Source organism: Brachyspira intermedia PWS/A (genome assembly GCF_000223215.1).
Lineage (GTDB): Bacteria > Spirochaetota > Brachyspiria > Brachyspirales > Brachyspiraceae > Brachyspira > Brachyspira intermedia.
The window spans coordinates 1,614,798-1,730,140 of the sequence record NC_017243.1 but is presented as its reverse complement, the minus strand read 5'-3'; the positions used below and the strand labels follow the sequence as shown (position 1 = coordinate 1,730,140).

The 115,343-nt window shown below is 25.9% G+C and carries 74 protein-coding genes and 1 pseudogene (2 of these 75 cut by a window edge); 27 read left to right on the top strand and 48 right to left on the bottom strand.

The window, feature by feature from the left end; translation table 11 throughout:
- Positions 1 to 819, bottom strand: partial view of a TolC family protein gene (locus BINT_RS07450; protein WP_041177604.1) — the 5' portion only. Its footprint begins 582 nt before the window's first position; only the first 819 of its 1,401 coding nucleotides appear in the window; its start codon is at positions 817 to 819; its stop codon lies beyond the left edge, outside the window.
- 295 nt (positions 820 to 1,114) lie between these two features.
- Between BINT_RS07450 and treR the strand changes: the two genes are divergently transcribed.
- The 3 genes from treR to treC all read left to right on the top strand — a co-directional run bounded on the left by treR (position 1,115) and on the right by treC (position 6,093).
- Positions 1,115 to 1,825, top strand: a complete 711-nt coding sequence (gene treR / locus BINT_RS07445) for a trehalose operon repressor (RefSeq protein ID WP_014487952.1) — start codon at positions 1,115 to 1,117, stop codon at positions 1,823 to 1,825.
- A 555-nt stretch (positions 1,826 to 2,380) separates the two neighbouring features.
- Entirely contained in the window at positions 2,381 to 4,309 is a 1,929-nt protein-coding gene (treP, locus tag BINT_RS07440) for a PTS system trehalose-specific EIIBC component (protein ID WP_014487951.1), read from the top strand.
- A 119-nt stretch (positions 4,310 to 4,428) separates the two neighbouring features.
- Positions 4,429 to 6,093, top strand: a complete 1,665-nt coding sequence (gene treC, locus BINT_RS07435; protein WP_014487950.1) for an alpha,alpha-phosphotrehalase — start codon at positions 4,429 to 4,431, stop codon at positions 6,091 to 6,093.
- Positions 6,094 to 6,123: 30 nt separating this feature from the next.
- Here treC and BINT_RS07430 read toward each other — a convergent pair whose 3' ends face one another.
- Positions 6,124 to 7,128 (bottom strand): hypothetical protein, encoded by a 1,005-nt coding sequence (locus tag BINT_RS07430; RefSeq protein ID WP_014487949.1) that lies wholly within the window; start codon positions 7,126 to 7,128, stop codon positions 6,124 to 6,126.
- A gap of 23 nt (positions 7,129 to 7,151) precedes the next feature.
- Complete coding sequence (locus BINT_RS07425; protein WP_014487948.1) at positions 7,152 to 7,484, bottom strand: PadR family transcriptional regulator; 333 nt, start codon at positions 7,482 to 7,484, stop codon at positions 7,152 to 7,154.
- A gap of 651 nt (positions 7,485 to 8,135) precedes the next feature.
- Here BINT_RS07425 and BINT_RS07420 point away from each other — a divergent pair.
- Both BINT_RS07420 and BINT_RS07415 read left to right on the top strand, forming a co-directional pair.
- Positions 8,136 to 8,696 (top strand): TetR/AcrR family transcriptional regulator, encoded by a 561-nt coding sequence (locus BINT_RS07420; RefSeq protein ID WP_014487946.1) that lies wholly within the window; start codon positions 8,136 to 8,138, stop codon positions 8,694 to 8,696.
- Positions 8,697 to 8,787: 91 nt separating this feature from the next.
- Complete coding sequence (locus tag BINT_RS07415; RefSeq protein WP_014487945.1) at positions 8,788 to 9,744, top strand: NAD(P)H-dependent glycerol-3-phosphate dehydrogenase; 957 nt, start codon at positions 8,788 to 8,790, stop codon at positions 9,742 to 9,744.
- Positions 9,745 to 9,795: 51 nt separating this feature from the next.
- Here BINT_RS07415 and BINT_RS07410 read toward each other — a convergent pair whose 3' ends face one another.
- On the bottom strand, positions 9,796 to 10,221 hold the full coding sequence (locus BINT_RS07410) for a hypothetical protein (RefSeq protein ID WP_041177332.1): 426 nt from the start codon (positions 10,219 to 10,221) through the stop codon (positions 9,796 to 9,798).
- Between the two features lie 115 nt (positions 10,222 to 10,336).
- On the opposite strand from BINT_RS07410, the gene BINT_RS07405 reads away from it, so the two are divergent.
- From BINT_RS07405 to BINT_RS15290, 4 genes are read left to right on the top strand one after another with little or no spacing between them, the layout of a single operon-like run.
- Positions 10,337 to 11,395, top strand: a complete 1,059-nt coding sequence (locus BINT_RS07405) for a DUF1385 domain-containing protein (RefSeq protein WP_041177603.1) — start codon at positions 10,337 to 10,339, stop codon at positions 11,393 to 11,395.
- On the top strand, positions 11,386 to 12,516 hold the full coding sequence (locus BINT_RS07400; protein WP_014487942.1) for a hypothetical protein: 1,131 nt from the start codon (positions 11,386 to 11,388) through the stop codon (positions 12,514 to 12,516). Before BINT_RS07405 ends, BINT_RS07400 begins: the two co-directional genes overlap by 10 nt.
- Before the next feature lie 11 nt (positions 12,517 to 12,527).
- Entirely contained in the window at positions 12,528 to 13,292 is a 765-nt protein-coding gene (locus BINT_RS15295; RefSeq protein ID WP_014487941.1) for a WYL domain-containing protein, read from the top strand.
- On the top strand, positions 13,238 to 13,552 hold the full coding sequence (locus tag BINT_RS15290) for a WCX domain-containing protein (protein ID WP_321162741.1): 315 nt from the start codon (positions 13,238 to 13,240) through the stop codon (positions 13,550 to 13,552). Before BINT_RS15295 ends, BINT_RS15290 begins: the two co-directional genes overlap by 55 nt.
- Before the next feature lie 62 nt (positions 13,553 to 13,614).
- Here the strand turns inward: BINT_RS15290 and BINT_RS07390 are convergent, their stop codons facing one another.
- From BINT_RS07390 to nadE, 11 genes are all read right to left on the bottom strand, one after another.
- Positions 13,615 to 15,702 carry a glutamine synthetase III family protein gene (locus BINT_RS07390; protein WP_014487940.1) on the bottom strand — a complete coding sequence of 696 codons (2,088 nt, stop codon included), beginning with the start codon at positions 15,700 to 15,702 and terminating at the stop codon, positions 13,615 to 13,617.
- A gap of 109 nt (positions 15,703 to 15,811) precedes the next feature.
- Positions 15,812 to 16,540 carry a hypothetical protein gene (locus tag BINT_RS07385; protein WP_014487939.1) on the bottom strand — a complete coding sequence of 243 codons (729 nt, stop codon included), beginning with the start codon at positions 16,538 to 16,540 and terminating at the stop codon, positions 15,812 to 15,814.
- Positions 16,541 to 16,633: 93 nt separating this feature from the next.
- Complete coding sequence (locus BINT_RS07380) at positions 16,634 to 17,767, bottom strand: protein-glutamate methylesterase/protein-glutamine glutaminase (RefSeq protein WP_014487938.1); 1,134 nt, start codon at positions 17,765 to 17,767, stop codon at positions 16,634 to 16,636.
- 24 nt (positions 17,768 to 17,791) lie between these two features.
- Positions 17,792 to 18,385, bottom strand: coding sequence for a chemotaxis protein CheD (locus BINT_RS07375; protein WP_012670039.1), 594 nt, complete (start codon positions 18,383 to 18,385; stop codon positions 17,792 to 17,794).
- A 16-nt stretch (positions 18,386 to 18,401) separates the two neighbouring features.
- Positions 18,402 to 19,253, bottom strand: coding sequence for a CheR family methyltransferase (locus tag BINT_RS07370; protein WP_014487937.1), 852 nt, complete (start codon positions 19,251 to 19,253; stop codon positions 18,402 to 18,404).
- 18 nt (positions 19,254 to 19,271) lie between these two features.
- Positions 19,272 to 19,802 carry a chemotaxis protein CheW gene (locus BINT_RS07365; RefSeq protein WP_014487936.1) on the bottom strand — a complete coding sequence of 177 codons (531 nt, stop codon included), beginning with the start codon at positions 19,800 to 19,802 and terminating at the stop codon, positions 19,272 to 19,274.
- Positions 19,803 to 19,813: 11 nt separating this feature from the next.
- Positions 19,814 to 21,994 (bottom strand): chemotaxis protein CheA, encoded by a 2,181-nt coding sequence (locus tag BINT_RS07360; RefSeq protein WP_041177331.1) that lies wholly within the window; start codon positions 21,992 to 21,994, stop codon positions 19,814 to 19,816.
- 54 nt (positions 21,995 to 22,048) lie between these two features.
- Positions 22,049 to 22,417, bottom strand: a complete 369-nt coding sequence (locus BINT_RS07355; protein WP_008725288.1) for a response regulator — start codon at positions 22,415 to 22,417, stop codon at positions 22,049 to 22,051.
- Between the two features lie 19 nt (positions 22,418 to 22,436).
- Entirely contained in the window at positions 22,437 to 22,700 is a 264-nt protein-coding gene (locus BINT_RS07350; protein WP_014487934.1) for a hypothetical protein, read from the bottom strand.
- Positions 22,701 to 22,724: 24 nt separating this feature from the next.
- A complete protein-coding gene (locus BINT_RS07345; RefSeq protein WP_014487933.1) occupies positions 22,725 to 24,653 on the bottom strand; it encodes a hypothetical protein in 1,929 nt (642 codons plus the stop codon).
- A 132-nt stretch (positions 24,654 to 24,785) separates the two neighbouring features.
- The gene (nadE, locus tag BINT_RS07340) at positions 24,786 to 26,678 is read right to left on the bottom strand and encodes an NAD(+) synthase (protein WP_014487932.1); all 1,893 of its coding nucleotides are present in this window, start codon (positions 26,676 to 26,678) and stop codon (positions 24,786 to 24,788) included.
- 138 nt (positions 26,679 to 26,816) lie between these two features.
- On the opposite strand from nadE, the gene BINT_RS07335 reads away from it, so the two are divergent.
- The 6 genes from BINT_RS07335 to BINT_RS14540 all read left to right on the top strand — a co-directional run bounded on the left by BINT_RS07335 (position 26,817) and on the right by BINT_RS14540 (position 32,108).
- Positions 26,817 to 27,404 carry a pyridoxamine 5'-phosphate oxidase family protein gene (locus BINT_RS07335; RefSeq protein ID WP_014487931.1) on the top strand — a complete coding sequence of 196 codons (588 nt, stop codon included), beginning with the start codon at positions 26,817 to 26,819 and terminating at the stop codon, positions 27,402 to 27,404.
- Positions 27,405 to 27,517: 113 nt separating this feature from the next.
- Positions 27,518 to 28,504 (top strand): cyclic nucleotide-binding domain-containing protein, encoded by a 987-nt coding sequence (locus tag BINT_RS07330; RefSeq protein WP_014487930.1) that lies wholly within the window; start codon positions 27,518 to 27,520, stop codon positions 28,502 to 28,504.
- A 25-nt stretch (positions 28,505 to 28,529) separates the two neighbouring features.
- The gene (locus BINT_RS07325; RefSeq protein ID WP_014487929.1) at positions 28,530 to 29,165 is read left to right on the top strand and encodes a Crp/Fnr family transcriptional regulator; all 636 of its coding nucleotides are present in this window, start codon (positions 28,530 to 28,532) and stop codon (positions 29,163 to 29,165) included.
- Between the two features lie 286 nt (positions 29,166 to 29,451).
- Positions 29,452 to 30,150 carry an ankyrin repeat domain-containing protein gene (locus tag BINT_RS07320; RefSeq protein ID WP_014487928.1) on the top strand — a complete coding sequence of 233 codons (699 nt, stop codon included), beginning with the start codon at positions 29,452 to 29,454 and terminating at the stop codon, positions 30,148 to 30,150.
- Between the two features lie 235 nt (positions 30,151 to 30,385).
- Positions 30,386 to 31,084: an ankyrin repeat domain-containing protein gene (locus BINT_RS07315; protein WP_014487927.1), complete on the top strand. Its 699-nt coding sequence runs from the start codon at positions 30,386 to 30,388 to the stop codon at positions 31,082 to 31,084.
- A gap of 223 nt (positions 31,085 to 31,307) precedes the next feature.
- A complete protein-coding gene (locus tag BINT_RS14540) occupies positions 31,308 to 32,108 on the top strand; it encodes an ankyrin repeat domain-containing protein (RefSeq protein WP_014487926.1) in 801 nt (266 codons plus the stop codon).
- Positions 32,109 to 32,322: 214 nt separating this feature from the next.
- On the opposite strand, the gene BINT_RS07305 is transcribed toward BINT_RS14540, so the two are convergent.
- The 3 genes from BINT_RS07305 to BINT_RS07295 form a co-directional block, all read right to left on the bottom strand.
- Entirely contained in the window at positions 32,323 to 33,597 is a 1,275-nt protein-coding gene (locus BINT_RS07305; RefSeq protein ID WP_014487925.1) for a lipopolysaccharide biosynthesis protein, read from the bottom strand.
- A gap of 36 nt (positions 33,598 to 33,633) precedes the next feature.
- Positions 33,634 to 35,262, bottom strand: coding sequence for a GldG family protein (locus tag BINT_RS07300; RefSeq protein ID WP_014487924.1), 1,629 nt, complete (start codon positions 35,260 to 35,262; stop codon positions 33,634 to 33,636).
- Positions 35,263 to 35,398: 136 nt separating this feature from the next.
- Positions 35,399 to 38,404: a YidC/Oxa1 family membrane protein insertase gene (locus BINT_RS07295; RefSeq protein WP_014487923.1), complete on the bottom strand. Its 3,006-nt coding sequence runs from the start codon at positions 38,402 to 38,404 to the stop codon at positions 35,399 to 35,401.
- Between the two features lie 244 nt (positions 38,405 to 38,648).
- On the opposite strand from BINT_RS07295, the gene dxr reads away from it, so the two are divergent.
- Entirely contained in the window at positions 38,649 to 39,797 is a 1,149-nt protein-coding gene (gene dxr / locus BINT_RS07290) for a 1-deoxy-D-xylulose-5-phosphate reductoisomerase (protein ID WP_014487922.1), read from the top strand.
- A gap of 3 nt (positions 39,798 to 39,800) precedes the next feature.
- Here the strand turns inward: dxr and BINT_RS07285 are convergent, their stop codons facing one another.
- Positions 39,801 to 40,724, bottom strand: coding sequence for a hypothetical protein (locus tag BINT_RS07285; RefSeq protein WP_041177601.1), 924 nt, complete (start codon positions 40,722 to 40,724; stop codon positions 39,801 to 39,803).
- A gap of 134 nt (positions 40,725 to 40,858) precedes the next feature.
- Here BINT_RS07285 and BINT_RS07280 point away from each other — a divergent pair, with 134 nt between their 5' ends.
- From BINT_RS07280 to BINT_RS07270, 3 genes are all read left to right on the top strand, one after another.
- Positions 40,859 to 41,851 carry an alpha-1,2-fucosyltransferase gene (locus BINT_RS07280; RefSeq protein ID WP_083818248.1) on the top strand — a complete coding sequence of 331 codons (993 nt, stop codon included), beginning with the start codon at positions 40,859 to 40,861 and terminating at the stop codon, positions 41,849 to 41,851.
- Positions 41,852 to 41,915: 64 nt separating this feature from the next.
- Positions 41,916 to 43,652 (top strand): proline--tRNA ligase, encoded by a 1,737-nt coding sequence (locus BINT_RS07275; protein WP_041177330.1) that lies wholly within the window; start codon positions 41,916 to 41,918, stop codon positions 43,650 to 43,652.
- 87 nt (positions 43,653 to 43,739) lie between these two features.
- Entirely contained in the window at positions 43,740 to 44,156 is a 417-nt protein-coding gene (locus tag BINT_RS07270; protein WP_014487918.1) for a GNAT family N-acetyltransferase, read from the top strand.
- A 19-nt stretch (positions 44,157 to 44,175) separates the two neighbouring features.
- Here the strand turns inward: BINT_RS07270 and BINT_RS07265 are convergent, their stop codons facing one another.
- The 6 genes from BINT_RS07265 to BINT_RS07240 form a co-directional block, all read right to left on the bottom strand.
- Positions 44,176 to 45,246 (bottom strand): LptF/LptG family permease, encoded by a 1,071-nt coding sequence (locus BINT_RS07265; RefSeq protein WP_014487917.1) that lies wholly within the window; start codon positions 45,244 to 45,246, stop codon positions 44,176 to 44,178.
- The gene (locus tag BINT_RS07260) at positions 45,246 to 46,127 is read right to left on the bottom strand and encodes a DUF2225 domain-containing protein (protein ID WP_014487916.1); all 882 of its coding nucleotides are present in this window, start codon (positions 46,125 to 46,127) and stop codon (positions 45,246 to 45,248) included. The genes BINT_RS07265 and BINT_RS07260 overlap by 1 nt, the downstream gene beginning before the upstream one ends.
- A 67-nt stretch (positions 46,128 to 46,194) precedes the next feature.
- A complete protein-coding gene (locus BINT_RS07255; protein ID WP_014487915.1) occupies positions 46,195 to 47,325 on the bottom strand; it encodes a hypothetical protein in 1,131 nt (376 codons plus the stop codon).
- Positions 47,300 to 48,835: an NTP transferase domain-containing protein gene (locus BINT_RS07250; protein ID WP_014487914.1), complete on the bottom strand. Its 1,536-nt coding sequence runs from the start codon at positions 48,833 to 48,835 to the stop codon at positions 47,300 to 47,302. Before BINT_RS07250 ends, BINT_RS07255 begins: the two co-directional genes overlap by 26 nt.
- A 21-nt stretch (positions 48,836 to 48,856) precedes the next feature.
- The gene (locus tag BINT_RS07245) at positions 48,857 to 49,399 is read right to left on the bottom strand and encodes a hypothetical protein (RefSeq protein ID WP_014487913.1); all 543 of its coding nucleotides are present in this window, start codon (positions 49,397 to 49,399) and stop codon (positions 48,857 to 48,859) included.
- Positions 49,400 to 49,459: 60 nt separating this feature from the next.
- Positions 49,460 to 50,851 (bottom strand): MATE family efflux transporter, encoded by a 1,392-nt coding sequence (locus BINT_RS07240; protein ID WP_014487912.1) that lies wholly within the window; start codon positions 50,849 to 50,851, stop codon positions 49,460 to 49,462.
- Positions 50,852 to 50,977: 126 nt separating this feature from the next.
- On the opposite strand from BINT_RS07240, the gene BINT_RS07235 reads away from it, so the two are divergent.
- Positions 50,978 to 51,913, top strand: coding sequence for a methylenetetrahydrofolate reductase (locus BINT_RS07235; RefSeq protein WP_014487911.1), 936 nt, complete (start codon positions 50,978 to 50,980; stop codon positions 51,911 to 51,913).
- A gap of 1 nt (position 51,914) precedes the next feature.
- On the opposite strand, the gene BINT_RS07230 is transcribed toward BINT_RS07235, so the two are convergent.
- The 20 genes and pseudogenes from BINT_RS07230 to BINT_RS07135 all read right to left on the bottom strand — a co-directional run bounded on the left by BINT_RS07230 (position 51,915) and on the right by BINT_RS07135 (position 78,003).
- Positions 51,915 to 52,727, bottom strand: a complete 813-nt coding sequence (locus tag BINT_RS07230; RefSeq protein ID WP_014487910.1) for a vitamin B12 dependent-methionine synthase activation domain-containing protein — start codon at positions 52,725 to 52,727, stop codon at positions 51,915 to 51,917.
- Positions 52,728 to 52,747: 20 nt separating this feature from the next.
- Positions 52,748 to 55,372 (bottom strand): homocysteine S-methyltransferase family protein, encoded by a 2,625-nt coding sequence (locus BINT_RS07225; RefSeq protein ID WP_014487909.1) that lies wholly within the window; start codon positions 55,370 to 55,372, stop codon positions 52,748 to 52,750.
- Between the two features lie 370 nt (positions 55,373 to 55,742).
- A pseudogene (locus BINT_RS14435) lies at positions 55,743 to 56,830 on the bottom strand (glycosyltransferase family 2 protein).
- Between the two features lie 569 nt (positions 56,831 to 57,399).
- Positions 57,400 to 57,915: a hypothetical protein gene (locus tag BINT_RS07215; RefSeq protein ID WP_014487906.1), complete on the bottom strand. Its 516-nt coding sequence runs from the start codon at positions 57,913 to 57,915 to the stop codon at positions 57,400 to 57,402.
- Positions 57,909 to 58,484 carry an acyltransferase family protein gene (locus BINT_RS07210; RefSeq protein WP_014487905.1) on the bottom strand — a complete coding sequence of 192 codons (576 nt, stop codon included), beginning with the start codon at positions 58,482 to 58,484 and terminating at the stop codon, positions 57,909 to 57,911. The genes BINT_RS07215 and BINT_RS07210 overlap by 7 nt, the downstream gene beginning before the upstream one ends.
- Positions 58,485 to 58,554: 70 nt before the next feature.
- Entirely contained in the window at positions 58,555 to 60,864 is a 2,310-nt protein-coding gene (locus BINT_RS07205; protein ID WP_083818247.1) for a polysaccharide pyruvyl transferase family protein, read from the bottom strand.
- 132 nt (positions 60,865 to 60,996) lie between these two features.
- Complete coding sequence (locus BINT_RS07200) at positions 60,997 to 63,348, bottom strand: polysaccharide pyruvyl transferase family protein (protein WP_083818246.1); 2,352 nt, start codon at positions 63,346 to 63,348, stop codon at positions 60,997 to 60,999.
- 329 nt (positions 63,349 to 63,677) lie between these two features.
- Entirely contained in the window at positions 63,678 to 64,895 is a 1,218-nt protein-coding gene (locus tag BINT_RS07195) for a radical SAM protein (protein ID WP_041177329.1), read from the bottom strand.
- 64 nt (positions 64,896 to 64,959) lie between these two features.
- The gene (locus tag BINT_RS15120; RefSeq protein ID WP_234944371.1) at positions 64,960 to 66,063 is read right to left on the bottom strand and encodes a polysaccharide pyruvyl transferase family protein; all 1,104 of its coding nucleotides are present in this window, start codon (positions 66,061 to 66,063) and stop codon (positions 64,960 to 64,962) included.
- 2 nt (positions 66,064 to 66,065) lie between these two features.
- Positions 66,066 to 66,401, bottom strand: a complete 336-nt coding sequence (locus tag BINT_RS07185; RefSeq protein WP_014487900.1) for a hypothetical protein — start codon at positions 66,399 to 66,401, stop codon at positions 66,066 to 66,068.
- Between the two features lie 15 nt (positions 66,402 to 66,416).
- On the bottom strand, positions 66,417 to 67,652 hold the full coding sequence (locus tag BINT_RS14425; protein WP_014487899.1) for a glycosyltransferase family 2 protein: 1,236 nt from the start codon (positions 67,650 to 67,652) through the stop codon (positions 66,417 to 66,419).
- 17 nt (positions 67,653 to 67,669) lie between these two features.
- On the bottom strand, positions 67,670 to 69,046 hold the full coding sequence (locus tag BINT_RS14420; protein ID WP_049783498.1) for a glycosyltransferase family 2 protein: 1,377 nt from the start codon (positions 69,044 to 69,046) through the stop codon (positions 67,670 to 67,672).
- Between the two features lie 2 nt (positions 69,047 to 69,048).
- A complete protein-coding gene (locus tag BINT_RS07170) occupies positions 69,049 to 70,077 on the bottom strand; it encodes a glycosyltransferase family 2 protein (RefSeq protein WP_014487897.1) in 1,029 nt (342 codons plus the stop codon).
- The gene (locus BINT_RS07165) at positions 70,074 to 71,099 is read right to left on the bottom strand and encodes an NAD-dependent epimerase/dehydratase family protein (RefSeq protein WP_014487896.1); all 1,026 of its coding nucleotides are present in this window, start codon (positions 71,097 to 71,099) and stop codon (positions 70,074 to 70,076) included. The genes BINT_RS07170 and BINT_RS07165 overlap by 4 nt, the downstream gene beginning before the upstream one ends.
- A gap of 50 nt (positions 71,100 to 71,149) precedes the next feature.
- Positions 71,150 to 72,229 carry an FkbM family methyltransferase gene (locus BINT_RS07160; RefSeq protein WP_014487895.1) on the bottom strand — a complete coding sequence of 360 codons (1,080 nt, stop codon included), beginning with the start codon at positions 72,227 to 72,229 and terminating at the stop codon, positions 71,150 to 71,152.
- Between the two features lie 3 nt (positions 72,230 to 72,232).
- The gene (locus BINT_RS07155; protein ID WP_014487894.1) at positions 72,233 to 74,017 is read right to left on the bottom strand and encodes a thiamine pyrophosphate-binding protein; all 1,785 of its coding nucleotides are present in this window, start codon (positions 74,015 to 74,017) and stop codon (positions 72,233 to 72,235) included.
- Between the two features lie 8 nt (positions 74,018 to 74,025).
- The gene (locus tag BINT_RS07150) at positions 74,026 to 74,850 is read right to left on the bottom strand and encodes a beta/alpha barrel domain-containing protein (protein WP_014487893.1); all 825 of its coding nucleotides are present in this window, start codon (positions 74,848 to 74,850) and stop codon (positions 74,026 to 74,028) included.
- On the bottom strand, positions 74,850 to 76,157 hold the full coding sequence (gene rfbH / locus BINT_RS07145; protein WP_014487892.1) for a lipopolysaccharide biosynthesis protein RfbH: 1,308 nt from the start codon (positions 76,155 to 76,157) through the stop codon (positions 74,850 to 74,852). The genes BINT_RS07150 and rfbH overlap by 1 nt, the downstream gene beginning before the upstream one ends.
- 6 nt (positions 76,158 to 76,163) lie before the next feature.
- Positions 76,164 to 77,228 carry a CDP-glucose 4,6-dehydratase gene (gene rfbG / locus BINT_RS07140; RefSeq protein WP_014487891.1) on the bottom strand — a complete coding sequence of 355 codons (1,065 nt, stop codon included), beginning with the start codon at positions 77,226 to 77,228 and terminating at the stop codon, positions 76,164 to 76,166.
- Positions 77,229 to 77,406: 178 nt separating this feature from the next.
- Entirely contained in the window at positions 77,407 to 78,003 is a 597-nt protein-coding gene (locus BINT_RS07135) for a sugar phosphate nucleotidyltransferase (RefSeq protein WP_014487890.1), read from the bottom strand.
- Positions 78,004 to 79,375: 1,372 nt separating this feature from the next.
- On the opposite strand from BINT_RS07135, the gene BINT_RS07130 reads away from it, so the two are divergent.
- Positions 79,376 to 80,515, top strand: coding sequence for an RsiV family protein (locus tag BINT_RS07130; RefSeq protein WP_014487889.1), 1,140 nt, complete (start codon positions 79,376 to 79,378; stop codon positions 80,513 to 80,515).
- Positions 80,516 to 80,654: 139 nt separating this feature from the next.
- Here BINT_RS07130 and BINT_RS07125 read toward each other — a convergent pair whose 3' ends face one another.
- On the bottom strand, positions 80,655 to 80,993 hold the full coding sequence (locus BINT_RS07125) for a hypothetical protein (protein ID WP_014487888.1): 339 nt from the start codon (positions 80,991 to 80,993) through the stop codon (positions 80,655 to 80,657).
- Between the two features lie 285 nt (positions 80,994 to 81,278).
- On the opposite strand from BINT_RS07125, the gene BINT_RS07120 reads away from it, so the two are divergent.
- The gene (locus BINT_RS07120; RefSeq protein WP_014487887.1) at positions 81,279 to 81,809 is read left to right on the top strand and encodes a hypothetical protein; all 531 of its coding nucleotides are present in this window, start codon (positions 81,279 to 81,281) and stop codon (positions 81,807 to 81,809) included.
- Between the two features lie 79 nt (positions 81,810 to 81,888).
- Here the strand turns inward: BINT_RS07120 and uvrA are convergent, their stop codons facing one another.
- Positions 81,889 to 87,705: an excinuclease ABC subunit UvrA gene (uvrA, locus tag BINT_RS07115; protein WP_014487886.1), complete on the bottom strand. Its 5,817-nt coding sequence runs from the start codon at positions 87,703 to 87,705 to the stop codon at positions 81,889 to 81,891.
- A gap of 554 nt (positions 87,706 to 88,259) precedes the next feature.
- Here uvrA and BINT_RS07110 point away from each other — a divergent pair.
- Genes BINT_RS07110 through BINT_RS07090 form a run of 5 tightly spaced genes read left to right on the top strand, consistent with a single transcriptional unit; the run spans position 88,260 to position 92,072 of the window.
- Entirely contained in the window at positions 88,260 to 88,571 is a 312-nt protein-coding gene (locus BINT_RS07110; RefSeq protein WP_014487885.1) for an HPr family phosphocarrier protein, read from the top strand.
- Positions 88,572 to 88,624: 53 nt separating this feature from the next.
- Entirely contained in the window at positions 88,625 to 90,007 is a 1,383-nt protein-coding gene (locus BINT_RS07105; RefSeq protein WP_041177327.1) for a GntP family permease, read from the top strand.
- Between the two features lie 25 nt (positions 90,008 to 90,032).
- The gene (gene dut, locus BINT_RS07100) at positions 90,033 to 90,467 is read left to right on the top strand and encodes a dUTP diphosphatase (protein WP_041177326.1); all 435 of its coding nucleotides are present in this window, start codon (positions 90,033 to 90,035) and stop codon (positions 90,465 to 90,467) included.
- A gap of 37 nt (positions 90,468 to 90,504) precedes the next feature.
- On the top strand, positions 90,505 to 91,326 hold the full coding sequence (locus tag BINT_RS07095) for a hypothetical protein (RefSeq protein WP_041177325.1): 822 nt from the start codon (positions 90,505 to 90,507) through the stop codon (positions 91,324 to 91,326).
- Positions 91,327 to 91,328: 2 nt separating this feature from the next.
- Positions 91,329 to 92,072, top strand: coding sequence for a hypothetical protein (locus tag BINT_RS07090; protein WP_014487881.1), 744 nt, complete (start codon positions 91,329 to 91,331; stop codon positions 92,070 to 92,072).
- A gap of 311 nt (positions 92,073 to 92,383) precedes the next feature.
- On the opposite strand, the gene BINT_RS07085 is transcribed toward BINT_RS07090, so the two are convergent.
- A protein-coding gene (locus tag BINT_RS07085; protein WP_014487880.1) for a SpiroCoCo family coiled-coil protein crosses the window boundary here: on the bottom strand, positions 92,384 to 115,343 show its 3' portion. Its footprint extends 641 nt past the window's final position; the window shows 22,960 of its 23,601 coding nt (coding positions 642-23,601); the start codon falls outside the window, past its right edge; its stop codon occupies positions 92,384 to 92,386.

Here is a 115,343-nt window from a genome sequence, read left to right as displayed (position 1 = left end):
TATAGAAGTTTCTAATGTTTGATTCCAATCTTCTTCATTAGGCTGTATATTTTCTTCAGGTATAAAGAATTGAATATTTCTCATAACTTTTTTTAACATTAATTCAGATTTATCTCTTGCTTCTATATATTTTAAAGTTTGTCTTTTTGCATTTTGATATGAATCATTATCTATAACACCGCTTGTATATCTTTTATACACTTGATTTTCAAAACTTCTTGCTTCTCTTATCATTTCATTATATAAAGCTATTAATTTTCTAGCCATTATCCATTGATAATAAATTTTCTGATAAGATGTTAATACACTGTTATCATCTATTATTCTTTTTAATTTTGCTATAGTAAGCTGATATTCTGCATCCTTTATAGGGTATCTATCTAATTTACCAAAAAAATCTCTTAGTATAGGCTGTGCAATTTGTATTTTAATACTTGGATAATAGTATTTAAAATTATTAGTGCTTAAATTTGGAAGTTTTCCATTAACAGTTCCAAATGGAGTATCAACAGGCAATGAAATATCTCCTGTATTAAAATTTCCGAAAAAACTATCATGCTTAATTTCTACAGACCATCTTGTTCCAGAGTATGGTACAAGTCCGCTGAAACCCGCACCTATTCTAAATCCATTATAATTGAAATCTGATGTTGGTAAAAAATTGTATTCATCAAAATGGCTTTGCTTTCCTATAGCACCAGCCTGTAAATCAAATTTAACATCTCCGGAACTTTTTGCTTTTGTTAAATTGTTTGCAGCATTGCTTTCTTGAGAAGCTGTCAATTTCATTTCTGGTATTAATAATTTGATTCTTTCCATATACTGAGCATAAGGAAGTATTATAGTATTTGTATTGTTAGTTTGTGCAAAAATAAAAAAATTAAAAAAACTGAATGTAAAAAAATAATATATATCAATTTCCTCAACACTTTTATTCACCTAAAATAAATATTGTATCTATTCTATTATTTTTGATTTTTTTATCAAGTACAAAAAAATTACTATTGTATGATAAACTACATTTTTTATTTTTTGTAAATTAGATCTATTAAAAACATATATTTACAAACATAACTTTTTATATTATAATCTTTCAATCAATTAAGAGGTTAATATGGCATCGAAGTACGAAGAAATTTATAATAGTTTGCTTGATAAAATAAGATTTGGATACTATAAAAAAGGTGATATACTTCCAAGTGAATATGATCTGATGAAAGAATATGATGCCTCAAGGGATACTATAAGAAAATCACTTCAGCTATTATCTAATAATGGATGCATTCAAAAACATAAAGGCAAAGGTTCTATAGTTATTAATTCAAATATATACAATTTTGAATTCGGAGGAATATTCAGTTTTAAAGAAGTTGCTTCAAAAATGTATGGTAAAAAAGTAGAAACTATAGTGCATAGATGTGAATGTATAAAACCTGATGCATTAGTGAAGAGTGCTTTAAAATTAAATGATGATGATAAAGTATGGGCCATAGAGAGAATAAGAAATATAGACGGTGAAAATATTATACTAGATATAGACTTTATCAATGCATCTATTATACCATTCATAGATGAAAATATTTTAAAAGACTCTTTATATGAACATATAGAAAAAAATCTTCAGTTAAAAATATCCTATGCTGAAAGAGAAATATCATGTGAAAAAATAAATAATAATGATAAGAAACTTTTAGATTTAAAAGATTATGATATGGTGATAAATGTAGAATCTAGGACTTTTTTATCAGATACTAGAGTTTTTCAAATAACTTCAGCAAGACATAGACCAGATAAATTTAAATTCAGAGATTTTGCCAGAAGATAATTTCTTAAAAATATATTTTATCGATGTATATACATAAACAACTATACTTTGTCAAAAATAATTTTTTTAATTTAAAATATTTTCAGGGCTTTGCCCAGAACCCCAGTTCTTTTATTGGTATAAAAGAACCAAAAGAACTGCATTTTAGTATAAATTTAGGATATATACTATATTTAATAAGTATTTTTAAAATATAAAGTTCTAGGCTATTGCGTTTTTTGCAACTTTTTTGTGCGGCAAAAAAGTTGATAATTCTATATAAAGTCATCAGTTGACAAAGTTAAAAATTTTCAGTATATACTATTTTCTATCTTACTTATAAAACTACAACACACTTTTAGAATTTCAAATATAAAAACAGTATTAAATTATGAAGAATTATCTATATTAAAATTTATTCTAATTAAATATTATAAGCGTTTTTTATCATTTAATATTTTATTTATAAAATTTGTAAAAAATACAAGTATATAATTGACAAACTTGTACGTATATGTTAATATGTACGTACAAGTTAATGATAATAGAAATATATAAAAGCTATGGAGGCATATTATGGGAAAATTCACCGAAGACGCCACCTTATTATTAAAATATGTTGGCGGTAAAGAAAATGTTAAGGCAATAACTCATTGTGTTACAAGAATGCGTTTTGTTTTGGTAGATACTAAAAAAGCAGATATCAAAGCTATCGAAAAATTAAAATCTACTAAAGGTACTTTCACTCAATCAGGACAATTTCAAGTTATAATAGGTAATGAGGTTTCAGAATATTATAATGAATTTGTTAAAATTTCTGGTATAGAAGGAGTAAGTAAAGATGCTGTAAAAGAATCAGCAAAAGGCAATCAAACATTCTTGCAGCGTTTAATGTCTAACATAGCCGAAATATTTTCACCTCTTATTCCAGCTATTATATGCGGAGGTTTTATATTAGGTTTTAGAAGCGTAATATCAGATATAAAATTTTTTGAAGAGGGTACAAAAAGCTTAACTCAAATATCTCAATTTTGGGCTGGAACAAATGATTTTTTATGGTTAATAGGTGAGGCAATTTTCCATTTCCTTCCAGTTGGTATTACTTGGTCTATCACTAGAAAAATGGGAACTACTCAAATCTTGGGTATTGTTTTAGGTATAACATTGGTTTCTCCTCAGCTTGTTAACGCTTATTTGGTTGGAAGTGTTGATCCTAAATTTTATGATTTTGGAATATTTAAAATGCCTATGGTTGGTTATCAGGCACAAGTTATACCGGCTATAATGGCGGGATTTATATTAGTTTATTTAGAGAAGTTTTGGAGAAAAGTTGTCCCTGAATATGTTTCTATGGTTATAATACCATTTGCTTCATTAATACCAACAGTTATAATAGCACATGCAGTTGTCGGCCCTATAGGTTGGAAAATAGGTGAGGCTGTTTCTTATGTTGTATATACTGGCTTAACATCTAAATTCGGAGTTTTATTTGCTGGTGTATTCGGATTCTTCTATGCTCCTTTAGTAATAACAGGACTTCATCACATGTCTAATGCTATTGACTTACAGCTTATGAGTCAGTTTGGAGGCACTATGTTATGGCCTATGATAGCTTTATCAAATATAGCACAAGGTTCTGCAGTAGTTGCTATGTCCATACTTCAGAAAAGAAATAACAAGGCTAAACAAATAAATATACCGGCATTTATATCATGTTATTTAGGAGTTACAGAGCCTGCATTATTCGGTGTAAATTTAAAATATGGTTTTCCATTTATATGCGGTTTGATAGGTTCTTGTGTGGCTGCAATTATATCAGTTGGTTCTAAGGTTATGGCTACATCTATTGGTATTGGCGGAATACCGGGAATACTTTCAATACAGCCAAAGCATATGTTAATGTTTGCTGTTGCTATGATTTTTGCTATAGCTATACCATTAGTATTAACTCTTATAGTAGGAAAGAAAAAATTAAAACCAGAAGATTTAACTGATAATATAGAATCTTCAGAAACTGTTTCAGATAATGCATCAGCTGCAGAAGCTATAACTTTAGATGATGATAATTTTGTTTCACCTATGAATGGAAAACTTTATAAATTATCAGACATAGCAGATGAAGCATTTTCAAGTGGTGCTATGGGAGAAGGTTTTGCAATAGAATTAGCTGATGGTATGGTAACTTCTCCTTGCGATGGTGAAATAATAGCTGCTTTCCCTACAAAACATGCTTATGGTATAGAAACTGCAAACGGAAATGAAATACTTATTCATATAGGTATGGATACTGTAGAGCTTAATGGAGAAGGTTTTGAATCTTTTGTAAAAGTGGGAGATAAAATAAAAAAAGGAGACAAAATAGCTAAGGTTGATTTAGAGTACGTAAAAAATCATGGAAAATCTTTAGTATCTCCTGTTGTGTTTACAGACGGAACTAAAATTAATTTATTAAAGGAAAATACTATAATAAAAAACGGTGAAGGAAAAATTATAGAAATAAAATAACAAAGCGGGGTAAATATTTATAGGTTTTTATTATATATACGGCAGTTAACTATATATTATTGGCTGCCGTTATGAAACTTATAAATATTATTATAAAATTATTTAATTAGGAATCATTTATGAATTTTAAAAATAAAGTTGTTTATCAAATATATCCAAAATCTTTTATGGACAGCAACAATGATGGATTTGGAGATATAAAAGGAATAATATCAAAATTAGACTATTTACAAAATTTAGGAGTAGATATTATTTGGAGTACACCTTTCTTCGTTTCTCCTCAAAAAGATAATGGATACGATGTTGCTGATTATTATAATGTTGCTCCTTCTTATGGTACTATGGAAGATGTTGAAGAACTTATAAAAGAAGCTAAAAAAAGAAATATAGATATAATGTTTGATATGGTATTCAATCATACTTCTACAGAGCATGAATGGTTTAATAGAGCTATGAATGGAGAAGAAAAATATAAAAATTATTATATATTCAAAAAGGGCAAAGTAGTTGATGGGAAAAAAATACCTCCTACAAATTGGGTATCTAAATTCGGAGGAAATGCTTGGCAGTATGTAGAAAAATTTGATGAGTATTATTTGCATTTATTCGATGTCAGTCAGGCTGATTTGAATTGGGATAATAAAGAAGTAAGAAAAGAAATTTTTGATATAGTTAACTTCTGGATAAAAAAAGGAGTTTATGGATTCAGATTTGATGTTATAAACCTTATATCAAAGCCTGAAGTTTTTAAAGATGATTTTGAAGGTGACGGCAGACGCTTCTATACTGACGGAATAAATATACATAAATATTTAAAAGAGTTAAATAAAAATACTTTCGGAAAATATGATAATGCTATCACAGTAGGCGAAATGTCATCAACAAGCATAGAAAACTGCATTAAATATTCAGGTGAAAAAGAAAATGAACTTAGTATGGTATTTAGCTTTCATCATTTGAAAGTTGATTATAAAAATAATGATAAATGGCAGTTAATGGATTTTGATTTTCAGGAATTAAAAAATATTTTATTCTCTTGGCAGGAAGGAATGCAGGATAATAATGCATGGTCAGCTTTATTTTGGTGCAATCATGATCAGCCTAGAATAGTATCAAGATTCGGAGACGATAAAAAATACCATAAAGAATCTGCTAAAATGCTTGCTACAGTTATTCATTGTTTGAGAGGCACTCCTTATATTTATCAAGGTGAAGAAATAGGTATGACTAATGCTTATTTTGATAATATCAATCAATATAAAGATGTTGAGTCAATAAACTATTTCAATATACTTAAAAATAATGGTATAGAAGAAAAAGAAATATATAAAATACTTCAAAGTAGATCAAGAGATAATTCAAGAACTCCTATGCAATGGAATAACAAAGAGAATGCAGGATTTTCAAATGCTAAACCTTGGATAGAAGTGATTTCTAATTACAAAGATATCAATGCAGAAAATAATATTAATGATGAAAACTCTATATTTAATCATTATAAAAAATTAATAAAATTAAGAAAAGATTATAAAGTTATTTCAGAAGGTAAAACTATACCTATATTAAAAGATGATAAAAATGTATTTGCTTTCATAAGAGAATATAACAATGAAAAACTTTTAGTAATAAATAATTTTTACGGTAATGAGTGCACTATAGATTTAAGCAATATTGATTTTGATATAAAAAAATCGAAATGCCTTCTTTCAAATTATGATGAGGCAGTACTTGATAATACTTTAAAGTTGAGACCTTATGAATCTATAGTTTTATATAATAAATAATTGCAGATTTGTCCTTCATATAAATTTTTATTATACCTTGCATATATACCTTTTATATGCAAGGTTATTTTTTAATTTTAATAAAACATATATACTATCTAGAAACAAAGCAAATAATATACAGATTAAACAAAATAACTGAAAATTATTAAATATATTAAAAGCTAGAGAATTTGCTGATTCTAATTTTGTTAATGCATTTATAAAATTAATATTAATTACATTGTATGATAATAGCCATAATGATGATGCAATAGCTGATACTATATCAATTCCTATAAATAATATAGATGTCTTTTTATTATAAGTATTTGAAAACATTTTGATAATTTCTCTTGATATCAGCATTAAAATGAATATTAAAGGAAATAGAAAACTATTCTTTATAATGTCTATATTAAAGAATGCAAAATATTCATTATTTATTTTTATTGAAAATATATTTGGAGATAAGAATAAAAGAGATAAAAATATAATTGCTGCATATATCTTAATAATTGAATTATATAGACTTCTTTTTTTATTTATAGGTTTTGGAAGATTATCAAAATCTACTGTTATGCTGGAAATATCTATATTCTTATTTGAAATAAATACAAATATTAATGTTACAAATGAAAATGCTAATAACAATGCAGTAAAAATATCGCTTGCTGTATTAATTAAATTAAAAGCTTCATTATTTATAAATATATTAAATATTGATGAAACTACTATTCCAAGCAATGTTGAAGATAATACAATTTTTAATACAAGTTTATAATATATATAATAAGGATATCCTATCAAAGATTTATTGTAATTAGTATCATATTTACATGCAAGTTCATAAGGATTTCCGATTTCCGTTAAAATATTTTTTATATCATTTATTTTATAGTCTGAGTTTGAAAATCTTTCTTTTATTATATCATCAATAAGAGTTCTTATTTCATTTGAAACATCTTCTTTTATTTTATCGGGCATTGATTTTGTAACAGTATAAATATATCTTTCAATAATATCTTCTGCTTTTTTATTTTCTTTATTTTTCATTATATGAACTCCTAATTAAAAAATTATTTATCTATTATTTTATTAACATTAGATGAAAATTCCTTCCAATGATGAACAGCTTTTTTTAAAACTTCTTTTCCATCTTTTGTTATAGAATAATATTTTCTTGGCTTATCTTCTTTGGTGTTCCATTCACTTTTTAAAAGACCTTGATTTTCTAATCTTCTTAAAAGAGGGTATAAAGTATTAGCTTCAACAGTGATGCCGTTTTCTTTTAATTTAGTAATCAAATTGTATCCGTATTCTTCTTTTTTTAATTGACTAAGAACAACTATTATTAATGTTCCGCGTCTTAGTTCCTGCATCAAATTTGATACTATATCATCATAGTTCAATATTAAATCCTTTATATATTGTTTATTATATTATACTGTGTGATACACAATATATCAATATAAAAAAATACTTTTTATTTTTTATAATAAAAAGTATTACACAATTAATTTTAATAATTATAGATCCCGCTTTCCTATATCACTAATAAAAAAATCTCGCTGAAAGGCGCTGACAACTAAAGTTATCAGCCGCTCGATTTTTTTATAGCCAAAGACAAACAGCATTTGAGTAGGGTATCGAGACTAGCATTTCTATCAACCAAAAGAATCTTATATCCCGCTTTCCTATATCGCCAAGGGCGCACAGAGTGCCAATAGGGTATCGAGACTTTGTTGTAGATGAATATTGCGAAGATTAATCCCGCTTTCCTACATCTCCGAAGGCGCACAGAGCGCAGTAGGGTATCGAGACTAGCTTTTTTAAGCCTTTATATTTCTTTCACATTAATATATATTTTACATATCTCTGTCAAAGAACTTATTAATAGTATAATATATATTATTTTTTGCAAGTAAATTTATTTGTTTTTTATTAAAATATAAAGTATATTTATGTATAAAATAGATTTTCACATAAATCGTTATATATTTATTTTACACTTAAAAAAGTATAAACTTTATTTTTATTCTAATATATGGCATACTATACAAATGAAGAATGATAAAAAAGATTTAAGAATATTAAAAACTGAAAAACTTTTAAAAGAATCATTACTTGAGCTTTTAAAAACTAATTCATTAAAAGATATAAGTGTAACAGAAATATGTGATAATGCTATGATAAATAGAGTTACATTTTATGATCATTTTAATAATAAAGAAGAATTACTTAATTCTATTATAGAAGATATAAAGCAAGACGTTATAAAAGAATTAAAAAAAGATAATTCTATATACGACTTTAAAAAAAATTATAGAAAAATATTAGAAAAGGTTATTAATTACTTTGATGATAATAAACAGTATTTCGATGTATCATTAATAGATCATAATAATACTATTTTGTTCGTTTCCTCATTGCACAAAATATTTATAGACTATTTAGGTGAAACTATGAAAGAAGACAATATTGAAAATACAAAAATAATATCTCAATTTTTTTCAGGTGCTTTAGTTTCTGTAATATTCTGCTGGGTTAAGGATAATAATAAGATAAATAAAGAAGATTTACTTAATAATATATGTATTTTACTTGAAAAATCATTTAAATAAATAGTTTACATAATATTTTTACAATTCTGTATTGATAATAGTTATTTTTTGTATATACTATATTAAAAAATAATGGATTATGGGGTATATCATGATAAGTGTTGGAATCATAGGTGCTGGCGGATGGGGACTTGCCCTTGCAAATATATTTTCAGAAAAGCATAATGTTAAAGTATGGGTACATAGTGAAGATAGTTATAAATTATTAAGCACTTCATATAGAAATGATAATTATTTGGAAAACATAGAATTAAATAAAAACATACAATTTACTATGGATATAGGCGATGCAGTAAATGACAGTGAAATTGTTATAATAGTAACTCCATCATTTGCTTTTGCTGAAGCTTGTACAAATATAGAGCCTTATATAAGTAATGATCAAATATTAGTATCTGCAACTAAAGGACTTGATAGAAAAACAGGAAAAACTATGAGCGAGGTTGCAAGGAGCATAATATCAGGTGATTTATCTATATTAACACTTTCAGGACCTTCTCATGCAGAAGAGGCTGCAAAAGGAGTACCTACTGCAGTTGTTGTAGGAGGGGAGAAAGGTGTTTCTGAATATGTAAGAGATACATTGACAGTACCTCCTAAATTTAGAATATATAACTCTACTGATCAAAAAGGTGTTGAAATAGGCGGAGCTTTAAAAAATATTATAGCCATTGCAGGTGGTATAGTTGATGGCCTTAAACTTGGTGATAATACAAAAGCTGCTCTTATAACAAGAGGATTGCATGAGATAGTGAGATTTGCTTTAAGTAAAGGTGCTAGAATAGATACTATGTATGGACTTTCTGGAATAGGTGATTTAATAGTAACATGTTCAAGCGGATTAAGTAGAAACAATAGACTAGGCAGAGAACTTGCTAAAGGTAAAAAATATCAAGATGTAATAGCTGAAAGTCATGGTCAGGTTGCTGAAGGAGTATATGCTACTACTGCTGCTTATGAATATGCTCAAAAAAATATATATATATGCCAATCACAGAAGCCATATATAATATACTTTTCAATAATGCGAATATACAGGATACTTTAACTGAACTTATGAGCAAAGATGCTAAGAGTGAAGGATTCTTTTAATATATATTTATTGATTTTGCACTTTACTCATTGGCAGCACTTGCTGTACTACTTCTTTTAATATAACTGACGCTTTTGCATTGTTTAAATCTTTAAATTCTAATATAACATAAGTAATATTGTCAATATCTAGTCTAAACTTTGTAGCTTCAGATGAAGGATCGCCAACTTTTACATAGCCCCTATAAACCATCCAGCCCTTTAATACTACATATGCATATCCATTTTCTTTTAAATCGGCGTTAAATGTAAAATATGGACTTTTACTTTTATAATATCCCACTCTATCTTTTAAAGTAGTTGCTTTTGGTATTTGCTCTTCTTTTTTTACTGGTGATTTTTCTTGTACTTCTTTCATTTGAGGAGTTGTGCTTTTGCATGAAATAAAAGCAAGAATAATAAAATTAATAATTAATATCATTAAGGGCTTCATATCATATAATATATAAATTTTTTTACAAATTCAAGTTTTTTTTATGCTTGAAAGAATATTGTATTTAGTATATTATATACCTTACTTTAACTTTAAAATAGATGAGGTGTATAATTTGAGTAAACAATTAGATGAAAATAGAATCAAAGAAGGAGTAGGCGGTCAGGCTGTTATAGAAGGGATAATGCTTAGAAATAAAAGTCATTATGTTGTTGCTGTTAGAAAGCCTGATAAGCAAATAGATTTTATTAAAGCGGCTATTCCTGAAAATAAAAACAAATTGAGTAAAATGCCTTTTATAAGAGGTGTTGTAAATTTTGTAGATATGATGAGATTAGGATACAAAACTTTGGTTTTTTCTGCTAATACTGCAGGTATTGAGGAAGAAAACAATAAAAAAGATAGTAAGCCTAAATCCGAAAAAAGTGAAAATATTGCTATGACTTTAAGTATGTTAGTGTCTTTGGCATTTGCTGTGGGACTTTTTATAGCTTTACCTTATTTTATAACTACACTTATTGGCATAGATGAGAAAAGTAATTTTGTTGTATTTAATTTAGTAAGAGGATGTATAAAATTATCTATATTTGTTTTATATCTTCTTGTAATATCATTTTTTAAAGATATAAAAAGAGTATTTGAATATCATGGTGCTGAACATATGGTTGTTAATGCCTATGAACATGGACTAGATCCTGATACAGGAAATATTAGAGATTATACAACTATACACCCTAGATGCGGTACTACATTTATGTTTTTAGTATTAACAGTTTCTATATTGCTTTATATGTTTACAAGTTATTTTGTATATACATATATATATGCGTCATATACTCCTCCTAAAATAGTTGGAAATTTAACCGTATTGGCTATTAATATAATTTTACTTCCTATAGTTTCTGGTATATCTTATGAAATATTGAAATTAGGATTTAAATTTTATAATTTCCCTCTTATGAGACTTGCTATACTTCCGGGTTTGGCTCTTCAAAAAATAACTACTAGAAGACCGCAAGATGACGAAATAGAAGTGGCATTATTTGCATTAAGCAAGCTTTTGGATACTTCTATAGAAAAAAGAACAGAAGAAGAAGTGCAAGAGAGTATAAAAGCTAGTTTAGAAAATAATGATAATATAAAAAGCGATACAGAAGAGAAATTATGCGTATAAAAAAACGTCTTGTAGCAAAAAAAGATGATTATTATGAATATTCTTCGAGTTATATAAGAAAATATATCGCCATAATAATCGTAGCTTTATTTATTATATTATTTACAGCTATATTTATACATGTTAATTATAGAGTAATACCTTTAAAAGCATATATGAGGAATGATACTCCTGTACTTGATGCTAATACTCTTTCTATTACTAATAATAATGGTATTTACTACACTGGAGATTTTACTAGTATTCCAAAATCTATTCATATAAATGATGATATGGTAGAAAATTTATATTTATACTTGTTTCATGATAATCATATAATATTTTGGAAACTTTATAAATATGGATTAAAAAGGTATTTCTCTTATTATGCTTTCAATATATTTGATGGTGATTCTCAATCTTTTATCATAAAAGAAAATGAAAAAGATTTTTTAGATTTTTATGATAATTTTGTAAGGGCTCAATTTAGAAAAAATGTTGGTGAATTTAGTATAGAGATTCCAAACTTTTATAATACTAAAATAAATATAAAATCTTCTATAGAGAATTTAATTAATGCAGAGTTTTCATTTAAATTTACTAATTTTACAGCTTCTATGGTAAATTGGAAATATAATAGGGCATTATATACTGCTTTTTATTATGGGCTTCCAAGCGGATATTTAGTTGTTCCTGGAAGTGAAAATGCTATAACCGACACAAGTTCAGTTATGGCTGTTAATACTGTAGGAAGAAATCCTTCAAGATATGCTCATAATATAATAGCGGCATTAGTTTATACTTCTTATACCACAGATCCTATTCCCGTATTTATTTATGACTCTAAGCCTGAATCACAAAATTCAAGAATTATTAAATTCTTGTTTAAAAATAAATGGTATGTATATAAAAACTTTGAATCGCATGAATATAAAGATGTTATAGATTATTATTCTAAAGAAGAAGGTTTTAGTTTTGTATTTACAGTTACAGGAAATTATCTATATGAGTCTTTTGGAGGATTTAGTAAAATAGATATGGAAACTACAAAAGGCATATTAGATGGATATTTTACTATAAATAATGAACAGTTTAATATTAATGGTAATGCTGTTAAAGAATTTGTACATAGCGTATTTTAAAAGGATATAGTATGTCAGATAAAAAGAAATTTGAGAGATTATTTGAGTTGTATACTTCTTTAATATTGGATGGATTTATAGATAAAAAGAAATTTAAGTATTTTAATGATTCATCAAAAAGAACAGCTTTGCGTGATATAGATGAAATAGAAAAATATTTAAAGATAGATTTAATTTCAGAACATAATAGGTATACAATAAAAAAAGATGATTTAAAAAAATTGAAAAAGGGGTTCAATTTTGATGATGATAATCTTAAAAAAAATGTAGATATATTATTTTCTGTATTTATGAAAAAAATAAGTTCAAATTTAGCTCTTATCCCTAATTCGACAATATATAAATTATTACCTCAAAATGTGGATAATGAATATTATGATGTTATTGTGATTTCAAATAATGATATAAATAATATATCCGGTGATGGTGAAAATATAGAAAAATTACTTTCATGTGTAAAAGATTTGAATGATATAAATTTTGATTATTATATTCAAAGCAGTAATATTAATTATAAAGTTAAAGCTATAGCGTATCTTATTTATTATTTTCAAGGTATATGGTATTTGGTTGCTTATGATCATAAACATCAAAAAATAAAAACTTATTCTATAAGCAATATATCTAATATAGAAATAATACAGAAATTAAAATTTAATAATATTAAAGAAAAAGAAGAATATGAGAAAGAACATAAAAATAGGATTGATTATAGAGAAAAATTAATAAAACTAATAGAGAAGAAAAAAGTATATATTGGAGTGATAATAAATTAATAAAAACTACTATTCATTTTAATTCAAATGTTGCTCATTATTTTAAAAATAGAGATTATGGATTCAATCAGAAAATCAAAAAGAAATTAGATGATGGCTCTATAATAGTTAATTTTGATTTTTCATCTTTTACAGAGTTTAGAATATTTGTAAGTCCTTGGCTTGGTTCTTTTAAGATAATATCACCTAAAAAATTTAATGATGAACTTATAGAGCATTTAAATTATTCTTTATCTATTATGAATGAAGAAAATAAATAAAATAAGTTATAAAAAGAAAAGGTGATAGATTATATAATCTATCACCCTTGTTATATTTTACTTTATGATAAACTGTATAGCATATCACCGTAAGTTGGAAGTTTCCAATATTTTTTTGATACTGTTCTTTCTAACTCATCTATTGTAACTCTCATATCTTCTAAACAAGCAAATATTTTATCTCTTGAGAATTTTGCTGATTTAGCTATATCATTAATTTTCTTAGCCTCTACAGTATATCCTTCTAATTTTTCTAATTTAGAATCAAGGTCTTTTATTAAATCATTGAGTTTATTAATTAACTTTTTTTCAACATCAAATTTCAATTTTAAATTTCTTTTTTTATCGGCTGTATTTGCAAGCTCACCAACATATTCTATTGAGTATGGAAGTATTTGTTTATGTACCATATCTATTAATGTTAAAGCTTCTATATTAATTTCTTTAACATATTCTTCCATACTTATTTCATATCTTGAATGTATTTCTGCTTCTGTTAAAACTTTATGTTTAGTTAATACTTCAATATTCTTTTTAGATATGAAATGAGGTAATGCTTCAGGAGTAGTTTTTAAATTAAATAAACCTCTCTTTTCTGCTTCTTTAACCCATTCATTAGAATAGTTATTACCATTATATACTATTCTTTTATGTTTTTTAAAAGTTTCTCTTATTAACTCATCAATATCTTTTTCTAAGTTATCAGATTTTTCCAAAATATCAGCAAATTGTGATAATGCTTCAGCTACTATAGTATTTAAAATGATGTTAGGGCCTGATACAGAAAGACTTGATCCAACCATTCTAAATTCAAATTTATTTCCAGTAAATGCCAAAGGAGAAGTTCTGTTTCTGTCAGTTGTATCTTTAGTTAATCTTGCTAAAGAATTAACTCCCATTTCCATTTCAACTTTTTCTTTTCCTTTATATTTTTTAGAGCTTTCCAAAGATTCAAGTATCTCTGTAATATCATCTCCAAGGAATATAGATATAATAGCAGGAGGAGCCTCAGCAGCACCAAGTCTATGATCATTACTAGCACTAGCAGTAGTTATTCTTAAAAGATCCTGATATTCATCAACTGCTTTTAGTATAGCAACTAAAAATAATAAGAATCTTTTATTTTTAGAAGGATTATCTCCCGGATCTAGCAAGTTTAATCCTGTATCTGTAGCAATAGACCAGTTATTATGTTTACCGCTTCCATTTACGCCTGTAAAAGGTTTTTCATGAAGTATGCATGCCAAATTATGTTTTTCGGCTATTACTTTCATAAGCTCCATAGTAATTTGGTTCTGATCGGTAGCCATATTTGTAACTGTAAATTCAGGAGCCAATTCATATTGTCCAGGAGCAGCTTCATTATGCTCTGTTTTAGCAACTATTCCAAGCTTCCAAAGTTCATGATCAAGTTCTTTCATAAAAGCAAGAACTCTAGGTTTAATAGCTCCGAAATAATGATCCTCTAATTCCTGACCTTTAGGTGGGCAAGCACCAAATAATGTTCTTTTACAATATCTTAAATCAGGTCTTTGTAAATATAGATCTCTGTCTATTAAGAAATATTCTTGTTCAGCACCTACAGTAGTAAATACTCTATTCACATCATCATAGCCGAATAATTTCAATATTCTTTTTGCTTCTTTTTCTATAACTTCCATAGAACGAAGTAGGGGAGTCTTCTTGTCTAAAGATTCTCCGCTATATGAACAAAATGCACTAGGTATGCATAATGTATCATCTTTTATGAAAGCATAAGATGTAGGATCCCAAGCAGTATATCCTCTAGCTTCAAATGTAGCTCTAAGTCCTCCTGAAGGAAAACTAGAAGCATCAGGCTCACCCTGAACTAATTCTTTACCTGTGAACTCCATACGAATGGAACCGTCATCGGTTTGAGTAATAAAGCTTGTATGTTTTTCAGCTGTTATTCCTGTCATAGGCTGAAACCAATGTGTAAAATGAGTAGCACCTTTTTCTATAGCCCATTCTTTCATAGCATGAGCTACTACATTGGCAACTTCTAAATTTAAACGCTCTCCATTTTTTATGGTTTTTATGAGTTTTTTATAAATGTCTTTAGGAAGTTTATCCTTCATTACATTATCATTAAAAACCATACTACCAAAAATTTCTGGTATTTTTTTCATTTTATATATTTCTCCCTAAGAAATTTATTATAAAAAATTAGAACTATTATATCATTAGTTTAAATTAATTCAATATTACTATTAGAAGTTATGAGAAAAAATTAGAATTTTATATATTTTCATGTATAAATTGTTTTAATTTGTACAATGCTTTTAATAATTCTTTCCTATCCATATTATTTCTAGATGAAAATAGCACTTTTATATCATTAATTTCAGAAAGAGACATATAATCATCACTAGCTATTCTTTGATAAATATAGTCAAGAGCTTTTAATATAGCATCAGCATAATCTTTGAATTGAAAATATTCATTTGGTAAATTCCATATAAGTGCTTCTGTTATAGCAGGAGTTAATTCATTAATATATTTAATTTCAGCAGAAAAAGCCAAGAATAAATTTTTGAATAATTTTATTAAATTGATAAAATTAGCACCACAATCATGTTCTTTTTTATCAAAATTTCTATTATCCAATTTAGGATAAAAAATTTCATTTTTTTCATTACTATCTGTAACCAAAGCACCTTCAACATTATTATCTAAATTCTTGAATGAAGGTATTAATACAATTTTTTCACTTTCATATTCTAAAATTAAAGATGACGATGTAACATTAACCTTATTTGAATATAAATCATTATTTTTAATTAATTCTAAAATAGAAGATTTAAATTTTCTAGTATCAGATGTATTAGTTGTATCATCCAATATTAAAAATATATTTAAATATTCCATATAGTTTATATCTGTTCTATTTCTTTTTGAACCAGTAGGAATAATAGAAATATTATTAAACTGTTTATGAGAAGATATTAATTTGGATATGAAATCCAATTTTTTTCTATTTTATAATATGGGTAAGCTTTAAATCCGCTTACCCATCTATTTATATATTCATATAAATCTATATTATTATCCATTTTACATTTACACTCTTTTTAGAGCGGCAGCAAGTATTTTATCTAATGGTAAAACTTCATCAACACCGCCTCTTGCAATTGCTTCTCTAGGCATTCCGAAAACTGTACAAGTTTCTTCATTTTGAGCTATATTGTAAGCACCGGCATCTTTCATTTCTTTCATACCATTAGCACCATCATCACCCATACCTGTAAGTATTATTCCGATAGCTTTGTTTTTAGCATAAACAGCACCGCTTCTGAAAAGTACATCTACAGAAGGTTTGTGTCTTGTAACAGGCTCTCCATCTCTTACTTCAATGTAATATTTACCGCCTCTAACTTTAATCATAGTATGCTTAGCACCTCTTGCTAATACAGCTTGTCCTCTTCCAACACTCATACCATCTTCAGATTCAAATACATCTATTTTAAGAATACTATTTAATCTCTTAGCAAATGAAGTAGTAAAATGTTCAGGCATATGCTGAGCAATAACTATAGGAGGAGCAGAAGGAGTAACATTTTTAAGACATTCTATTAAAGCCTCTGTACCACCTGTTGAAGAACCTATAAGAATTATCTTATCCATAGGAGTTTCTCTTGAAGGTGTAAGAGGAAGTATGATATCTGCAGTATTTTTTTGATAAACTTTGAATCCGGCTGTTTTTGGTGCTTCTAAACTAATAGAACTTCTTTCTGTAGTAGCAGCAGGTTCTGTTGGAACCGTAACACCATGTTTTCTATAAAACTTAGCTCTGTTTGCATAAGCATTTTTAATTTTTTCAACTAAGTCTGTAGCTAATTCTTCTACACCGTCTCTAACATTTGCAGAAGGTTTAATTACATAATCAAAAGCTCCAATATTTAAAGCATCTAAAGCTAATTCTCTATGTTTATCTAAAAGAGAACTAAACATTATTACGGGAATAGGGTTGTTAAGCATAAGCTTTTTAAGATATGTAATACCATCCATTTCTGGCATTTCAATATCTAAAGTAATAATGTCAGGTTTAAGATTTTTGACCTTATTTTCAGCTAAAATTGGATTTGCAGCAGTTCCCACCATTTCTAATGCAGGGTCTGAGTTTACAATTTTAGTAAGCAACTGTCTTATTAATGCGCTATCATCAATAGCTAATACTTTAATTTTTGTAGCCATATAAAATCCTTAATTATTAATATATTAAAACAATGTAATGTCTGATTTTTCTTCAAGTTTATGCTGTAAATTTTTAGAATATTTAATTTCCTGTTCAGCTGAGAATTCTTTAGTTTTACCTTCTAGTTTCTTCATAAGTACTCTATTTTCAGTATTGAAAAAGAATACTTTTCTAGGCCAAGAACCACCTATATCTTCACTTACTATAGGTATTTTTTCATCTGCTAAAAATTTCTTAGCAAATTGTATGTTCTTATCAGGTACTTGAAGAATATTGCTAGTCATACCTGAAAGTACATGTCCGCCTCCGAATATTTTAGCTGTAAGGTTTTCTTTTTTACCGCCTAATTTAATAATTTCGTTTATAAGAACCTCCATTGCAAAAACACCATATCTAGTATTATTATAATCTTCAGCCGGATTTTCCCATTCTCTCATTTCAGGAAGCATAAAGTGATTCATACCTCCGAATTTTAATTTATTCTCAAACAGGCATACAGATATACAACTGCCTAGAACTGTTTTTATTACAGCAGGTTCTTTTGAAGCATAATAACCACCTATATATATTGTGATTCTCTTAAAATTGCTATTGGCTGCTGCTGGAAAATCAATCATTATTATACACCCCTAGTTAAATCTTTTTATAAATATTGCTTGCCACATATTTAAATTTATCAGACACCCCAAATAATGTTTCTGAATGTCCTATAAATACTAAACTGTCTTCTTTCAAATATCTATGAAATTTATTAAATAATTCCTTTTGGAATTCTTTATCAAAATAAATAATAACATTCCGGCAAAATATCAAATCAAATTGAGTATGAATATCAAAATCTTCATCTTTGAAATTTAATTGTCTAAAAAACAGATTCTTTTTCAAAATGTCTTTAACTTTATATAATCCCTCTTTATCACCTGTACCTTTCAAAAAATATTTTCTTAATATATTTTCTTGTATTGGTTCAACAGATTCTTCTTTATAAATACCAGCTCTACCATGTGCCAATACATTTGTATCTATATCGCTAGCTAAAACTTTTATATCATATTTATCATAATTAGCACCAAAATATTCATGCAAAGTCATTTGAATAGTGTAGGGTTCTTCTCCAGTTGAGCATGCTGCAGACCATATTCTCAGATTTTTCACTTTGCCAGCTTTAAAATTCTTTTCCCAATCTGGAAGAAATGTACTTTTCATATACTCAAAATGCTTATTTTCTCTGAAAAAGTCAGTTTTATTTGTAGTAACAGCATTAACGAAATTAGTTAATTCTTCATCTTTAGCATTCTTGACAAAGTCTATATACTCCCTAAAAGAGTCCATTTTTAAGGCTCTTAATCTCTTACTCAATCTAGAGGTTACTAGAGCCCTTTTATGACTAGTCATTTGTATTCTAGTTTTATCATAAATAATTTTAACTAATTCATTAAACTCAGCATCACTCAGAGCCGGCATATGCTCATTCATATCTTCCATTTTTATACCTCAATGATATTATACTGTTTGATTGGTTGTTTCATTAGATTTTATGATTTCTTCTATAGGAAGAACCATAATGATCTTATTTTCCAATCTAATAACATTAGAAATTTGAAGTCCTCTCATATTATCAATAGGAGTTTCTGTCATCTGGCTTTCATAAACTGTAATAACATCACTTACCATATCTGCTAATATACCAAATTTTCTATTAGTAGTGGATATAACTATAATAACATCATCTTCAATAGAATGATCATCTCTTCTATCCAAACCAAATCTTATTCTTATATCAACTATATGAAGAATATTACCTCTTAAATTCATAAGTCCTCTCATAAATTTAGGACTTCCAGGAACAGGAGTTATATTAGTTACGCCTACAATACCTTCAATACTCAATACATCAAGAGCATATTCTTCATTATCAATTTTAAACACTAAAAATTGCTGACTAGGTTCAATAGAAATGTTTTCATCATGTTCTAAAGATGTACCTCCAACCTGAGGTATATTAGCTGCATTTATTTTTTGATTATCTAACATATTACAATCCTTTATTTAACGCCGTTATTAATTTTTCCTTGTAAAGACATATTTACTAGTCCCTGTATATCTATAATAAGGGCTATTCTTCCGTCTCCAAGTATAGTACCTCCGGCTATTCCTGCATGTTTACTGAATGCTGAATCTAAAGATTTAATAACTACTTGCTGCTGATCCAAAAGCTCATCAACAAATATAGCACATTTTCTATATCCAGCTTCAACAACTACAACTATACCATCATCTATATTTTCAACTTGTGTATCTATTTCAAATACTTTGTGTAATCTAATTAAAGGCAAATACTCATCTCTGATTTTTATCATTTCCCCTTTGCCTTCAAAAGGTTTTACCTGTTCGTTTTTTACTTTTATTTGTTCTATAATTGAAATCAAAGGCATTATGTATATTTGTTTACCTAAAGCAAAAGTAATACCTTCAATAATAGCCAATGTTAAAGGTAATTTTATTATGAATGTACTACCTTGACCTTCAGCAGATTTAATTTCTATTTTACCTTTCATTTTTTCTACATTAGCTCTAACAACATCCATACCAACACCTCTTCCTGATATGTCTGTTATTTTTTCAGCAGTAGAAAGACCAGGAGAGAAAATAGTTCTGTATATTTCTATATCAGAATATTTACCATCTTTTGAAAGAAGTCCTTTTTCAACAGCTTTATTAAAGATTTTTTCTTTATTCAATCCATTACCATCATCTGATACTTCTATAACAACATGTCCTTCTTGGTGAGCTGCAGACATTGTTATTGTACCATATTCAGGCTTACCTCTAGCTATTCTTTCTTCTTTTGTTTTCTCTATACCATGGTCCATAGAGTTTCTTATAATATGTTTAAGAGGGTCAGATAACTGCTCTAACATATTTTTATCTATTTCTGTAGTTTCACCTTTAAGAACTAGTTTAACTTCTTTGTTTAATTCTAAATTTAAGTCCCTAACATATCTATGGAATTGAGTGAATATAGGACCGATAGGCATCATTCGGATATTCATAACTTCTTCTTGTATTTGTCTTGAAGTTCTATCCATTGAACTTACAGCCTCTTTAAGTCCATTATCTATATCTAAACTTTGAGTAAGCTGCATTATTCTTGACTGTGCTATAACAAGCTCTCCGATTAAGTTCATTAAGCTGTCTAATTTTCTTGTATCAACCCTTACTGTTGAAGGAGCCTGAACTTTTGTACCAGTTTTAGGAGCTGCTGCAGGTTTACTAGCAGCTGCAGCTGTTTCTGCAGGTTTTTCTTCAGGTTTAGCAGCAGTATCTTCTTTAGCCTCTTCTTTTGCAGGCTGTTCTTCTTTAGTTTCAACTGCTTTATTTGCTTCATCATCATCTTTTATTTCAGCTTTAGTATTTATAATATTAATATCATTATCATCTATTACAAATAAGAAAATATTCTGAACTTGTTCTTCAGGAGCATTAGTTTCAAAATCCAAAGAGAACTGAGTATAACAAACATAAGGATCTTCAAGATTTAAGATAGTAGGTAAGCTATTACACTCTATTTTTAAGTTACTAATAGTACCTATAGCTCTAAGGTCATTTAAGAACATAAGAGGGTCTATACCATTATCAAAAATAGTAGCTTTAAATCCCATTTCGATATGGAATGAATTTTCTCCGCCTGAAGTAGCAGATGATTCATCAGCTTTCGTATCTTCTTTTTTTTCTTCAGGTTTAGTTTCTGTAGCTTTAGCCTCTTCTTTCTTAGGCTCTTCTTTTTTAGGTTCAGGAGATGCTTTTGGTGCAGCTGCAGCAGTACTTACATCATTACCGTCAGCTATAGCTTTTATTTTAGCTTTTAGTGAATCTATATTGGTAACACCTTCAGTTTCACTTTTACCGTCTACAATATTTTGCAACATTAATTTTACAGTATCCAGGAACTCTAACAATACTGTAATCATTTGAGGAGTAACATCCAACTTGCCGCTTCTAACTTTTTCTAATAAGTTTTCAGCAACGTGGTTTAACTCACTCATAGTTGTAAAGCCAACTGTACCTGCTGAAGATTTAAGAGTGTGAGCACTTCTAAATATTTTATTTAAAAGATCTTCATCACTTTTATTATCTTCCAACAAAACTAGGTCGTTTTCAAGACCTTCTACAATTTCATTGGCTTCACTTAGGAATATCGAAATAAATTCATCACTATCAAACATATAGCACCTCTACCTTTATAAAATCCTTATTATATAAAATAAGATGGTTAGAAATCAATTTAAAAAACGTTTTACTACATCTAAAAGCTGAGTTGGGTTAAATGGCTTTACTAGCCAACCACTAGCACCTGCAGCTTTACCCTCCATTTTTTTCTCATCTTGAGATTCTGTTGTAAGCATTAGAATAGGGGTATATTTATGTTGATCTACTTTTCTTACATGCTTAATGAATTCTATACCATCCATTTTTGGCATGTTAAGGTCTGTTATTATCATATCAACATTTGGTGTTTTACCAAGAACCTCTAATCCTGTAGTACCATCATCTGCAGACACTACAGTATAGCTGCCTTTCTTTAAAGTATATTCAACAGATGCTCTAGCTGTATTAGAATCGTCTACAATTAGTATTGTTTTAGCCATAGATTTAACCTCTTAATCATTAATTATTTTTATCATTAATTATTTTTAAATATTCTACAAACAAATTATCCATACCTTCTACTATAAGGTTTTTTTGATTTTTAGCAAGTTCTTTTTTCATAGCATACAGTATTTGAAGTCCTGCTAAATCCACATGGGCATCACCCTCACAATTAAATTTTACAGTCATATCTTCGTTATAATTAGCACTTTTTATGACATTCTTAAAATATTTACTCATAGTTCTTATATTAAGATTATCATTTATCTCTATAACTGACATAAATAAATACCTCCATTACTTTTATTAAAACATAGTAAAATCGCCGCTATCAGCACCTACATCTATACTTATATCGACATTCGGCGCATCTTCTCCAGATAAAATACTATTAGCAATAGCTCTTTCTTTCTTTATCGTATAAGAATTAACTATATCCAAATATTTATCACTTTCTATTTTCCAATTTTCTATACCTAATAAATTATAATATTCATTTTTCTTATCTCTTATAACATTTCTCATGCTATTAAAGATTTCTATTATTTCATTAATCTTTGTAAGCAATGTACTTAATGAACTTAAATCTATTAGGGTTTTGTCTATAAGTCCAAATAATTCATCAGCATAACTATCTAATCTTTTTATGTTATTATTAATAATATATTTTGATTCATCTAAACGTTTGCTTACGCTGTCTGTCATAGATTCTATAAAAGAATGCTCGCTCGACTGCTGATTGATATTAGATTTAAATTTATTAATTGAACTGAAAATAGCAGATTTAATATTATGGAACTGCTCTAAACATCCATCTACTGTTTCTGTAATGTTAGTAGCTATTGATTCAACACTTTCTATAGAGAAAGTCTGCGAATTATTAAATATATCGCTATTCTTTTCAAGTTCTATTTTAGCTAAAAAGTTAATAGAGTTAAAAGTTTTAGCAATGTTTTTTGTTTCTAAGAACATGCTTTCCAATTCTTCTATTGAGTCTATTATAGCTATATTGCTGTCAGATATTCTGTATTTATTAGTTAAAAATAATTTAAAGTTTTCTAAATAAAGTTTAATGAATCCCATATATTCATTGAACAAAGACTCTGAAACTGTGAAAGGAAACTCTGATTTACCGCTTTCGCCTCCAATCATATATTCAACTATAGTAGTTCTATCTAATGTAATATCTGTCAATGCATCTTTTAAACCTTTTAAACTTTTATAAATATCTGAGTTTGTAAGATCAATTTCCTCATGTATTGATTTAAAGTTTTCTATTATTAGAGTTAAAACTACATCATCAAAAGTAAGCAAGTCAAGAAGTTTATGTTCTAAACTTTGATTTTCTTCTTTTTCAAGATCAGCAGCATCCATAGTTTCTACTTCTTTTCCATAATATTCTATGAAATTTCTATTTTCATAAACTATGGAATTCATAGATTCTATTATATGCTCAGTCTGCTGTCTTACTATATCTTCACGAGGAAGAACCATCATTACTTCAAATATAAAATCATAAGTATTATCAACTCTTGATATTATATCTGATATTATATTAGAAAATACTGCAAAGGAATTAACCATGTTATTATGCTCTTTATCAAGCTGTTCTCTCATGATTGTAAAATTCTGTCTTTGCAATTCATTTGTTTTTAATATTTCAGTTTTAAATGACTCAAACCTTACAAATAACTCCTTACCGATTCTATTCATTTGATCTGCCTGTTCATTTGATGTTTCAGACATTTTGATTATGTTTTTGGATATTTCTCCAAAAGCCTTACCACCAGCACCATATTTAGAAGATATTATAATGGCATTTAATGAATAAACTTTAATTTGGTCAGCAAGCATCCTAATTTGTTCTATGGAATCCATAATATTACTAGTTCTGCCAACGTCTTCTACTAAGGAATCAGAAAGTTCATTGTCTTGAGATATAAAACTTTGCATTCTATCAAAGGATCTAAAAAAATCTTCTTGGTTCTCATCTAAATCATTAGAGAAGTTTTTTTCTCCTTTTTCTTTATTGGTAAAATATGAAAGCAGCTTATTAGCTTTTTCGTTTTCATTTTTCATTTCCTGTTCAATCATAGGAAATTTTTCACCTATAAAGCTATAAACTCTTCCAACTTCTTCAAGAAAAGAGTTAATATCCTTCACAGTTGTTTCTAATATTGCAGAATAGTCAAGGATATCCTGCCTTATATTATTGTCTATAATAGTTGCTGCCACTTTTTATAATTTCCCAATATTCTAAAAAATTATATATCACGTTATAAATATAACATTTATTATTGCTTTTTGCAAGTAAAATTTTTATTACACTATAATTTTACAGTAAAAATATATTTAATTAAAGTTTTTTTAATTAATTTCAAAAATTTTATTTTTCAAATTCAAGTATTTTGCAGTATAATAGATTCTATTTTGCGATTCTCTATTTCCGAATCCAAAACTTCTTCTGCTTACTGCAAGTATTGGAGGAGCCTGTATTCTTTTAGATATACCCATTCCCATGTACTGCTTCCACCATCTCTCTAAATCATCTACAAATTCAGCACCATTTTTGAAATATTTTTTTAATGTTCCTTTTTGGCATCCTATTTTTTCTTCCAAATTTCCTTCTATATAAAGTTCTAGTATATCTTCTAATATAGCTCTGTTCCAAGATTCCATTAAAAATTTGAATAAATAATCATGATAATCATATTTTATAGGATCGCCTTTACCTTCATCTACAGCCTGAGCAGTTGAAAGTTCGGCACTAGGTACAATGTTTATAGTGCCTTCAGGAATAATTTCCTTTTTAAATACTTCTTTGTTAACATAATTAGCAAGTCCGTATATCTGATATTTCCATAAATCAGCCAAACAAGCAAAAAATCCTGCTCCGTCTCCATACATAGTAGAATATCCAACCATAGTTTCTGTTTTATTGGCATTGCATGTAAATACGCCGCCAAAACTAGCAGCTATAGCAGATAATACTCTTGATGATCTATCTCTTGCCTGTATATTCTCTATAACAAAAGATGATAATTTTAGATGATCTTCTTTACCGTCTTTTATAATAGGGGAGCTTTCTAATTGTTTTACAGTATAATCTACTGATTCCTGTATAGGAACTACCATATAAGCACATCCTAAATTATCAGATAAAGTCTTTGCAAGGTTTTTAGTTGTATCAGAATTGAATTTACTAGGCATATTAACTAGTAAAACATTATCTTTTCCAATGGCATTTACATACATTACAGATGATAATGCAGAATCAATACCTCCGGATACGCCTATAACAACCTTATTTATCCCTATAGATTTCATAAATTTTCTTATTCCGTAAATAACAGTTTCATATATCAATTTATATTCATTTTCTTCTTTTATCTCTATAGTTTTTCCAAATGCTTTGTTTTTCACATCTATATCAATGAAATACAAATCTTCTTCATATCTTTTTCCTGTTAATAATAAATTACCCTTATTATCATAAACAGAACTTCTTCCGTCAAATGTATACACTGTTTTTCCATTATTTTGTATTCCTACATTATTAATGTATATAAGAGGAGTATTATGTTTACTTGCAATTTCTCCATACATGCTATGTCTTTTAGCATCTTTAACTAAAGTATATGGTGAACTTGATATATTGATAAATAAATCTACATCTTTGTTAGAATTTATAATGTCCATAGGAGAAAATGTATAATTTTTGCTCCATGCATCCTCACATATAGTAAGACCTAATTTTATCTTTTCACCATTGCATTCTATTTCCAAAGGTTTTAAATATTCTTTTATATCAGCATTATTCTCAAAAGCTAAATCTTTTAAGCTGAAAAAATGTCTTGGATCTTCAAATTCTTTATAATTAGGTAGTAAGGATTTTATTATAAAAGGGTATTCAGTGGTATTATTATGTATTAATTTACCATCTTTAGCTACAAACATAGCATTATATTTTCTTATTCTTCCATCAAAATTTTTTTTATTTTTATCAGATGCAATATTGCCAAAAATAACATATATTCCATTTGAAGATTTTATTATTTCTTCTCCAAGTTCCTCGCATTCTTTTATGAATCCTTCGCTTTCAAACATATCACCAATCATATAACCTGAAACGCATAATTCCGGAAATATCACTATATCAGCATTTTCTTTTTTAGCTTTGCTTATAAAACTTATTATTCTAACAGTATTATCGCAAGGCATAGATGGTATTATCTCTAATTGAGAAACAGCTATTTTCATATTAAACGAACTCCAAATGTATTTATATTAATTAAATTATAAAGAAAAAATATAATAAACCGTTATATATATTATAATAAAATTTATTGATTTAGTCTACAGTTATAATTTATAATTAGAAAGGTTATACATTGGTATATGAGAAGAAAAGATTTTATATTTGAAGATAAAGAAGAAATATACAGTATGCTTAATAGTATAGAATTTGGTGTTATGGCTTTGCCTGATGATATACCTTATGCTGTACCTATAAGTTTTTGCTATAAAAACAATGAAATATATTTTCATGGTGCTATGGCGGGCAGAAAATATGAAATTCTAAAGAATAATCCTAAAGTTTCTTTTAGTGCTTCAAAACCATATTCATATATACCGTCTGAATTTTTAAATGGTAAAATGATACCTACACAGTTTTTCTTTTCTGTTTTTATAGAAGGTAAATTTGAAACTATAGATGATATATCAAGAAGAAAAGAAATTTTATATGAAATAGTAAAAAAATACGAACCTAATAATGATAATCTGTCTATAGACAACAAGATGTTTGATTATGCACAAAATAATATGCTTATAGGCGTAATAAAAATTGAAAATCTTACTGCCAAAGCCAAATTCGGTCAGAATATGCAAGATGAAGAGATTACAATTATAATAGATGATTTAAATACAAGGTCTAAAGACATTGATATTGAAACTGTAGATATGATAAATAAGCTAAGAAAATGAAAAAAATAACTTGAAAAAAGTATTATAAGTGATAGAATAAAATAATAAAATAATCTTTTTTTATTCTAAAAAACTTTAGATATAATTAAATTATTAGTTGAGGAAAAAAGTTAATGCAAACAAGAGTATATAAAGCAGGTTCTATAGTATATTTTACAGGCGACACCTCAGACAGAGTTTATATCTTGAAACAAGGTCAGGCTCAAAGTATCTTTTTATCAGAAGAAACAGGTTATGAAACTAGGGAACTTATTAATATAGGCGAGTTTTTTGGGGTAAAAAGTATACTTGGTACTTATCCGCAAGAAGATACGGTTCAGTGCTTAACAGATTGTGTTGTTATCATAATTACTTATGAAGAATTTGAAAGTTTGATTGAAAAAAATAAACCTATAATCATAAAAATGCTTAAGGTGTTTTCAAATCAGCTTAGAAGAATCAATAAAAGAGTAAGAGAACTTGTTGAAAATGATATAAGCGAAGAAGGACAGGATCCTTTAGAGGGATTATACGGAATAGGGGAATTTTACTTTAAAAATAAAAAGTATAGAAATGCTCTATATGCTTATAAAAGATATATACAGTATGCAGATGAAGATTCAGCATTCTATAACACTGTAAAAGAAAAAATTGAAGAATGTAAAGAAGAATTAGATATTACAGATGATAGTGATATAGCACCTCCTGTTTCAAATGCTCCTGCTTCAGCTCCAAAAACTCAGGCTAAAGCAGCAATTAATGACCCTGCATATAATAAGGCTGTTGAGTTATATAATAATAATGATTATGTTAACTCATTAAAAGCATTCAATAATTTAATTAAAAGTCCTGATACTGCTGTTGCCGAGAATTCTATATTCTATATGGGTAAATGTTATTATAATATAAACAAATATGATAATGCTTCTACTGTATTGTTGTCAGCAATAAAAAAATATCCTAAATCTCAAAATGTTAAAGAGGCTATACTATTTTTAGCTAAAAGCTGTGAGGGCAGCGGAAATAAAACTAAAGCAAAAGCATATTATCAAAAAGTTATTTCAATGCCTCCTATGGATAATTTTTCAAAGGAAGCGAATGCAAGTATTTCAAGACTGTAATATAAAAAGAAATTAAGGAACAAATATGGATAATAATTTAAGTTCTCATACAAAAAAATATAATACTGATGATGTTATATTTCTGGAATATGAAAAAGGTGATAAATTCTATTTAGTTCAAAGCGGTTCAGTAAAAATTACAAAAGTTATAAAAGATGTTGAAAAATTGTTAGACATAGTTTATGCTGGTGAGTTTTTCGGTGAAATGGCTATATTAGAAGATACTACAAGAAGTGCATCGGCTATAGCAAATGAACCTACTGTGCTTTTAGAGTTGAGAAAAGAAAACTTCCAAAGCATATTGGCTAATAATACAGTTATGGCTTTGAAACTTTCAAAAACTTTTGCTAAAAGAATATTCGATGCTAAAAGAAGACTTTTAATACTTCAATTAAATGAAACTGACTTGAGAGTATATGACTGTCTTTTACTTTTGGCAGAGCTTCAAAACATACCTAGAGATCATTATTATGAACCTCAGGAACTAAATGCCACTATAAATGATATAGCAAATTGGTGCGGTGTAAAAGTAGTTGATGTACAAAAAGTTTTAAATACATTGGTAAAAACAGGTAAAATAGATATAAGAACTAATACCATATATGTTAAAAACTTAAAAGAGATTCAAAGACAAATTGATTTAAAGAGAAAGAAATCATAATAGTAAATAATTTTACTATATGATTGAATAAATTAGCTGATGACTGATTATTTTGGTTATCAGCTTTTATTTTATCAACAATATTATAGTAAATAAAAGATATTTATTTTTATTAATTATTTAAATATATTCACTAAAAAAATACATTAACAATATAATCATTCACAATATTATAAAGTTAAAATATATAATAATTGTTTTTATCATTTACAATAAAATATTCATATTGACAAAATAATATAATTAATATATCTTTTTTGTAAAATATTTTTAAAAAGAGGTTTATATGAAAAAAATTGTATTAATGGTAGTATTGTATACTTTATTTAGTTTTAATGCTTTGTATCCGGCAAACGAAGAAACAGAAGCACAGTTCTTCTTGTATATAGGATCTGGTAATATTGAAGAAGTTTCAAATTATATAGATGATAAAAAAATCAATATAAATGCCAAATTAGATGATGGTATGACACCATTAATATTATCTATTGTTTATAAGCAAGATGAAATAGCAAAAATGCTTATAGAAAAAGGTGCAAATCTTAATATCAAAGATAAGTCAGGATTTACAGCTTTAATACATTCTATAATGAAAAATAGAACAGAAGTATCAAAAATGCTTATAGAAAAAAAAGCTGATGTAAATATAAAGCTTTCATTAAATGAAAATGGAATATATATGAAAAATTTTACTCCTTTAATACTTAATGAAGATAAAGAAGTAGCACAATCATTAATAAGTGCTGGTGCTGATATTAATATAAAATTGACTGCAAAATATCCTGGACAAGATCTAAAATTAGAAAATGCTACACCTTTAATGTGGTTTATTTTGAATGATAATACTGAAATAGCTCAGTTATTGATAGAAGCTGGAGCTGATATCAATGCTAAAGATAAAAGCGGAAAAACAGCACTAGATTATGCAAAAGAAAAAAACAATACTAAAATAGAAGAGTTGCTTATAGCAAAAAATGCTAATTAATAATCTATTATTATTTATAGAGATAAACTTGCTGAAAGATAGCTAGCTGACAACTACTTATTTATCACTTTAAAAAGTTCATAAATAATTTTTATTAGTTGTTATATAATTCAATAGTGTAGGCAATATAGTAATTAAATATAAATTCTGTATTGCCTAAATAATAACTAATAAATATAAAATTGAGAAAATAATAATATATATATATTAAAATATTTTAAAAAAAGAGGTTTATATGAAAAAAATTGTATTAATGGCAATGTTGTATACTTTATTTAGTTTTAATGCACTGTATCCTGCAAACTCTGAAAATGAAGCCCTATTCTTATCGTATATAGCATCTGGTGATATTGAAGAAGTTTCAAATTTTATAGATAATAAAAAAATTAATATAAATGCTAGAATAAAAAATAGTGCGACACCATTAATATTTTCTATTATTTTTAAGCAAGATGAAATAGCAAAAATGCTTATAGAAAAAGGTTCAGATCTTAATATCAAAGACAATTTAGGATTCACAGCTTTAATATATTCTATAATGTACAATAGAACAGAAATATCAAAAATACTTATAGAAAAAAAATCTGATGTAAATACAAAAGTATCATTAAATGAAAATGGAGTATATATGAAAAACGTTACTCCTTTAATACTTAATGAAAATAAAGAAGTAGCTCAATCATTAATAAATGCTAGTGCAGACATTAATATTAAATTCTCTTTTCAAGATGCTGGAGAAAATATAAAATTAGAAAATATTACACCTTTAATATGGTTTATTTTTACTGATAATTCTGAAATAGTTAAGTTATTGATAGAATCCGGAGCTGATGTTAATGCTAAAGATAAAAGCGGAAAAACAGCATTAGATTATGCGAAAGATAAAAATAATCCTAAAATAGAGCAGTTACTTATATCAAAAGGTGCTAAATAATAAAGAATATGTAGTGTTAAAATCTCTATTAGTTAAAGCTGATAGAGATTTTTTATTTGTAAATCATTAAAAAGTTAAATATATAAATATTTCTAATATACATAAAATAAACTAAATAATTAAATGTTAGCATCGTGAAATTATATACCCTAATGAAGTATATACTTGACAAAATAATATAATTAACATATCTTTTTTGTAAAATATTTTAAAAGAGGTTTATATGAAAAAAATTGTATTAATGGCAGTATTGTGTACTTTATTTAGTTTTAATGCTTTGTATCCGGAGCTTAGTAAAGATGAAAAAGAATTTGTAGCATATATAGCTAATGGTAATAAAGAAGAAGTTTTAGATTTTTTAAATAATAAAAAGGTCAATATAAATTTAGATATTATGGATGGTGCTACACCTTTGATATTATCTATTATTTATAAGCAAGATGAAATTGCAAAGCTGCTAATAGAAAAAGGTGCTGATCTCAATAAAAAAGAGAAAGAAAGCGGTGCTACACCTTTAATCTTATCTATTCTTTATGAGCAATATGAAATAGCAGAGATATTAATAGAAAAAGGTGCTAATGTTAATATAAAAGACAATTCCGGATTTACAGCTTTAATACATGCTATACAGAGGGAGAAAACAGATTTATCAAAAATGCTTATAGAAAAAAAATCTGATGTAAATACAAAAGTATCATTCAAGACAGATGGATTATATTTAAAAGATTTTACTCCTTTGACATTTAATGTAGATACAGAAGTAGCTGAGTTATTAATAAAATCTGGGGCTAATATTAATACTAGATTATCTATAAAAGACGATTCAAGAAATATACAATTAGAAAATATTACACCTTTAATGTGGGTAATTTTTGATTATAATACAGAAATAGCTGAGTTATTGATAGAAGCTGGAGCTGATCTTAATGCTAAAGATAAAAATGGAAACACAGCATTAGATTATGCAAGATATAGAAATGATTCTAAAATAGAAAAAATACTTATTGAAAATGGTTCTAAATAATAATTTCTTATTATTTCTAGCGATAAACTCGCTAAAAAATAGCTGACAACTTCCTTCGTCAGTTATCAGCTGCTCGTTTATCTATTTAAAAATCAATAATAGAATTAATATTTAATTTGTATTAGTAATAACAATAAACTATAAAAATTGTTTACTCTATGGCTTTGTCGAGGCTCAGAATTTTTATAATATTTTCAAATTATTATTTTTTATTTTAGTTTTCATTAGTTCTTAATATTATTCTATGTATTAATATGATTAAGATATTATATATAAGTAATGCTATAAAAAATATTTTCATTATGAAGATAAAATTTTCAAAGGTTCTAAGTCCGTTTCTTAATGAGAAATATACATAAGCAAATATAATCAAGTATCCGTAAAATGGTGCAAATAGTTTATAGGCAAGTCCATAATTAAATGCAATGACCGTAAAGCCTAAAGAAAATCCAAATATTACAGCCTGTGGAATCAATGGAATAATGGCTTCATATCTATTTGTAAATTGTATTAATACAATTTGTTTTGCAAATATAATCAAAAATGCTGACAAACAAATAGATGCAAATACAAAAAGAGCAATAGAATAATAAACGATCTTTCTTTCTTTATTTTTATTATTGTCTTTTTTAGCTATTAAAATATAAGAAAACATAACTGATGCAACAGGAGTTCCTATATAGAAAAACATTTTTATTATTAATGATATAGTAGAGTAGTAGCCTGCACTTGTTTTATCCAAATATCTATTTGCCATTAATACATCGCTTAATGATATCCAATTAAATATAAAATTTATAATAACTATATTTATTATATATGTTAAAAATTCTGATAAGTTTTTAATTGAAAAATAAGTTTTTATTTTATTAATTTGAACATAATAAGGCAGTTTGAGTTTCTTTAATTCTATTAAATTAATTATCAAATATAATACACAAAATAAAGACACAGATATAATAGCTCTTTCTAATGTCAATCCTGTTATAATAAAGTATGCAAGTAATAAAATCTTAGCTATAAATATTGAAATCAAACTAGCTGTATAATCATAAGCTATATAATTATTAATTTTTAATATAGACTGTGAAACTATAACCAAAATTGATGCAAATATTCCAATAGACATTATTAAAAGTGAACTATAACTTTTTATATTGAAAAGTATATCCATTAGCGGTATTGATAATATATAAATAACAAATATTATTATAGCAAGTATATATCCATAAGCCCAATAACTTTTAGCATCTTCATCATCTTTATAATTATGCATAATATAATAACTGAAACTTGATACTGTTAAAACTATTATTGAATATATATTGATTATACCATTATAGTGTGCGAAATCAGATATTGATAAACTTCTATTTATATATATTGAAGATATATAATTTAATACACTGGCAATGCCATTTATAAAAACTAATAAAGCATAGTTGATATAATATGAATATTTTTTGTATAGATTTTTTATATTATTCATATTATATTAACTTATGCAAATCTTTTATTGTAATAATTATCTTCTTCTTAAGAACCATATTAATATACCAAGTATACCGAATAAACAAGGCAAACCTATTTGAGCAACATATCTAATAAAATTAGTTTGAGTTGTTGTAAGAGTAAGGTTTTTAATGCTTGCTTCTTTAGGTCTTATAGTGATTTTCTGTCTTGCTTCCAATAGATAAGCAACAGTATTCATAAATAGGTCTTTATTTCCGGCAAAAGCAATATCTACAGACTGACCTTGTTCGGGATTGATGTATGCATTTAAAGCAAATGTAGCATCTCCAAATACTACGATTCTTGCTGGGTCTTTTCTTCCTTCTATTTCATAAGTACCGCTTATAGCCAAAGGCACAGGACCAGGTATATCTGTTCTCGGATTGAATCTAGCTCTTGATAAATCGAAAGTAGCTTCTTCTTTTCCGTAACCTTGAGGAGTAGTTGTAATTATATTTTCAAAACTTCCATTGTATTTATTTTCACCGCTTAATATACTTCTTGCAACAACCAAACAAGCAAATACATTTCCTTCTTTTAATGTTTGAGTTATTGGGTGAGAAGTATATTGAGGTACTATATTAACAGGTATAACTACACTTGAAGCTGTATCTATTATATAGTCATTTTTAGTTTTAAATCCCCAATCAGATAAGAAGTTTCCTAAATTGCTGTTAAATTTACTTCTATCCATAAAGCTATCATATAAAACAAGAAGTTTTCCGCCTGTTTTTACATAATTATTTAATTTGTCTATTTCAAAATCACTAAAAGTTTCCACAGGTGCAGCTATTACGATTAATGATGCATCTGTTGGTATATTTTCAAGTATTATATTTAATTCTTTTACTTTATAATTTTCATTTTCTAAATAAGTTTTAACATAAGATAAACCTTCACCGCCTCTGTCTTGTATTTGTCTTTCACCATGTCCTATTGTGAAGTATACTGTATAAGATTCTGTATCAAGCAAAGTGTATATAGATTGAGTGAATTTTTCTTCTCCTACAAATAAAGGATCAGAAGTAACTTTAGATTGAGTTGTTAAATCTTTTCTGTAAACTCTTACTTGTTTTCCTTGTCCGTAAGTAAATACTATTTCTCCAACCTGAGTCATTTGATATTTACTTTTAGCAGAAGGTTTTTCTATAGGGTTAATATATTCAACACTTATATGTTTATTTATTCTTTTATATTGTTCTAATAATAAATCCGCTCTCCAATCTGCTGATGTTGGATCTGTACTAGGTGATCTCAATACTACTATAGAAAGCGGACTATCTATTCTTGATAAAACGTCCATAGTTTGCTGAGATACTGTATATGATTTATTTTGTGTTAAGTCAAATCTTATAGGGAAATTTATACTTATAATATATAAACCTACAAGTATAGCAAGAATTATTATTAATGATAATATTCCAAAAAAAGCTTTATGTACAAATCGCATCTTCAAAAAAGATACTATTTGTTTTCTATCTACTATTAATGTAGTAATAGTTATTATGGAAGTTAATGCTAATACTGCCCAAAAAACAGGAGTAGGAGTTTGAGTTACTGCATAAAAGAAAATCCAAGCAAAAAATAATAATACCCAAGATGCTAATGTAGCTATTTTTAAATTAAATTTCTTATTTGACATTTAGTAAAAATCCGTTATTTTATAAATTTTAAATTAATTTGAATAAGTATTATATATAATTAACGATAAATTTCAATAGTTATGTTTAGTTACACTTATTCTGAAATATTATCGACAGTTTATATGCTTACTTTATTTATTTTAATTCTATTTCTCTAGAGTCTTTAGGATTCCAATTAGTATCTTTAGTATTCCAATCTATTGTATATTTTTTCCAATTATGCAAATTAAATATATTATCTTTTACTGTATAAAAAATATCAAAATTATAACGATTATAAAATTGCTTACTAATATCCCAAGTTTTTAATAGTATTATATTCGCTCCATTAGTTTTATAATCGTTAGTAATAATCTTATTATTAAAAGGATTTGTTATACCTTGTATATGTTTAGTAGCTAAATATGGAACATCTGCTATAGTCATAAAATTATTTTCTATTTTAATGTTTCCATGTGAATTAAAATCTTTATACATAAGTAAAGCATTATACCAAGAAACAAATTTTAATTTATTTTCAAATACCGTTGTGTTAACATCTCTTCCATGATCTGAAACTACTATTATTTTAGTATTGTCATAAACATCATTTTCTTTTAAAAAATCTATAAAATTAGTTAAAATATTTATAGAAGCTATATTAGCATAAAAATGTCTTGTACTATTTTCATCTTTATAAATTACCATATCTTCAGCTTTAACAGGTTTAATTATAGTATGAGGTAAATAATCAGATGAAAAAAACTGCGGATCATGTGTAATCATATTATGTAATATATTGTAATAATTACCTTCATTATTTATATTTATAAATTTCCTAATATTAGATAATATAGCATAACTATATATGCTGGGATTAACATTAAAATCATTATAATTAAACCAGTCACCATTACTATAAAAATCATATCTTAAATTAATAGGAATCATTTTAAAAATAGAAAATTTAAAAATTCTATTTTTTTGTTTTATCTTATTATGCTCATTGACATTAAAGTCTCGTATATTAAAATGTTGAGCAAGACTATAACTATCAACAATATTATTATTATATGCTTTTATGTTAGTATAGTCTTTGAATATACTAAGATCTGGTATTAATTTTAAATTAGCATAAACAGGTTCTAATAAAATAGAGTGATATCCATATTTTTCTAATGATAATGGTATAGTAAGCAAAGACTCATTATGTTTATTTTTTATATTACAACTTAAATTAGTACTTAATTCATAAGGTAAATAATCATATCCTCCATACAATGAAGATATGGATGTTGTAAAATCAGAAAAAGATACTGTATTAGGATAAATAATAAAACCATCTAATTTTTCTTTATATTCAGGAAATCTATCTAAAGCATCAATCCAATAAGAATTTATTGCTCTATCTAATATGAAAACAAATATATTTTCTCCTGTTTTTGATAAATTAAATATTTTAATATCATTTTTATTATTTGATATTGAAATTAATTTTGAATGTTCTTTAAATATTGTAATAATATTTAAAGTTGAAATACCAAATAAAGTTATGATTATTATAAAATAAATATTTATTAGAATATTAATATTTTTTTTAATGAATAATATTAATATTAGTACTGAAAAAATAAATAATATTACACTTATGTATATTTCTTTAAATGATGCTTTAAGAAAATTGGAATTATCAAATATAAAATCAGAATTAATATTTATATAGTTTCCTTTCATTATAAATGTATCTATTAAAAGTATAGATACAATAAAAATAGATAATAAAGTAATATAGTTTTTTATTTTTTCTGAAAATAGAAAATATATAAAAATAGGATAAAATAAAAACAATCCAGTACTTATTGTGAAATTATTTATTACCAAGTAAAAAGGATTTGTAAATTCTTGAGGTGATGCCCCTATAAGAGAACTAGGTATAAAAATACCAGATAATATTGTAATGACTAAACAATTTGTTAATATTAGCTTATATCTATTTTTTAAATAAATATCAAATATAATACTATTATTAAAAATATAAGAAAATATTTTATTCATATTAAAAACTATAAATAATATTGTTATGATTATAAAAATATTAATAGTGTAATTTTTTAAATATACTTTATAATATATATTTATTGCATCGTCAATATCTTCTATTTTTTTATTTAATGATATACTAACATATTTAGTATTTATAGTATTATCAATAAGTAATACATCTTCTATATTATCTGATAAGAAAACATCTGTATTAATATTTATATCAAATAAATCACTGCTTTTAAATATTTTACTATTATATTTGATTGTTGCTTCATAACCATAAATATTACCGTCTTTAAATGAATATACAAAATCAGATAAATATGCTTTTCTTTCTATACTAGCTAAAGAAATTAATAATATAAATACTGCAGTAATGATAATAAAAAATATGTTATATACTTTTAATAACTTATATTTATTTTTCAGAAATATTTCATATAATTTAAACTCTATTACAATATTCTTTATTAAAGAAAATAAACAATTAATAGTCCAATAAAATAAAAGTCCTGATGGTGAAGTATATAATAATACCAAAAAGATTAATGATACTATATATAATGGCAGACTCTCTTTGAACTTCAATTTTTTTGCATAAATAAATCCAGCAAGCAAACTAAATAAAGTCATTATAAATGGAAGTAAATTAATACTAATACTGCCAATATGTATTAAAGAATCTGGCTTAGATAAATCTTTTATAAATAAAAAACTCTGACCATTTAATACAGATATACTGTGTACAAAATTATATGCCGCCATAAAAAATGGTATTTGTATTAAAAGTCCTAGAGTACCTCTAAAAGCATATATAGTTTTATATCCATTAATTCTTTGACAAGCTCTTATTAAGAGATATCTTTGATCTCCTTTATATACAGATTTAATATTATCGATCATTGGCTTCATTTTATCTTGAATTGCTCTTTCTTTAGCCTGCCAAGATTCTGCTATATTATATAAAGGAAGTGATAAAAAATTTATACATAAACTTAGAAAAAATAAACTTACTCCATATCCTGATTGAAATACTGTATTAAATAAGTAAAATAATATTTCTATAATAAATTCTATTGGATAAATAAAGATATTATAAAGTATATCAAAAAACATTACAAATCCCCCAAGAAATTATTTTCTTCGAGTTTGTAATGTTTATTATAAGATGATAATTTATTGATTGTTGCCTGTTTACTATTATCATAATTTTCCTGCTTTATATTATATTATATTATATTATATATTTATTAATAAATATTTCAATATATAATAATTTTATAATATTTATTAATATATTGAAATAATTTAAAAATCGTTCTATTATTTATAAAATAAATATTTTTTATAGAGTTATATTATGAAAAAAAGAATTCTTTTATTGGGAGCTACAGGCTCTATTGGTACTAACACTTGTTCTGTTGTGAGAGAGTTTAATAATGACTTTGAAATAGTAGGAATGTCTACAAATAGTAAAATAGATATATTAAATACTTTATGTACAGAGTTCAAACCTAAAACTGTAAATATATCCGATAAGAATGCAGAGAATATTTTTAAAGATTATGATTGTGCTAAAAATCTAAATGTATATGAAGGAACTATAGCTGATTTTGTAAAGCATACTGATTTTGATATATTGGTTAATGCACTTACAGGATATGCAGGATTTTTGCCTACTGTTGAAGCAATAAAGAAAGGTAAAACTATTGCATTAGCCAATAAAGAAACATTGGTAGTAGGTGGAGATATAATAAATCAATTACTAAAAGAACATAATGCAAACTTAATACCTATAGACAGTGAACATTCTGCAATATTCCAGATGTTAAGACATTTTCCTAAAGAGTCACTTTCAAAAGTAATAATAACTGCGTCAGGTGGACCTTTTTTCAGAACTCTAAAAGAAGAACTAAAAAATGTTACTGTAGAAATGGCATTGAAACATCCTACTTGGGCTATGGGAAGTAAAATAACAATAGACAGTGCAACTATGATGAATAAAGGCTTTGAAGTTATAGAAGCTCATCATTTATTTAATTTAGATTATGATAAAATAGAAACTATTATTCATCCGCAGAGTTTAATACATTCTATGATAGAAATGAATGATGGAGAGATATATGCCCAGATTGGCAAAAATGATATGCGTCTTCCTATACAGCATGCATTAACTTATCCTCAAATTAGAAATACGCCTTTTGAAAAATTAAAATTATATGAACATTCCGAAATCAATTTTTATAAAATGGACTTTGATAAATTTATAATGCTTAGATTAGCTTATGAATGCGGAAAGAAAGGCGGACTTTATCCTTGTGTTTTAAATGCTGCTAATGAAATATGTGTGTATTCATTCTTAGAAAAAAGAATAGGATTTACTGACATATTTGATATTGTATCAAAAGTATGCGACAGAAAAATAAATGTTCCCTTAACTATAGATAATATTATCAATATGGATAGTGAAATAAGAAAAGAAACATCTTGGATAATTAAAAATAAATAAATCCTATAAATATTTATTTACTTCATTTTTTAGTATTAAATTAAAAAAATTATATACTATTTTGTCTGAAATAGATTTAGCTTTTTTATAACCTAAATGTATTGATAAAAAATTATTGATATTATATTTTAAATAATTTCTAATTTCATCTCTCATATTTTTTATAGGAACTAACCAACCTATATCTTTTGTAAATTTTTCACCTATAAATTTTTTATCTCTAGAAGCATTAAAAGGAAAATTATGATCATTAGTCTCAAATTCTTTTGCACTAATACTATGAAAATTATGTATTTTTGAAAGTATTGAAAATGCACTTTGATCATGCCTATTTTCTATAAATCCATCTAAATTATGAATATGCGATTTAGTATCATCAATTAATGAAAAATCATTATAAAATACATCTAACCACTCTTTTAAAAAAGAAACATTTTTTTCTGTTTTCTTTAAAATTAATCCTGTAGCACATCTTTGTTTTGAATCCGTAACTGATTTATCATTTATTTTATTAAAATAATTAAATAAATCTCCCTTAGTCCAACATTTTTCAAGAAACTCTAATTCAAAACATAAATTATCATATTCTATAACAATATCTAAATATTCATAAAGCCTTTTAATACCAGAATCATTAATATTACATCCTATGTCCATATATATTATGATATCTTCTTCATTAATTTTAATCATTTCATTTAGTATAATGAAAGGTTTCCATACCCAATAACCATACCTATATTTTGCCTTTAATTTATGATAAAAATTATCTTCGAATTTTTTATCAGTTGGCAGATTAAATTGATTATATACAAATATATCATCAAATATATCTATTTTTTTAGCTTGCTGCATAAATCTAGTATATGATGGATATAAATCTAGACTATAAAATGAACATAAATAAATATTTCTATTTTTATACATATTAATTGATTACCTATTTAAATTATATTTTTATTAATTATAGATAAATTTAAACTATTTTTCAATAGATCATATATATTAATTAATTATTGAAAAAATATTTTTTACATATATAATTAATATGCATATAAAAAATGGAGAATAAAATGTTGCATGATGATTATGATCATTTTATAAATAAATTAGTTTGGCTTATTCCTTTTTCTAAACATAGAAACAATTTCAGAAATATATTAAATGATATAGTTAACACAATGTATAAAATTGAGTATTTAACAGATGTCAATAATTCTACTTATTATGAAGATATGATAATAATAGATCAAATGGATGGTTTTTCTGGTCAATTAGGCAGATATATGTTAGGAGAATATATAAAAGATCATTATAACAAAAAGGTAAAATATAATTTAAATTGGTATTCAGAATTTGGATTGGATTGTGATAAAAAAGAAAAACGTGAATTTGATTTATTAAATTGTTTTCAAGATATAAAAATAGAAACTGTAACAAAAAAAGAGGCTAATTTATATAAAAGATTATTTTATTATTCTGATGGCAATATAAATAATATATATGAAGCCTGCAAATTGAAAAAAAATATTTATTTATATGTATTTCCTACTCTTAATTTATTTGATAAAGAATATATTAATACTAAATTAGATATACACAAAAACTTATACCCTAGATTAAAAGGAAATAATTTAGAAATGTATAATGATATTATAAAACATCCTGCTTCTGTATCAGTTCATATAAGAAGAGGTGATATATATTCTCATGGAGGATTTGGAGTATTTAACAAAAATGAAAAAAATTATAAAGAGTATATATTTAAATCAATATATAAAATGATAGATTTATTACAACCTATAAAACCAAAATTTTATTTTTTCTCTAATGATATGAAATGGGTAAAAAATAATATACTAAAATATCTAAATAAAGAAGTTGATTATATATATAATGATTATAATAAAAATCAAGTTTATATGGATATATATTTACTATCTTTAGCAAAACATATGATATTCACAATAGGAGCTTTTTCAAGAACCGCATATATGTTTAATAAAAATCAAAATATTATAGTTATAACTGCAGATAATATAAATTTATTGTAGTTGATAATTTTAATTTTATAATATATCATTAATAAAAAATTTTTAATCTTTTAAGGGAAATATTATGCGTTTATCAAAATTATTTATGCCTACATTAAAAGAAGCACCTAGCGATGCAATAATAGCTTCAAATAAATTAATGTTAAGAGCAGCACTTGCAAGAAAAATATCAAATGGTCTTTATTCATATTTACCTCTTGGAGTTAGAGTGTTAAATAAGATATCTAATATCATAAGAGAGGAAATGGATGCAATAGGTTCTAATGAATGCATAATGCCCATACTTGTTTCAAAGGAATTATTAACACCTTCAGGAAGATGGGAAAGATTTAAAAAAGAATTATTCAGATTGAAAGATAGAAACGATGTTGATATGGCAATGGGCCCTACTCATGAAGAAGCTTTCACTATTACAGCACAAAATGAAATACAATCATATAAAGATTTTCCATTAACATTATATCAAATACATACAAAATTCAGAGATGAAATACGTCCAAGATTTGGAGTTATACGTTCAAAAGAATTTACTATGAAAGATGCTTATTCATTTCATATAACTAAAGAATGTCTTGATAAAACTTATAATGATATGAGCGGTGCTTATACAAAAATTTTCAAAAGAATGGGACTTGATACTGTAAGCGTAAAAGCAGACAGCGGAGCAATGGGCGGAGAAGGCAGCGAAGAGTTTATGGTATTAAGCGAAGTAGGTGAGGAAACAATTATATTCTGTTCTAAATGTGATTACAGAGCTAATGTTGAAAAAGCTAATGTCAGAGAAGAGGAAGCAGCTAAATCTTATACTGATAAAGCATTAGAAGAAGTTCATACTCCTAATATAAAAACTATAAATGATTTAGAAAAGTTCTTTAATACATCTTCAAAAAATTTTATTAAAAGTATAATTTATAAAACAGAAGAAGATGAAGTTATATTGGTTGCTATAAGAGGTGATTTAGAAATTAATGAAACTAAATTATCTAATGCATTAGGAGGACTCGATATAGAACTTGCAGATGAAGAAACTGTAAAAGAAGTTACAGGTGCTAGAGTAGGTTTTGCTTCTCCTGTAGGATTAAAAAAGAAAATAAGAATATTTGCTGATAATTCTATAAAATCAGTAGCTGATGCAATAGTTGGCGGTAACAAAGATGATACTCATATAAAAAATGTTAATATAGAAAGAGATTTTAATATTGATGTATGGGGTGATTTTAGAACAGCTAAAGAAGGCGACAGATGTCCAGTGTGCGGAGAAGTTCTTTATCAGAAAAAAGGTTTAGAGTTAGGACATATTTTCAAACTTGGTGATAAATATACAGAGGCTTTCAATTTTAAAGTATTAGATGAAAATAATAAAGAGATTACTCCTATAATGGGTTGTTATGGAATTGGAGTTAATAGAGCTTTGGCTTCGGTTATAGAACAAAATTATGATGATAAAGGTATAATATTCCCTATAAGTGTTGCTCCTTATGAAGCTATAGTGGTTGCCATTGATAAAGAAACAGAAGACTCATTTAAAAAAGCAGAAGAAATATATAATGCTTTAAACTCTATTGGTGTTGAAACTATGTTTGATGACAGAAAAGAAAGACTTGGAGTTAAACTTAATGACTGTGATTTGATTGGTATTCCTATGAGAATAATAGTTGGTAAAAAAGCACTTCAAAGAGGAGTTGTTGAATTCAAGCTTAGAAAATCACAGGAAAGTGTTGAGGTAAAAGTTGAAGAAATAATTGAATATGTAAAAACAAAAAAACAAGAATTATTCAATGAAATAAACAGTAAATTATAATAAAATATAGTTTAAATAAATGAATAGGGAAGTGATTATATTTCCTTATTCATTTTTATTTTAAATTCATTATTTTTAAATATTAAAATGGAAAATTTAGAAATTGTAAATAATATTAATGATAATATAATAGATTCTATTTCTTTAATATCTTCAAAAAGTGAATATACACATTTATCAAAAGATTATATAAAACAGTATATAAAAGATAAATATCATAAAGTTATTATAATAAAAGATGATAATCAAATAACAGGATTTTTAATATATTTTTTACTAGAACCTGAAGCAGATATAATATTTATAGCTTCATATCCCAATAATAAAGGTTATGGCAAAAAATTGTTATCATATTTATTTGATGATGCAAAAAATAATAATGTAAACAGTATAAAATTAGATTTACATGAAAATAATATTAATGCTAAAAACTTCTATATAAAAAATGGATTTAAAGAAATCGCTGTTAGAAAAAATATTATGATGATCAATTTAATGCTTTAATTATGGAAAAAGAATTAAATTAATGGAATTTCTTAAATGCTAATATACAAAGTATAGCAAATATAATATTAGGCATCCAAGCTGCAATAAAAGGATTCATATTGCCTGCCTCTCCCATAGATCTAAATATCATAAGTATAGAGTAATACATCAAAGCAACTATGATAACCATAACTAAACTTATAACTAAAACACTTTGAGTTGAAAATTTAGAAAATAATGAAGCAAGCAATACAATAATAAAACCTGAAAAACAATATGATATTCTATAATGTAAGTCTGTTTCTAATCTTGAAGTATTCATGTTAACTTCTTTTTGCAGTTTTATAATACGAGCTTCTTCTGTTAAACTCATGGAATCTAGAAGAGGTCTTCCATAAAAATGTTCAGGACGTTCCAAAACATCTAATGGATAATTATTTATTTTTTCAACTTTTATTTCTTTGTTTTCATTGAATGTAGTTAATATTCCATTTAAAACATACCATTTTTTATCTTCATTGTTCCATTGTATATGAGGGCTTGATATTCTAAATTTAATTCCTCCATCATCATTAAGTTTTAATACAATGGTATTTTTCATATATTGTTCTTTATAAAAATAAGTTTCTATAAAATATAAATAATTATTTCCTCCAAAGAGTTCCCACGGTCCACTTTTAGATGCCTGATCATATCCATTTATAGTATCATTTGCTATGAAAGATTTTTTATTTGACGGAGCAGCCACAAATTGCCAAAATAATACTAGAAATAAACATAAACCAATTACAATAATAAACATTGGCATAGAAAATCTAAATAAACTAATTCCTGAATTTTCAATGGCAAGCATTTCCTTATTTTTTACAAATGTTCCTAATACATAAGTTGATGAAAACATTAAAGCTACAGGAAATATATAGTATATATTATGAGGTATTCTAAAAGAATGGTATATAATAATATATTTCAACACTTCAGGACGCTGAATATAATATGATAATCTGCCGCTTAGTTCAGCTATAGTAACTAGCACAACAAAAAGCAGCAAAGAACCAAAAAAGAAAGATAGAAATTCTTTTAATAAATAAGCATTCAATTTCTTCATTAGCTTACATCTATACCATATTCTTCATTAAGCTGATTTAATTCTTCCGTTATAGCGACATGAAGTTCCTTTATTTTTTCAAGTAAAGCAGAAGGTTTTGACTTACTGCTTTTTCCAGATCCAAATATTTTACTTATTTTTCTCTTAGCCTGAACAAGGGTTTCTGCTTTTACTTTAGGATCTGGTATAAATTTAGAAGCATCCATTCCAAGCAATGCTCCCATATAAAGCATACCCTCATATCCAAAATTATTATCTATATCAGGACCAAATGATTTTAATTTTTCAAAATTTTCTTTTCCATTTTGCATACACTCTATAGAAGCAGAGTATAATTCGCTAGCTTTATATTGAAAGAAAGGAATAAGTCTATCATAATTTTCATTAGGATAGACATTTGCCAAATCTTCCAAAGTCCAACTTAATCTCAAAGAACATAAAGCCTTTTTTAAAGTAGGTGCGCTGTCCTTTCCTATATAACGATATCCATCTAAAGCTAAGAAATAACTGGCAGCACCTTCTATAAGTGTTCTATGTCTTGTAAAATCTACATCGTTTCCAAAAAATTCTTTCATATATGAAGCTCTTAGTTTCGCACCATCTGCAGCTTCATCTATTTTTTTATGATCTATTAAGTTAAAATCCTCTTGAAAAGCTGCATATAAACAATGAGGACAAACTACTACTACATATATTAAAGGGTAAACTGTACCATATTTTTTACTTTTTTCATAAGTTCTTCTTAAATCATCTCTTAATTTTCCAGCAATTAATCTTCCCCCACCTGTAAGAAGCATTTCATGATAAAATTCATTTTTACATACAGGGCAAGTTCTTGGGTTTTTCTCTATAAACGATATTTTTGGTTGATCATCACTCATAAAAAAATCCTATTAATACTTATTTTTATAACATTTATAATATAAAAATGTTAAATCAATTATCGGTTTATTTTAATTTTTCAATATCACTTATATTAATCTTTGTAATTCTAAGTTCATTAAATATATTGTTATAATACAATATATAAAAATATGGATATTGTGCTGATTTCAATCTTACATTTCCTATACTTGTTCCTAAAACTGATAAATCTATGATTCTATTATCCATAAATAAGTACTTATTACCATTCTCTTTAGTGTATAAAACCATTATTTGTGCTGCATAGTCCAATGCTGAATCTAAAGAGATTATATTTTCATCTTCAGTAATTATTGCACCATTAGTAAATACTCCATCATAAAATCTAGTATAATTAATAGTTTGAGGATTATCTTTTGTAAGATAAACTATATTAAATCTGTTATGCTCTTCATAAGAAACAGAATAAATACTAGAATTAGTTACTATTGCTCTGTCATCAAAAAATTTAAATGCAGTATTGGTTTTTCTAGAACCATATAATATATTACCTGTTTGATATTCATGCATATATAATGCATAACCGTCTTTTTCCGCAACTGGATAAACACTGTCAACTATTCTGTTAGTATAAATAAAATCAGAAAAGAAATTATCCCTATAAAATCTTGATACGGATAATATGCCTCTATTATCTACAAAAAATAATGTAGGATAATTGAATGCTGACATAACTAATTTCAAATCAACAATTTTTCTGTTCTGCCTTATATCCATAGTATAATTATTAAAAGTACCGGAATTATTATTGACATATAATATTTTATTTGCTTTATTATATGATACATGTACATTTCTATTGTTTAATGCTATACTTACAAAGTTACCAAGATCCCTATTATTATCTAATATAGTTCTAGTAAAATTTCCGTCTTTTCCAGTAACATATACTGCCGTATTAAGAAGATTATCATAATAAGCAAAATGCACATTATTGTATCCGTCTATAAATAACTCACTAATATATGGTTCCTCCCTTAAAGAGGCTATGGACCAAGTGTAAAGCGATTCAAACCCGCTCATTCTAACATAATGCTCTGTAAGGGGAGGAGCATCTTTTTTTATTTCTTTTTGATATTGTGCATTTAAACTTGCAAATAATATTATTATTGTAACAAATATTAATACACTATTTCTTTTTAGATTTTTTAGCATCTTCTATTTTGCTTACAGCTTCAACACCTTCTTCTTTAGGTCTTATGAATCTGCATTTTATCACATTGCCTTTATCATCAAGTAATGCTTTTATATGAGAATAATAGAATATACAATGTTCTATATAGGCATTATCATCAACAATAGAGCCATATAAATAGCTTACTCCTTTAATAAGTACATTAGATCCAATATTAACAGGGTGATTATCGCTTCCTGTAACATTAACACCTCTTTCTAAAGTAGTATTCTTTCCTATATATACATTACCTTTAATCTGATTTCCAGAATATATCTTAACATTATCATCTAATATAAGTTTCTGATTCTCCAAGCAAGAAAGCAGCACATTATCTCCTATATATGCATGCTCGCCAAGATATACATTACCTTCTATTTTAGCACCATGTGATATTGTAACTCCATAATTAACTTTGACACCTTTACCTATATAAGCACCTTTTCCTATATATATATCCAAAGGCTTTTCATCTTTATCTATTTCTAATATCTGCTCAACGACAGAATCATCAATGAAGAAATCTTCTCCATCATATATAGTGATTATGTTCTTAAGTTTATTATAAACATTAGATCTGGCTATAGATTCCATCTCTTTAAGAACTGTTTTATCATTGAATCCCAAAACAACTCTGCTATCTTTAGGCATATAAGTAGATATTGATAAATTATTATTAATAAAAATTTCTATCAAATCTGTTAGATATAATTCATTTTGTGCATTATTAGACTCTAATTTTTGTATAAGCTCTTCTAAAGGCTTCATTTTAAAACCATATATACCAGCAACATACTCATTAAAATTGTCTAATAATTCATCTTTTTCATAGGAGAATTTTTCATCTTTATAAACTTTAAATAGTTTTTTATCATCTGGCATAGCAAGTATGTCTTTATACTCAATAACTCCTATAACATTACCTTGAGAGCCTTGTCTGTATTTGCTTTTTTTGCCATCGCAAGTAAGACCTCTGCTTCTTAGTATTCTTCCATAATAGTTACTTCCTTTAGGACCATCATACATAGCAGTCATAACTATCATATCAGTTTTAGATTTCAAAAATTCCTCATGAAACTCTTTCATAGTTTCAGAGTCAATAAGACCCATATCAGCATATATTACATAACAATATTTTATATTTTTTAAATCACTCTTATCAAGTCCAACTTTTACAGCATGACCTGTACCTCTTTGTTCTTCCTGATAAGCAAAATTAGTGTTAGCCTGCTTTCCAACTGCATTAGCAACATCAAGAGCTTTTATTCCAACAACTATTGTTATATTGCTTTTAGGCATACCATTTTTTACTGCAAGTCTAACCCTTTCAATACTAGGAACTCCCCATATAGTGTGAAGCATTTTAGATGTAGAACTTCTAATTCTTTTACCATGACCAGCAGCTAAGATTATCACCAATGTATCATTTTTTGAAAACTTAGATGATAATGATGCAAGAGCATTCTCGATTTCAACTACATTTTTTTCCATAGGTAACTCCTAATTATATGTTTATTTTTTATTTTGTTTATTTGTATATATTTGTTCAAATACAGGCTTTTTTATATTAATATTTTTAGAATAGAAATCTGAATTTACAGTTTTATCATTAACTTGTAAATCATTATTTTTAGAATCTATTTTTTCTTTTGCTTTTAAAATATCTTCTAAACTATTTTTTTTATAATTGTTTGGAAGAATTGCATTTTTACTATTTAATTCCAATTTATCATTTTCATTATCTTTATTGAAAGTTTCATCTTCTTTAAGCCATTTTCTAAGCACTTTAACCACAGATTCTGCCAATTTATCTAGCTTTTGTTTAGCTCTTACATTTCCTCCGAGATTAGAATCTTCTTTCATAATAAATTTATAAAGCTGCATAGCTTTTATTATATTTTTCTTTTCAAAATTATAATAATCTGCAACTTTTTCTATGCCACCATAGTAGGAAGCCGTAAGATAGCATCTATAAGCACCTTCTATATCTTTCTGGTTAAAAAGTTCATTACCTTTTCTAACCAAGGCACTTCTTGTAGAATCTTTTATTTCCATAGTCTACATTATATACTTATAATAGAAAACTGCAAGCATTAATTTAATAAATATATTATGTTAAATTGTTTTTCGTAACTCAGATTTCATTTCTTTTATCATACTATATCCAAGCGGTATAGAGAGTAAAAAGGTAAGAAAATCAGAAAAAGGCTGAGCTATTTCTATACCTGTTATGCCGAATATTTTAGGAAGTATGTATATTATTGGTATAAAGAATATTCCTTGTTTTGCAACTGCCAAAATGGAAGCTCTTATAGTTTTTCTAGTAGTTTGAAGCATCATGCTGGATAATGTTATAAATCCCCATAAAGGCAAACTTAATGCCTGATAATGTAATGCATTATATGCAACAGATAATAACGCTTCGTCTTTATCATTAAATAAATGCACAATTTGTGATGAATTAATAAATATAAAGATAGAAAGCATAATTAATATAAATGTAGATACTTTAACACAAAAGAAGAAAGCTTTTATAACTCTGTCATATTTCTTAGCACCATAATTAAATCCGCATACAGGCTGAAAACCTTGTCCGAATCCTATTATTGCAGAATTGGCAAACATAGCCACTCTATTAACTATAGACATAGCCGCTATTGCTGCATCTCCAAATGGGGCAGAAGCGGTATTTAAAAATGCTGTAGAAAAACTGGATATACTTTGTCTGCAAAGACTAGGAAGTCCTCCTACTATTATAGCTTTATATTTTTGAATGCTAGGCGAGAAATCTTTTAATTTTATAGGTAAAGTTCCCCATACATTAGTTCCTATTAAAAGTATACAAAATCCTACAAATTGACTTATTATTGTACCTATAGCAGCACCTTTTACACCCATAGAAAAATGAAATATCAAAATTGGGTCTAATATTATATTTAAAATTGCCCCTGTTATCAAGCCTATCATGGCAAATAAAGCATTTCCCTGAAGTCTTAATTGGTTATTAAGAACTAGAGAGGCTGTCATATATGGGGCACCTATCAAAATATATTTCATATAACTTATAGAGTATGGAAGTATTGTTTCTGTTGAACCAAGTACATGTGCCAGAGGCTTAATAAATGTTATTCCTAATATCAATATAATAAATCCTACTATCATTGCCGATAAAAATCCAGTAGCAGCCATTTTTGAGGCTTCTTCTGTTTCTTTTGCTCCGAGTTTAATTGATATATAATTACCTGAACCATGTCCAAAAAAGAATCCTATAGCCTGTATTATAGCCATCATTGAAAATACTATTCCTACTGCTGCAGTGGATTGAGTATTTATTTTACTTACAAAAAATGTATCTGCCATATTGTAAAATGAAGTTGTAAGCATACTTATAATTGTAGGTATACCCATTTTTATAACTAGAAATTCTATTTTTGATTCTGTTAATTCCTTATATTTTCTTATTTGTCTTTCGGTTTCTTTTAATGTGGCATCTTCACTTACATTCATAATATATCCTGAAAAATTATAACTTTAAGTAGTATATAACTTTTTTATATAACTTCAATATGATTTTTTATTTGACTTTTTTTGTTTTTTTAGTAGGATATTAACATAATATTTAGGATATATAGTATGAACAATAATAGCAGTAATGTAGAAAATTTTATAACCAAATTAGAAAATAGAGATGAATACACTTTTACATTAGAGATATCTCCTCAGGCTAAATATGATTTAGGATACATAGAAGAAAAAATAAATAATTCAAATATATCAAATTATATAGACGGATTTGTTGTAACTGATTCACCATTTGCTAATTTAAAAATATCATCAATACTTGCAGCATTGCAATTGCATCAAAGACTCAATAATAATAAGCCTTTCATTGCAACACAAACTATGAGAGATAAAAATTCAATAGCTTTGCAAAATGATTTGATAGGTGCAAATTATTTTGATATAAGAATGATACTCGCTGTTACAGGAGATCCTATAAATGGCGGAAATCAAAAACAGGCTAAATCTGTATTTGAAGGTAACTCTGAATTACTTATAGCTATAATAAAAGACCTCAATAAAGGTAAGAGTTTAGGAGAGTTTACTTTTAAAGAACCATTGAAGCATATATATCCTTTTTGTGTAATAAATAGTTATGCAAAAAACAATGACAACTTAAAAGTAAGACTTGCTAAAAAAGCCAATTCAGGAGTCAAAGCAATATTTACACAGCCTATATATGAAGCTGAAAGGTTAGAGCTATTATTAAAATGGATAGATGAACTTCCATTAAAAAATAAGCCTGTATTAGTTCCAGGATTCTTTCCAATACTCACTTATAAAACAGCATATTTCATATATTATAAACTTCCCGGAGCTTATATCCCAGAAACTTGGCTTCATAAACTCAAAAAAGCTAGTGATAAATCTCCAGAAGAAGAAAAAAAAGTTGCAGTTGAATTATCATCTGATTTATTTCACAGTATGCTTAAAAAACATAAAAAAATGCATATAATGAGTATGAACAATTATGATTTTGTTGTTGATTTATTAAAAACTATAAAATAAATTAATTAGCAAAATAATAAGAATCTTCACAAAATGAGATTATAGCACAGGTGCTAATTTCTGGATCCATCATATAGCTTTCTGTAAGTGTAACATTAAATTCTTCTGGTTTTAATTGATTAAATATTATCCTGTTACCATACATATTGGTAAGTGCCTTATAACCAAAAGAATATCTGCATCCTACATGTTTTCTTTTGCCGTTATTTTTTAAGTTAAGTAAATTATCCATATGGCTTTGAAGTATATCAACATAGTTTTCTATAATATTTGTTCCCAATGCATTATAGAAATAATACTCTTTATATTCATCATTATCATATAAGCCTTTTAAAAACTTATGAAACTTTTCTCCAAGGCTTACAAAAGTAAAACCTATAGTATCTTCTTCTTTATCAAAAAAATCTACTATAGAATTATAAGGCTCATTTTCCATACGTTCTAATGGAATTTCTATTTTTTCATCTTTTAATTCATTAGTATTAAAATCAACATTATATATATATAATTTATCATTCTCTGTAAATGTTTTATAAAAACCATAAATCATTACAGGTTCAATTAAATTGTTTTCTATAATATTACTTTTCATTTCTTCGTATTTAGGTTCCACTTTTGTTTTAATCATTTCATTGTATTTTTCCATATCCTGATTTTTAGCAGAATATCCAAAACCTGCTCTGAAAAGTCTAACTTTGTTAATCATATCAAAAGCTTCTTTTTCTATTTCTTTATTAAACTCAAAAACTTTTCTTCCATAAAATGGAGGTTTATTTATATAATGTTCATGATTTTTATGATTTATTTCTGGCATTGCTAGATTAGTATCCTTTTTTAATTATTATTTTCTTTATCTCTGTCAGCTATTATCTCTTTTATTGCTAATATATCATCAAAGCCGTCTTTACAGTAGAATATTTTAGCCGTATCTCCATAAACTTTTTTACAATCATTTTCTACAAACTCTTTTGTAAGTGCAGCTCCTCCTAATATAATAGGTATTCTCAATCCTTTTTCTCTTATATAAGCAAGATTATCTTTCATCACCTCAGTAGATTTTACTAAAAGACCAGACATTCCTATACAATCTGCATTATGTTCATGATATGCTTCTAAAAATTTTTCTATAGGAACTTTAGTACCAATATTAACAGTTTCAAATCCATTATTTTTTATGATTATTTCAACTAAATTTTTACCAACATCATGCACGTCTCCTGCCACAGTACCAAGTATTATTTTAGCTGTTTTTTCTTGTTTCTTCTTCTCTAAAAATTCGGATAAGAAGTCAACGCTCTTTTTCATTACTTCGGCAGAACCTAAAACGAAAGGAAGCTGTATAGTTCCTTCTCCAAATTTCACACCGATATCAGCCATTGTTGGAAGAAGTATTTCATCAATTATAGCTTGGGCAAATTTCTTTTCTCCGCCAAACTCTTCGCTATTTTCTTTTACCTCATTGAGTAAGTTTTGCATATCTTTCCATTCACCATCAAGCATAGCATCTCTTATAGCTTCCCTTATAGGCTTTTTTATATTTTCTTCATTACCAGCTAATTCTTTCTTTTCTTTTTTATCAGAGAAATGATTTATATAATTTATTAAAGGTTCTTTGGTATTGCTTTTATTGTAAATCAATTCTCTTGCCAATTCTATTTCTTTTTCATCTATCTTTGAAAGAGGAAGTATTTGAGCAACATTAACGATAGCAGTAGTAAGTCCATGATTAATAGCTTCATATAAAAATACTGAATTCATTATCTTTCTTGCTTCTTCTTTAAGTCCGAAAGATATATTTGATACTCCCAAACTTATAGAACATTCAGGATATTTTTTTGATAATTCTTTTATAGCATTTAAAGTTTCAACTCCTGCCAAAAAGCTTTTCTCATCACCGCTTGCAAGTGTAAATGTAAGTGGGTCAAATATTATATCATGAGGCAGTATCTTATGAACATTAACAGCACGGTCGTACATTCTCTCAGCCATTTTTAATTTATCTTCGCAAGTAAATGCCATTGATTTTTCATCTATTGTAAGAAGCATAATAGATGCACCATATCTTTTTGCTAATGAACATATAGCATCAAATTTTTCTTCACCCTGTTCCATATTAGCAGAATTTATTATTGGTTTTCCACCATACACTTTTAAAGCAGCTTCTATAACATTAGGTTTTATTGCATCAATAACTAATGGCAAAGAAATTTGTTTAACATAAGCTGAAATAATTTTTGTAATATCTTCTACTTCATCACGTCCAGCCCAAGCTGCATTAACATCTATTGCATGGCTTCCTGCTTTTACCTGTTTTATACCTACATCAAGCATACCGTCCATATCGCCTGCAATCATAAGTTCTCTAAATATTTTACTTCCTGTGGCATTACTTCTTTCACCAATCATCAAAGGAGCTGGATTTTGTTTTATACTTACCACATTAAATAAACTGGCTATATATGGTCTTTGTTTTTCTAATGCAGGATTTTTAGGTTTCATACCTTTTACTTTATCAGCCAAAGCCTTTATATGGAGTGGGGTAGTACCGCAGCATCCTCCTATAAATGCAAGTCCGTCTAATTCAAAAAACTTACTATTGATATCAGCAAATTCTTCCGGAGTCATACTATAATATGCTTTTCCGCCTCTATTTTCTGGAAGTCCTGCATTACTATGTATTGATATAGGAAGACATGATATTTCTGAAAGTTTCTTTATATGACGCATTGCCATATCTGGACCAGTACCGCAATTCATACCAATAGAAAATATATCCAAATTAGAAAGTATAGTGTATGCTGTTTCTATATCTGTACCTAAAAGCATAGTACCTTCTTTTTCTATAGTTACAGAAACCATTATTGGAATTTCTTTATTTAGTTTTTTGGCTGTATCATTTACTGCTAGTATTGCAGCTTTTAATTGCAAAACATCTTGTGCAGTTTCAAGAAGTATTATATCAACTCCTCCGTCTATTAAACCTTTAGCAGCTTCTATATAACCATTATACATTTCATCAAAACTAATTTGTCCTAAACTTGGAAGTTTTACTCCTGGTCCTAAGCTGCCAGCAATAAATACATCTCTATTTAAATCTCCTTTTGAATTAGGATTTTTTAAATATTCTTCTCTTGCATCATTAGCTATTAATGCAGCACTTTTAGCAAGTTCATAAGCTTTATCTGCAATATCATATTCACTTAAAACCCAAGGTATAGCTCCGAAACTGTTTGTTTTTATTATATTGGCATTAGCATTCAAATAATCTATATGTATTTCTTTCATTATATTTGGAGCGGTTATATTTAATATTTCATTACAACCTTCTATATTATTTCCATCTATAATCCAAAATTCTTTTTTTATTTCTTTTTTTTGAAGTTCTGTACCTGTAGCACCATCTATTATCAAATACTTTTCTTTTATAAGTTCTTTTAATTTCTCTTTAGTATTACTCATTATTTATGCTCCAATTATTTCATAAAACTGAATTTTGATTATTCTAATATAAAAATATAAATATAACAAGTTTTTTATTTCTATTAATTATCAAAAATATTATTAATAATTATAAATAAATTTTATTATTATGTTGACAAACAAGATTATTGAACTATGCTAAAAATATGAATATTAATAATCTATAAAATTATCTTATATCAATGTTAACTTATAATATTAAAAAAATATAACTTTTTAATATTTTTTAGCATAATTCTTATCAGAATTTTTATTTTATAATTATTGCATAGTTTAAATTATATTGGTATTTATACATTATTTATTAATTTTTTTAACCATATTATACATTCTTATTACTTATGACAATTTAATTAATATATAAATCTATTAAAGGCAATAAATTACGTTTATTACATATATCCATAAAAATTTCTTCAGTTATATACCCATCTCTTATATTATCTTTTATCAAGTCTTTTAATAATTGTATTTGACAATTACGTATTTCAATATCCTCATCTGTTTGCTTAGTTCTATAAAACTTCATGTCTATAAAAACATAAGTTAATCTATATAAGGTTATAATAAAATTATTCATTTCAATTTTTTTTTCTTTTAATTGAAAATTACTTGTAAAATAATCAAATATATTTTCTACAGAATACTTTCTATCATCAAAAATATATTTTTTATCAATATCATTAGTTATTGATATATATCTTCTATTATGGAAATATAAAGGAATAGGTATATATTCAAAATTATTTGCTACGCTTAATATCTTTACTATAGCAATCATATCATCAAGTTTATTATTATCAATAAATAAATCAAATTCAAATCTATCTATTAATTCTTTTCTATAAATTTTATCCCATAAAGGAGCATGCATTTTTTCTATAGATAATAAATGTAATATATTATTGCCATATAAAAATTGTGGTATATTTATATGCATATCTGTTATTTCATCATTTTCTATCCAATAATAATTAAAACAAACTATATCAACGTTATTTATAAGCATTCTAGAAACAGCTATTTCATAAGTATTTAATGCAACTGCATCATCAGGATCAGCAAAACCTATAGCATAACCTTTTGCTTCTCTTAGTGCTGTCATTCTAGCTCCGCCAGGACCTTTATTTTTTTATGTTTTATATATTTTATTCTTTTATCTTTTAAGGCATATTCTTGGCATATTAAATCATCTTCTTCATTTGGAGAGCAATCATTAACTAATATTATTTCTATTTCTTTCAAAGTTTGATTAACTAAACTATTCAAACAATTTAGTAAATATTCTTTACCTATGTTATATATAGGTACTATTATTGATATATAGGGTGGGGTAATACTATTAAAAATATTCTTATCATAATTGTATTCTTCTGAAGCAATATGATTTAATTTTATTCTTATATCTTTATTTATACTATTAATTTGTTTTTCCATATTAATAGTTCTAATATCAATATTATATGTTCTAATATCAGCATATCCTATTTTTTCTTTTATATAGTTTAAATCATTTTCTACAATATTAGGTATTCTATTATCTAAATTATTAAGTTTATTATCTAAATTATTAAGTTTATTATCTAAATTAGATATTTTACTACTCAAATCACTGATCTGTAGTAAATAATTTTTTAATGAATTTCTTAATTTTTTAAATGGAATCCACCAAACTACATTGTCAATATCTTTTTTTATATTTTCATACATTATATTTCTCCAATATTAATAAAAAAACCTATGCTGCAATTTAATACTGCAACATAGGTTGTAATTTATTAATTATTATTATAATATTATCTATCTCTTGTCTTGTCTTGTCTTGTCTTGTCTTGTCTTGTCTTGTCTTGTCTTGTCTTGTCTTGTCTTGTCATAAGAAAACCATATAAATAATATTACATTTATTCTAAATTAAATTATTATTTTGTCAAATTAATTTTAAATAGTTAGGTTGTAATTTACTATCTTTTATTATAATATTATTGTTATTAGTATATATGTACCTTTTACATATTAAGTCTGGTCTGGTCTGGTCTGGTCTGGTCTGGTCTTATGCATACATAATAAACTATTTTATCTACAATTATATTTGATAAAATACCAACTATAAAACATAATAATATTGTTATAATAATATTTAATATTGGAAATTTAACAACTCCTAAATACTCATTTTTGTACAAAAATTTATTGCAAATACCAAATACAATAAATTGCATAATGTATATACCATATATATATTTAGATATAAATGGTATTATTATTTTATCTTTATTTAAGATAATACTGAATATTCCATCTCCTTTAAGAAATAAATAAAATAATATAGTGAATAATGAAAATCCAATAGGAAAAGAAAATTTTATCTTTATTATTGATAAATATAAAATTATTAATATAAAAATAATAATTTCTAATATACCAATAATAAATGATTTTAAATTTATATTAGTATCATTATTTATCCTTACATTATAAGCAAATAATATACCAAGACCTACACCAGCAAAACCTCTTAGCATAAAAAAGTTATAAAAGAGTTAAATACTCTAGGTTCACTATACAAATATACTTTAGAAAATAAAATCATATATGAAAAAAAAGTTATCAAATATATAATATATATAGCTTTTTTTTCAAATATTTTTGATATTATAAAATAAAATATACTACTCCAAAATAATGCTCCAACATACCATGCTATTCCAACAACAACAGGAATATCATATATTATAGCTCTATTCAAAAATAATAGTTCAGGTATTACATTTATATCTGTCCAACTAGACAAAGAGAAACGAGATAATATATATGTAATAAATATAGAAAATGCAAATATAGGCCATAATCTTTGAATTTTTTTTATTATAAATGTTCTAGTATCATTTTTATTTAGTTCTTTAAATAAAAAATACCCAGATATTATAAAAAGAAATTCACACATATAACCATATGAATAACTAGTATAATTAAATAAAGTTTTATATTCTTTAAATTGTGGAATAAGGTAATGTTGTAATATATGACCATATATTATTCCAAAATTAAATATTATTTTTAAAAAATCTATATTGTTTAATCTTTTATTCATTTTTAGTCCATAATCTAATTTTAGCAATTATACTAAAAATAATATATTTTGTCAAAAATTTATATTAACTTTAGTTTAACATTTTATTTCTAAAATCATCACGCCATTTTTTTATTGGTATCCACCAAGCTATGGTATTAATTAGTTTATTAATCTTATTATTAAGATCAATAATTACTTTACTTTTAGAAATATCTATATTATTATTTTGCAAATTAGATATAGATGCCCCCATATTCATACTATCTTTTATTAAAATATTAATTAAATCATCTTTATAACTATCTTCTTTCAATACTTTTGGACTTTCTAAAGCTTCTTTAAGCCATTCTATAGAACGTTTCTTCTCTGCTTCTAACTTCTTATTGATCTCTGTATAATCCATATCTTTTAATAAATCTCTATTCTTAATATCTTCAACCGAACTAACTATCCTATCTTCCAAATTAAACATTCGCATCAAAGATAATAATCTTGAAGAACCTGAGTAAATACTAATAATAATATTCCTGTTAAAATATAATCCAAAACAAAATCCATGAAATGTATTTGTTATTAAATATTTACAATTTCTTATTTTATATATCCAATCCTCTATTGTATATTCTGGATTATCTCTATAACCATTTATCGCTGGTATAATTTCTACTTTAAGATTTAATTCTTTAGATATGTAGTTTGTAATATTTGATATTTTTTCATCAAAAGTAGAGTAATAAACAACTATATAATCATAATCTATTTTTACTTTACTATTATTTAATAATTCATCATAATTATCTAATAAAAATACTGGATCTAATACATGATCCGCTTTTACATCAAATATATTCTTACAAATTTCAACTCCATCATCTTCTCTTACAGATATTTTATCAAACTGCTCAAAATAATATTTCATTAAAGACTTTCTTTTAATACCTATATTATAATCTTGAGGAAGACAAGAAAAAGATGAAGAGAAAGATATTTTCTTCTTGTAACTAGGTACAAAATTCATTAAATGATGATATAGATTTACCCAACTTGGCAAAGCAAATACTACATCAGAACCTATAATAAATGTATCACAATATGTATTGTATTTATATAATTCTGATTCACTATAAACACTGTTACCTACATTACAATATCTTAAAGCTATCTGACATCCTAAAGTATTATCATAAAGATTATTAGCAGCTAATTTACTATAAATTAATACTGGGTTATAACCTAATTGCTCTATTAATTTATATAAAGCATAATATGTTAATACTCCACCTGCATTATTGGTAAACATCATATTCACAATACCTACATTGTATTTAGTATCTGAACAATGTTTATATAATTCTTCAATAGATTCTTTATCTAAATTATCAAAGAAATACTTTCTACTTGTAAATATTGGTGTTATCCAAGGACCAAAACCATCATGTAGAATATTTACTGCCTTATATTCACAATTACTTTTTATTTCATTAAATATTTTTGATGCTTTATCACTACTTATCTTTATTAATGATATACCCTTATCATCTTTATATTTAGCCTTTACTGACCAATAATCGCCTATAGTGATATCTCCTGGCCTATCAAATCGTCTATATTTACAATGTAAACATTCTTCTTTACAAGATGTATGATTTACAAACATCTTGTAATATAAATCATTTATTCCAAAAGATAAATATTCTTTATTTCTAGTTTTTATATATAATCCAGATGACCACTTAAATATATTTTTATCACGGAAACTTACATATTCTATATCTTCTACATTACCTACTTTCTCTCTTATATACTTCTCCCATATCTTTTGGGATACAACACTATTACATAAGAAATCCATAGTCAATAAATTATCATAGTCTCTTCCTAAATAATGATTTAGTGCTGATACCTGACAAGGTGCTCCTGTAAATAAGACTTCCTTCTTATCATTTAATAACTTCTTTAACTCTATAAATACATCACCTAAATCACTTTCTATATATTTAGAATATCTTAATTTGTCTAAATCTTTCTTATTATCTATTATGATATGTTCTACTCTAAGCCAGTCTTCGCTAAAGCTAGCTCCGCATACATAACCGCCTCTATCTAATATATAATTTGCTACTAAACTAAACATTCCACCTGATGAACTTTTCATTCTAATTTCATCAGAGGCCTTAACTTCATAAAACTCCTTTCTATGTTTTGTCTTAAAATTATCATTTAAAGAATGACATCGCTTTACACAAACTCCACAATCCGTACACTTTTCATCATCTATTAAAGGATAATGAAATCCTTCCTTAGTCTCTATCATACTTATAGCATTATGTGGACATACCTTATAACATACTGAACAACCGCTACATTCATTCCTATTTAATATCTTGATATTATTCATTAGATTTATTCCTCAAAATATATTTTTTGCACAAAAAAACCTATGCTGCAATTTTATCTTGCAACATAGGTTGTAATTTATTATTGATTATTATAATATTATTGTTATTAGTATATATGTACTCTCTACATATTAGGTCTGGTCTGGTCTGGTCTGGTCTGGTCTGGTCTGGTCTGTATTTAGCATTTTATTTCTAAAATCATCACGCCATTTTTTTATTGGTATCCACCAAGCTATGGTATTAATTAGTTTATTAATCTTATTATTAAGATCAATAATTACTTTACTTTTAGAAATATCTATATTATTATTTTGCAAATTAGATATAGATGCCCCCATATTCATACTATCTTTTATTAAAATATTGATTAGATCATCTTTATAACTATCTTCTTTTAATACTTTTGGACTTTCTAAAGCTTCTTTAAGCCATTCTATAGAACGTTTCTTCTCTGCTTCTAACTTCTTATTGATCTCTGTATAATCCATATCTTTTAATAAATCTCTATTCTTAATATCTTCAACCGAACTAACTATTCTATCTTCCAAATTAAACATTCGCATCAAAGATAATAATCTTGAAGAACCAGAATCTATTTTTATTAAAATGTTTTTATTAAAATATAATCCAAAGCAAAATCCATGATATGAATCAGTAATTAAATATTTGCAATTCTTGATAATATAAAGCCAATCTTCTAATTCATATAATGGTGTAGGTTTCCAATCTCCTGTAACAGGTAATTTTATAACATTTATATCCAATTTTTCTTCAATATAATTTATTAAATCTTGCATTGTATTATCTAAATTTCTATAATACACAAACAAATAATTACCTTCTATAGTAGAAGTCTTATTATTCAATAATTCATCATAATTATCTAATAAAAATACTGGATCTAATACATGATCCGCTTTTACATTAAATATATTCTTACAAATTTCAACTCCATCATCTTCTCTTACAGATATTTTATCAAACTGCTCAAAATAATATTTCATTAAAGACTTTCTTTTAATACCTATATTATAATCTTGAGGAAGACAAGAAAAAGATGAAGAGAAAGATATTTTCTTCTTGTAACTAGGTACAAAATTCATTAAATGATGATATAGATTTACCCAACTTGGTAAAGCAAATACTACATCAGAACCTACAATAAATGTATCACAATATTTATTATATTTATATAATTCTGATTCATTATAAACACTATTACCAACATTCAAATATCTTAGTATAGCTTTACATCCTAGAGTATTATCATATAAATTTCTAGTAGCCTGATAATTAAATATTAATATAGGATTATAACCTAATTGCTCTATTAATTTATATAAAGCATAATATGTTAATACTCCGCCAGTATTATTAGTATTAATCATATTCACAATACCTACATTGTATTTAGTATCTGAACAATGTTTATATAATTCTTCAATAGATTCTTTATCTAAATTATCAAAGAAATACTTTCTATTTGTCCATATTGGTGTTATCCAGGGTTCAAAACCATCATGTGTGATATTTACTTCTTTATATTCACAATTACTTTTTATTTTATTAAATATTTTTGATGCTTTATTACTACTTATCTTTATTAATGATATACCCTTATCATCTTTATATTTAGCCTTTACTGACCAATAATCGCCTATAGTGATATCTCCTGGCCTATCAAATCGTCTATATTTACAATGTAAACATTCTTCTTTACAAGATGTATGATTTACAAACATCTTGTAATATAAATCATTTATTCCAAAAGATAAATATTCTTTGTTATTTGTTTTAATATACAATCCTGTTGTCCATTTAAATATATTTTTATCACGGAAACTTACATATTCTATATCTGCTATATTTTCTACTTTCTCTTTTATATACTTCTCCCATATCTTTTGTGGTACTACGCTATTGCATAACAAATCTATAGTTAATAAATTATCATAGTCTCTGCCTAAATAATGATTTAATGCTGATACCTGACAAGGTGCTCCTGTAAATAATACTTCCTTCTTATCATTTAATAACTTCTTTACCTCTATAAATACATCACCTAAATCACTTTCTATATATTTAGAATATCTTAATTTGTCTAAATCTTTCTTATTATCTATTATGATATGTTCTACTCTAAGCCAGTCTTCACTAAAGCTAGCTCCGCATACATAACCACCTCTATCTAGTATATAATTTGCTACTAAACTAAACATTCCACCTGATGAACTTTTCATTCTAATTTCATCAGAGGCCTTAACTTCATAAAACTCCTTTCTATGTTTTGTCTTAAAATTATCATTTAAAGAATGGCATCGCTTTACACAAACTCCACAATCCGTACATTTTTCATCATCTATTAAAGGATAATGAAATCCTTCCTTAGTCTCTATCATACTTATAGCATTATGCGGACATACCTTATAACATACTGAACAACCGCTACATTCATTCCTATTTAATATCTTGATATTATTCATTAGATTTATTCCTCAAAATATATTTTTTGCATAAAAAAACTATACTGCATTTTATATCCTGCAAAATTAAAATAACAAAAACACACTCATTATTAATCTAATCTATATCTCCATAATCATAAACAGAAGAATAAATATTATTTATTCTTCTAGTGTTATATCCCCAACACAAATTAACTTCATAAAAGAATATATTATACACGAATTAGCTATATTACAACATATAGATTTTCTAAATGATTTTATATTACTAACATTATATTCATATAAAATAATATTAGAATTTATAAAAAATGGATGAAATTCACATGCATAAAACATCTTATGAATTATTTTAACATTTTACTTCTGAAATTATCACGCCATTTTTTTATTGGTATCCACCAAGCTAATTTATTTATATTATCTTTGTACCTATCTAATTTTAATTTATATTCACTGATTTCATTCTTCAAATATTCATCTGAGTTAATAACAGAACTATTATCATTTATATTATTATAGTTTAATTTTTTAACAATCTCTCTATGTTTTTTTATAGATACTTCCAAATTTTTATGGTATTCCACCATTTTAGGTGCTCCAAACGAAGAAGTGTAATCTATAGGAGTAATACCAAGTAAAGATTCAACCAATGCCCATAATTCACCTGCAAATTCTACTGTTTCCATAGGTATTTCTATATCTCCGTATGGAAAATCTGGACATATCATAATATTATTAGGACGTAATGCCATCATAGCAAGCAAAAAACTCCATAAACTATCTTCATTTCTATTCTCTTCACAAATGATATATTTTAACCATAAACCTTTAGTACCACTATTTCTATATTTAATTAAATTAGAAATAACCCTAGAAAAAGTGTCAACACCTCTTAATTTTTTATACAAGGAAGGTATACCTGTATCAACAGAAGTAGTTAATATTATTTTATTTTCTCTTAATCCTCTAAAAATACTCTCACTATATTTAACACAATTTGAATAAACAACTATTGTACCAAAATTAATACTTAAAAGATAATTTATTATTTCATCAAAATTATCAAGCATTGATGGTTCGCCACCACTAAAATCTACCCAATTACCACCTCTAATTTTACCTTTTTCAGCAAAAATTTTAAAATAATCTAATATATTATATTGAGGCTTTACAAAAAAATTTTGTTTTGTAAAGGTGCAGTATTTACAACGTTGATTACATGCCGTATAATGCTGTATATTAAATCCAGCTGGCAAATGAGCACCGCCTAAAAAATCAAAATTAACATCTGAAAACTTTTTATCTACTAAATTAGAACAATATTTACAATTATCAGAACTATGGTCATTTTCATCATTTATAGAATAGAATAAATCTTTTCTTCTCTGAACTATTAAATCATATGTTAAATTATTTGACTTTATTTCATCTACATTAATCAACACAGGAGATTTTTGTATTCCATGTACACAACAAAATATGCCGTCATGTTGAAAACATGACCCCATTTCTAAATATGGACAACTTTTAACTATATCATCTGGTTTAAATTCTTTTAACATATAAAACATCCTTTTATAAAAATAAATAATTAATTAAATAAAATATTTTTTTGCACAAAAAAACCTATGCTGCAATTTTATCTTGCAACATAGGTTGTAATTTATTATTGATTATTATAATATTATTGTTATTAGTATATATGTACTCTCTACATATTAGGTCTGGTCTGGTCTGGTCTGGTCTGGTCTGGTCTGTATTTAACATTTTATTTCTAAAATCATCACGCCATTTTTTTACTGGTATCCACCAAGCTAATTTATTTATATTATCTTTATATTTTAATATTTGAGAATTATTATTTAATTTATCATTTAAAGTATTAATATTACTTTTTAGTATATTGCATTTATAATTTAACATATGTATTATATTTTCTTTTATAGTTATATCATCCTGAAATTTAATAGAAGGTTGTTTTATATAATCAAAATTATTTTCTTGCTTCTCAATTCCAAACTTTTTTAGCCAATTAATAAAATTATCATATAATTTGTTATATTCTATATTCATAGGTCCAAGATCAATATAATCATATAACCATTTAGCATCTATTAAAGGTCTTTTAAGAATATGTGGCATATAAGGAATTTTAAATAATTCACACATTTCAGCAGCTCTAGAATCTGGATTAATAACTATCGATGGTATCCCTGAATTTAGTGCTACTATAGCTCCATGCATTCTCCAACCTAAATACATAGTAAAATTATTTAAATAATTTTCCCAATCTTCCATACTAGAAAATGAGACATATTTTTTATTAGATAATGCCATATAATCTATATCATAATGAAAACTATAACTCAATTGATGATTTTTAAAATATAATAATTCAATAATAGGTAATTCATCTTGCAATATATAGGATATATTTTCTATATTTGTATTAAATAACCTTCCACCTAATGCCAATTTAAAATCATCATAATTTTTTTTTTCAACTATCCTATTCCTACCTCTAACATAATAACTCGGACATCCAACAGCTTCTACATTATGAATACCTAACTTATTTAAAACTTCTACAGTACGATATCCTCTTACTCCAATTGCATTTGTTAAATTAGAAAGCTCTTTGAGAAAATATATTTTTTCTCTACTTAATTTTGATATAAAATTATTATCATATTCACCATTAACATAATTATTTGAACCTAAACTAAGAATTATTATTGGTTTGTTGATTTTTTTAAAAAATCTAATAAATATATAGGAAATTCTAAAGCATAAGCTCTAATATGATCCTGTAAAATAAATATTACATGAGTACACTCATTATTAATATAATCAATATCACTTTCATTATTATAATCATAATCATAAATATCATTTATTCTTTTAGCATCATATACTCCTCCACATACTAATTTCATAAAAGCATAAGTAATATATGAATTACCAATATTATGATATACTGCTTTTCTAAAAGCTTCAATATTTCTTATATCATCATTATTAATAACAAGATTTGCATTAATGAAAAATGGATTAAAAATTTTATTCATAAATTTAAATATCTCCTAATAAAAAACTGCTTGTAATTTATCCATTATTATTATATTATTCAAATAAACATAATTCCTATCTCTGGTCTGGTCTGGTCTGGTCTGGTCTGGTCTGGTCTGGTCTGGATTTAACATTTTATTTCTAAAATCATCACGCCACTTTCTTATAGGTATCCACCAAACTATAATATTAATTATATTTTTTAATATATTAGTAAAATTATTACTATATTTTATTAAATTCTTTTCAATTTTAACCATATTATTATTTATATTGTTTATTTCAAGCTCAATTTTGGATATTCTATCATTAAATATTTTAAAGTCAATATTTTCTTGTTGCTTATTAATTAAAATATTATTAACTAAAAGTTTTTTCATAGTTTCAGATGAATGTTTTTCCCATAACTCAATATAATCATCAGTATTATTTTTTAATCTTTCCATAGCTGCTTTGGACATTCCCATTCCTATATTTGATAACCTCATTCTATATGTTTCATATTGATTTCTATTTATTAATAATTGCTCTAATTGATAATATAATATAGAATAATCTACAACTCTAGATAATGCACTATATATATTTTTAGATCTAGATACACTTAATTCATTTTTACAATAATTATATATTGGTTTATCACCGTGTATATATGATTTTACATTATAATAAATAAAAGCAAACCATAAGAAGTCTTCTCCATTAGATATTTTTATATTTTTAGGAACTTCCAATAAGGATTTTTTTATAGTTTCTTTCTTAAAAATAGAAATAGATAAACTATGTATTTCACTTTTAGAAAATAGATTTTTATATAAATCATAATTATTCAAAATATATACCATACTATTTTTTGGACAAGGCCAATTATTTTCATTATATACAAAAATACCTGTTGCCATATCATAATTATCTTGTTGTATTAAATTTAATAAATATTCAAAAGCATAAGATTCATGAAAATCATCAGCATCACAAAACCCAATATAATCACCTATTGCAGTTTCCATACCAATTCTTCTTGTTTCGAATGTTTTTTTATTCTCTTCATTTTTTAATAATATAATATTATTATATTTTTTTTGAAATTCTTCAATAATTTTACAACTATTATCAGTAGAACAATCATCGATAACAATTATTTCTAAATTCTTATAAGTCTGATTAATTAAAGATTTCAAACAACGAGATATATACCTTTCAGAATTAAAAGATGGTACAATAACAGAAATTTTTATATTATTATTCATAACAAATCCTAACAATATCAATATGTTTCATTTTTTATTTTCTTAATTTTTGTTGTATTAGTTTTAGTTATAGGTTCTCCTTTAGAAATATTAGAATTAGGAATAAATTCCATAATATTATCATACGAAGATATTTGATCTTCTTTAGATTTATCTAAAGTATAATACACTTCTATCTTACCATTTTTTAATATATCATTACTTGCATAGGCATACAACTTTGGAATTTCTGAATGATATTTATTTTTTAACTTTATTTTTAAATTAAAAAATAAAATCCAAATTCTTAACCAATTTTTATCTTTTATAAACCCAAATAAAGCAGAATCCATTTTATAAAAACCTATTCTTAATATAGCACAATAAATATAACTTCTACGGACATATTCAAATATAAAAGGTGATAGTGTAAATCTAGCTTTAGAAGGTACTAAAACTACATATAGATACTTATATATTTTATAATGAATATTTTTAATATTATATTTTTTAAAGAATTCTTTTAATTTTTTTACTTTTTCTTTAGTATAATGAGATAAACCAAATGTTTTAAATATTCTATCTCTAATAAATGAATCAGCAATTTTCAAAGGTATATAATTTTTCCAAAAATCTTCATATTTAGGATATAATGATGTGTATCTTTTTACTATATTATCAGAAAACTCTATAGCTCTGCAATAATCATTATATAAAGAATCAATATTTGAAGTTTCTCTTACAGCTTTATGCAGTCTATAACAACCTACAAATTCATGTAAAAAATATATATCACCTAAACTAGGAGCATAAAATCTCATAGCTAAATCACCACTTTCTTTAAATGTACTAAACAATTCATTATTTTCTATACATTCTCTGCTTGTTAGAAAAAATAATGCTATTATTTCAGGATATTTATTTGGCATAGTTACGGTTGACTGATTAATTAAATAATCTATTCCTGATATTAATTTATCATCATTATATGGAATAGTTAAATATTTATTAATATCTTCAAAATACATTAATACATAGCCTGTTACTAATACAACATTTTTATTATTTTCCATAACATCAACAGCATTAGTTATAAAAGTAGGACTTATCAAATAATCATCATCACAAAGAAAAAATATATATTTGCCTTTAGAAACTTCTTTATAAGCTCTATATCCATTAGCATGTGCACCTATATTTTTTTCTCTTTTTATATAAATTATATTTTTATATTTCTCAGTATATTTTTTTATTAATTCATCTGTACCATCTGTAGAAGCATTATTTGCAACTATTATTTCTAAATTTTTATAATCTTGATTTAAAGCACTATCTATAGCTTCCTTAAGCATTTTTTCTCTATTATATGTTGCTATTACAATAGAAACCAATGGCATATTAGAATTATTCATCATAATTATTTCCTTTTAATATTTATACTTATACCCAAAAAATATATTTTTATAATTTTTTCATATACCTCTATACCTAATAAAACCAACTTAAATGGAATTGTAAAACTTAATGAACCAAATATTTGGGATTTTATTCTAGGATATTTACTAATTATATCTTTTTTTTTCATAATTGAAAAAGCTTTTCTTTTACCAATTATTTTGCAAAGCTGTGCGGTATGCCAAATTAGTACATTAGAAAATATTTTTTCAATTTTTACATCTATTTCATTTATATGATTAGGGTGCAATTCTTTAGCTTTATTTTTTAAATCATTTATTAATTCATACATATAATCTACATTTGATATAGTATCTATATTATATTTATCTTGTCCTAAATTATGTTCAACATAACATCCTATAATCTCATCAGATAAAAAATATACATCTCCATATAGAAATAAATATAGCCATAACCAAGTATCTGCTGAAGGTAAAAATTTTTTAAATATTCCTGTTTTATCAGCAGTAGATTTTCTAAACATAGCAAAAAATGATGTTATATTATCATATCCTTCATGATTTGCATAATTTAATAGGTAATCAATACCTTTTATATATTTTGTAGAATTATATGTATCTATAAAAATATTATTATTTTTTTCATTAAAACATTTTACTATTCCTCTAACAATAACAACATTTTCATTTTCTTCCATAGCTTTTACTGCATTTTCAAAAAATGTATTACTTACAAAATAATCATCATCACATAAAACAATAGCATATTTACCTTTTAAATGAGTATATGCTTCAGAGCCATTATATAAAGGTCCTATATTTTTTTCTCTTCTGCTATAAATAATTCTATTATCATTATTTAAATATTCTAGTATAAATTCTTTTGTACCGTCTGTTGATGCATTATCTGTAATATATATTTCTATATTTTTATATGTCTGCTTTAACACACTATCTAAAGCTCTTTTTAATAAATCTTTTCTATTATATGTGGGTATTAATACAGAAACTAATGGAGATATATTCATTTTGTTGCTCCAATAGATAAATTCCATTCCATAGTTCTATTTATTGATTCATCTAAAGTATAATTTTCTTTCACTTTTAGTTCTTCAATAATTTTAGAATTATCTGGTATATATTTAGGAGTAGGGTAGTTATAATTAGGTTTTGTTAATATTTCAATATTACCTGTATAATTAATACCTAAATTAGAAACCTTCTTTGCTAAATCATATATAGATATTTCATAAGAAGAACCAACATTATATACACTTCTATTTTCTGAATTTAATAAAATTGTAAAAAGCCATATTACTAAATCAGCAGTATATAAATAGCTTCTTAAAGGTCTGCCATCACCTTTTATTATTATATTTTTATTTTGAATGACATCTCTAATAAAATTACCAATAGCAAAATGTATATTTAAATTTAAGTATGGACCAACAAATGCAAAACATCTAGCTATACTTACATTTATATTTGAAGTTAAAAACAATTCTTCTGATATTTTTTTTGCCTTTCCATAATATGTAATTGGATTTCCATAATAATTTTCTTTAAATGACTTTATTGATTCATATTGTTCACCATAAATCGCTCCAGAACTAGTAAACAATAATTTTTTAACATTCATTTTATTTGCAATATTAATAATATTTTTAGTACCATCTAATATTATAGAATACATCTCTAATGGATTTTCTTTTTCTAATTTATCAGAAGCAGGAGTGGCTGCATGTATGATATAGTCATATTCTTTATCGCAATTAAAATTTCTAATATCTCCATTTATAAAATGTATAAAATCTTTATTATATTGAAGATTATTAAATAAAAAATTATATTTATCTCTAGTTAATATAGTAATATCAAAATTATAATATTTTCTAGCATATAATAAAAAATTTAGTATAGATTTTCCAAATAATCCGGTACCTCCCGTAATTAAGATATTTGAATTATCTAATTTACTCAAATTAGTTAAAATTTTTAATTGATTAAAAATAAATTTTATATCTTCTAGTATTATTATATTATTAATCATTAATGACCTTTTATCTTCGTAAATTAAAGATATTATATTCTTTAAAACATTTATTTTTTATCTTCTGATATAGCATATAAAACTGTTTCAAAACAGTGACTAAAATGAACACGTAAATAAAGAGAATAATTTTCAAAATTTTCATTAAACCATAACGGTATATCATACAAATCAGCAGGTAAATGATATAAAGATATTGCTAAATTAGGCTTATCTTTAATAATTGTATTTTTTAATCCATTTAAAGCTTTAAATTCTAATCCTTCTATATCCATTTTTATATAATTAGGGTTAAATCCATATATTATATCATCAATACTTATAATAGGAACATTAACTTCACCATTATCAGAAAAAAATGAACCATCAGATGGAGCATAATTAAAAGATGCTAATTCTATTGTATCAGATACTCCAACTGGTAATAGAAATATCTCTTCTATGTTATATTTTTTCTGCAACTTTTTCATATTTATAGATAATTCTTTATAATTTTTTATATCTGGTTCAAATGCTAATACCTTATTAAGTTTTATACCATTATCTAAAATATTAATTAATGTATCACCAATATATGCACCTAAATCTATAAAATTGATATTGTCTTTTTGTAGAGGAATATCTTCTGGGAAATATTGTATATTATTGTAATCTGGTTTCTCTAATATTTTATAACTTTCACCCAATCTATGTTTCATTTGAGAATCAAATATAATTTTACTTTTTTCATCACAAAATACTTCTCTAGCTTTGTTTATTCTTTCCATATCTTTTTCAAAAAACATAGGAGGTGCTAACCAATAATAGTTACTTTTAGAAAAATATTCATAATAATTTTGGAACATTTCTTCAAAAGTTATGATATTATCAAAATCATATTTATTTAATAAAGAAACAATGTCATATATATTACATTCTTTTGGATATGAAAATATTCCTATAATAACAGTATCTATATTATATTTTCTAGCTTCATCTAAAGAAACAATATTAATATTTTCAATTTTATTGCCGCTTTTATTTTTATCTATAAAACAAACAATTTTATTTCCTATTTTTGATACAACTGAATATAATTCTTTCCCTATTCCTCCTGCACCATATATAGCAATATTACCTTTTAATTTCATAAATTATCCTTTATAAATATTTTCATCCAATTCTTCTTTAGAAAGTAGAGGAGTCATGTCTTCTAATGAACGGCTTACCATTTTACCATTAGGAAGTTTTTCAGATGAAATTTTTGGTAAAAATAAATAATCTTTTTCTAAAATTACATTACAAAATACAGGTCCATTAATATTTAAAATTTCACATAGTGCATTGTCAATATTTTCTTTTTTATCTATACAAAAATATTTTAAATTAAATGCTTTTGCAATAAACTCCCAACTAGGGAAAGATACACCTGAATTAAAATCACAACCTGTTCTCCTCTTAAAGAAATTATCCTGAGTTTGTCTAATAGAAGCATATTCATTATTATTATATAAAAATAGTTTAATATTCAAATTGTAATGGGAAATAGTTTGAAGTTCTTGAATATTCATCATTAAACTTCCGTCACCTTCCAAACAAATAACATTTTTATATTTAGAAGCAACTGCAGCACCAATAGAAGCAGGCAAACCAAATCCCATAGCAGCACACCCAGAATTACAAAACATTCTATTATTTGTTTTTACTGAACCAACTTGAAATAGTGCTAGGCTAGGGGTAGCATTTGTACAAGTTACTATAGCATCATTAGATAATTTATTAGTTAATTCATAAGTAAAATAATATGGATTTACATCATTAGAAATAGTATACTCATTCAAAAGTTTAGAGTATTTATTTTTTATATTAAAAGCCCACTCTCTCCATTTAGTATGCTGTTTTATATCAATATTTTCTAATGAATTATTTAAAGTATTAATAAATAAATTAACATCATTATTGATTTTTAATGTATAATTTATAGTAGGTTTATTAAGTTCAGCATTATCTATATCTACACCTATAATATGCTTAGCATTTTTAGCAAAATTTTCATAATTATAGCTAATTTGTCTTATGTTATTTCTTGAAGCTAAAGACAATACAACATCAGCATTTTGTAAAATTATATTACCATATCTATTACCTATAGTACCTATACGTCCAACATAATTTTTATTATCTGTAGGAATTATATCAAATCCATTAAAAGTTGATAATACAGGAATATCCAATTTATCTATTAATTCATAAAATTCATTTATAGAATTAGAAAGTCTTATTCCATGACCTGCTATAATGACAGGAGATTTCGCATTCTGCAATATATCTATAACTTTTTTAATTTCTTCTTTTACAATTGGTGTATTTATAGTTTCTATTTTATATTCTTCTAAATTATTTTCATCAATATCTGAAGCCTGAACATCCAAAGGTATATCTAACCAAACAGGACCTTTTCTCCCAGATTTTGCTATATGTATTGCTTTCTGTATTTCATACTTAATCTTTAATGGATCTTTAACCATTGAAGCATATTTAGTTACGGGCTTAACTATATCTATAATATTTATTTCCTGATCGCCAAGTTGTCTCAAATTAAGTTCTCTGCAAGACTCTATCGTAGTTTCAAATTTAACTTGTCCTGAAATATATAATACAGGAACAGAATCTAAATATTCACCAATAACACCTGTTAATGTATTTGTTCCACCAGGTCCAGTAGTAACATTAACAACTGCTAAATTTCCATTAATTCTACTATAACCATCAGCAGCTATTGCGCAAGCCTGCTCATGGTGGCAGCATATAACATTAATATTTTTATTATTTCCAACTGAATCATTAAGATGCATAGCTCCACCACCGGAAACCATAAATACATCTTTTATATTATACTCTTCATTTAGAAATTTAAATATAAAATCAGAAAGCTTCATAACAAATCCTATAAAACAGCTGCTGTGCTTTTATTATATTTGATTAAATTTTGTATAAGCATAGTTTTTAATCTAGTTTGTTCATAACCAGGATTATAATTATATTTTCTTAAGAAATGTTCAGTAGATAAATTACCATCATGCCATTTTCCGCCAAGTCCCATCATAGTAATATCAGTATATTTACAACCATAATGCAAAGCCACTTCCAAAAGCATTTCTGCAGTACCATTTTTATCATGTAAATGCATACCAGCCTCAACACCTTCTTCTCTACAAGCTTCCAAAGTATTTCTAACATATTCAGGTGTAAAAATACTTTCTGTATCAGCAAAATAAATTACAGGTATTTCATGTTGTTTAGCAAATTTTGCAAATTCCCTATTTTTTTCTATAGTATTATGACCAGAACTTGTAAAATTAATGAATACCTCATAGCCTAAATTTTTAATTTCTTTTACATGCTTTTCCAAAATTGAAAAATCTGTTTCACTAGATCTTGTAAGAATTCTAACAGTATCTATAACAGTCTCCTTTTTTGGAAGCAAGTCAGTTAAAGGTCTTTGAATGTCTCTCATAGCAGAAAGTTTAACCGTATTTTTTGTAATTGAAAAAATATTTTTTATTTCTTCATTATCCAAACTACAATAACGAAAATGACCTCTGTTAGGATCTGCTTCTTTGTTATGAAAAAAACCTAATTCTAAATAATCAATACCTGCAGATTGTGCAAATTTATAATAATCTCTGCAAAAATCTTCATCAAAAAACCAACCAGTTTGATAACCAGCTTCTCTAAATGTACAATCAAATACTGTGATATTTCCTATCATTATTTTCCTCCCAAATTTGATATAAATTCTCCAATAATAACATCAACATAATCAATCATAGAATCATCAATTCCAGGATAAACCCCAATCCAAAAAGTATTATTCATAATAAAATCAGAATTGATTAAACTACCAACTATTTTGTAATTTCTTCCTATCATATAGGGCTGTTTTACAATATTTCCGGCAAATAATAATCTAGTTCCTATTTTATTTTCATTTAAATATTTAACCAAATCATTTCTACTAAAAGGTGCATCAGGTTTTACACTTATAAGAAAACCGAACCAAGAAGGGTCACTATTTTCCTGAGCTTTAGGTAGAATTAAATACTTGCTAAATTTTTCTAATTTATTACTTATTTTTTTAAAATTATCCTTTCTTTTATCTATAAATTTATTTATCTTTCTAAGCTGAGCAACACCACAGGCTGCCTGCATATCTGTGATTTTTAAGTTATAACCTAAATGTGAATATGTATATTTATGGTCATACCCTTCAGGTAAATCACCCAATTTTTGTGAAAACCTTTGTTTACAAGTATCATCACATCCTGGAGCACACCAACAATCACGTCCCCAATCTCTGATACTTTCCATAGCTTTTTTTAAGATAGGATTATTTGTAAGTACTGCTCCGCCTTCACCCATAGTAATATGATGAGCCGGATAAAAACTTAATGTAGCAATATCTCCAAATGTTCCAACTTTTTGATTATTATAAGTACTTCCTAAAGCATCACAACAATCTTCTATAAACCATAAATTATACTTTTCACAGAATTCTTTTACTCTTTGTATATTGAAAGGATTTCCTAAAGTGTGTGCTAAAATAACAGCTTTCGTTTTTTCGCTTCTTGCTTTTTCTAATTCTTCAACATTTACATTATATGTTTCTAATTCAACATCAACAAATACAGGAACTAAATGATTCTGTAATATTGGATTAACAGTAGTTGGAAAACCAGCAGCAACTGTGATAACTTCATCGCCAGATTTTAATGCTCTTTCTTTAAGTAAATGGCTAGTTAAACTACTAATTGCTATCAAATTAGCAGAAGAACCTGAATTACAAGTAAGACAGTATTTCAAGCCAAAAAATTCTTTTAATCCTTTTTCAAATTCATCATTATATCTATAAGTGGTAAGATGAAAATCTAAAGCACTATCAACCAATGCAGCAATATCATCCTCATCAAATACTCTTCCAGAAACAGGTACAGAACTTACTCCTTTTATAAATTCTTTTTTAGCATATTCCTTTCTAGCATATTCTTTTACTAAATCCAATATTTTATTCCTATCCATATTTTATTAACCTTCAATATATTCTTTGATTTGCTTACTAGTAATAGCATTTAAATCATTATTATTTAAATATTCTTTATACCAAATAGAAGTTTGTTTGATAGCTTCTTCTGTATTAAATTTTTCATTCCATCCTAATTCTTTTCTAGCAAGAGAAGAATCTAACCTTAACATATTCATTTCTTTTTTATTTGTATCTTGTATATTGATTTTATAACTTCCTTTTCCAATATTATTTATAAAACATTTTGTTATATATTCAACAGTAAATTTATTCCCTTCATCTATTGGAGCAAAATTATAACTATCAGACACACTATTTTTGTTAATTATATTATAAGCAAGAAGTAAATATCCATATAGTACATCTAATACATGCTGCCAAGGTCTTACACTATTAGGGTTTCTTAATTCTACAGGAATATCTTTTTCTATGGATCTTACTATATCAGGAATTATCCTATTATCAGCAAAATCTCCTCCGCCTATAACATTACCAGCTCTTGCACTTACAATTGATATATTATTAAAGAATGATTTTCTATAACTTTTTATAGCTATTTCAGAACATGCTTTAGAAGCAGAGTATGGATCATGACCACCTAAAGAATCATTTTCTCTGTAACCCCAAACCCATTCTTTATTATCATAAACTTTATCTGTTGTAATCATAATAGCACATTCTAGATTATTTAATTCTCTCATAGCTTCCATCAAATTAATAGTGCCGATAACATTAGTTTCAAATGTATATACGGGGTTATTATAACTATCTATAACTAATGGCTGTGCTGCTAAATGAAAAATTATATCAGGATTAATATATGTAACTGTATTTTTTATATTATCTAAATCTCTAATATCTATTATATAAGATTTTAATTGATTATCTAAATTTAACAAATTATACAAAGATAAATCATTAGCTTTTAATGATATTCCACTTACATTAGCTCCTATCTCTAATAGTAATTTCGATAACCAACTTCCCTTAAATCCTGTATGACCAGTAATTAAAATATTTTTATTTTTAAATATTTTAAGTATTTCTTTTATTTCCAAAGTTTCCATGGAGCATTGCCTTTATTCCACATTTCTTCTAATATGGATTTATCTCTTTGAGTATCCATACATTGCCAAAAACCATCATGTCTAAATGCCATTAACTGATTATTTTCAGCTAATTTCCTTAAAGGTTCTTGTTCGAATACTGTACTATCATCTCCTAAATAATCAAAAACATCATTATTTAATATAAAAAACCACCACTTATATATGCATTATCCCCTCTAGGTTTTTCTATAAAACTAGATACACTATTATCATTTTCTATTTTTAGAGCACCAAATCTAGCTGGAGGATAGACTGCTCCAATAGTAGCTGTTTTTTTATGTTTATTATGGAATTCGATCTCTTCATTTATATTAATATTAGATACTCCATCTCCATAAGTAAAACAAAAACTAGATTCATCCTTCAAATATGGGTAAGCTCTTTTTAATCTACCGCCTGTCATAGTATTTTCACCTGTATCTATAAGTTCTATCACCCAATTTTCTTCCTCAAAAGAATTATTATTATCTTTTTTAAAAGAAGATGAACTATTATTTTTAAAATCTATTTTCATATCATATAAATGTCTTCTGTAATTATCAAAAAATTCTTTAACCATATAGCCTTTATATCCCAAAAGTATTACAAAATCGTTAATACCAAAATGGGAATAATATTTCATTATATGCCATATAATTGGTCTTCCACCTATTTCAACTAAAGGTTTTGGCCTTATCGTTGTTTCTTCTCCCAACCTTGTACCAAGACCTCCAGCCAATATAACTGTTTTCATTTATAACCCCATATTTATTACTATAATAATCATAATTAATTAAATTTGATATTAAAATTCTATTAATTGAATTATTATAACTTATAAAAATGAAATGTCAAGAACAAAACAATCTATTTATTTATTTGAAATAAGCATATTCAAATATATTTTTATTAATTATTTTATATACCAAAAAATATAGAAAATATATTATTTTCAGATCATTATAATGATGTATAAACAGTATTATTATTTATGTATTATTAAAATTATAAATAAATTAGACATTAACAGAAATATAACAATATATAAAAAATATAAGTATATTTCTAATAGAAAACAAAAACTATAATTTTAAATAGTATATAAATTATATAAAAAATATTAATATAGTAAAAATAATAATTATAGATAATGATGATATTTTATATTTAAGATAAATATTAAAAATAATAAAAAATTTATAGTGTTATTATAATTAAAGTTTTAGCAATATATTTAACTGTTTTATATACATTATATACATTTTTTCAATTATAAAAATTAATCTTGATAAATTTATTTTTATAATAAAAAATTGAAATAATATTTTTAATATAATATATTTCTAATGGTTAAAATTATATTAAAATATACTATTAAGAAAACTTATAATAGAGATCTATGATAGTTGTAAATATAATAAATAAAATACTATTAAATATTGAACAACAAAGTAAAATATTACTAAATAGCTGAAATATTAAATTGAGTTATAAAATAATATGCATTTTTAATCATATATATAATTATGCTTAGTTTATAATAATAAGATGAGAATAAATAATAAATACATAGGTAATTTAGTTTATACACTGGTACTAGTATGATATTCTATATATAAAAATGATACTGATAATATAAATAATTTAATTAAATATTTTGATTATATTATCATAGTATTTGTATTATGCAAAACTCTATTGTGTTAACTATTGAAAAAAACTATATAAATAATATTTTACTTTATTAATATAGATGGAAAAATTGTAAACTCTTCAAATATATATTTAAAGAGTTTTTACATTATACATATTAGAAAGATAATATTTATTTTATGATACATTCTTAAAGATATGGTAATCAAATATAAAATGTTAGTATATTACTTAAGAAATGAATTGTATTATTTTAATATTTATTAAAGAAATATTAAAATAATAATAGATTAATTCCATATACTTATAAAAAATTTTGTTATTTACATAATAAAAAACAATATAAAAATACAAACTATATTAACGGATAAACTTAGACATAATTTTTCATAACATTTTTTACATAAAAAAGTATAGGCTGTTATTAATATAAATATATTTTTAGAAGTAATATAATTTTAAAGAGGGTAAAAATGAAAGCAATTTTTTTAACAGTATTATGTACTTTATTTATTTTTGTTTCATGCGGTAATTCAAATAATACCAAACAAAAAACAACAAGTGATAATACTACAACAGAAATCACACCATTACAGCTAAGCGAAAATGAAAAAGCTAATAATTATGAGGTTGTATACTTAGTAGCTGATACTGGCGAATATATTAACTCTGAAATAGCACAAAATGAAAAAGGAAATTTCGGAGTAATATATTATAGAGACATCAATCAAAATTTAAACACATTCAATGTTACAAGAGCAGGGGAGCTTGATGAAGGAAATATTTCAGCAACTTCTTATGATAATAAAACATTAGAAGGAAATTTCCCTAGCACTGCATATCCTTTTGTTGCCAAAATAGACGGAAAAGAAATGACTTTCAAAGCAGCAAAAACTCCTGTAACAGGTGCTAGAATAATTGAATATACTTATTCAAATGTTTCTCCTGAATCATCAACTAATGGTCAAAGATTCTTCCAATTCAAAACTGCAATATTTGCTTTAAAAAATGACAGTAAATCTGCAAGTATTGATAAAGTTAATTTAGACATCAATAAAGATTTTGGAATAACTGATGCAAACACTTTCAATGATTTGGGTAAATTATTAACAGCTCAAAGTTTAATAAGCAATAAAATGACTCCTATTTATGATGAATGGGTAAAATCTGATTATATATCACATATAGAAAATTATTCTTCTCAATTCGGTATAGATTATTTAAGTGAAAAAGTTGTATCTATAAATAAAATGGTTTATGAATACACAGGTGGTGCACATGGAAATTATGCTACAATAAACAGTGTATATTCATTAGAAACAGGAAATCAATTAAAAATAGCAGATTTAATTACAGACTTAAAAAATGCTGACTTGATTAAATTAATAGTAGATAAGCTAGTAAAAATAGAAGGCAGAGATGCTAATTCTTATTTCGGATTAGATGAGCTTTCATTAGAAAATAACAATTTCTATTTAACATCAAAAGGTTTAGTATTTACTTGGGGAATATATGAAATCGGACCTTATGCAATAGGAGAGACTAGAGTATTAATTCCGACAGAAGAAATCAAACCTTATTTGAAAGACGAATACAAAACTATATTTGAATAATAAAAATATTTGTGTAATTTTTATAAGAGGGTGGTTATTAATTTAACTATCCTCTTTTAGATTTAAATTAGTAATTCAAATTTTATAAAACTTAAATTATATAAAATATTATACTTACAAAGAAATCAAAAAAATATCATTAGTCATTATTAGTATTATCTTTCTTTATTAAATCAGCTAAATTACTAATAGTTTGATTTAATATATTAATAGAATTATTTAAATCAGCTATTGAAATATTACTATTATTTTGATTATCTGATTTATCTTCAGTATTTAAAGTATTTACATCATCTTGTTTATTCTCATCAGTATATTTTTTCAAATAATCACGGAGTAAAAATGCAACAAATTGATTTTTATTAACAAAATCAGAAGCAACTACTTTATTAATTAAATCTAGTTCAGACTCTGTTATGCGTACAGTAGTTGACAAATGAGTATATTTATATTCTTTTTTATTTTTTGTATCAGACATATTAATTACCTTTATTTTTATATATTAGAATAATTTATTATTAAAAATTATCAATAACATTTTTGTATTTTTTACTATTAATATTATACAAACAATTAATTATAATTCAAAACATTATTATAATAAAAAATGACTTGATAAAAATAATATTAGTTCTAAAATTATATTATAATAATTAAATACAATGAAGTATAATATGGAAAAATAAAAACTATATTAAGATATTTATCAATTCCAATATTAATACCTTTTATATGGATTCTTATATTAATAGAATTGATACAGATGAAAAAAACTAAAAATAATGATGCAGCTGGTGCATTTCGTTTATTAAAACTTAGCTTTTTTATAGAATCATTATGTAGATATATAAAAGGAAAAGACCCTGATACAATAGAAGCAGAATTTAAACAAAGATGTAAAAAAGATGGGAAATGGTATAGTTATGATCCTAATATTTGGAACGGACATCCTACAGATGAAGAGTTTGAAGCTTATGTAGAAAAATTAAAATCAGAAGGAGTGGAAGGCGAAGAAGATGAATGCACTTATTGGACTGAAGAAGATTTGGCTATATATCATGAAGCTGAAAAACTTCTTTACGCTATTTCCAAAACAAGAGAAAATCGTCGTATAATTAGAGAAGGAAACATAGAAGAAAATATATTTGAATACGATGAAGATACAAACGAACTACTTAAATTATTATCTGATAATAATCATCATGAAGCATTAAAAAAAGCAAAAGAAATAATACAAGAAGATGAAAATCCAGATGAAATTATGAGTATTTATCATTTAACAAATAATATATAAAAAAATTGTAGTTAGTTTTTAGGCGGTGATTATTATAAGTAATTACCACCTTTTCTTATAAAATTAAAACATATAATAATTAAATATACTTCCAAGTGTAGCCTTTCTTCATTTCTAGAATTTGATCAACAGTACCTTTTGCAATGATTTCTCCTCCATTAGTACCGCCTTCTAATCCTAAATCAATTATATAGTCAGCAGCTTTTATAACATCAGGATTATGCTCTATTATTATAACGCTATGTCCTTTCTCTACTAATTTATTTAAAGCTATAAGAAGTTTATTAACATCATCAAAATGAAGCCCTGTTGTAGGTTCATCTAAAATGTATACTATATGCTCATCACCTTGTTTTTTAGCTAACTCTGTAGCAAGTTTCAAACGCTGTAATTCACCTCCAGAGAAAGTATCAAGCCTTTGAGAAAGTTTTATATAACCAAGTCCAACCTCACTCATTATAGAAAGTGTTTTTACGATTGATTTATCGAAATCAAAAAACTCTATTGCCTCATCAACTGTTAATTCTAATACTTCGGCTATGTTTAAAGATTTGAATCTTACGGATAAAGTTTCATCGTTATATCTCTTACCTCCGCAAGCCTCGCAAACAATTTCCATGTCGGATAAGAAGTGCATTGCTATTTTTCTTATACCTTTACCTTCACAGATATTACATCTTCCTTCTTTGCCGTTATATGAGAATCTGCCCGGTGCGAATGCTTTTGCTTTTGCTGTAGGAGTTTTTGCAAATATATTTCTTATTTTATCGAACACTTTACTATAGCTTACTAATGTACTTCTAATAGAACCAACTATTGAAATTTGATCAACTAATATAGTATCCGAAACAATGCTAGGTATTTCAACGCTTTCAAATTTTGAATATTGATTTAGTCTGCGTTTTTTTAGAGCAGGGTAGAGAGTGTCTATTATCAATGATGACTTACCGCTTCCAGATACTCCAGTAACAACTACTATCTTTTTTAATGGTATATCAACATCAATATTTTTTAAATTGTTTGTTGAAACATTTTTTAATTTTATGCATTCAGTTTCTTCATTTCTTACAGCAGTTTTTTCAAATACTTTTTTTCTTTCACTTAAATAATTTCCTGTAAGCGAATTATCATCTTTTAATATATCATCGTATTTACCTTGGAAAACTACTTCACCTCCGAAAGCACCAGCATAAGGCCCCATATCTACAATATTGTCCGCTGCTTTCATAGTATCTCTGTCATGCTCTACTATTACAAGAGTATTTTTTAAATTTCTCAATTCTTTTAATGTATCAAGCAAATGATTTGTATCTCTTGGGTGAAGTCCAACAGTAGGCTCATCTAATACATAAAGTACTCCTGTAAGTTTAGAACCTAATTGACTAGCAAGTCTTATTCTTTGTGCCTCTCCGCCTGAAAGAGTTGCATATTTTCTGCTTAAGAATAAATATCCAAGTCCTACTTTATCTAAGAAACTTAATCTTGTTCTAATTTCTTTTATAGCTTCTTTTGATATAGTATTTTCTCTTTCTGTTAAAAGATTTGGAAGTTCATCAAAGAAATGAATATTTTCTTCAACTGTCATAGCACATACTTGGCTTATATTTTTATTTTGTATAGTATAGGATCTTATTATTTCGTTTAATCTTTCTCCATGACAAGAACTGCATTCTTCATCAATAAAGAATTTACCAAGAGATTGATCCTTCCATTCTGAATAATCTTCGCTTGTAACATCATTATTAGAATGCCATGCAGTAATAACATTACCTACAGAATAATCTCCTCCAAAGAAAAAGGCATCAATAACTTTTTTGTCAAGCTCATTGAAAGGAGTTTCATATAAATCTTTTTTTGTTATTCCACTTCTTCTTAAAAATCTCATTAAAGAATCAGTATAATGCTTTCCCGGAGTAGAAAACATATTATGGATAGCTGTATCTAATGCACCGTCAAATAAAGGTTTTGTGCTATCCTTTATTGCTAAATCTATGCTGAATGTAGGTTTACTTCCAAGTCCTTTACATTCTTCACAATATCCCCAATGTGAATTAAATGAAAAATGTCTTGGTGTAACTTCAAAATCAAATAAAATTCCATGAAGCAAACAAGCAGGAAATTTTGTATGGAAACTTTCTTTTACTATTATTCCATGAGAGGCTTTTATATGTGCTACTCCATTTGATAAATCCATTGCTCTGTCAATAGCATCTGCAATTCTAGCTCTTTTATCTTTTCCAACAACAATCCTATCAATTACTATACCTACAGAATATATTTCTTCTTTAGACAATTCTTTAATATCTTCTTCTGTAATATCATCTATAACATAATCATTATTATTGATCTGCATTCTTACATATCCAGCTTCTCTGGTTTTTTCTATAATCTTTTTAATATCTTTTGCATCATTATCATCAAAAGTGAATCTATGATTGAATGAGCTATGATATAAAGGAGATATTATAACAAGTTTATGCAAATCCATAGTATCAACAATTTCAGTTGCAAGTATAGAAGGAGTTTCAGCTTTTAAAGTATTTTTATCATTACAATGAGGACAATGAGGTTTAGAAACTCTAGCAAAAATTAATCTGAAATAGTCATAAATTTCTGTAACAGTTGCCACAGTAGAACGAGGATTCCTGCTTACATTCTTCTGATCTATTGCAATTGCAGGAGCTAATCCTTCTATTTTTTCAACATTAGCATCTTCAAATCTTCCTAAAAATCTTCTTGCATAAGTAGAAAGCGATTCAACAAATCTTCTTTGACCTTCTTTAAATATAGTATCGAATGCAAGAGAAGTTTTTCCGCTTCCTGATACTCCTGTAATAACATTGATTTGGTTTTTAGGAAGTGTCAAGCTTATATTTTTAAGATTATGTTTATTAGCACCTTTTATTATTAATGAAGTATTTTCTTCTTTTTTTGTTTCTTCTGTTATGATATTCTCTTTTTTCTTTTTTGAAGGCTTTAATATTTCTTTAAGTTCTTTTGCTGTGAGAGATTCTTTTACATTAATTATATCTTCAGGCTTACCCTCAGCAACAACTCTGCCTCCTTTATCTCCGCTTAAAGGTCCCATATCTATAATATGATCAGCACATTTAATAACGTCCAAATTATGCTCTACAACTAAAACAGTATTGCCTTTCTCAACAAGTCCGTCTAATGCTTTTAATAATTTCTTTATATCTTCAAAATGAAGTCCTGTAGTAGGCTCATCTAATATATATAAAGTATTCCCTGTGGATATTTTATGAAGTTCGCTTGCTAATTTTATTCTTTGAGCTTCTCCTCCTGAAAGTGTAGTGGAAGGCTGACCTAATTTAATATATCCAAGTCCTATATCTTCCATTATTTTTAATATTCTTGTGATAGAAGTTATACCGTCAAAAAATGTAATGGCTTCTGATACACTCATCTCAAGAACATCATAAATAGTTTTGTCTTTATATTTAACATCTAAAGTTTCTGCATTAAATCTCTTTCCTCCGCATTCTTCGCAAGGCACTAATACATTGGAAAGAAACTGCATTTCTAATTCTATGACTCCTGCACCTTCACAAGTAGGACATCTTCCGGTTTTCACATTGAATGAAAATCTTCCTTTATCGTATCCTCTCATTTTAGCAAGTTTAGTAGCTGCAAATAAATCTCTTATAGGTGATAAAACTTTTGTATAAGTTGCCGGATTACTTCTTGGTGTTCTTCCGATAGGAGATTGATCAACTTCTATAACTTTGTCAATATTTTCAAGACCTTCTATTCTTTCATGGCTTCCCGGAGTTAAAGTTTTACCATAAAAATGATTATGCAAAGCACGCATTAAAATATTTTCAACTAAAGTAGATTTACCGCTTCCTGAAAGTCCTGTAACTACAATGAATAATCCTAATGGAAATTGAACATCTATATTTTTAAGATTAAATTGATTTGCTCCAATTACTTTTAAAAACTTTCCGTTTCCTTCACGTCTTTGTTTAGGAATTTCTATATCATCATCGCCGCGTAAATATTTAGCAGTGTAAGATCTATCAGACTTTATAAACTCTTCATAATCACCAATGCCTACAACCTCACCGCCATTGACACCAGCATTAGGACCTATATCAATTAAATAATCTGATTCTTCCATAGTTTCTTTATCATGCTCTACCACTATGACAGTATTATTTTTATCTCTTAATGTTTTTAATGATTCAATTAATTTTTTATTGTCTGATTGATGCAAACCTATTGAAGGTTCGTCAAGTACATATAGTACCCCTTCAAGTCCGCTTCCTATTTGAGATGCTAATCTTATTCTTTGAGATTCTCCGCCTGAAAGAGTAGGTGAGGAACGCTCTATTGTGAGATAAGTTAATCCAACTTTCACCAAAAATGTTAATCTATAAATAATTTCTTTTACTATAGGTGAACCGATCACTTCTTCATTTGGTTTTAATTTTAATTTAGTAAAATAATCATATAAATCTTCTATAGTCATTGAAGAAAAATCTGCTATAGTTTTTCCATTGAATTTTACTGACAAAGCATCTTCATTAATTCTTTTGCCTTTACATTTAGGACATTGAACTTCGTCCATAAAATTAGCATAATAACTATTTTTATAAGTTTCATAATCATATTTTAATCTGTCTAAAATTCCAGGCACTCTTTCTTCAACAAGTTTGCTATGATACCAGAATCTTTTTCTCCATTTTACTTCTTTATCAGTACCATAAAGTAAATATTTCTTTTCTGTTTTAGTTAAATCTTTCCAAGGCTTTTTTAAATCTATTTTATAAGTCTTTGCAATCACTTCAAGTTCATCAGTACCATATTCCATATCAAAACCGATATGATCATCTACAAAACATGATAAAGCCCCTTCATAAATATTTAAATTTTCATCTTTTACAATATGCTTCTCAGTGAATACATGCTCAACTCCAAGACCTCCGCAAACAGTACATGCTCCCATAGGGTTATTAAATGAAAATAAATTAGGCTCAATATCTGCAATAGAGTGTCCGCAGTTTGCACAAGATCTTTCAGTAGTATATAATTTATAATATTTATCTATTTCAAACTGCTTACTCATTTTTATTTTTTTCTTTTTTGTTTTTGTATCTTCTTCAGCATTTTCTGGAGTGTCTGTTTCTAATACTTCCTCACTTTTTTCATGTTCTTCATAGAATGCTACTAAACCTTTTGTTATTCTTATGGCTCTCTCAATATCATCGGTGATTCTTGACAAGTATTTATCTTCAACTTTTATTCTATCTATAACTATTTCTAAAGTATGTTTTTCATATCTTTTAAGTTCTGGTATTTCATCTTCATCGAATTTATAAACTATATTATCAATTCTTATTCTAGGATATCCTGCAAGTTTAACTTCTTCAATTTCTTTTCTATACTCTCCCTTTCTATCTCTTACAATAGGGGCGAGTACTAAAATTCTTTTTTCTGCAAACTCTCTTAAAACACTTTGTGCTATTTGGTCTTCGCTTTGTTTAGAAATTTTATGTCCGCATTTAGAGCAGTAAGGAATTCCGAGTCTTGCAAATAGTAATCTAAAAAAGTCATATATTTCTGTAACGGTACCTACAGTAGAACGAGGATTTTTATTTACGCTTTTTTGGTCTATAGAAATAGTAGGAGATAATCCTTCTATATGTTCAACATCAGCCTTAGCCATAACACCTAAAAACTGTCTTGCATAAGCTGATAATGATTCTAAATATCTTCTTTGTCCCTCTTTAAAAATAGTATCGAATGCAAGAGAGCTTTTTCCGCTTCCTGATACTCCTGTTAAAGTAGTTAGGGTTTTATGAGGTATTGAAAGTGATACGTTTTTAAGGTTATGCTCTTTAGCACCTCTTATTTCTATAGAATTATTAGCCATAAAAAATCCTTTTAAAAAAGTTAAAATATTATAACATAAATTCTATATAAAAAAAGGTTTTACTGGTATTAAATATTAATAAATAAATTTTCTTACATTCCCCACCCTTTAATATTTACTGCTTAAATTTAAACATCAAATTTTATTATTCATTACAGTTACAAAAGAAAAAGCATGCCCACCCAAGCGATTTTTAAATTTAGAATTTTTACTAGAAAATCAAATTAAAAACTTTATTCACCGCACGCAGAATGAAGCTAAAAAATAAGGCTTATTTATAATTCAAATTTCATAAAATATAATAATAAGCTAACCGTGCGTTAAAGAGATTATAAATTTAATAAAAACTAGGGTGGGATGCTATAATGTAAAAAAATAGTAAAAAAGATCATTAGATGATGATTTCATAAATTAGCCATAAATATAAAGGGCGGGAATTATGAACAAATTTTAAAACTATTTTTTACTAAATTAATGTTTACTATATAAAAAAATCTTGAAAAATATAAATAAATGTATTATAATATGTATATAATAAATTCTCAGGATATCTAATGACATTAACAAATGTAGTTACAATCAAAAGTAAAAACGGAATGCATCTAAGACCAGCAGGAGTTTTATCACAAATATCAAGTAAAAATGAATATTCAAATATAGGAATATTTTTACTTTATAATGGTGTAAGAGCGGATGCTAAAAGTGTATTTAATATTATGGGACTTGGAGCATTTCAGGGTGCAAATCTAATCTTAGAAATAGAATATGAAGAAGGAATGGAAGAAGTAGCTAAACAAGCAGAAAAAGAATTAGTATATTTCTTTGAGGAAGGCTATATTCACGCTGAAGTTCCAGAAGACGATTGATATACTTATTTTACATAAAAATATTCAAAAAATACCAAACATAAGGATATCTAATGATTAGTTATTTTGTAATAGCTATGTTGGCAATATCTATTATTGTCGTTATGGTTTTAACGATTAAATTCAAGGTTCATCCGTTCATAGCTATGTTATTGGTGGCAATATTTCTAGCTTTTACACTTCATGTTCCATCTAATAATGATACTAATTATATAACAGAAATATCTGCTTTAATAGGAAAAGGGTTTGGCAATGCTCTAGCAAGTGTTGGTATAATAATAGTATTGGGCAGTGTAATAGGTAATATATTAGAAATGTCCGGAGCTGCTTTAAAATTAGGGGAAATAGTATTAAGAGTAGTAGGGAAATCCCACCCAGCATTAGCAATGAATATATTAGGTTTTATAGTATCTATACCAGTATTCTGTGATTCAGGATATTTAATACTTACACCTTTAAGAAAAGCAGTTGCTAAAAAAAGTGGGGCATCTCCTGTTGCTTTATCTGTTGCATTATCTACAGGACTTTATGCTTCACATGCTTTAATTCCACCAACTCCAGGTCCAGCAGCAGTTGTAAACCTATTCGGACTCGAAGCTCATTTATTAACTATAATAATTATAGGTTTGATAGTTGCTATTCCTACATCTTTAGTTGGTGCAATATATGGAATATTTATATCAAAATATATAAAAAAACCTAATTATCCGGATAAATCTCCTACTTATGAAACTTTAATAAGTGATATTGGAGGACTTCCTCCAACTTGGAAAGCATTAGCACCTATAGTAGTACCAATATTATTAATGGCTATAGGAAGTATAGTAAGATTTGATTCTTTTAGAGTCGGAAGCGGAATGATCAAAAATATTTTCATATTTTTGGGTGAACCATCTATGGCACTATTTATAGGCTTTTTGTTCTCACTACTATTAACTCACAAATTTAATAAAGAAGAAATATCTATGTGGATAGGTGATGGTATAAGATCATCAGGAAGTATACTGGCTATAGTAGGTGCGAGCGGTGCTTTTGCTGAAGTATTAAAATCTACTGAATTAGCTAAAATTATACCTGAATTAGGACATATATTCGGATCATTAAATATGGGTTTGATATTACCATTTATTATGGCATCAGCCCTAAAAATAATGTTAGGATCATCAACAATAGCTGTAGTTACTGTGGCATCACTTTTTGCTCCTTTGCTTGGTACATTAGGATTTAATACTCCTATATCTCAAATATTAGTATTAATGTCTATAGGAGCAGGCTCTATGATAGCTTCTCATGCCAATGATAGTTATTTCTGGATAGTCGTAGAATTATCAGGATTAAAGATAAATGACGCATATAAAGCTAGAACTTTAGCAACTTTTGTTCAAGGTATCACAGCATTAATTATAATAATGATACTTGCTTTCCTTTTTAGATAATATAATAAAATATTTGGAGAAAATAATGCTTAAAATAAAAATTATTAATAAATCAGATAATCCATTACCTAAATACCAAACTCCTGGATCTTCAGGGCTTGATTTGCATGCTAATATAGATAAGCCTATCACTTTAAATAAAAATGATATAGTGTTAATACCAACAGGACTTTTTATAGAAATACCTGAAGGTTATGAAGCACAAATTAGAAGCAGAAGCTCTTTAGCATTAAAAAATGGAATATTTTGTTTGAACTCACCTGCAACAATAGATAGTGATTATAGAGGGGAATTAAAAATAATATTAGCTTCTTTGACTGATGTACCATTTACAATAAATAAGGGAGATAGAATAGCTCAAATGGTTTTTGCTAAAGTTGAAAAAGCCTCATTTGAAGAAGTAGATACATTATCCGATACACAAAGAGGAGAAGGTGGATTTGGAAGTACAAATAAATAACTATTGATATAATTAAAATTTTGTTTATAATATAGTGATGAATATAATTAAATTATTTTTCTATATAACGATATCATCATTGTTTTTTATTTCATGTGGTCTTCCAGATGTTACAGGTGTAACACTTGAATTAAATCAACCATATATAACAAAAGTTATACCTGGACAAAATAAAATAACAGTAGAATTTGAAGCCCAAAATAATGAACCTTCATTTAGCGGTTATAATATATATTTTGGTGATAGTACAAACCCTAGAAAATATAGACTATATAACCAGCAAAAAGCATTACCTACTTTAATAGAAACAAAATCCTCAACTATAAAAAAGTACTCATTTAGTATTGAAGTTGGATCTTATTTTTCTACAAATAGTGCTGATATATACACATTAAAAGAATCTGATTTAAATAATGGTATACCTATATATGTTTGGGTGTCAGCATATCAAATAACTCCTCAATTAGAAAGTTATTATTATTATGATAATTTCGTAAAAATGGGTACTCCTAGGCCAGAAGCTTTAAATCAAACTATAAATGTAGATAGCACTATAAATATGGAAGGAAGAGATTTAGCTCGATTAATAAATGATGCTGGAACACTATACTTTCAAAATGCTGCTAATACAAGTATGATGGTAATGTCAGGTACATCTTTGAATGATATTGTAGTTCCTCCAGAAAATGGGTATGGAAATATTAATTTATCCGTAAAAGCAAACAGACTCTATTTGATAAAAATAATAGATGGAAACAATGCCTATTATGGAAAAATATATGTAAGGAGCGTAAATGGTACTAGCAGTATCACAGCTGATTATTGCCGTCAAACTGCTGCTAATATCTTAAGTTATTAATTATGAAAAAAATATTTATATTCAATATAATAGCAATTTTTTTATTTATTTCTTGTAATGAAGAACTTATCACTATAGTAGATGAATATAATTCTCCATACGCTGTTTATGCTATACCTGGTGATAATAAAGTAAGTATAAGTTTTTGGTCTGGAGTAATAGCTTCTGATTTTGCTGGATTCAATATATATGCTGGTACTTCTCCAAACTTTACTCAGCCTGATAATGCTATAAAAAATTCTTCAGGAGCATATCCAACAATAACCGGGTCTAATCATACAAGAACAAATTTTGTAAGGGAAATTCCAAATTACACATTTAATAATGGTACATTATATTATGTAGCCGTTACTGCCTATGGTACAAATGATCTAGTTGATAATAAATATATAGAAACTACAATTAATGCTACATATCCTGTAATACCAAGGCCAGAAGGTACTGGAAATGATGCTCCAGCATTATCTGCAAATGGAAATAATGTTGGAAATATAGATGCTGCTGGAGGAAAAGTAACACCTAGTTCAGGTTGGAAAGTTCAATATTTTGGGTATCAAACTAATTTTAATGCTGTAGTAATAGTTACAAATAATACAGATGATGCTTTTGATAGTGAAGCTGTATATTCTGTTAATGGACTTTATATATTTAAAAGTGGAAACCAATTAGCTAAAATTTGGATCAAATCAGCAACTTCTTATCAGTGGGCATATCAGGCAAATGCTTCTCAATGGTGGGGAATATAACTTATATAATGATTTTTAGTTGTGATATAATTATAACTATAACTTCCAATTATTTTATTACTAATCATATAATAAATAATTATTATTTATATAAGAAATAGGGTAGATTTATTATAATGTTGTAAAATACACATACACAGAGTCTTTTTAAAACATTATATTTTTAATTTTTTATTCAATAAATTATTATAATTAAAAAATTCGATATAATTTTAGATATTAAAATACTATTTAGTATATAAAACTAGAGTCTATAAGTAATCACCTATAGACTCTAATTAATAATGAAGAACTATTAAACTATCTAAAAATTATCCTCTAGATTGCTTATCTTTCCATGCTTTAATAGTTTTTTCAATCTCATCTCTTGAATATGAAGTATTTTTAACTATATCTTCAGGTTTCCATCCCTGTTTATACATCTTAATTATAAGCTCTTCCTTCTTACTATCTATTTTAGTTGTTTTTTTAGAAGTAGATTTAGAACCTTTATCAGATATATATTTACCGGCATTATCAAGTAAAGTTTCCAAATACCTTACAAAATATTCAGCTCTTTCTAAATTCTTAGCTATACTCTTATCATAATCATCATACTGATTTCTCATACGAACAAGATTTTCTCCCTGATCTTGTATAGCCTGTATTATATCATCGATTTCTTCTAATTTAGAAATAAATAGCTGAACTTTCTTGTCATTCTTATCTATCTTAGCCATATCTCTTTCTAAAGAATAAATCTTATCCATAAAGTTCTTTCTAGTATCTTCAACTTCTACCATAGCTTCTTTTATACTTTCAACTCTTTCAAATATAGCATCCGTTTCTACTTCTGCTTTTCTTATTTGCTGTAATATATCATCTGCATACTCTTCTTTATCTTTAATAAATGAAAGTTTATTTTCTATTTGAGATGCTATATCTATAACAACCTGTATTCCTTCCTCAGTACGCTCTATAATAGCGTTATTTTCTGCTATATTAACAAATCTCTCTTGAATCTCACCAGACATTTCCATTAACATATTTACTTTTTCCTGAGTATCTTTTAAGCTGTTTTTTTCCTTTCTGAGGCTTTCAGCATAACCCAATATCTCCTGATGCATTTTCTTTAAGCTATCAAACTCTGACATAGTCTTATTCATTTCAATTGTTGTAGCTTTAGTATCCTCAACTAAAGTATTCAATTTAGAAACATCAGTTTTTATAGACTCTGCCATTTCTTTAGCCTTATCAAATACTTTTACAGTATTCATATATTTTTCTATATCTTTAGCTATATTATCTATTTTTGATTTCATAGCTTCATACTCTAAAGAAATATCATTAGTTTTTACATCAAGCATCTTATCAATAGATTCAGACGCATCATTCAATTTTAATTTTAATTCATCTGTTCTATTTTCAAAATCTTTAAGTATAACATTTGTTTTTTCATCATAGCTTAAATTGATGCTTTCAAGTCTTGCATCTATCTCAGAAGAATATTTAGTGATATCTTCTTCTAGGGCAGAAACAATATCTTTCATATTAGTTATTCTTTGATCATACTCATCTAAATTATCAGTATGAGCTTTAATTATCTCATCTTTAGCTTTTTGTATATGTTCCTTAGCATCATTCATTAAAAGAGATAATGTTTGTTCTAAATTAGAATTAAGTCTAGCTATGTATTTTTCATATTTTTCATTAGCTGATTCTTCTATAGTTTGAACATTTTCCTCTATAATGCTGTTTGCTTCTTCTATTCTCTCATTAACTGCTTCGGATATAGAATCTTTTAATGCAGTCAATGATTCTGAAAGTCCTTCATAATGTGCTTTCAATGCATCAAACTCTGAATTCTTCTCTTCTAATAAAGTATCCATTCTATTAGAAATATTCTCTATAATAGAATCAAATTCAGTTACTTTATTTTCTATAGTAGATTTAGCATTATTAGATAATTCTTCTAATCTAGAATTGAATTTATCTCCTTGAAGTTCTATATCTTGAGAATATTCATTGATTTTCTCTTGTAATTCTAATGCTTTCTCTTCAATTATATCTTTTAATTTTTCCACTGAAGGAGCAAATTCATTCTGTAAATTATTCATTTGCTCTTCAACTGCTTCAAGTTTTTCTTTATTATTCTCAACAGAAGTTAAGAACTCATCTTTTATACTTAAAGCCTGTTTCAAATCAGCAACAACATCTTCAACAGAAGTGCTTATTTGAAGTTTAGTATCATCTAATTGAGCATATAAAGATTCTATTTTTTCATTATATTCTTTATAGGCTTCTTCAAATAATTTTGAGAAATCTTCATGATTTTTCTCTTGTCTATCTGTATAAAATTTTTCAGTAGTTAAGTACATTTCTTTTAATTTAGCAACTTCATCATCATGTAAAGATTTTATCTCATCAACTGCTTTTTCACCTTCCATATTTACAGACATTTTTAATTCGCTGATAAACTCTTCCTGATATGTATCTATTTTCTTTCTAAATTCAATGATATTATCTTCAAGCTCTTTATTCATATTATTGAATGCATCTGTTATCTTATTATTAATATCATTTTCAATTCCTTCTATAGCACTTCTAACATCAGAGAATTTTTCAAATTTCTTCATTTCATTATTGATGAAATTCTGAACTGTATTAGTTATATGAGGTGCTAAATCATTAGTTTCTTTTATTACAGATTCATTAAATGAAGCAACTAAATTATTAACATCTTCTCTAGCTTTAGCCAAAGCATTATTATTTTCTACTGTCATTCTATCAGACAATGAATTAATATATTCTTCAGCTTCTTTTACTTTACTGCTGAATGCTGCTTCTTTTTCAGCTATCTTAGCTGAAGCCATCTCTGCTGCTTCAGATACAGCACTTGTTAAACTCTCAAGTTTATTTTTTATATTTATATCAGAGTTTTTAACCATGTCCATAAGAGCTTCTCTCTCTCTGCGAACAGTTTCTACTTCCTGAGATATATGTTTTTGAGACTGGCTTAACATTCTAAGTTCATTTTCTTGTTCTTTAATATTAGCTTTCATTGTATTTATTAAAGAATTTATATCATTTTCAGCTTCATCTATTTTATTGATTATGCCTTGTACTTTATTATTCTCCAATAAATCAATTTGTTCTTTAGCATTTTCTACTTTCTCATTTAAATCTATAAGTATATTTTCAGCATCACCTCTTAAATTATCTACTTCTTTAATTATAGCATCTTTATAGAATTCTTTTATTCTATCAGCTGAAGCATAAGCATCTTCAAAATGAACTATTCTAGCTTCTATGCGTTTTCTAAACTCATCATTAGATTCTTCAAATACTTTTATAATATCATCTCTGAATGAGTCTGTAAGATATCTCAAATCAGTATCTATAGAATCATTTTGTATGCTTTCAAACATTTCAGCAACTTGTCTTCTTTCATCTTCAATCATAGCAGCAACATCATCTCTGCTTATAGTATCGAATGAAATTTGGTTCTTCAAAGCTTCTATGCTGTCAATGATATTAATTTTTTCATTATTTAACATAGTCATAGTTTCATCTTGTTCTTTTATAAGCTCAACTATGGATTTTCTGAAATCAATAAACTCATTTACAAGTCTATCTCTGTCGCCTTCTATTGTATTTAAAGCCTCACCAGAATATATTGTTCCACTTTCATATTTAAGTTTAATATCATCTATTTCAGCCATCAATCTATCTCTTTCAGCCTGTAAAGCCTCTGCCAAATCTTTGATATTAGCTATTCTATCATTAAACTCATTTCTAAAGCTAAGCATCTCATTAGATAAATTTTCTTTATATCTCTTTATGCTTTCGGAGAAATCCTGCTCTAATATTTGGAAATCATCTCTAATCTTAGCACCATACTGCTGAGCCATATTAGCCAAATCATTATTAGTAGGAACAGAACCCAATATTTCATCTCTTAAAGATGCAAATTCATCTCTAAGTTCTTCTTTCAAATTCTCTTTCTCATCTACAAATATCTGACTTACATTCTCTAAAGTAGGCATTTCACTAAGTATATCTTCTTTCATACCTAATAACTTAGCTTCAACTTCATCTTGCTCTTTAGAAAGAACTTCAGCAACTGCTTCAACAGTAGAGTAGTTTTCCTCTATATTTTTTCTGAATGATTCTAATGTTTCATTTATTCTAGCTCTTTCTTCTTCTATCAATTTTTCTACATAAGAAGTATCAACTTTTCCTGATTCAACATTTTCAGCAACTTCTACTTTTTTATTTTCAATAGAAGAACCTATTTCCTGTTCATAACTATCTATAAGTTTTTCTATTTCTTCTTTTGATACAGAACTATCTTTTATATTGTTAATCTCTTTTCTTATCTCTTCAAATGAAGATTCCAAATCTGCTTTTTCAACATCTAAAAGATTATTCAAATTATTCATATAATCTTTTTTAAGTGCTTCAAATCTCTCTTCAGCAGATATATACTCAACTCTTACAGCTGATTTGAAATGATCAAGCTCATCTATTAATTTTGCTTTTTCTTCTTCGAACATCTTAGCAAAATTCTGATTATTTAGATGATTATCAAGAAGTTCATTTTTTAACTCCTCAAATTCATTTACTATATCCTCTTTCTCAGATACGAAAAGTTCTGCAAGCTCATCCATATTAGGAACAGCATTTATTATTTTGTTTTTAAACTCTTCAAAATCATTCAAAATCTCTGAGTCTTTATTTGATATTTCTTCAGTTATTTTATTTTTAAACTCTTCAAAGTCATTCAAAAGCTCTGAGTCTTTATTTGATACTTCCTCAGTAATTCTATCATAAACCTCTTTTTTCAAACCATTTATAGTATCAAGAAGTTCTTTTTTATCTTTAGCTAATTCATTAGAAAGTTTCAAAGTATTAGTATTAAGCTCATTATTTATCTTGCTTATATAAGATTCTAGAGCTTTTATTTTTAAATCTACTCCTTTGCTAGAACTGTTAATATCATTTTTGATAGAACTTATATTATTTTCTATATAATCTAAAGTGTCTTTCTCTTCTGCTTTTAAACTATTTTTAAGGTTGATAACTTTAGATTGTACTTTATCTTCATAATCATCTAATATAGAATCTAATTTTTCTTTGTATAAAGCTAAATCAGAAGCTAAAGTATCTTGACTGTACTCTAAATCTTTTATTCTATCATCAAATGTATTTATCTGTAATTCTATATTTGAAATACCTTCTTCTAATTTAGAATCAAAATCATTTTTGAGTTCTAGCTGTTTATTGTATATATCTTCTTTCAATGTTTCTATCATAGATTTAATCTCAGAATAATCAGCATTATCAGAAGCTATATCTTTAGCATTATTTAATGTATCTGTTATAGCATCAAGATTAGAAGATTTCCAATTATTCAAATCATTTTGCATATTCTCTATTTTATCTTTAAACTCTGCAAATGAATCATTGAATTGTGATTCTAAACCTTGCTTTAATACATCAAAATTATCTGCTATTACATTTCCATATAACTCTACTAATTTTTCTTCACTAGACCAAGCATCTTCAAAGAACTCAATTCTTTTTTCTATTCTATCTTTGAACTCTTTAGTATCTTTTTCTATATTAGAAACTAAATCGTTCTTTATAGATACTATACCATCATTGAAGTTATTAAAGATATCATATAACTTAGTTTCTAAATTAGATATTTCTTCTCTGCTTATATAAGCTTCAGGTAAAGAATACATTATACTATTTATATATTTGTAAATTTCTTCCCTGTTTTCTGATATCTTATCTTCCAATTTACTGAAACTAGATAATTGAGGTATAACAGTTTCTTTAAATGATTCTAAACTTTCATTTAACTGTTTGAAATCCTCATAAACAGCATCAATATCATTATCACTGTTTACATTATTAGAATTATTCATATCTGATAAGCTAGATTTCAATTCTTCAAGTTCATCTGAAAGTCTCATAACTTCATCGATTAAACTGCTATCATCACCTTTTAATTTATCTTTAACAAGATGTAAATCTTTTTCCAAATCTTCTATTTTTGAGAAATCATCTTTAAGAGAATTAAATGATTCTTCTAATCTGTTTCTCTCCTCAATTAAATCATCATAGTTGTTACTATTTCTTATAGAAGAAATTTCATCTTTAAATCCGTCTATGGCATCTGATATAAGTGACTTATACTCAGAGAAAGAAGATTCTAAATTAGAAATACTATCTTCATTATTACTTATTTTAGCACTTAAAGTTTCAAATACATCATCTATAATAGACTGTATACGAGCTTTCTCACTATCAATTACAGAAGGAGCTTCCTGAACAACTACTTCATTAGAATTTAATATTCCATCTTTCAATGAAGCAAAGGTAGCTTTCAAAGCATCAATCTCTTTCCATAACAATTCTTTCTCATTTATATAATATTGAAGTATATTATTCTTATCTAATACTGCATCTTTTATCTCATCTATAGATTTATCAAAATCTTTAGTAAGACTTGAATATTTACTATCTATTTCTTCTTTTACTTTATTTATTTCAGCAATAAGAGATACTTTAACATTTTCTATATCTTCTAATATATTAGTTACAGAAGAAATTTTCTCGCTGTACTCGCCAAAGAGTGATAATATATGCTCATTATTAGAAACAAAATCACTTACTTGAGTTTTGAATCTTTCATCTATATTAGATTTGAAATCCTCAAATTCTGAAGATAATTTATTTACAGAAGCATACAATTCTTCTTTTTCCAAATCTATTCTATCAGAAATATCTTTAGCTTTATTTTCTAATTGAGTATTAACTTCTGATAATGAAGTTTCTATACCATTTAATTTTTCAGATATATCTTTTAAATTATCATAGTTAACATTCTCTTTAAACTCATTATAAAGACCTAATAACTCATTTTTAATATCTTCAAGTGAAGAAGAATTATTATTCTTAAGCTCTGTTTCATAAGCTGATATTCTGCTTACTATCTCTTCTTCTTTATTAGCTATAAGATCATTTATCTGAACTTCTAAATTATCTATAACATCTCTTAATTTAGAGTCAGAATCTTCTATCATTTTAGATACGGCATTATTTATGCTTTGATTCAAATTATTAAATGAATCATTTACCATAATATCTAAATTATATTTATTTTTCTCAAGCTCTTCTAGTCTTTCTTTTATATCAGCTTCTACTTTAGAAGAATATTCACTTAAATATTCATCTATATAGCCCTTATTAGTATCAACTCTAGCTTTTTCTATTTCTATTCTTAAACTATTTGAATACTCATCTAAAGCGTTTTTATTATTCTCATAAACAGAATCTAACATTCTAGAATAATTTTCATAATTTGAAATTATATTTCTTCCAATATCTTCCAAATTTCTCATTATAGATTCATTTTCTTCCAATCTATAAGATTCTATATTCTTCAATTCATCTTGATATTTATCTACTGCTTCAGATATCATATCATTGAATTTACTTACATCAGAAGTTAATTTATTTTCAAAATCAGCAATTCTTGCATTAACAGAAGAAAGTTTCTCTTCAAGACGAGTATTTATTTCACTTTCTTTGCCTAATATATCTTCTTTAATAGAAGATATCATTTTGGCAATAATACCGTTTTTCTTATCCTTAGAACTTTCTATAAAGTTATCAATATTCTCTTTAGCCTCTTTTAACTGCTCTAAAAGAATAGATAAATTACCGTCTTTCCAAGCAGATAGGCTGCTCTCCATTTCATTTACCTGATTTTGTACATTAGAAAGTATTTCAGATTTCAAATCATCAACTTCAGGTCTTAAAGCATTTTCATAAAGTTTTAAAGCTTTATTAGGATCAGACCAAGTATCTTCAAAATAATTGATTCTCTTATCTATTAAATCTTTAAAGTCTTTATTGCCTGCTTCAAGCTCATCATATAAAGAATATAATTTTTCTCTGTCATCATCAAATAGATCTCTAGAAACTGTATTATCTTCTAATATATCTATTTTTTCTTCTAAAGCATATTTGAATTCAGAAACTTCATCAAATAATTTATCAACATCATTTCTTAAGTTAGAATCTATGCCGTCTAAATTACTTTTCAAATTATAAACTTCACTTTCTAAATCATAAAGTCTTTCAAACTCTTCTCTGAAAGAATTAAATGCATCTTCCAATCTAGCTTTCTCAGCTTCTAAAGCTTCAATAGAGTCATTGTTCTTTAACTCATCTAATTCATATCTAAATGATTCCATATTTTCTAATATAGAATTCTTCTCTTCGTATATAGTATTTTTGAACTCTTCTATATTAGCATTAGAATTGTCTAATTTAGATACTATATCATTAGTGAATGAATTAAATAACTCTTCAAACTTTTCTCTTTCTTTATTGAACAATTCAGGTATATCATTTCTATTAGCTTTCAATACATCATCTTTGAAAATAATGAAATCATCTCTCAATTTTTGAACCTGCTCATTATTCAATACAGCACTTTCTATATAAGCAAATTTGTCATCAAAAGATTTTCTTAAATTATCATATCTTTCATTAACATTTGTAATTCTATCATCTAGCTTTTCATTTAAATCTCTGATTTTATCTTCGAGTCTGTATATATAATTTTGATTGCTTTCTAAATCATATATTTTCTTCTCTAAAGTTTCATATCTATCAGCAAAATGAAGAAGTTTAGTATCTATTTTACCATAGAAGTCTTTAACTTTATCTTCAATCTTATAGATATAATTGTTTCCATAAATTACATCATCTGCTTTTTTCTCTATATCCTGTAAAGTTTTGAATACTCTATTATCTGAAGCTTCTTCAAATTTTGCCATAGATTCATTAAATCTTGCTTCTAAATCATCAAAAGAAGATTTGAGCATATTATCCAAATCATTTTTAGCATCATTTAATATGTTTATCTTATCAGATACTTGAGATTCTAATTTTTCTGTATATCCTTTCAAATACTCATCAATATATTCTCTCTCGCTAGATAAGTGTTTTTCCTCTGTTTCTTCTCTTGATTTTTCTATCTCATCTTTAATAGAATTAGAATAATCTTTCAATGAATTAAGAGAATTATTATAAACTTCTTCTATGAGTTTAGAATAATTTTCATAAGAAGATCTTATCTCTTTTCCTACATTATCAATATCATCTAATATCTTATTATTTTCATCTAATCTATAATGCTCAATATTTTTTATCTCTTCATCATATTTAGCTACTGCTTCATTTAGCATATTATAAAGATTTTCTACATTAGAGCTTATATCATCATTTAATTTAGAATCAATAATAGATAATCTGCTCTCTATATCTTGTACTTTATTATCTAAAACTTCGTACATAGATTTTTCTTTTTCTTCTAGAGATTGATACATGTTTCTTGCTCTATCATCTAAAGTTTGATACATGCTCTTTTCTTTATCATCTAGAGTTTGATACATGTTCTTTTCTTTTTCATCTAGAGTCTGATACATGCTATTTTCTTTTTCATCTATTCTAGATAAAAGATTATCTACTAATTCTTTTCCTTTTATCTCTGAATCATTCAAATAATTAGATATGCTTTCTCTAGCTTCGCCTAATTGTTTAACTAATTCATCAACAGTATTTTCTTTCCAATTAGATATATCACTGTCTATAGATTCTACTTTGTTTTTCAAGTAATTTATAGAATTCTCAAATTTAATTTCATTATCATTTCTGATATTATCTAACTGTTCTCTTATATCAGTTGAAAAAATATTTTTTAATTTACTACTATCTGCCCAAGTATCCTCAAAATAAGCAACACGTTTCTCTAATCTATATCTAAACTCTTTATTATCTTCTTTTATTTGATTGAAAAGATCATTTAATTTTTCTTTTTCTTGTGTAAATAACTTATCTATATTGTCATTATTTTCATCTCTTGATACTAACTCATCTTTAATAGAAGATAATTTACTTTCTAATTCTTCTTTCTCATTTGAAATAAGAGTTTCTAATTCAGAAGATTTATTGATGCTATCTTCTATTTGTGATTTAACATCATCAATTCTCGAATTTAATTTTCCTACATTATCAGTAAGATTATTCAATTCTATAGAATATTCATCTAAATCTCTAACTATATCATCTTTTATTTTCTCTTCAAAATCAGCTAATCTGTTAGATAAAGCCTTAACTTCATCTTTTAACAATACATCAACATCAGACATATTTTCTTTCAATTGATATAAATTAGTTTCTAAATTTTCTAATTTAGCAAAATCTGCTTTTATAGCATTGAAAGAATCTTCCAAAGCTTTCTTTTCTAAAGCTAACTGTTCTACTGTATTATCTTTCTTAACAGATTCTAATTCAACCTCTAAATTATCCATTTTTTCTAATAAATCTAATTTATCAGAAACAATAGCATCTTTTAATTTATTAATCTCATCATCAGTTATATCAACTCTTTCAACAACAGCACTTGTAAACTCTTCAAATATATGCTCGATCTCTTTTTTCTTATTCTCAAATAAAGCAGGAACATCTTCATTATCAAATTTCAATGATGATTCTTTGAAGGATTCAAAATCATTTTTCAAATTTTCAAATCTTTCTACAATAGCATTTCTTTCATCATTATGTAATGAAATTAATTCATCTCTGTCTATTATAGAATTCTTTATAATATCAACAGCCTCATCAAAATCAGAGCTTAAAGCCTCATATTTGTCTTTTAGATTAGAAGTTTCATTGTCTAATTTTTCATTAACAGAATGAATTCTATCATCTAAAGCTGACATGTATTTTTTGAATAATACAGACTCTGTTTCTTTCTCTAATTTATCAATAGCTTCTAAAATTTTATTGCTTGTTTCTTCTTCAAATCTTACTACAGCATCATTAAAGCTATTTTCTAAATTATCAAAAGATTCTTTTACCATATTATCCAATTGTTCTTTGGCTTCGGTAAGCATATTAACTTTTTCTGATATCTCATTATTTAATTTATCAGAATATTCTTTTAGATAATTATCTATATAATTCTTCTCATTATTCAAATGCTTAGACTCAGATTCTTCTCTTGCTTTTTCAATTTCTTCTTTCACTAGGTTAGAGTAGTTAGTCAAAGAATTCAAAGAATTATTATAAGTCTCATTTATCAAATTAGAATAATGATCATAATTAGATTTTATCTCATCAATAAGTTTTTTATAATCTTCTAATACTTTATTGTTTTCATCTGTTCTATAACTTTCTATATTTTTTATCTCTTCATCATATCTAACTCTAGCTTCATCAAGCATATTATATAGATTATTTAAATTACCGCTTATCTCATTATTAAGTTTAGAATCGGTATCGGATAGTCTACTTTCTATATCAGCTATCTTCTCATCTAATTTATTATAGATATGAGATTCTTTTTCTTCTATTTTTGATAGAATATCAGATAATAATTTTTCAGCTTTAACATCTGAATTATCTATATAACTAGCAATATTATTTTTAGCTTCTTCTAATTGAGTTAATAACTCATTGATTCTTTCATCTTTCCAGCTTAATATATCGCTGTCCATAGAATCTATTCTTGATTGAAGCTCATTCAAATATTCATCTTTAAATGATTCTAAATCAGCATTTATAGAAGCCATCTTAGAATTTATATCACTAATATGCTCGTCTTTCCAAACAGCAATATCATCATTCATAGAATCCATTTTTTCTTTTAATTCATTTAAAGAGTTTTCAAATTTTAATTCTGTGTATGATTTAACATTTTCTATTTCATCTCTTATATCAGAAGAGAATAAACCTCTTATTCTAGAACTGTCTGACCAAGAATCTTCAAAATATTCTATACGTTTTTCAAGTCTTTCTCTAAACTCTATATTATCGTTTCTAACTTTATCGAAAAGACTCTCTAATTTTTGAAGCTCATCATTAAACAATGATTCTATATTATCATTCTTTCCAGATACAGAAAGTAAATTATCTTTTATTGCTGACAATTTATTTTCTAATTCTTCTTTGTCTCTTAATATATTGTTTTCTATCTCAGAAGCTCTATTCAAAGAATCCTGCATATTTGATTTTATAGATTCTATATACTCATTCAATGTGTTTAGATTATTACTGAGCATACCTAAATCATTTGAATAATCTTCTAAATCTCTAGAAACATCTTCTCTGATTTTAGAATCAAGTTCATCTACTTTTGAAACCAAATTTTTAACTTCATCTTTTAAATTTATATCAACATCAGCCATATCATCTCTTAATTGATACAAATTATTTTCAAGATCTTCTAATTTAGAGAAACTATCTTTTATAGAATTGAATGATTCTTCCAATGCATTCTTTTCTAAAGTTAATTTATTAATAGTATCATCATCTCTCAAAGAATATAATTCTTTTTTCAAATTGTCTATTCTATCTAAGATATAAGACTTATCTTCATATATTATATCTTTAATATAGTTAATATCGCTTTCTGAATTGTTTACTCTGTCTAATAATACCGCACTAAACTCTTCAAAAGCATTTTCAATTCTTAGCTTCTCTTCATCAAATAGAGCAGGGATAGAATCATTAGTAGTTTTTGTTATATCATCTTTGAAACTTTCAAATTCTTTTTTAAGATCATTTAGTTTTGAAACTAGCAGATCTTTATCAGCAGAACTAACTTCTAATAATTCATTTCTCTCTATTATTGAATCTTTTAATACTTCTAATGAAGAATCAAAATCTTTACTCAAAGATTCATATTTCTCAACTATAGTATTAATATCATCATAAATAGTACTGCTCAATGATGCTATATCAGAATCGATTTTTTCTTTAACATTTGATACATCACCATCTATTCTTTCATTAATTTTAGATACTTCATCTTCTATCTTTTTATAGATAATACCTAATTGTTCTGTTAGATAAACACTGTATTCATTTTTATCAAATATAACTGTTTTAGCATCTTTTTCTAATCTTTTAATAACTTCTACAACTTTACTATTAGATTCTTTTTCGAATTTATGTATAGCATCTTGAACATTTGCTTCTAATTTATGGAATGATTTTCTTACTAATCTATCCAAACTATCTTTAGCAGTATTGAAACTATCAATTTTTTCTGATACTTTACTATCTAATTGATCAGAATAGTTTTTCAAATATTCATCTATATAATTTTTCTCATTATTCAAATGCTTAGCTTCTGATTCTTCTCTTGATTTTTCTATTTCAGCTTTAACTGAATTGGAGTAATCTGTCAAAGAATTAACAGAATTATTATAAGCCTCATTTATTAAATTAGAATAATGCTCATAACCATTTTTTATATCTTCAATGAGTTTTTTAGAATCCTCTAATAATTTATCAGATTCTATAGCTCTATAATTTTCAATATTCTTTATCTCTTCATTATATTTAGCCATAGCATCATTAATCATATTATTAAGATTATCTAAATTTACTGCTATATCATCATTAAGTTTTGTATTGGCTTCTGATAATCTATTTTCTATATCTGCTATTTTCTCATCTAATTTACTATAAATATTATTTTCTCTTTCCTCAATTTTAGATAAAACTTCAGTAACAAGTTTATTCTTTTTGTCTTCAGTAGTATCTAAATAAGCAGATATATCCTCTTTAGCACTTTCTAACTGTGCCAATAGATCATTAATATTATTTTCTTTCCAAATAGATATATCATCATTTATATTATCTATTTTCTTATTCAAATCATTTAGATAATTTTCAAATTTGATTTCAGTTTCTTTTTTGATCTCTTCTAACTCATTTCTCATTTCAGAAGCATATAAACTTCTTATCTTTGTACTATCAGACCAAGTATCCTCAAAATAAGTTATGCGTTTTTCTAATCTGTCTCTGAACTCTATATTTCCATTATGAACTTTATCAAATAATTCTTCTAATTTAGAAACTTCCTCATTAAATAATGTTTCTATAGTTTCGCTTCTTCCAGTCATTGAAAGTAAATTGTTCTTTATTGCTGACAATTTATCTTCTAGCTCTTCTTTATTCTTTAATAAAGCATCTTCTAATTCTGAAGATTTATTTATAGAATTAATTATATCATTCTTGATATCATCTATATCAGCATTGACATTATTAAATCCTGAAAGTAATTCTTTTTCTACATTTTCTCTATCTTCTTTTACAACATTTTCCAAATTGTCAAATCTAGAAGATAAGCTTGATACTTCATTAAGTCCTGAAGCTAATTCTTTTTCTATGTTTTCTCTATCTTCTTTTATAGCATTTTCTAAATTGTCAAATCTAGAAGATAAACTAGATACCTCATCTTTTAAAGTTACATCAGCATCTTCCATATTATCTCTTAATTCATACAAATGTTTCTCTAAATCTTCCAACTTAGCAAAATCATTTTTTATTGAATTAAATGACTGTTCCAATGCTTCTTTTTCTGCACTTAATTGAGTAAATACATCATCTTCTTTTAATGAATCTATATCAGCTTTCAAATTATCTATCTGTTCTAATAGAGTAAGTTTATCCTCAGAAATAACATCTTTTATATAATTAATATCACTCTCTGAGATATTTACTCTCTCTAATAGATTATTAGTAAACTCTTCAAATGCATTTTCAATTCTTTGTTTCTCTTCCTCAAATAAAGCAGGTATATCATCTTTATTAGCAGCTAATACTTCATCTTTGAAACTTTTAAACTCATTTTTAAGTTCATCTATTCTTTCAGATAAAAGCTCATCTTTGAAATTATCAAATTCTTCTTTGAGTTCATCCATTCTGCCTGCTAAAAGCTCTTTTTCAGAATTGTGAAGCTCTATAAGCTCATCTCTATCTAAAATAGAACTCTTAATCAAATCTAATGTTTCTTCAAAGTCTATATTCAAAGCATCGTATTTCTTTTTAATGTCTGACACTTCATCGTCAAATTTAGAAGATACATTATATATTTCATTGTCTATTTTGTTGTTTATAGAAGCTAAATGATCTTCTAATTCTTTCATATATTCTTTATAATCAAACAATCTGTCTGATGCTTCGGTTTCTAATTTTCTTATTACAGCATTTAATTTATTGTCAGCATTCTCATTTATTTTAGCTATAGCATCATTTAAATTATCATTTAATGTAGCAAATGAATCTCTCATCATATCATCTAATTGATTTTTGCTTTCATTTAATATATTTATCTTATCTGCTATTTGACTTTCTAATTTATCAGAATAATCTTTCAAATACTCATCTATATAATTTTTATCTATATTGTTATTGTATACAGTTTCTTTTCTAGCATCTTCTATTTCAGCTTTTATTCTATTAGTATATTCTGATAGAGAAGCTAAAGAATCTTTATAAGCAGAATTTATCAATTTAGAATAATAATCATATCCTGATTTTATATCATCTAAAAGTTTATTTCCTTCTTCAACTCTATAATGCTCAATATTTTGAATATCTTCATTATATTTAGTTATAGCATTATTAACTATTTCTTTTACTTCTTCTAATTTATTAGCTGTGTCATTAGATACTTTTCCATCTAAAACTAATAATTTATCTTCTATATCAGCTATTTTAGAATCTATTTTATTATATATAGCATTCTCTTTTTCTTCTATTTTAGAAAGAACATCAGAAATTAATTCTTCTTTTCTATCTTCTGTTGACTCTAAATAACTTGTTATATTATTTTTAGCCAATTCCAACTCTGAAAGAAGTTCATTAATTTTTCCATCTTTCCAGCTTGATATATTTTCATCAATAGTTTCTACTCTATTAACTAAATCATTCAAATAATTTTCAAATTTTAATTCAGTTTCTTTCTTAACTTCTTCTAATTCATTTCTCATTTCAGCAGCATATAAACTTCTGATTTTAGCATTATCTGACCAAGTATCCTCGAAATACTCTATACGTTTAACTAATCTATCTCTGAATTCTATGCTGTCATTTTTGAAATTATCAAATAGATTTTCTAACTTTTTAACCTCATCATTAAATAAAGCATCTGAAACTTTATTATTAGATGACATTGACATCAAATTTTCTTTTATAGAAAATAATCTATTTTCTAATACTTCTTTATCTCTCAATATACTATTTTCTAATTCTGATGATTTCTTAATAGAATCATTTATTGCATTTCTAATTACATTAATATCAGAATTCAAATCTACTATATTATCGCTTAAATTATCAACATTTTCTTTGATTTTATCTTCAAAAGAATTAAATTTATCAGCTAAACTTTTAACTTCATCTTTTAAATCTAAATCAACATTACTCATGCTGTCCTTTAATTCAGATAAATGTTTTTCCAAATCTTCCAATCTTGAGAAATCATTTTTTATAGAATTAAATGAATCTTCTAAAACCTGCTTATCTAAAGTTAATTGAGTTATAGTATCATTTTCTTTTAAGCTATCAATTTCTGATTGTAAATTATCCATTTTTTCTAATAATGAAATCTTATCTTCAGAAATTACATCTTTTATATAGTTGATATCTTTTTCAGAATCATTTATTCTATCAAATAAAGTATTAGTCAAATCTTCAAATGCTTTTTCTATTCTTTCTTTTTCCTCATCGAATAGAGTAGGTACATCATCTTTGTTTGCAGTTAATACTTCATCTTTGAAACTTTCAAACTCATTTTTAAGATCATCTATTCTTTCTGATAAAAGTTCTTTTTCAGAAGTTTGAAGTTCTATAAGTTCATCTCTATCAAGTATAGAGCTTTTTACCATATCTAATGATTCTTCAAAATCAATAGTCAATTCTTTATATTTGTTTTTCAAATCAGATATATCATTATCGAATTTTGAAGATACATTATATATTTCATTATCTATTTTTGCATTAATAGCTCTTAAATTATCTTCCAATTCAGATAGATAAGTTTTATAGCTGAAGAATCTTTCAGATGCATCTTTCTCCAATTTTTCAATAGTACTATTGATTTTAGAATCAGCTTCTTGATTGAATTTTGATATAGCATCATTCAAATTAACATTAAGAGTATTAAATGACTCTTTTATCATGTCATCTAATTTATTTTTGCTGTCGTTTAATATATTAATTTTCTCATTAACTTTATCATCTAATTTAGCAGAATAATCTTTCAAATACTGATCTATATAATTTTTCTCATTATTTATGTGCTTATTTTCAGCTTCCTTTCTAGCTTTTTCTATATCAGCTTTTATTCTATTAGTGTAATCAGCCAAAGATGATAGAGAATCTTTATATGTAGTATTTATGAGTTTAGAATAATAATCATATCCTGATTGTATATCATCTAATAATTTAGTATTTTCTTCTGCTCTATGATGTTCAATATTTTTAATCTCTTCATCATATTTATTTATAGCTTTATTTACTATATTTTCTACTTCTTCCAATCCTCTTGCTATATCATCAGATACTTTTCCATCAACCATAGATAATCTATTTTCTATATCTTCTATTTTAGCATCTATTCTATTATAGATAGAATTTTCTTTATCCTCTATTTTTGCAAGTATATCAGAAAGGAATTCCTCTTTTTTTCCTTCAGAAGATTCTAAATAATTATTTATACTTTCTTTAGCATTTTCCAACTGTTCTAATAGATCATTGATACGTCCGTCTTTCCAACTGGAAATATCTTTATCTATAGAATCAATTTTTTCTTTTAAATTGTTAATGTACTCATCTCTCCAAGCAGAAGCATCATTATTAACAGCTTCTATTTGAGATTTTAAATCATTAACATAATTTTCTAATTTTATATCTGCTTCAGATTTTATATTTTCTAATTCATCTCTTAACTCAGCTGCATAAAGACTTCTGATTCTTGAACTGTCAGACCAAGTATCTTCAAAATAATCTATACGTTTTTCTAATCTGTTTCTAAACTCTGCATTATCTGTTTTTAAATTACTAAATAAATCATCTAATTTTTTGACTTCATCAGCAAATAAAGTTTCTATATTTTCATTTTTGCTTAATGCTTCTAAAATATTTTCTCTTATAGAGACAAACTCATTCTCTAATTCAGAAGATTTATTTATAGAGTCTTTTAAATTATCTCTAATTTCATCTATATTAAAAGACAAATTATCGAATCTTTCATCAGCAACTGACTTATTCTCAAATTCTTCAAATCTCTCAGATAAGATTTTTATATCATCTTTGAAATTCAAATCTATATCTTCAACATTACCTTTTAATTGAGTCAAAGCAGTTTCCAAATCAGCCAATTTACTGAAATCAGCTTTAATAGTATTGAAAGAATCCTCTAATGATTGTTTGTCTAAAGCTAATTGTGCTATAGTATTATCTTCTTTGATAGATTCTATATCTCTTTTTATGTTATCGATTTTGTCTAAGAATACATTTCTATTTTCTATTATAACATCTTTAACATAATTCATGTCATTTTCAGAATTATTCATTCTTTCTAAAATACTAGATGTAAAATCTTCAAATGCTCTTTCAATTTTCTGTTTTTCTTCTTCAAATAGAGTAGGTATATCTTCCTCATTTGCTTTTAAAAGCTCATCTTTGAAAGAATCAAATTCTGTTTTCAAAGTATCAATCTGTTCAGCTAACATTTCTTTTTCAGAATTCTGTAATTCTATAAGCTCATCTCTATCGAATATAGAAGCTTTTATAGTATCTAGTGCCTCATCAAAATCATTACTCAAATCTTTATATTTTGCTTTAACATCAGATATTTCATTATCTAATTTTGTAGAAATATTATAAAGCTCATTATCTATTTTGACACTTATAGCTCTTAATTGCTCTTCCAATTCAGACATATACTTCTGTTCATTACGCAATCTTTCAGAAGCCTCTTCTTCTAATCTGCTAACAACAGAATGTATTTGATTATTAGCTTCTTCATTGAATTTGCTTATAACATCATTCAAGTTAGTATTAAGAGCATCGAAAGACTCTTTTACCATATCATCTAATTGCGCTTTGCTTTCTGTTAAGATATTCAACTTATCATTAACTCTTGATTCAATTTTTTCTGAATAGTCTAACAAATAATCATCTATATAATTTTTCTCATTAGTTACATGTTTTTCTTCAGATTCAGCTCTAGACCTTTCTATCTCTTTTTTGATATTATCAAGATGAACTTCTAATTCAGATACAGCATCTTCGTATATTTTATCTATCATAATAGAATATTCTTCATAATCTTCTCTTATGCTGTTACCCAAATCTTCCATGTCAGATATTATATTTTCAGCTTCAGTTTCTCTATGATGTTCAATTCTTTTTATCTCTTCATCATATTTTGCAACAGACTCATTTATTCTATTATGTATTTCTTCTAAACTATTACCTATAGCTTTGTTTAGTTTTTCATCTATAGAAGAAAGTTTATTTTCAGCTTCTAAAACCTTCTCATCTATACGAGAATAAATTTCATTTTCTTTCTTCTCTATATCATTAACCATATCAATAAGGAATTGATTTTTCTTTCCTTCTGAAGTATTGATAAATTCTTCTATTCCTCTCTTAGCTTCATCTAATTGAGAAAGTAAAGTATTTAAATTGCCGTTCTTCCAATCATATATATCCTGTTCTATTAACTGCATTTTTTGCTTCAAGTCAGCAATATGATTATCATATTTAATATCAGCTTCTTTTCTTATATTTTCAACTTCTTCTCTTATATCAGAAGCATATATAGCTTTAATTTTTGTATTATCAGACCACATATCTTCAAAATAAGTTATGCGTTTTTCTAATCTGTCTTTAAAACTTTCATTATTAGAAGTGAGACTTTCAAATATAGAATCTAATCTGCTTTTTTCTTTATTAAGCATTTCTTCTATTTCATCTTTATTAAAGAAAGAAGACATATTCTTTCTTACATCTTCAAAATTGTTATTAAGAGATTCTAAATCTCTATATAAGCCATTAGAGTCTTTTTCTATTCTTTCCTCTAAATTATTCTTTAAGTCTCTTAATTTATCTGATAGATCTTTAACATCATCTTTTAATCCGCTGTCTATACCTTCCATTCTGTTTTTAAGAGTAACAAAATCATTTTCTAAATCAATTATTTTATCAAAATCATCTCTTAAAGCAGTTAATGAATTTTCAAGAACAGCTTTTTCTTCAGATAAAACAGTAACTGTATTATCATCTTTTATATCATCAACATCTTTTCTTAAAATCTCTATTTGTGATATTAAATGACTTCTTTCTTCAGATAAAACATCTTTAATATAATGTATATCACTTTCATTGTCTGTGAGTCTCATAAGTAAATTTTTACTAAACTCATCAAACATATTTTCTATTCTTTCTTTTTCTTCATCGAATAATGCTGGTATTTCTACTTCATTAGTTCTCAACATCTGATCTTTGAAAAGCTCAAATTCTTCTTTTATATCCTCTATTTGATTTTTCAAGAAATCTTTTTCACTGTTTTGAAGCTCAATTAATTCATCTCTATCAATTATAGAAGATTTTATATTATCTATTATATTATTGAAGTTTTCATTAGTGTCAGACAAATGAGAATTTAACTCATTAATCTGCTCTAATAAAGTTTCTTTAATATTTTCTATAGTATTGCTTAAATCATTGATCTGTTCTAATCTATTATTATGATCATCTAATATAGCAAGTACATTTTCATTATTAGAAATTAATTTATCAGCTTCTTCTCTCAATCTATCATCAACATTGTCTTTTAATGATATGAACTCATTTCTCAAATCTTCCAATGTTAAGCCAAGACTATCTCTAACTTCTGCTGCTGTATTAGATATAACTTTATTAGCATGTCTTTTGATTTTAGAAATATACTGCAATAATTTTTTGTTGTTGGCTTTTCTTATTTTAGCTAATATCTTAGAGAATCCGCTGTATAAAGTATTAAATGAACTATTCAATTCTTCATTTAAGCGATTAACTTCTTCATCTATTTTTGAAGATGCTTTATTCAAATATTCATCTATATAATTAGCTTCATTAGCAAGATGTTTAGTTTCAGATTCTTCTCTAGCTTTTTCTATTTCATCTTTTAAATTATTAGCATAATCATTTAAAGAATCTTTCTCCTTATTATAGAAGTCTTCAAGAAGATTAGTATACTGTTCATAATCTTTTCTTATGCTAGCACCAATATTTTCTACATCCTGAATTATATTTTGTTTTTCTTCAAGTCTGTATGCTTCTATTTCTTTTATTTCATCTTGATATTTGTTTATAGAATTATCTATTAACTCTCTAAGCTCATCTAATTTTTTAGATGCATTCTCTTCTACGCCGGCAAATATATCGCTGCTCTTTCTATCTATTTCCTCTTTCTTATAAACTATATAAGAATCTATTTCTGATGCTTTAGAATCGATAATAGACTGCATATTATTAGCATTATCAATTATCTCATTGATTCTTTCACCTAAATTTTCTATGCGGATTTTATATTCATCGCTCATTAAAGATGCATGATGTTTCAATTCTTCATAATCATCTTTTAAGTTATTAGAATATTTTTCAAGCATAGCATTATATTCTGCACTTATAGCATTCAAATCAGCTCTTCTTTCATCTAATACGCCGTCTATTTTCTTATCTAATGAATTATATTTATCCTCAATATCGGACATCAATGCTTTTTCTTTATCTTCAGCATTTTCATATACTTTATTTATAGTGCGTTCAAAAGTATCTCTGCCGTTTTCTACTCTATGCATTATATCTTCAATTTCATCTTTTATCTTGTTCATACTATCTCTTTTTTCATTCAAAAGAGTATCAAATGCATCTGTAGCCTGACGGAGCTCATTATGAAGCATATCAACAACTTCTTTTTTGCTTTCTTCATTGAATTTAACATTTTCATTTATTGCTAAATCCATTTTATTTTTGAACTCATCAATAGAGTTTTCTATATTGCTTATTAACTCATCATGTCTTTTTTCACTTTCATCAACCTGATTTATAACAGAATCAATACTGTCAGTTATAGCTTTCATTTTTGTTTGTTCATAATCATCTAAAACATTTTTCAAATGAGATTTCAAGCTTTCTATATAAGCATCACTGTACTGCGAAATTTCTTTCTTTATATCATCTATTTTTTCTTCAGTATCTTTTATTCCTGTATCTAATTTTTCATTAGCTCTGCTTACTAAACCATTAATTTCAACAGAAGATTGCTCTAATATCTCTAAACGTTTTTCTAAATTTTCTTTTATATTATATTCAGTATCTTTACTTAAAGTATCTATATCAGAAGAAGCCTTATCATATTGTTCTTTCAAACTTGATAATTTTTCATCAATAGCAGTTAAATCAGAAGAAGTATTTTTTATGTATGAATCAATATTTTCCTCTAATTCACTTTTTACAGAAGAAAATAACTTCTCTATTTCATTGACTCTATCATTAGCTTGTGCTTCTAAATCTTTATATAAATATTCTTTTTGTAGATTTAAAGAATCAAGTATTTCTTCTTGTTTATTATTAAGTATAGATATTATCTCAGAAGTTTGATAATGAGTTTCATCTATTTTATCTTTCAAAAGATTAGTTTCTGTTTCAACATCGTTTCTAAGCTCATTGATTTCAGCTATTAAAGAACTTCTTGCTTTATCTATAGAATATTCCATATCATCTTGAGCTCTAGTTAAGATATCATCTTTTAATTTATCTATATCATTAACTATATCTTCAAATCTGCTTTCAGCTTTAAGCATAGTTTCTTCACTCATACCATCTATAGATATGATTAAATCATTAAGTTCTTTAGTTTTATTTCTATAAAGAGTTATTACTCCGTCATCTTCATTTTCAAGTACATTTCTTATATGATTAGAGAAATTTTCTACTTCAGCTATAAATCTGTTGTTTATATCATCTTTTAATACAGAGAACTCATTTTCTAATTGATGAGCTTTTTCAGCATAATCTTTGCTTATATAATCTGCTTTATCTTTTATATCATCTATAGACTTCTCTAAAGAATGTGCCTTCTGTTCTATAGAATCCAAAAACTCCTCTTTATCCTGACTTATTTTCTCAAGTCCTTCTTTAAGAGTAGAGTAGAGCATCTCTTTAGTTTTTTCCATTTCATCTTTGAATTCTAATACGCTTGATTCAGTTATAGAATTAAGTCTGTCATGTATAGTATCTCTTAAATTATTTAATTCTGTTTCAAGTCCGTCTTTAGATTGGCTTAAAGTTTCATAACGATTTTCTATATCTTTAGATTTAACATCTATCTCATCAGCGAATGATGAATATTTGTTT

What these genes read in the sequence shown, in the direction of transcription:
- dxr (WP_014487922.1), top strand. Translation starts at nt 38,649, where the DNA reads ATGAAAAAAAGAATTCTTTTATTGGGAGCTACAGGCTCTATTGGTACT.
- BINT_RS07300 (WP_014487924.1), bottom strand. Translation starts at nt 35,262, where the DNA reads ATGTCAAATAAGAAATTTAATTTAAAAATAGCTACATTAGCATCTTGG.
- BINT_RS07225 (WP_014487909.1), bottom strand. Translation starts at nt 55,372, where the DNA reads ATGAGTAATACTAAAGAGAAATTAAAAGAACTTATAAAAGAAAAGTAT.
- BINT_RS07360 (WP_041177331.1), bottom strand. Translation starts at nt 21,994, where the DNA reads ATGTTTGATAGTGATGAATTTATTTCGATATTCCTAAGTGAAGCCAAT.
- BINT_RS07325 (WP_014487929.1), top strand. Translation starts at nt 28,530, where the DNA reads ATGGATAATAATTTAAGTTCTCATACAAAAAAATATAATACTGATGAT.
- BINT_RS07380 (WP_014487938.1), bottom strand. Translation starts at nt 17,767, where the DNA reads ATGGCTACAAAAATTAAAGTATTAGCTATTGATGATAGCGCATTAATA.
- BINT_RS07420 (WP_014487946.1), top strand. Translation starts at nt 8,136, where the DNA reads ATGAAGAATGATAAAAAAGATTTAAGAATATTAAAAACTGAAAAACTT.
- BINT_RS07315 (WP_014487927.1), top strand. Translation starts at nt 30,386, where the DNA reads ATGAAAAAAATTGTATTAATGGCAATGTTGTATACTTTATTTAGTTTT.
- BINT_RS14420 (WP_049783498.1), bottom strand. Translation starts at nt 69,046, where the DNA reads ATGATGAATAATTCTAATATGCCATTGGTTTCTATTGTAATAGCAACA.
- BINT_RS07365 (WP_014487936.1), bottom strand. Translation starts at nt 19,802, where the DNA reads ATGTTAGATAATCAAAAAATAAATGCAGCTAATATACCTCAGGTTGGA.
- BINT_RS07415 (WP_014487945.1), top strand. Translation starts at nt 8,788, where the DNA reads ATGATAAGTGTTGGAATCATAGGTGCTGGCGGATGGGGACTTGCCCTT.
- BINT_RS07410 (WP_041177332.1), bottom strand. Translation starts at nt 10,221, where the DNA reads ATGAAGCCCTTAATGATATTAATTATTAATTTTATTATTCTTGCTTTT.
- BINT_RS07090 (WP_014487881.1), top strand. Translation starts at nt 91,329, where the DNA reads ATGAAAAAAATATTTATATTCAATATAATAGCAATTTTTTTATTTATT.
- BINT_RS07170 (WP_014487897.1), bottom strand. Translation starts at nt 70,077, where the DNA reads ATGAATATATCTCCATTAGTTTCTGTATTAATACCCACATATAATAGA.
- BINT_RS07375 (WP_012670039.1), bottom strand. Translation starts at nt 18,385, where the DNA reads ATGATTGATTTTCCAGCAGCAGCCAATAGCAATTTTAAGAGAATCACA.
- BINT_RS07390 (WP_014487940.1), bottom strand. Translation starts at nt 15,702, where the DNA reads ATGAAAAAAATACCAGAAATTTTTGGTAGTATGGTTTTTAATGATAAT.
- BINT_RS07280 (WP_083818248.1), top strand. Translation starts at nt 40,859, where the DNA reads ATGGAGAATAAAATGTTGCATGATGATTATGATCATTTTATAAATAAA.
- rfbG (WP_014487891.1), bottom strand. Translation starts at nt 77,228, where the DNA reads ATGGAAACTTTGGAAATAAAAGAAATACTTAAAATATTTAAAAATAAA.
- treP (WP_014487951.1), top strand. Translation starts at nt 2,381, where the DNA reads ATGGGAAAATTCACCGAAGACGCCACCTTATTATTAAAATATGTTGGC.
- BINT_RS07350 (WP_014487934.1), bottom strand. Translation starts at nt 22,700, where the DNA reads ATGTCAGTTATAGAGATAAATGATAATCTTAATATAAGAACTATGAGT.
- BINT_RS07400 (WP_014487942.1), top strand. Translation starts at nt 11,386, where the DNA reads ATGCGTATAAAAAAACGTCTTGTAGCAAAAAAAGATGATTATTATGAA.
- BINT_RS07250 (WP_014487914.1), bottom strand. Translation starts at nt 48,835, where the DNA reads ATGGAAAAAAATGTAGTTGAAATCGAGAATGCTCTTGCATCATTATCA.
- rfbH (WP_014487892.1), bottom strand. Translation starts at nt 76,157, where the DNA reads ATGGATAGGAATAAAATATTGGATTTAGTAAAAGAATATGCTAGAAAG.
- nadE (WP_014487932.1), bottom strand. Translation starts at nt 26,678, where the DNA reads ATGAAAATAGCTGTTTCTCAATTAGAGATAATACCATCTATGCCTTGC.
- BINT_RS07185 (WP_014487900.1), bottom strand. Translation starts at nt 66,401, where the DNA reads ATGAATAAAATTTTTAATCCATTTTTCATTAATGCAAATCTTGTTATT.
- BINT_RS07275 (WP_041177330.1), top strand. Translation starts at nt 41,916, where the DNA reads ATGCGTTTATCAAAATTATTTATGCCTACATTAAAAGAAGCACCTAGC.
- BINT_RS07370 (WP_014487937.1), bottom strand. Translation starts at nt 19,253, where the DNA reads ATGGAAGATATGAATGAGCATATGCCGGCTCTGAGTGATGCTGAGTTT.
- BINT_RS15295 (WP_014487941.1), top strand. Translation starts at nt 12,528, where the DNA reads ATGTCAGATAAAAAGAAATTTGAGAGATTATTTGAGTTGTATACTTCT.
- BINT_RS07240 (WP_014487912.1), bottom strand. Translation starts at nt 50,851, where the DNA reads ATGAATGTAAGTGAAGATGCCACATTAAAAGAAACCGAAAGACAAATA.
- BINT_RS14540 (WP_014487926.1), top strand. Translation starts at nt 31,308, where the DNA reads ATGAAAAAAATTGTATTAATGGCAGTATTGTGTACTTTATTTAGTTTT.
- treR (WP_014487952.1), top strand. Translation starts at nt 1,115, where the DNA reads ATGGCATCGAAGTACGAAGAAATTTATAATAGTTTGCTTGATAAAATA.
- BINT_RS07430 (WP_014487949.1), bottom strand. Translation starts at nt 7,128, where the DNA reads ATGAAAAATAAAGAAAATAAAAAAGCAGAAGATATTATTGAAAGATAT.
- BINT_RS07295 (WP_014487923.1), bottom strand. Translation starts at nt 38,404, where the DNA reads ATGTTTTTTGATATACTTTATAATATCTTTATTTATCCAATAGAATTT.
- dut (WP_041177326.1), top strand. Translation starts at nt 90,033, where the DNA reads ATGCTTAAAATAAAAATTATTAATAAATCAGATAATCCATTACCTAAA.
- BINT_RS07095 (WP_041177325.1), top strand. Translation starts at nt 90,505, where the DNA reads ATGAATATAATTAAATTATTTTTCTATATAACGATATCATCATTGTTT.
- BINT_RS07245 (WP_014487913.1), bottom strand. Translation starts at nt 49,399, where the DNA reads ATGGAAATAAAAGATTCTACAAGAAGTGCCTTGGTTAGAAAAGGTAAT.
- BINT_RS07215 (WP_014487906.1), bottom strand. Translation starts at nt 57,915, where the DNA reads ATGCTAAGAGGTTTTGCTGGTGTAGGTCTTGGTATATTATTTGCTTAT.
- BINT_RS07330 (WP_014487930.1), top strand. Translation starts at nt 27,518, where the DNA reads ATGCAAACAAGAGTATATAAAGCAGGTTCTATAGTATATTTTACAGGC.
- BINT_RS07135 (WP_014487890.1), bottom strand. Translation starts at nt 78,003, where the DNA reads ATGAAAACAGTTATATTGGCTGGAGGTCTTGGTACAAGGTTGGGAGAA.
- uvrA (WP_014487886.1), bottom strand. Translation starts at nt 87,705, where the DNA reads ATGGCTAATAATTCTATAGAAATAAGAGGTGCTAAAGAGCATAACCTT.
- BINT_RS07195 (WP_041177329.1), bottom strand. Translation starts at nt 64,895, where the DNA reads ATGTTAAAAGAATTTAAACCAGATGATATAGTTAAAAGTTGTCCATAT.
- BINT_RS07155 (WP_014487894.1), bottom strand. Translation starts at nt 74,017, where the DNA reads ATGAAGCTTTCTGATTTTATATTTAAATTTCTAAATGAAGAGTATAAT.
- BINT_RS07130 (WP_014487889.1), top strand. Translation starts at nt 79,376, where the DNA reads ATGAAAGCAATTTTTTTAACAGTATTATGTACTTTATTTATTTTTGTT.
- BINT_RS07120 (WP_014487887.1), top strand. Translation starts at nt 81,279, where the DNA reads ATGAAAAAAACTAAAAATAATGATGCAGCTGGTGCATTTCGTTTATTA.
- BINT_RS14425 (WP_014487899.1), bottom strand. Translation starts at nt 67,652, where the DNA reads ATGAATAATAATATAAAAATTTCTGTTATTGTACCATCTTTTAATTCT.
- BINT_RS07285 (WP_041177601.1), bottom strand. Translation starts at nt 40,724, where the DNA reads ATGTATAAAAATAGAAATATTTATTTATGTTCATTTTATAGTCTAGAT.
- BINT_RS07230 (WP_014487910.1), bottom strand. Translation starts at nt 52,727, where the DNA reads ATGCCAGAAATAAATCATAAAAATCATGAACATTATATAAATAAACCT.
- BINT_RS07320 (WP_014487928.1), top strand. Translation starts at nt 29,452, where the DNA reads ATGAAAAAAATTGTATTAATGGTAGTATTGTATACTTTATTTAGTTTT.
- BINT_RS07165 (WP_014487896.1), bottom strand. Translation starts at nt 71,099, where the DNA reads ATGATTAATAATATAATAATACTAGAAGATATAAAATTTATTTTTAAT.
- BINT_RS07305 (WP_014487925.1), bottom strand. Translation starts at nt 33,597, where the DNA reads ATGAATAATATAAAAAATCTATACAAAAAATATTCATATTATATCAAC.
- BINT_RS07125 (WP_014487888.1), bottom strand. Translation starts at nt 80,993, where the DNA reads ATGTCTGATACAAAAAATAAAAAAGAATATAAATATACTCATTTGTCA.
- BINT_RS07105 (WP_041177327.1), top strand. Translation starts at nt 88,625, where the DNA reads ATGATTAGTTATTTTGTAATAGCTATGTTGGCAATATCTATTATTGTC.
- BINT_RS07205 (WP_083818247.1), bottom strand. Translation starts at nt 60,864, where the DNA reads ATGAATAATATCAAGATATTAAATAGGAATGAATGTAGCGGTTGTTCA.
- BINT_RS07335 (WP_014487931.1), top strand. Translation starts at nt 26,817, where the DNA reads ATGAGAAGAAAAGATTTTATATTTGAAGATAAAGAAGAAATATACAGT.
- BINT_RS07255 (WP_014487915.1), bottom strand. Translation starts at nt 47,325, where the DNA reads ATGCTAAAAAATCTAAAAAGAAATAGTGTATTAATATTTGTTACAATA.
- BINT_RS07200 (WP_083818246.1), bottom strand. Translation starts at nt 63,348, where the DNA reads ATGAATAATATCAAGATATTAAATAGGAATGAATGTAGCGGTTGTTCA.
- BINT_RS07210 (WP_014487905.1), bottom strand. Translation starts at nt 58,484, where the DNA reads ATGAATAAAAGATTAAACAATATAGATTTTTTAAAAATAATATTTAAT.
- BINT_RS07235 (WP_014487911.1), top strand. Translation starts at nt 50,978, where the DNA reads ATGAACAATAATAGCAGTAATGTAGAAAATTTTATAACCAAATTAGAA.
- BINT_RS07260 (WP_014487916.1), bottom strand. Translation starts at nt 46,127, where the DNA reads ATGAGTGATGATCAACCAAAAATATCGTTTATAGAGAAAAACCCAAGA.
- treC (WP_014487950.1), top strand. Translation starts at nt 4,429, where the DNA reads ATGAATTTTAAAAATAAAGTTGTTTATCAAATATATCCAAAATCTTTT.
- BINT_RS07110 (WP_014487885.1), top strand. Translation starts at nt 88,260, where the DNA reads ATGACATTAACAAATGTAGTTACAATCAAAAGTAAAAACGGAATGCAT.
- BINT_RS07160 (WP_014487895.1), bottom strand. Translation starts at nt 72,229, where the DNA reads ATGAAATTAAAAGGTAATATTGCTATATATGGTGCAGGAGGAATAGGG.
- BINT_RS07150 (WP_014487893.1), bottom strand. Translation starts at nt 74,850, where the DNA reads ATGATAGGAAATATCACAGTATTTGATTGTACATTTAGAGAAGCTGGT.
- BINT_RS07355 (WP_008725288.1), bottom strand. Translation starts at nt 22,417, where the DNA reads ATGGCTAAAACAATACTAATTGTAGACGATTCTAATACAGCTAGAGCA.
- BINT_RS07265 (WP_014487917.1), bottom strand. Translation starts at nt 45,246, where the DNA reads ATGAAGAAATTGAATGCTTATTTATTAAAAGAATTTCTATCTTTCTTT.
- BINT_RS07270 (WP_014487918.1), top strand. Translation starts at nt 43,740, where the DNA reads ATGGAAAATTTAGAAATTGTAAATAATATTAATGATAATATAATAGAT.